The sequence below is a fragment of the Dactylosporangium sp. CS-047395 genome, from assembly GCF_050942185.1.
Classification (GTDB): domain Bacteria; phylum Actinomycetota; class Actinomycetes; order Mycobacteriales; family Micromonosporaceae; genus Dactylosporangium.
Genome location: NZ_CP192015.1, coordinates 6,162,441 through 6,277,783, shown reverse-complemented (window position 1 = coordinate 6,277,783; position 115,343 = coordinate 6,162,441). Strand labels below are relative to the sequence as shown.

At 71.3% G+C, this 115,343-nt stretch carries 97 protein-coding genes and 3 pseudogenes (2 of these 100 cut by a window edge); 44 read left to right on the top strand and 56 right to left on the bottom strand.

The genetic code is table 11. The features are described 5' to 3' along the window. Positions 1–5,949, bottom strand: the 5' portion of a protein-coding gene (locus ACQP00_RS29430; RefSeq protein WP_433200804.1) for a hypothetical protein. The gene continues 1,104 nt to the left of window position 1, outside the view; 5,949 of the gene's 7,053 nt are visible here — the first part of the coding sequence; the start codon lies at positions 5,947–5,949; the stop codon falls past the left edge of the window. Between the two features lie 163 nt (positions 5,950–6,112). Here ACQP00_RS29430 and ACQP00_RS29425 point away from each other — a divergent pair, with 163 nt between their 5' ends. Genes ACQP00_RS29425 through ACQP00_RS29410 form a run of 4 tightly spaced genes read left to right on the top strand, consistent with a single transcriptional unit; the run spans position 6,113 to position 8,819 of the window. Beyond that, complete coding sequence (locus tag ACQP00_RS29425; RefSeq protein WP_433200801.1) at positions 6,113–7,537, top strand: FGGY-family carbohydrate kinase; 1,425 nt, start codon at positions 6,113–6,115, stop codon at positions 7,535–7,537. Positions 7,538–7,590: 53 nt separating this feature from the next. Beyond that, complete coding sequence (locus ACQP00_RS29420; RefSeq protein WP_433200798.1) at positions 7,591–8,028, top strand: SRPBCC family protein; 438 nt, start codon at positions 7,591–7,593, stop codon at positions 8,026–8,028. Positions 8,029–8,040: 12 nt separating this feature from the next. Next, entirely contained in the window at positions 8,041–8,388 is a 348-nt protein-coding gene (locus ACQP00_RS29415; RefSeq protein WP_433200795.1) for an ArsR/SmtB family transcription factor, read from the top strand. Further along, on the top strand, positions 8,385–8,819 hold the full coding sequence (locus ACQP00_RS29410) for an SRPBCC family protein (protein ID WP_433200792.1): 435 nt from the start codon (positions 8,385–8,387) through the stop codon (positions 8,817–8,819). The genes ACQP00_RS29415 and ACQP00_RS29410 overlap by 4 nt, the downstream gene beginning before the upstream one ends. 38 nt (positions 8,820–8,857) lie before the next feature. Here the strand turns inward: ACQP00_RS29410 and ACQP00_RS29405 are convergent, their stop codons facing one another. From ACQP00_RS29405 to ACQP00_RS29395, 3 genes are all read right to left on the bottom strand, one after another. Then, the gene (locus tag ACQP00_RS29405; RefSeq protein ID WP_433200789.1) at positions 8,858–9,988 is read right to left on the bottom strand and encodes an RCC1 domain-containing protein; all 1,131 of its coding nucleotides are present in this window, start codon (positions 9,986–9,988) and stop codon (positions 8,858–8,860) included. A 135-nt stretch (positions 9,989–10,123) separates the two neighbouring features. Continuing rightward, positions 10,124–10,837 (bottom strand): VOC family protein, encoded by a 714-nt coding sequence (locus tag ACQP00_RS29400; protein ID WP_433200786.1) that lies wholly within the window; start codon positions 10,835–10,837, stop codon positions 10,124–10,126. Positions 10,838–10,887: 50 nt separating this feature from the next. Further along, positions 10,888–11,469 (bottom strand): TetR/AcrR family transcriptional regulator, encoded by a 582-nt coding sequence (locus ACQP00_RS29395; RefSeq protein WP_433200783.1) that lies wholly within the window; start codon positions 11,467–11,469, stop codon positions 10,888–10,890. An 80-nt stretch (positions 11,470–11,549) separates the two neighbouring features. Here ACQP00_RS29395 and ACQP00_RS29390 point away from each other — a divergent pair, with 80 nt between their 5' ends. The 3 genes and pseudogenes from ACQP00_RS29390 to ACQP00_RS29380 all read left to right on the top strand — a co-directional run. Then, a complete protein-coding gene (locus ACQP00_RS29390) occupies positions 11,550–12,200 on the top strand; it encodes a hypothetical protein (protein WP_433200780.1) in 651 nt (216 codons plus the stop codon). Between the two features lie 59 nt (positions 12,201–12,259). Continuing rightward, positions 12,260–12,805 (top strand): DUF3592 domain-containing protein, encoded by a 546-nt coding sequence (locus ACQP00_RS29385; protein ID WP_433200777.1) that lies wholly within the window; start codon positions 12,260–12,262, stop codon positions 12,803–12,805. A 122-nt stretch (positions 12,806–12,927) separates the two neighbouring features. Further along, positions 12,928–13,305 (top strand): annotated as a pseudogene (locus ACQP00_RS29380) (hypothetical protein); the annotation flags it as partial. A gap of 114 nt (positions 13,306–13,419) precedes the next feature. On the opposite strand, the gene ACQP00_RS29375 reads toward ACQP00_RS29380, so the two are convergent. The 3 genes from ACQP00_RS29375 to ACQP00_RS29365 all read right to left on the bottom strand — a co-directional run bounded on the left by ACQP00_RS29375 (position 13,420) and on the right by ACQP00_RS29365 (position 16,221). Continuing rightward, the gene (locus ACQP00_RS29375; RefSeq protein ID WP_433200774.1) at positions 13,420–14,646 is read right to left on the bottom strand and encodes an MFS transporter; all 1,227 of its coding nucleotides are present in this window, start codon (positions 14,644–14,646) and stop codon (positions 13,420–13,422) included. After that, positions 14,643–15,209 carry a PadR family transcriptional regulator gene (locus ACQP00_RS29370; RefSeq protein WP_433200771.1) on the bottom strand — a complete coding sequence of 189 codons (567 nt, stop codon included), beginning with the start codon at positions 15,207–15,209 and terminating at the stop codon, positions 14,643–14,645. The genes ACQP00_RS29375 and ACQP00_RS29370 overlap by 4 nt, the downstream gene beginning before the upstream one ends. Positions 15,210–15,336: 127 nt before the next feature. After that, complete coding sequence (locus ACQP00_RS29365) at positions 15,337–16,221, bottom strand: hypothetical protein (protein WP_433224368.1); 885 nt, start codon at positions 16,219–16,221, stop codon at positions 15,337–15,339. Between ACQP00_RS29365 and ACQP00_RS29360 the strand changes: the two genes are divergently transcribed. Then, positions 16,102–16,404, top strand: a complete 303-nt coding sequence (locus ACQP00_RS29360) for an Lrp/AsnC ligand binding domain-containing protein (protein ID WP_433200768.1) — start codon at positions 16,102–16,104, stop codon at positions 16,402–16,404. The genes ACQP00_RS29365 and ACQP00_RS29360 overlap by 120 nt on opposite strands. On the opposite strand, the gene ACQP00_RS29355 is transcribed toward ACQP00_RS29360, so the two are convergent. Beyond that, complete coding sequence (locus tag ACQP00_RS29355) at positions 16,337–18,343, bottom strand: amino acid transporter (RefSeq protein ID WP_433200765.1); 2,007 nt, start codon at positions 18,341–18,343, stop codon at positions 16,337–16,339. The two genes, ACQP00_RS29360 and ACQP00_RS29355, sit on opposite strands and share 68 nt — an antisense overlap. A gap of 87 nt (positions 18,344–18,430) precedes the next feature. Between ACQP00_RS29355 and ACQP00_RS29350 the strand changes: the two genes are divergently transcribed. From ACQP00_RS29350 to ACQP00_RS29340, 3 genes are all read left to right on the top strand, one after another. Beyond that, a complete protein-coding gene (locus ACQP00_RS29350; protein WP_433200762.1) occupies positions 18,431–19,477 on the top strand; it encodes a magnesium transporter CorA family protein in 1,047 nt (348 codons plus the stop codon). Positions 19,478–19,507: 30 nt separating this feature from the next. Continuing rightward, positions 19,508–20,122 (top strand): hypothetical protein, encoded by a 615-nt coding sequence (locus ACQP00_RS29345; RefSeq protein WP_433200759.1) that lies wholly within the window; start codon positions 19,508–19,510, stop codon positions 20,120–20,122. 96 nt (positions 20,123–20,218) lie between these two features. Continuing rightward, positions 20,219–20,911 (top strand): DUF6193 family natural product biosynthesis protein, encoded by a 693-nt coding sequence (locus tag ACQP00_RS29340; protein WP_433200756.1) that lies wholly within the window; start codon positions 20,219–20,221, stop codon positions 20,909–20,911. Positions 20,912–21,007: 96 nt separating this feature from the next. On the opposite strand, the gene ACQP00_RS29335 is transcribed toward ACQP00_RS29340, so the two are convergent. Together ACQP00_RS29335 and ACQP00_RS29330 are read right to left on the bottom strand one after the other, a co-directional pair. Then, the gene (locus ACQP00_RS29335) at positions 21,008–21,244 is read right to left on the bottom strand and encodes a hypothetical protein (RefSeq protein WP_433200753.1); all 237 of its coding nucleotides are present in this window, start codon (positions 21,242–21,244) and stop codon (positions 21,008–21,010) included. Continuing rightward, positions 21,241–21,591 (bottom strand): hypothetical protein, encoded by a 351-nt coding sequence (locus ACQP00_RS29330; RefSeq protein WP_433200750.1) that lies wholly within the window; start codon positions 21,589–21,591, stop codon positions 21,241–21,243. Before ACQP00_RS29330 ends, ACQP00_RS29335 begins: the two co-directional genes overlap by 4 nt. A gap of 125 nt (positions 21,592–21,716) precedes the next feature. Here ACQP00_RS29330 and ACQP00_RS29325 point away from each other — a divergent pair, with 125 nt between their 5' ends. Continuing rightward, positions 21,717–23,120 carry a B12-binding domain-containing radical SAM protein gene (locus ACQP00_RS29325; protein WP_433200747.1) on the top strand — a complete coding sequence of 468 codons (1,404 nt, stop codon included), beginning with the start codon at positions 21,717–21,719 and terminating at the stop codon, positions 23,118–23,120. Between the two features lie 118 nt (positions 23,121–23,238). On the opposite strand, the gene ACQP00_RS29320 is transcribed toward ACQP00_RS29325, so the two are convergent. From ACQP00_RS29320 to ACQP00_RS29310, 3 genes are all read right to left on the bottom strand, one after another. Continuing rightward, positions 23,239–23,676 carry a hypothetical protein gene (locus ACQP00_RS29320; RefSeq protein ID WP_433200744.1) on the bottom strand — a complete coding sequence of 146 codons (438 nt, stop codon included), beginning with the start codon at positions 23,674–23,676 and terminating at the stop codon, positions 23,239–23,241. 251 nt (positions 23,677–23,927) lie between these two features. After that, positions 23,928–24,728, bottom strand: coding sequence for a hypothetical protein (locus ACQP00_RS29315; RefSeq protein WP_433200741.1), 801 nt, complete (start codon positions 24,726–24,728; stop codon positions 23,928–23,930). A gap of 57 nt (positions 24,729–24,785) precedes the next feature. Next, positions 24,786–25,187 carry a hypothetical protein gene (locus tag ACQP00_RS29310; protein ID WP_433200738.1) on the bottom strand — a complete coding sequence of 134 codons (402 nt, stop codon included), beginning with the start codon at positions 25,185–25,187 and terminating at the stop codon, positions 24,786–24,788. 572 nt (positions 25,188–25,759) lie between these two features. Between ACQP00_RS29310 and ACQP00_RS29305 the strand changes: the two genes are divergently transcribed. After that, the gene (locus tag ACQP00_RS29305; RefSeq protein ID WP_433200735.1) at positions 25,760–26,299 is read left to right on the top strand and encodes a DinB family protein; all 540 of its coding nucleotides are present in this window, start codon (positions 25,760–25,762) and stop codon (positions 26,297–26,299) included. 3 nt (positions 26,300–26,302) lie between these two features. Here the strand turns inward: ACQP00_RS29305 and ACQP00_RS29300 are convergent, their stop codons facing one another. After that, a complete protein-coding gene (locus ACQP00_RS29300; protein ID WP_433200732.1) occupies positions 26,303–27,016 on the bottom strand; it encodes an esterase family protein in 714 nt (237 codons plus the stop codon). A gap of 113 nt (positions 27,017–27,129) precedes the next feature. Here ACQP00_RS29300 and ACQP00_RS29295 point away from each other — a divergent pair, with 113 nt between their 5' ends. After that, complete coding sequence (locus tag ACQP00_RS29295) at positions 27,130–27,633, top strand: deaminase (protein WP_433200729.1); 504 nt, start codon at positions 27,130–27,132, stop codon at positions 27,631–27,633. A gap of 22 nt (positions 27,634–27,655) precedes the next feature. On the opposite strand, the gene ACQP00_RS29290 is transcribed toward ACQP00_RS29295, so the two are convergent. From ACQP00_RS29290 to ACQP00_RS29280, 3 genes are all read right to left on the bottom strand, one after another. Then, a complete protein-coding gene (locus ACQP00_RS29290) occupies positions 27,656–28,543 on the bottom strand; it encodes an NmrA family NAD(P)-binding protein (RefSeq protein WP_433200727.1) in 888 nt (295 codons plus the stop codon). A gap of 75 nt (positions 28,544–28,618) precedes the next feature. Continuing rightward, a complete protein-coding gene (locus ACQP00_RS29285) occupies positions 28,619–29,056 on the bottom strand; it encodes a MarR family winged helix-turn-helix transcriptional regulator (protein WP_433200724.1) in 438 nt (145 codons plus the stop codon). A 325-nt stretch (positions 29,057–29,381) separates the two neighbouring features. After that, positions 29,382–30,032 carry a cysteine hydrolase gene (locus ACQP00_RS29280; protein WP_433200721.1) on the bottom strand — a complete coding sequence of 217 codons (651 nt, stop codon included), beginning with the start codon at positions 30,030–30,032 and terminating at the stop codon, positions 29,382–29,384. A gap of 528 nt (positions 30,033–30,560) precedes the next feature. Between ACQP00_RS29280 and ACQP00_RS29275 the strand changes: the two genes are divergently transcribed. The 3 genes from ACQP00_RS29275 (at position 30,561) to ACQP00_RS29265 (ending at position 31,518) form a co-directional block, all read left to right on the top strand. Further along, positions 30,561–30,797: a winged helix-turn-helix domain-containing protein gene (locus ACQP00_RS29275; RefSeq protein ID WP_433200718.1), complete on the top strand. Its 237-nt coding sequence runs from the start codon at positions 30,561–30,563 to the stop codon at positions 30,795–30,797. Between the two features lie 91 nt (positions 30,798–30,888). Beyond that, entirely contained in the window at positions 30,889–31,155 is a 267-nt protein-coding gene (locus tag ACQP00_RS29270; protein WP_433200715.1) for an SIMPL domain-containing protein, read from the top strand. A 15-nt stretch (positions 31,156–31,170) separates the two neighbouring features. Beyond that, positions 31,171–31,518, top strand: coding sequence for an MmcQ/YjbR family DNA-binding protein (locus ACQP00_RS29265; RefSeq protein WP_433200712.1), 348 nt, complete (start codon positions 31,171–31,173; stop codon positions 31,516–31,518). Here the strand turns inward: ACQP00_RS29265 and ACQP00_RS29260 are convergent. The 4 genes from ACQP00_RS29260 to sigK form a co-directional block, all read right to left on the bottom strand. Next, on the bottom strand, positions 31,502–32,986 hold the full coding sequence (locus ACQP00_RS29260) for a molybdopterin-dependent oxidoreductase (RefSeq protein ID WP_433200709.1): 1,485 nt from the start codon (positions 32,984–32,986) through the stop codon (positions 31,502–31,504). The genes ACQP00_RS29265 and ACQP00_RS29260 overlap by 17 nt on opposite strands. Before the next feature lie 40 nt (positions 32,987–33,026). Beyond that, entirely contained in the window at positions 33,027–33,668 is a 642-nt protein-coding gene (locus ACQP00_RS29255; protein WP_433200706.1) for a fasciclin domain-containing protein, read from the bottom strand. A 209-nt stretch (positions 33,669–33,877) separates the two neighbouring features. Then, the gene (locus ACQP00_RS29250) at positions 33,878–34,570 is read right to left on the bottom strand and encodes an anti-sigma factor (protein ID WP_433200703.1); all 693 of its coding nucleotides are present in this window, start codon (positions 34,568–34,570) and stop codon (positions 33,878–33,880) included. Then, positions 34,570–35,175, bottom strand: coding sequence for an ECF RNA polymerase sigma factor SigK (gene sigK, locus ACQP00_RS29245; RefSeq protein ID WP_433200700.1), 606 nt, complete (start codon positions 35,173–35,175; stop codon positions 34,570–34,572). Before sigK ends, ACQP00_RS29250 begins: the two co-directional genes overlap by 1 nt. 184 nt (positions 35,176–35,359) lie before the next feature. Between sigK and ACQP00_RS29240 the strand changes: the two genes are divergently transcribed. Then, positions 35,360–36,490, top strand: coding sequence for a SigB/SigF/SigG family RNA polymerase sigma factor (locus tag ACQP00_RS29240; RefSeq protein WP_433200697.1), 1,131 nt, complete (start codon positions 35,360–35,362; stop codon positions 36,488–36,490). A 454-nt stretch (positions 36,491–36,944) separates the two neighbouring features. Here the strand turns inward: ACQP00_RS29240 and ACQP00_RS29235 are convergent, their stop codons facing one another. The 3 genes from ACQP00_RS29235 to ACQP00_RS29225 all read right to left on the bottom strand — a co-directional run bounded on the left by ACQP00_RS29235 (position 36,945) and on the right by ACQP00_RS29225 (position 41,865). After that, positions 36,945–38,414, bottom strand: coding sequence for a gluconokinase (locus ACQP00_RS29235; protein ID WP_433200694.1), 1,470 nt, complete (start codon positions 38,412–38,414; stop codon positions 36,945–36,947). An 89-nt stretch (positions 38,415–38,503) separates the two neighbouring features. Beyond that, the gene (locus ACQP00_RS29230; protein WP_433200691.1) at positions 38,504–41,245 is read right to left on the bottom strand and encodes a beta-L-arabinofuranosidase domain-containing protein; all 2,742 of its coding nucleotides are present in this window, start codon (positions 41,243–41,245) and stop codon (positions 38,504–38,506) included. A gap of 218 nt (positions 41,246–41,463) precedes the next feature. Continuing rightward, positions 41,464–41,865 carry a hypothetical protein gene (locus tag ACQP00_RS29225; protein WP_433200688.1) on the bottom strand — a complete coding sequence of 134 codons (402 nt, stop codon included), beginning with the start codon at positions 41,863–41,865 and terminating at the stop codon, positions 41,464–41,466. An 81-nt stretch (positions 41,866–41,946) separates the two neighbouring features. Between ACQP00_RS29225 and ACQP00_RS29220 the strand changes: the two genes are divergently transcribed. Continuing rightward, a complete protein-coding gene (locus ACQP00_RS29220) occupies positions 41,947–42,840 on the top strand; it encodes a LysR family transcriptional regulator (RefSeq protein ID WP_433200685.1) in 894 nt (297 codons plus the stop codon). Between the two features lie 9 nt (positions 42,841–42,849). On the opposite strand, the gene ACQP00_RS29215 is transcribed toward ACQP00_RS29220, so the two are convergent. Both ACQP00_RS29215 and ACQP00_RS29210 read right to left on the bottom strand, forming a co-directional pair. After that, positions 42,850–44,715, bottom strand: coding sequence for a BTAD domain-containing putative transcriptional regulator (locus ACQP00_RS29215; RefSeq protein ID WP_433200682.1), 1,866 nt, complete (start codon positions 44,713–44,715; stop codon positions 42,850–42,852). A 141-nt stretch (positions 44,716–44,856) separates the two neighbouring features. Further along, positions 44,857–46,227, bottom strand: a complete 1,371-nt coding sequence (locus ACQP00_RS29210) for an amidohydrolase family protein (RefSeq protein ID WP_433200679.1) — start codon at positions 46,225–46,227, stop codon at positions 44,857–44,859. Between the two features lie 177 nt (positions 46,228–46,404). Between ACQP00_RS29210 and ACQP00_RS29205 the strand changes: the two genes are divergently transcribed. Then, the gene (locus tag ACQP00_RS29205) at positions 46,405–47,832 is read left to right on the top strand and encodes an FAD-binding oxidoreductase (protein WP_433200676.1); all 1,428 of its coding nucleotides are present in this window, start codon (positions 46,405–46,407) and stop codon (positions 47,830–47,832) included. 37 nt (positions 47,833–47,869) lie between these two features. Here ACQP00_RS29205 and ACQP00_RS29200 read toward each other — a convergent pair whose 3' ends face one another. From ACQP00_RS29200 to ACQP00_RS29190, 3 genes are read right to left on the bottom strand one after another with little or no spacing between them, the layout of a single operon-like run. Further along, positions 47,870–48,691, bottom strand: coding sequence for a polysaccharide deacetylase family protein (locus ACQP00_RS29200; RefSeq protein ID WP_433200673.1), 822 nt, complete (start codon positions 48,689–48,691; stop codon positions 47,870–47,872). Next, a complete protein-coding gene (locus ACQP00_RS29195) occupies positions 48,688–49,902 on the bottom strand; it encodes an LCP family protein (protein ID WP_433200670.1) in 1,215 nt (404 codons plus the stop codon). The genes ACQP00_RS29200 and ACQP00_RS29195 overlap by 4 nt, the downstream gene beginning before the upstream one ends. Positions 49,903–49,907: 5 nt before the next feature. Beyond that, positions 49,908–51,416 carry a GAF domain-containing protein gene (locus ACQP00_RS29190; RefSeq protein WP_433200667.1) on the bottom strand — a complete coding sequence of 503 codons (1,509 nt, stop codon included), beginning with the start codon at positions 51,414–51,416 and terminating at the stop codon, positions 49,908–49,910. Between the two features lie 294 nt (positions 51,417–51,710). Between ACQP00_RS29190 and ACQP00_RS29185 the strand changes: the two genes are divergently transcribed. Then, positions 51,711–53,180 carry a sigma-70 family RNA polymerase sigma factor gene (locus ACQP00_RS29185; protein ID WP_433200664.1) on the top strand — a complete coding sequence of 490 codons (1,470 nt, stop codon included), beginning with the start codon at positions 51,711–51,713 and terminating at the stop codon, positions 53,178–53,180. A 19-nt stretch (positions 53,181–53,199) separates the two neighbouring features. Here ACQP00_RS29185 and ACQP00_RS29180 read toward each other — a convergent pair whose 3' ends face one another. The 8 genes and pseudogenes from ACQP00_RS29180 to ACQP00_RS29145 all read right to left on the bottom strand — a co-directional run bounded on the left by ACQP00_RS29180 (position 53,200) and on the right by ACQP00_RS29145 (position 59,758). Continuing rightward, positions 53,200–54,048, bottom strand: a complete 849-nt coding sequence (locus ACQP00_RS29180; RefSeq protein ID WP_433200661.1) for a WD40 repeat domain-containing protein — start codon at positions 54,046–54,048, stop codon at positions 53,200–53,202. Positions 54,049–54,808: 760 nt separating this feature from the next. Then, positions 54,809–54,973, bottom strand: a pseudogene (locus ACQP00_RS29175) (transposase); the annotation flags it as partial. A 178-nt stretch (positions 54,974–55,151) separates the two neighbouring features. Next, positions 55,152–55,463 carry a hypothetical protein gene (locus ACQP00_RS29170; RefSeq protein WP_433200658.1) on the bottom strand — a complete coding sequence of 104 codons (312 nt, stop codon included), beginning with the start codon at positions 55,461–55,463 and terminating at the stop codon, positions 55,152–55,154. A 62-nt stretch (positions 55,464–55,525) separates the two neighbouring features. Next, positions 55,526–56,440, bottom strand: coding sequence for an IS3 family transposase (locus ACQP00_RS29165; RefSeq protein ID WP_433200655.1), 915 nt, complete (start codon positions 56,438–56,440; stop codon positions 55,526–55,528). Beyond that, a complete protein-coding gene (locus ACQP00_RS29160; protein WP_433200652.1) occupies positions 56,437–56,748 on the bottom strand; it encodes a transposase in 312 nt (103 codons plus the stop codon). The genes ACQP00_RS29165 and ACQP00_RS29160 overlap by 4 nt, the downstream gene beginning before the upstream one ends. 26 nt (positions 56,749–56,774) lie before the next feature. Continuing rightward, entirely contained in the window at positions 56,775–57,506 is a 732-nt protein-coding gene (locus tag ACQP00_RS29155; RefSeq protein WP_433200649.1) for an ISL3 family transposase, read from the bottom strand. Beyond that, on the bottom strand, positions 57,422–57,631 hold the full coding sequence (locus tag ACQP00_RS29150; RefSeq protein ID WP_433224036.1) for a transposase family protein: 210 nt from the start codon (positions 57,629–57,631) through the stop codon (positions 57,422–57,424). The genes ACQP00_RS29155 and ACQP00_RS29150 overlap by 85 nt, the downstream gene beginning before the upstream one ends. Before the next feature lie 474 nt (positions 57,632–58,105). Further along, on the bottom strand, positions 58,106–59,758 hold the full coding sequence (locus ACQP00_RS29145) for a hypothetical protein (protein WP_433200646.1): 1,653 nt from the start codon (positions 59,756–59,758) through the stop codon (positions 58,106–58,108). 637 nt (positions 59,759–60,395) lie between these two features. Between ACQP00_RS29145 and ACQP00_RS29140 the strand changes: the two genes are divergently transcribed. Then, positions 60,396–61,112 carry a tyrosine-type recombinase/integrase gene (locus tag ACQP00_RS29140; protein WP_433200643.1) on the top strand — a complete coding sequence of 239 codons (717 nt, stop codon included), beginning with the start codon at positions 60,396–60,398 and terminating at the stop codon, positions 61,110–61,112. Between the two features lie 102 nt (positions 61,113–61,214). Here ACQP00_RS29140 and ACQP00_RS29135 read toward each other — a convergent pair whose 3' ends face one another. The 6 genes from ACQP00_RS29135 to ACQP00_RS29110 all read right to left on the bottom strand — a co-directional run bounded on the left by ACQP00_RS29135 (position 61,215) and on the right by ACQP00_RS29110 (position 65,434). Beyond that, on the bottom strand, positions 61,215–62,240 hold the full coding sequence (locus tag ACQP00_RS29135) for a hypothetical protein (protein ID WP_433200640.1): 1,026 nt from the start codon (positions 62,238–62,240) through the stop codon (positions 61,215–61,217). Continuing rightward, positions 62,237–62,725, bottom strand: coding sequence for a SigE family RNA polymerase sigma factor (locus tag ACQP00_RS29130; RefSeq protein ID WP_433200637.1), 489 nt, complete (start codon positions 62,723–62,725; stop codon positions 62,237–62,239). The genes ACQP00_RS29135 and ACQP00_RS29130 overlap by 4 nt, the downstream gene beginning before the upstream one ends. Positions 62,726–62,852: 127 nt before the next feature. Then, the gene (locus tag ACQP00_RS29125) at positions 62,853–63,125 is read right to left on the bottom strand and encodes a hypothetical protein (RefSeq protein WP_433200634.1); all 273 of its coding nucleotides are present in this window, start codon (positions 63,123–63,125) and stop codon (positions 62,853–62,855) included. 5 nt (positions 63,126–63,130) lie between these two features. Continuing rightward, positions 63,131–63,631, bottom strand: coding sequence for a hypothetical protein (locus ACQP00_RS29120; RefSeq protein WP_433200631.1), 501 nt, complete (start codon positions 63,629–63,631; stop codon positions 63,131–63,133). 105 nt (positions 63,632–63,736) lie between these two features. After that, positions 63,737–64,327, bottom strand: a complete 591-nt coding sequence (locus ACQP00_RS29115) for a hypothetical protein (RefSeq protein ID WP_433200628.1) — start codon at positions 64,325–64,327, stop codon at positions 63,737–63,739. 597 nt (positions 64,328–64,924) lie between these two features. Continuing rightward, positions 64,925–65,434, bottom strand: a complete 510-nt coding sequence (locus ACQP00_RS29110) for a hypothetical protein (protein ID WP_433200625.1) — start codon at positions 65,432–65,434, stop codon at positions 64,925–64,927. A gap of 230 nt (positions 65,435–65,664) precedes the next feature. Between ACQP00_RS29110 and ACQP00_RS29105 the strand changes: the two genes are divergently transcribed. Next, positions 65,665–66,051 (top strand): hypothetical protein, encoded by a 387-nt coding sequence (locus tag ACQP00_RS29105; RefSeq protein WP_433200622.1) that lies wholly within the window; start codon positions 65,665–65,667, stop codon positions 66,049–66,051. A 199-nt stretch (positions 66,052–66,250) separates the two neighbouring features. Here ACQP00_RS29105 and ACQP00_RS29100 read toward each other — a convergent pair. After that, positions 66,251–66,748 (bottom strand): annotated as a pseudogene (locus ACQP00_RS29100) (YfbM family protein). Between the two features lie 184 nt (positions 66,749–66,932). Here ACQP00_RS29100 and ACQP00_RS29095 point away from each other — a divergent pair. After that, complete coding sequence (locus ACQP00_RS29095) at positions 66,933–67,304, top strand: hypothetical protein (protein WP_433200619.1); 372 nt, start codon at positions 66,933–66,935, stop codon at positions 67,302–67,304. Between the two features lie 80 nt (positions 67,305–67,384). Here the strand turns inward: ACQP00_RS29095 and ACQP00_RS29090 are convergent, their stop codons facing one another. The 4 genes from ACQP00_RS29090 to ACQP00_RS29075 all read right to left on the bottom strand — a co-directional run bounded on the left by ACQP00_RS29090 (position 67,385) and on the right by ACQP00_RS29075 (position 72,570). Beyond that, complete coding sequence (locus ACQP00_RS29090; RefSeq protein ID WP_433200616.1) at positions 67,385–67,726, bottom strand: hypothetical protein; 342 nt, start codon at positions 67,724–67,726, stop codon at positions 67,385–67,387. 48 nt (positions 67,727–67,774) lie between these two features. Next, on the bottom strand, positions 67,775–69,226 hold the full coding sequence (locus ACQP00_RS29085) for an endo-1,4-beta-xylanase (RefSeq protein ID WP_433200613.1): 1,452 nt from the start codon (positions 69,224–69,226) through the stop codon (positions 67,775–67,777). Positions 69,227–69,508: 282 nt separating this feature from the next. After that, complete coding sequence (locus ACQP00_RS29080) at positions 69,509–70,972, bottom strand: arabinofuranosidase catalytic domain-containing protein (protein WP_433200610.1); 1,464 nt, start codon at positions 70,970–70,972, stop codon at positions 69,509–69,511. Next, positions 70,969–72,570, bottom strand: a complete 1,602-nt coding sequence (locus tag ACQP00_RS29075) for a glycoside hydrolase family 27 protein (protein WP_433200607.1) — start codon at positions 72,568–72,570, stop codon at positions 70,969–70,971. The genes ACQP00_RS29080 and ACQP00_RS29075 overlap by 4 nt, the downstream gene beginning before the upstream one ends. 293 nt (positions 72,571–72,863) lie before the next feature. On the opposite strand from ACQP00_RS29075, the gene ACQP00_RS29070 reads away from it, so the two are divergent. Both ACQP00_RS29070 and ACQP00_RS29065 read left to right on the top strand, forming a co-directional pair. Continuing rightward, positions 72,864–73,967: a ricin-type beta-trefoil lectin domain protein gene (locus ACQP00_RS29070; protein WP_433200604.1), complete on the top strand. Its 1,104-nt coding sequence runs from the start codon at positions 72,864–72,866 to the stop codon at positions 73,965–73,967. 151 nt (positions 73,968–74,118) lie between these two features. Further along, positions 74,119–75,396 carry a cellulose binding domain-containing protein gene (locus ACQP00_RS29065; protein ID WP_433200601.1) on the top strand — a complete coding sequence of 426 codons (1,278 nt, stop codon included), beginning with the start codon at positions 74,119–74,121 and terminating at the stop codon, positions 75,394–75,396. Positions 75,397–75,401: 5 nt separating this feature from the next. Here ACQP00_RS29065 and ACQP00_RS29060 read toward each other — a convergent pair whose 3' ends face one another. After that, positions 75,402–76,358 carry a PaaX family transcriptional regulator gene (locus tag ACQP00_RS29060; RefSeq protein ID WP_433200598.1) on the bottom strand — a complete coding sequence of 319 codons (957 nt, stop codon included), beginning with the start codon at positions 76,356–76,358 and terminating at the stop codon, positions 75,402–75,404. A gap of 118 nt (positions 76,359–76,476) precedes the next feature. Between ACQP00_RS29060 and ACQP00_RS29055 the strand changes: the two genes are divergently transcribed. Then, on the top strand, positions 76,477–77,799 hold the full coding sequence (locus ACQP00_RS29055; RefSeq protein ID WP_433200595.1) for an extracellular catalytic domain type 1 short-chain-length polyhydroxyalkanoate depolymerase: 1,323 nt from the start codon (positions 76,477–76,479) through the stop codon (positions 77,797–77,799). Positions 77,800–77,848: 49 nt separating this feature from the next. On the opposite strand, the gene ACQP00_RS29050 is transcribed toward ACQP00_RS29055, so the two are convergent. Further along, complete coding sequence (locus ACQP00_RS29050; protein WP_433224034.1) at positions 77,849–79,609, bottom strand: family 43 glycosylhydrolase; 1,761 nt, start codon at positions 79,607–79,609, stop codon at positions 77,849–77,851. Between the two features lie 287 nt (positions 79,610–79,896). On the opposite strand from ACQP00_RS29050, the gene ACQP00_RS29045 reads away from it, so the two are divergent. Beyond that, on the top strand, positions 79,897–81,237 hold the full coding sequence (locus ACQP00_RS29045) for an extracellular catalytic domain type 1 short-chain-length polyhydroxyalkanoate depolymerase (protein WP_433200591.1): 1,341 nt from the start codon (positions 79,897–79,899) through the stop codon (positions 81,235–81,237). Position 81,238: 1 nt separating this feature from the next. Here the strand turns inward: ACQP00_RS29045 and ACQP00_RS29040 are convergent, their stop codons facing one another. After that, on the bottom strand, positions 81,239–82,012 hold the full coding sequence (locus ACQP00_RS29040; protein ID WP_433200588.1) for a FadR/GntR family transcriptional regulator: 774 nt from the start codon (positions 82,010–82,012) through the stop codon (positions 81,239–81,241). Positions 82,013–82,167: 155 nt separating this feature from the next. Between ACQP00_RS29040 and ACQP00_RS29035 the strand changes: the two genes are divergently transcribed. From ACQP00_RS29035 to ACQP00_RS29020, 4 genes are all read left to right on the top strand, one after another. Continuing rightward, complete coding sequence (locus ACQP00_RS29035) at positions 82,168–83,523, top strand: ABC transporter substrate-binding protein (protein WP_433200585.1); 1,356 nt, start codon at positions 82,168–82,170, stop codon at positions 83,521–83,523. A 65-nt stretch (positions 83,524–83,588) separates the two neighbouring features. Then, positions 83,589–84,434 carry a carbohydrate ABC transporter permease gene (locus ACQP00_RS29030; RefSeq protein ID WP_433200582.1) on the top strand — a complete coding sequence of 282 codons (846 nt, stop codon included), beginning with the start codon at positions 83,589–83,591 and terminating at the stop codon, positions 84,432–84,434. 7 nt (positions 84,435–84,441) lie between these two features. Continuing rightward, entirely contained in the window at positions 84,442–85,338 is an 897-nt protein-coding gene (locus tag ACQP00_RS29025) for a carbohydrate ABC transporter permease (protein ID WP_433200579.1), read from the top strand. 40 nt (positions 85,339–85,378) lie between these two features. Further along, positions 85,379–86,560, top strand: a complete 1,182-nt coding sequence (locus ACQP00_RS29020; RefSeq protein WP_433200576.1) for a mandelate racemase/muconate lactonizing enzyme family protein — start codon at positions 85,379–85,381, stop codon at positions 86,558–86,560. Positions 86,561–86,661: 101 nt separating this feature from the next. Here the strand turns inward: ACQP00_RS29020 and ACQP00_RS29015 are convergent, their stop codons facing one another. After that, positions 86,662–87,639 carry an aldo/keto reductase gene (locus ACQP00_RS29015; protein WP_433224032.1) on the bottom strand — a complete coding sequence of 326 codons (978 nt, stop codon included), beginning with the start codon at positions 87,637–87,639 and terminating at the stop codon, positions 86,662–86,664. Between the two features lie 291 nt (positions 87,640–87,930). Here ACQP00_RS29015 and ACQP00_RS29010 point away from each other — a divergent pair, with 291 nt between their 5' ends. The 9 genes from ACQP00_RS29010 (at position 87,931) to ACQP00_RS28970 (ending at position 103,727) form a co-directional block, all read left to right on the top strand. After that, a complete protein-coding gene (locus ACQP00_RS29010) occupies positions 87,931–90,027 on the top strand; it encodes an RICIN domain-containing protein (RefSeq protein WP_433200573.1) in 2,097 nt (698 codons plus the stop codon). 8 nt (positions 90,028–90,035) lie between these two features. Further along, positions 90,036–91,511 (top strand): non-reducing end alpha-L-arabinofuranosidase family hydrolase, encoded by a 1,476-nt coding sequence (locus tag ACQP00_RS29005; protein WP_433200570.1) that lies wholly within the window; start codon positions 90,036–90,038, stop codon positions 91,509–91,511. A gap of 97 nt (positions 91,512–91,608) precedes the next feature. Then, complete coding sequence (locus ACQP00_RS29000; RefSeq protein ID WP_433200567.1) at positions 91,609–93,576, top strand: alpha-L-fucosidase; 1,968 nt, start codon at positions 91,609–91,611, stop codon at positions 93,574–93,576. Next, on the top strand, positions 93,573–95,957 hold the full coding sequence (locus tag ACQP00_RS28995; protein WP_433200564.1) for a ricin-type beta-trefoil lectin domain protein: 2,385 nt from the start codon (positions 93,573–93,575) through the stop codon (positions 95,955–95,957). The genes ACQP00_RS29000 and ACQP00_RS28995 overlap by 4 nt, the downstream gene beginning before the upstream one ends. Before the next feature lies 1 nt (position 95,958). Continuing rightward, a complete protein-coding gene (locus ACQP00_RS28990) occupies positions 95,959–97,317 on the top strand; it encodes a lectin (protein WP_433200561.1) in 1,359 nt (452 codons plus the stop codon). 1 nt (position 97,318) lies between these two features. Then, a complete protein-coding gene (locus ACQP00_RS28985; RefSeq protein ID WP_433200558.1) occupies positions 97,319–99,688 on the top strand; it encodes an RICIN domain-containing protein in 2,370 nt (789 codons plus the stop codon). A gap of 97 nt (positions 99,689–99,785) precedes the next feature. Next, entirely contained in the window at positions 99,786–100,823 is a 1,038-nt protein-coding gene (locus ACQP00_RS28980; RefSeq protein ID WP_433200555.1) for a LacI family DNA-binding transcriptional regulator, read from the top strand. Positions 100,824–100,961: 138 nt separating this feature from the next. Beyond that, the gene (locus ACQP00_RS28975) at positions 100,962–102,341 is read left to right on the top strand and encodes an endo-1,4-beta-xylanase (protein ID WP_433200552.1); all 1,380 of its coding nucleotides are present in this window, start codon (positions 100,962–100,964) and stop codon (positions 102,339–102,341) included. 120 nt (positions 102,342–102,461) lie between these two features. Then, positions 102,462–103,727 carry a cellulose binding domain-containing protein gene (locus ACQP00_RS28970; RefSeq protein WP_433200549.1) on the top strand — a complete coding sequence of 422 codons (1,266 nt, stop codon included), beginning with the start codon at positions 102,462–102,464 and terminating at the stop codon, positions 103,725–103,727. Here ACQP00_RS28970 and ACQP00_RS28965 read toward each other — a convergent pair. Together ACQP00_RS28965 and ACQP00_RS28960 are read right to left on the bottom strand one after the other, a co-directional pair. After that, a complete protein-coding gene (locus tag ACQP00_RS28965; RefSeq protein WP_433200546.1) occupies positions 103,616–104,338 on the bottom strand; it encodes a GNAT family N-acetyltransferase in 723 nt (240 codons plus the stop codon). The two genes, ACQP00_RS28970 and ACQP00_RS28965, sit on opposite strands and share 112 nt — an antisense overlap. A gap of 18 nt (positions 104,339–104,356) precedes the next feature. Continuing rightward, the gene (locus ACQP00_RS28960) at positions 104,357–106,981 is read right to left on the bottom strand and encodes a hypothetical protein (protein WP_433200543.1); all 2,625 of its coding nucleotides are present in this window, start codon (positions 106,979–106,981) and stop codon (positions 104,357–104,359) included. A gap of 93 nt (positions 106,982–107,074) precedes the next feature. Between ACQP00_RS28960 and ACQP00_RS28955 the strand changes: the two genes are divergently transcribed. Further along, a complete protein-coding gene (locus ACQP00_RS28955) occupies positions 107,075–107,848 on the top strand; it encodes an SAM-dependent methyltransferase (protein WP_433200540.1) in 774 nt (257 codons plus the stop codon). 2 nt (positions 107,849–107,850) lie between these two features. Here ACQP00_RS28955 and ACQP00_RS28950 read toward each other — a convergent pair whose 3' ends face one another. Both ACQP00_RS28950 and ACQP00_RS28945 read right to left on the bottom strand, forming a co-directional pair. Continuing rightward, positions 107,851–109,893, bottom strand: coding sequence for a PQQ-dependent sugar dehydrogenase (locus ACQP00_RS28950; RefSeq protein ID WP_433200537.1), 2,043 nt, complete (start codon positions 109,891–109,893; stop codon positions 107,851–107,853). A gap of 17 nt (positions 109,894–109,910) precedes the next feature. Next, positions 109,911–110,927 carry an SMP-30/gluconolactonase/LRE family protein gene (locus ACQP00_RS28945; RefSeq protein ID WP_433200534.1) on the bottom strand — a complete coding sequence of 339 codons (1,017 nt, stop codon included), beginning with the start codon at positions 110,925–110,927 and terminating at the stop codon, positions 109,911–109,913. A gap of 384 nt (positions 110,928–111,311) precedes the next feature. Between ACQP00_RS28945 and ACQP00_RS28940 the strand changes: the two genes are divergently transcribed. Then, positions 111,312–113,750 (top strand): non-reducing end alpha-L-arabinofuranosidase family hydrolase, encoded by a 2,439-nt coding sequence (locus ACQP00_RS28940; RefSeq protein ID WP_433200531.1) that lies wholly within the window; start codon positions 111,312–111,314, stop codon positions 113,748–113,750. 152 nt (positions 113,751–113,902) lie between these two features. Further along, positions 113,903–115,343, top strand: the beginning of a protein-coding gene (locus tag ACQP00_RS28935) for a chemotaxis protein CheB (protein WP_433200528.1). The gene runs 2,846 nt beyond the window's last position; the window shows 1,441 of its 4,287 coding nt (coding positions 1–1,441); the start codon lies at positions 113,903–113,905; its stop codon lies beyond the right edge, outside the window.

Here is a 115,343-nt window from a genome sequence, read left to right as displayed (position 1 = left end):
GATCTCGCGGGTCAGCACCGGCCCGGCCGCCGACGGCGTCAGGTCGCGGAAGCGGACCGCGCCCGGCGTCCACTGCGCCTGCCACGCGTTGCCGTGCCACCATTCGCGGGTCGCGCCGCCCGGGGCGGTGACGTTGCCGTGCTTGTCGACCCGCCGCCACTCCCAGGTGTGCCCGCCGGCCGCGTTGTCGACCCGCCACGCGTCCACATAGGACCCGCCGTCGACCATCCGGCGCTCCCGCACGAGCTGGTCGACGCCGTTGATGCGCTGGAAATCCCGGAAGCTGTCGTCGAACGTGGCGTGCGGGCCGTTGAAGTTGCGGCCCCAGTCGCGGGTGCCGGAGTTCGTGCCGTCGTTCCAGGTCCAGGTGCGGGTGGTGGCCCCGCCGGTCGCCTGGACGTGCACGTCCGGGCCGCCGCCGGGCGCCATCGCCGGGAAGTCGTCGGAGCGCCCGACGACCTCGCCGTGAATGTTGCGCTGCACCCACGGCCGGTTCGGCGCCTCGAACGCGTCGAGCCGCGACGCCTGCGCCCCGGTGGCGTTGCCGGCGGCCGGCGGCCGCTGGAACTCGCGCACGGAGCCGTCGGCGAACCCGGCCCGGGCCACCCGCACGTTACCGGCGTCGATGAACTGGTCCTGCCACACCCGCCCGTCGGCGTGCGCGCCCCGACCGAAGAACACCCGGGTGCCGCTGAGGTTGCCCGGCCCCTCCGACCACGGCACGTGCGCGCCCGGCGGCTGCGCGTGCAGGTCATGCCCGACGCTGAGCGCGTTGCCGTGTTCCAGCTTCCCTTGGTACCGCACGAAGCGCCCGTCCCGCGCCACGTCGTACACGGCCTCGTTCATCGACACGAACCGGAACCCGTCGTTGCGCACCCCGGCGGCGTCCACCCTGGTCCACGTGAACATCTGGAACTTCGTGTCGGTGCGCAGGAACTGGTTGCCGTGCGCGCCGAACACCGCGTCCGGCACCCCGGTCACGAACCGGCGCACCCACTGCGGCGGGCGCTGCTCGGACCAGCGGGCGGTCTCCAGCGTGCCGCCGCCGGGCAGGTTCTGCAGCTTCCCGGCGTCCTTGCCGTGCGGCGACTGCGACTTCCAGGTTGCCCCGGGATTGCCGCCGGCGAGGTCGTACTCCTTGTACATCCCGGCGCTGTCGGGCCCGTGCCACTTGCCGAACTGGCGCTGGGCGATCCCGCCGCCCGCCACCGTGTCGGTCCAGCCGCCGTCCAGGTCCAGGGTCCGCGCGCCGTTGCCCAGCGGCGCGCCGTTGGGGTCGAGCCGCGTCCAGGTCCACTGCCCGAGTGCGTCGCGAGTCGCGATGACCTCGCCACCGCCGAGCGACGTGCGGATGGTGTGCTTTGCCGCACCCGTGTGGCTGATGTCGCGCCACTGGACCGCGGAGTTGTCGAACCGCCGGATGCCGTGGTCGAGCAGCACCCCGTTCTGGTCGAACGTCGCCCACTGCGGACGCTGACCGCCGCGCAGGTCGTGGCCGACGGACCGGAACACGTCGAGGGTCTGGTTCGTGCCGGGCACGACCCGCCGGTTGAACATCTCCGCCTTGGTGTCGGTGAGCAGCTTGATCTGCCCGTTCCCGGCCCCGGTGAGGTCGGCGGAGCCGCGCTGGAAGGGGCCCGGATTCGGTACCGCGGCGCCGCCGTCGTGCAACCGCCACGACCCGCCCGGCACGTCGACGACGAACTGCCGGGTCGTCGGCGCCCCGTCGCGGATCACGTTGAACGCCTGCGAGCGGACCGCGCCGTCGGGGGTGTGCACCTTGTACTCGCCGTTGTGCAGCCCGCGCGTATCGGTCACCCGGAAGTCGTTGCCGGCCAGCCGCTGGACGGTGAGGTGCGGGAGCTGCGCCCCGGTGGCGAGGTCCTCGGCGTGCCAGGCCCCGCCGGCGGGCTGCACCAGGTTGTGCTCGACGGCGCCGGCGAGCCCGTCGGCCCGTACCCCGGTGTGGGTGAGGGTGCCGTTGACGTCGAACCGCTCGAAGTGCGCGACGTTGGTGAGGTCGTCGACCTGGAACCCGGTGCCGTGCGGATTGACCTGGAACCCGCCCGGCACCTCCAGACGCGGTGCCCCGCCGCCGGTCGGCGTGACGTGCGACCAGCCGTTGTGGCCCTGGATCGGCCGCCCGGTGTGGGTGAGGGTGCCGTTGATGTCGAAGCGTTCGAAGTGCCCGGCGTTGGTGAGGTTGTCGACCTGGAATCCACCGGCGTGAGGATTCGCTTGGTAGCCGGCCGGGACCTCCAGGTGCGGCGGCCCGCCGACCTGGTCGACGTGCGACCAGCCGGGGTGCCCCTGGATGGGCCGGCCGGTGTGGGTGAGCGTGCCGTTGATGTCGAAGCGTTCGAAATGCCCGGCGTTGGTGAGGTTGTCGACCTGGAATCCAACGGCATGCGGATTGGCCTGATAGCCGGCCGGCACCTCGAGGTGGGACTGGCCATTGTGGTCGACGTGCGACCAGCCCGGATGACCCTGGATCGGCCGGCCCGTGTGGGTCAGGGTGCCCTGGATGTCGAACCGCTCGAAGTGCCCGGCGTTGGTGAGGTTGTCGACCTGGAATCCAACGGCGTGGGGATTCGCCTGGTACCCGGCCGGAACTTCGAGGTGCGGCTGGCCGCCCGCCGGGTCGACGTGGGACCAGCCGGGGTGCCCCTGGATCGGGCGGCCGGTCGCGGCCAGATTGCCGGCATCGTCGTACCGGCGGAAATCGCCGCCCGTGCGTAGGTCCGTGATCTGGAAGCCCATGTCGCCGTGGGCCGTCGCCTGGAAGTGCGGGACCGGGGCGTCGAGCGCGTCGACGACCCGGAACGACTCGGTGCCGTTCGTCAGCTGGATCTCGACCCGCAGGTCGGACGCTGAACCGTCGGCGTTGCGCAGCGGGACGTGCGGGTCGAACGCCTCCGGGACCGGCTTGGAGAACGGCTGGCCGCCGCCGAGCAGCCGGGGACGGGCCTTGACCGACTCGGCGGTGAGCTCGGCGATGCGCAGGTCCATCGTCACCGGGTCGACGCCGAGGGTCTTCAGGTCCCGCACGATCCGGTCGACGCGGGTGATGGCCGCCGCGTACGTGCGCTCCGCCCGCACCTCGACCGCCGTGGGCCCCTTCGACGAGCCGCCGGGCCGGTCCATGAGGTCGTTCCAGGCCTGCTCGATCCGGCCGAGCTCGTTGCGGGCCCGCTGGTACTGCGCCCACGTCTCGATCTTCTTGCTGCGCAGCGGGTCGTCGACGCCGCCGAACAGCTCGCCGATCCGGTCGCTGTCCCGCCGCCAGGCCGCCTCGAGGCCGCTGCCCGGCAGGCTGACCGCCTTGCCGGGGCTGCCGGCCGCGTGGATGGCGTTGTCGAGCCCGGTCTCGGCCCTGGCCAGCCGACCGGCCCCCGCCAGCTGGGTCTGGACGAGGCCGACGACGGCGGTCGCGCTGATCGGATCGAGCGTGCCGGCCCCGGCGTGAACGTCGACGCCGGCGTTGTGGGCGGGGTTGACCGTCGGCGGCGTACGGTCGGCGGTCTTCGGGACGGCCGCCCCGGGCGCGGTGACGACGAGCTCGTCGACCTTCGGCGCCCCGGCCATGTGCGCGGGGCTGAAGTTCCCGGTGTGCACCGCGTTGATCGATCCCGTGTGGACTGTCGGCACGGATCCGGTGTGGACGCTGGGAACCGATCCGGTGTGGAGGGTCGGGACCGCGCCGGCGTTGAAGGCCGGCGTCTCGATGGCGTTGATCGGCGCTGGATGGGACGGGGCCGGGTGGGCGACCGTTTCGATGTGACCGGCGCCGATGGTGGGGGTGCGCTCGATCGGGTTCAGGTTGACGTGCACCGCCGGCGGGGTGGCGCCGACGTGCGCGGTGATGTCGCTGTGGGTGATGGCCGGCGGGGTCTGGACCAGGTGCGTGACCGGCGGCGGTGTCACGATCGCGTTGACCGCGGGCGCCTCGACGTGGACGGCCGGGGTGTCGAGGTGCCGGCCGACCGTACCGAGGTCCATGGAGACGTGCTGGGCGTTGACGGCCAGGCTGGTGTGGTCGGCGATCCGCGCCCCGGCCCCGTTGAGCGCGGAGGTCGGCATGCCGTTCATCAGGTGCAGCGCGGGCGGGGTGACCGTGGCCGAGCCGATCGCGTCGATGGCGTGCACCGGCGCCGGCGGGACCGCGCCGACGTGCAGCGAGCCGACGCTGCCCAGTGCCGGAGTGTCCAGGTGGACGTTCGGCATGGTCACCGCGTGCGCGCCGATCGCGCCGTTCGTCGCGGTGTTCACGTGCACGTTCGGCAGGTCCAGGGCGTGCAGCGTGTTGAGGTGGTTGACGCCGTTGGCCATCGGCGGCGTGTGCAGGTTGGGCAGGTCGAGCGCGTGGACGGTACTGGAGAAGCTTGTGCCTCCGGCGAGGTGGGCGACCGTCGGCGGCTGGAGGTGGACCGCGGAACTGATGCCCGTGATGTGGTCCACGTTGGTCAGCACCGGATTGACGGCCCGCTCCGCCCACGCCTCGATGCGCACCTTCGAGATCGTGTCCATCGGCGAGAGCAGCAGCGCGTCGAGGTTGCGCACCGCGTCGCCGCTGAAGTGCAGCGAGTCGCCGAACGAGGTCGGAATGTGCATCGTCGGCGGGGTGAAGTGCTGCCCGAGGTGCCCGAGGCCGCCGAAGTCCGTGATTCTCGGCATTTGCAGCCGCGGCGGTACGGCCAGATCCCCGGCCCGCAGCTCGGCCAGTTTGATCGACGGCAGGTCGACCCCGCGCTCCGGCAGCACCGGGTGCGGCTTGGGCAGGCCGAAGATGTGCTTGCCGAGCACGCCGCGGTCCCACACCGCGAGCTTCGTGGCCTGCCAGACGCCCAGGTGCAGCTCGTCGGCCTCGGCCGGCAGGAACAGCCGCAGCCACCGGTTCCCGCCGAACTCGCGGCCCAGGAACGCCCAGGTCGAGCTGCCGATCTTGGCCAGGAAGCTCGGCGTGGCGGCGACGACGTTGCCGATGCCCTTGACGCCGTTGACGACGAACAGCCCGCCCTTGCTCAGGGTGGTCGCCATGAACGAGGGCAGGTCCTTGATGCCGGCCTGCACCCACAGCCCGGCGCCCTTCACCCAGCTGCCGCTGAGCGCGACCATGTCGTGCAGGCCCGGGAACAGCACGAACGGGTGGGAGACGATTCCCTTGAAGGTGTTGCCGAAGAACTTGAACACCGCGAACGCGCCGGCCTTGAGCCCGTTCCAGGCCAGCTGCGCCCCGGCCTTGATCAGCTGGAAGATCGGCACCGCGCGGGTCGTCGGCGCCAGGATGCCCAGCGCGGAGAGGAAGAACTCGAGCGCGGAGGCCTTGCCCTGGGCGAAGTCGACCGCCGTCTTGATGAACAGCACCATGTTGACGCCGAGCGCGACCAGGGCGACGGGTCCGCCGAACACGAGCGCGGGCAGGATCAGCGCGATCGCGATCCACTTGAAGATCTCCCAGAACTCCTCACAGCCGGAGATGGGCTGCTTGATGTGCTCGTACGCGTCGACGATCTTGCTGGATGCGGTACCGGCGGCATCGGAAACCGCGGTGCCGGCGTTGTTGGCGGTGTCGGTCAGGCTCTGCCGCGCCGGATCGTCCTCGGCCATCCCGCGCCCCTGGCTCAGCGCGTTGTCGGCCCGCCACTGCTGGTCACGCAGCGTCGTGTTGTAGGTCGTGAGCGCCGTGACCGACCACTCGAACGCCTCGGCGAGACTCTGCACGAACCCGCGCAGCCGATCCGAGATCTTCTCCCGCAGCGCGTCGGCGGTCTGCCCCACGAACGCGTTCGGCCCGGCGGTCTCCAGCACCCCGGCCAGCCCGTCGTCCACGTCCCGGGCGACCTGCCCCAGCTCCCGGATGGACGCGATGACCTCGTCGATCCGCCCCGGGTCCCCCGGCGTCGGGTCCGATCCGAGGCCGACCTTGTCCCAGTCGGTCGGGCGAGCCACGGCCTCGCCTCCTTCGCATGTGCCCCGGGGTTGTCCGGCCTCAGCACGTCCACGATCGAACCCCATCCCCGGTTCACGGCCCCCACGGCGCCGTCCCATCCCTTGACAACCCGCTGCTGAGGCAGGTTAGGTAATGCTCCTAACTAACTGTCGAGGAGGGCCGGTGCCACTCGTCGCCGGGGTCGACTCCTCGACCCAGTCGTGCAAGGTCGTGATCCGCGACGCCGAAACCGGAGCGCTGGTGCGCGAGGGCCGGGCGCCGCACCCGGTCGGGACCGCCGTGCCGCCGGCCGCGTGGGAGGCCGCCCTCGCCGCGGCGGTCGAACGGGCCGGCGGCCTGGACGACGTGGCGGCGGCGTCGGTGGCCGGGCAGATGCAGGGCATGGTGTGCCTCGACGTGGACGGCGGCGTGGTCCGCGATGCCGTGCTGTGGAACGACACCCGCTCCGCCGGTGCGGCCCGTGACCTCATCGCCGACCTCGGCGGTGGCGAGGCCGGGCGGCGGGCGTGGGCCGAGGCCGTCGGCCTGGTACCGGTGGCCAGCTTCACCGTCACCAAACTGCGCTGGCTGGCCTCGGCGGAGCCGGACCACGCCGCTCGTACCGCCGCGGTGTGCCTGCCGCACGACTGGCTGACCTGGCGGCTGGCCGGAGCCCCGGGGCTGGAAGCGCTGCGGACGGATCGCAGCGAGGCCAGCGGGACGGGCTACTGGTCGGCGGCCACCGGACGGTACCGGCGCGATCTGGTGGGTTTGGCGTTCGGCCGCGATGACGTGCTGCTGCCGGAGGTGCTCGGCCCGACCGGCCGGGCCGGGCAGTTGCGCAGCGGGGCGCCGTTGGGGGCCGGCGGGGGCGACTGCGCGGCGGCGGCACTGGGGGCCGGTGCCGAGCCGGGCGACGTGGTGGTGTCGATCGGCACGTCGGGCATCGTGTCCACGGTGGCCGATGCGCCGGTTGCCGACCCGGGCGGGATCGTCGCCGGGTACGCCGACCTGACCGGCCGGTTCCTGCCCCTCGTCTGCACGCTCAACGCGGCCCGCGTGCTCGACGCCGCCGCGGCCATGCTGCGCGTCGACCATGCGGAACTGTCCGCGCTGGCGTTGTCCGCGCCGGCCGGTGCGGACGGGCTGGTGCTGGTGCCGTACCTGGAGGGCGAGCGCACCCCGGACCGTCCACATGCGACCGGAGCCGTGCACGGCCTGACCCTGCGCACCTCGACGCCCGCGCATGTCGCCCGTGCGGCCGTGGAGGGGATGCTGTGCGCGCTGGCCGATGGGCTCGACGCGATGGTCGCGCTGGGTACGGCGGTCAACCGGATCATCCTGGTCGGCGGCGGGGCCCGCTCGGCGGCGGTGCGGCGGATCGCGCCCAGCGTGTTCGGCCGGCCGGTGCTCGTGCCGCCGCTGGGGGAGCACGTCGCCGACGGCGCCGCGCGGCAGGCGGCCTGGGTGGTGTCGGGCGGCCCGCGGCCACCCGCGTGGGACGCCGGGCCGGTTGCGCGGCACGAAGCGGATGCCGTACCGGCGATCCGGGAACGGTATGCGGCCGCCCGCGCCCACACCCTTGACGCCGCCGGCCGCGCTGGCTAACTTCACAAGCATCATCTTGTACAAGAGAATGCTTGTGGAATTTGGAGGCTCTGATGGACGACTACTCGCGGGTCCTCGACCTGCCCATCGAACCCGCTCGGGCGTCGGCGCTGTTCACGTCCGCGGACGGGGTCAGCCGGTGGTGGGGGCCGACCGAGGGCGACGGCGCGGCGGGCGGCACGCTCGTGACGAGCTTCGGCCCGTACGGCGTCAACGCCATGCGGGTCCTGGAGTCCGGGCCGTCCCGGGTGGTCTGGGAGTCCATCGCCGTCGATGGGACGGAGCCGACCGGGCACACCCTGGAGTGGCTGGGCACGACGATGCAGTTCGACATCGCGCCCAGCGGCACCGGGACGCAAGTGCAGTTCCGCCACGCCGGGCTGACCCCGCAGATGCAGTGCTGGCAGGACTGCGTCGTCGCCTGGGACCAGTTCATGGACAGCATCCGCGCGTACGCCGAGACCGGCGCGGGCACCCCGTTCCGGGTCTGAGATCCTGAGCCGGTGGCCGTGCAAGGCAAAGAGCATGCCCCGGATGCGGTACTGCGCGCGCTCGCCGACCCGCACCGCCGGCAGATCCTGCGCCTGGTGCAGCACACGGAGCTCGCCGCCGGGCAGATCGCGGCGGCGTTCCCGCTCACGCAACAGGCGGTGAGCCAGCACATCGGCGTCCTCAAACAGGCCGGGCTGCTGCACGAGCGCCGGGAGGGGGTGCGCCGCCTGTACACCATGCGCCACGAAGCGCTCGAACCGGTCCGCCGCGTGATGAGCGAGTTCTGGCCCGACGCCCTCGGCCGGCTCAAACAGGCCGTCGAGTCCGCCCACCCCCAGCCACCGCAGAGGGAACCGTGACCGCCGAGCTCCACGGCGACGCCATCGTCGCGACCGTCCGCATCCAGGCGCCGCCGCACGTGGTCTTCCCGTACTTCACCGACCCCGCGCTCATCGTGCAGTGGATCGGCGAGCAGGCCGACCTCGACCCGCGCCCGGGCGGCCGGTTCTTCCTCGACTTCGGCACGATCGCGGCCGACGGGGCGTACCGCGTCGTCGAACCGCCGCACCGGGTCGTGTTCAGCTGGGGCATCCCCGGCAGCGACACACTGCCGCCGGGCGGCTCGACGGTCGAGGTGGTGCTGACCGCGGACGGCGCGGACACGGTGGTGGTGCTCACCCACCGGGACCTGCCCGAGAAGCACCTCGACGACCACCGCGCGGGCTGGGAGGAGCAGCTCGGACGCCTGGCCGCCGCCGGCGACCGGCGCCAGGGCGCGCCACCCGCCTGAGTTTCCGCGCCGGGTTGGTCGCCCCGGCCGGTGCGGGGTCAGGAGGCGACGAGCGCTGGGCTCGCCGCGTCCTTGGCGGCGCCGAGGCCGAGCATCTCGCCCGCGCCCCAGCAGTACAGGTGCGTGTTGCGGATGCCGCAGGTGTGGCTGAACCCGGCGGACAGGCCGGTCCAGGGGCCGTCGAACACCGCCGCGGGTGTCGTCCGGGTGGCCAGGTCGCCGACGCCGAGGGCGGGGTCGCCGAGGCCCCAGCAGTAGCGGACGCCGGCGGCCTGGCCGCAGGCGTGCCGGCCGCCGGTCGCCATCGCGATGCGGGTCCAGCTGGTGCGGCTGCTCACCATGACGGGGGTGAGCCGGTCGGTGGTCGTGGCGTCGCCGGTGCCGAGCTGGAACCAGGAGTTGTCGCCCCAGCACCACAGGGTGCCGTCGGTGCGGATGCCGCAGCCCGTCGGGTAGCCGTTGGTAATGGTCCGCCACGCCGGTTCGCCGAGCCAGCGCCGGGGTGCGGTGCGGCCGGTCGTGTCGCCGATGCCGAGCTGGCCGGTGTCGTTGGCGCCCCAGCAGTACCGGATGCCGTCGGTTTTGAGCGCGCAGGCCATGCGCTCGGCGGTGGACACCATCGCCCAGTTCGCCTGCGAGCCGACCTGCGCGGGCCGGATGCGGCCGGTGGTGTCGCCGACGCCGAGCTGCCCGTCGGTGTTGCGGCCCCAGCACCACAGCGTCGCATCGGTACGGATGCCGCAGGTGGCGTTCGTCGTGGCGGACACCGACAGCCACGCGGCCTCGCCGATGAGCCGGCGTGGTGCGTCGCGGTCGGTGGTGTCGCCGACGCCGAGCTGCCCGTCGGCGTTGCGGCCCCAGCAGTAGCGGGTGCCGTCGGTCTTGAGTGCGCAGGTGTGGTCCAGTCCGGTGTCGACCGACGCCCAGGCGGCCCCGCTGACCTGCGTGGGCACCCGCCGGTCGGCGGTGTCGCCGACGCCCAGCTGCCCGTTGCCGTTGCTGCCCCAGCACCACAGCGTGGCGTCGGACCGTACCGCGCAGGTGTGGGCGCTGCCGGCGGACACCTGCGTCCAGCCGGTCACCGCCGCCGCGGCCGGTGCCCCGGGTGCGACCGCCAGCCCGGCCGTCACGGCCAGTGCCACCAACCCGTGCCGCCACGAACTGCGCATGAGTGCTCCTCCGCATCCGCGGCCCGCCGCCGGCTCGCGAGCCGAGGATGCGCAACCGGATCCGGCCCCGTCAACGACGCTCGCCCCGTGCGCGGCCGACCTGGCGGCCGCGATGAAAGTTCCGCCGCCCGCGGGTCAGGGCAGCGCGGCGGCGAGTTCGGCGGCATTGTCGAACGCGGACGCCGCCCGTTCGGCTTCGTCGTGGGAGAGCGTGACGGACCGGGCGCGGGCCAGCATCGCGGCCGCGGTCGTGGGATCGTGCAGTACCAGCGCGAGTTCGGCGCGGTACACCAGCACCTCGACCTGCTCGACCGGGTCGTCGCCGTCCTGCGGGCGGGCCAGTGCGCTGTCGAGAATCCGGACGGCCTGCCCGGCGCTGCCCCGGGAATCGGCCTGCACGACCGCGTTCGCCAGGGCCTTGCCGAGCCGCCCGGCCGGCGGGGCGGCAGGCGCGGCGGCGGCGTGCCGGAAGACGCGGATCCAGTTGCCGCCAGGGTCGATGACGCTGAACCCGCCCACCCCGTCGGCGTTCTTGCGGGCCCGCGGCCGGGTCATCCGCGGCGTTCCGGACACCAGCACCTTGCCGTACGCGGCGCGCATGCCGTCCGCGAACGCCCGGTGCAGCCCCTCGATGTCCGCGGTGAGCACGAGACAGGAGCCGTAGGACTGCTCCGGATCGAACCCGGGGATCTCGAAGAACTGCAACTGCAGATCCTCCCGTTGTACCCCGACACACGCGTTGGGCTTGCGCTGCTTGTACGTGGTGCGGAACCCGAGGACTCCGTAGAACGCCTCGATGTCGTCGATGGACGCGCAGGGCAGCAGGGGAACGGTCACCTCGTTGGCCATGCCTCCTTCCTAGGCGTCGCGGGGTACCCGTCGCACATGGAAATGGCCGTTCAGCGCCCCCGGCTGTCCGATCGGCGGAGCCCGTCGAGCACGAGGGTGATGACGTCGCCGGTCTCGGCGCGCCACCCCGGCCGGTCGTGGGCCGCGCCGATGCCGTGCAGCGCCATCATCACGGCCCCGGCCCCCACGTCGGCGCGCACGGTGCCGTCCCGCACGGCCGCGGCCACCGGGTCGGTGACGGCCTGCTCCAGCGCCTGGCTGCCCTCGGCGAGGACCCCGGAGCGGCCGGCCATGAGCGTGGCGAGGGTCCGGGCCAGTCCCTTGTGGACATCCATGTGCTCGACCATGCCCCGCAGGAAGGCCGCCAGCGCCTCGGCCGCCGGCAGCGTGGCCCGGAGTTCGCGGGCGCGGTCGCACAGCGCGGCGACCTCCCCGTGGTACACCGCCTCGGCCAGCGCTTCTCTGGTGGGGAAGTGGCGGTACAGCGTGCCGGTGCCCACCCCGGCCAGCCGCGCGAAGTCGTCGAAGCGCAGCTCGAAGAACTCGCCGGCGTCGAACACCTCCCGGGCGGTGGCGAGCAGCGCCTCCCGGTTGCGCCGGACATCGGCCCGCATCGGCTTGTCGGCGGTCATGCGCCTCCTCGTGTTGACAAATGGAGATGACCTCCATATCTACTGCAAAGTGGAGACGACCTCCAAATCGATCGGCCACCGTGCTGGTGTTCGGCAACATCTGGACCGAGCCGCTGGCCGCGATCGGCGCGCTGCCCGTCGAGCAGGTCGCCTGGGGCTTCCCTCAGGGCGGCGGCGGTTTCGGCACGGACGGCGTCCTGCGGGGCGGGCTCCTGCCGTCCGTCCTCTTCGGCACCCTCGGCCGGCCCCCGACCGACCGGGAACGGGCGGTGCGCCAGGTGTTTCGCGAGGCCGGGCTGCGCATTAAGGAACAGTCCGACTTTCGCGGCTGGCTGTGGGTCCATTTTGTATCGGACGCCGGCCTGTTCTCGCAGGGCCTGCGTGTCGGTTCGCTGTCCAAACCCGCCGGGGCGCCGCGCGACTTCCGTGAGGCGCTGCTGGCCGGGCGCGAGCTGCTGCCGCTGCTGGAGGCGCGGGGCGTCGACCTGCGCCGGCACCGAGGTGGTGTGCTGCTGTTCCGGGCGCCCAGCTGGCTGATGGCGCCCGTGCTCGCCTGGCTGACCGCGCACGTCGCCCCGCTGCGCGTGAACTTCGAGGCGCACTCCGACCCTGACGCCGAGGAGCCGCCTGTGGTCTGCCGCGACACCCTCGCGGAGGCCCGGCGGCTGGGCATCGCGGCACCACGACTGGAGGCGGCGGAACCGACCTTCGCCCGCGTGGGGGAGCGTTGAGCCGGCGGCTACGGCGCTTCCTCGGTTACCTCCACGTCGGGCAAGGTTCACGCCAGGGGGTGGCGCTCGGGTTGCTGATCGTCGGTGCTGCCGTGGTCGTACTCGGGATCGTCGCCGCCGTCGACTGGTATACCGCTCCCGGCCGCCTGGTGCGGGAGGGAGTTGCCGTTCCGGCCGTCGTCGAGCAGGTCAGCACCTGGGGTGGTGCCCGGACCGGCGGGGCGTGGATCCGGATCCGGTACGAGGTCGGCGGTGTCACCCATCGCGTCGGGCTCGGCTCCATCGCCGATGACGCCGGTGTCACGCAGGGCGACACCATCACGGTGTACGTGGACCGTGGCGATCCCGAACGGGTCGTCACCGGGACCGGCCTCGTCAGCAACTACCGAAGCGGTTTGCTGCGGCCCTTGCTGGTGACCGCGGGCGCCGTGACGATGGGCATCGCCGGGCCGCGCGTGCGCCGGCGGGCGTCCCTTGTCGCTGTGCCCGCCGCGGCTGACGGTCGTCACGGCCGGGCGCGCCGCCGTCGACCTCGACCTCGCCACCTGAGAGGAGCTCAGCCGCTCGACCGACTTCCCGCCGGAGCAGCGATGACGAAGCCGTGATCGAGGACCGTACTGCGCTGATCGGCCGCCAGGACGCCGCGCGAACCGTCGGGGCGCTGGTCAGGCGGGTCCAGGCCGGGCACGGCGGGGCGGTCCTCGTGCGGGGCGACGCCGGGATCGGCATGTCGGCGGTCCTGGCCTGGGCCACCCGGCAGGCGGCCGCCGCCGGGCTGCGCGTGCTGACCACGACCGGAGTCGAGTCCGAGGCGCAGGTCGCGTTCGCCGGGCTGCACCAGCTGCTCGGGCCGGTGCTGGGGGAGGTCGACCCGCTGCCCGAGCCGCTCCTGGCCGCCTTCGGCCGGGCAGGGAAGTCGCCTCCGACCCGGCGCTGCTCGCCCTGGCCACGCTCGACCTGGTCGGGGAGCTCGCCGCCGACCGGCCGGTGCTGCTCGTCGTCGAGGACGTGCACTGGCTCGACCGGGCCAGCGCAGATCGCGCAACTGGCCGCGGAAGGGCTGACCAACCGCGTGATCGGGCAGCGGCTGTACGTGTCGCACCGGACCATGAGCACGCACCTGCAACGGATTTTCCCCAAACTCGGCGTCGGCACCCGGGCGGCGCTGCGCGGAGCGCTGGACCCCTCGCCGTATGGCTCGCGGGCAGCCGGCTCGCGGTCACGTACAGCGATCAAGGTTCGCTGTCGACGACCCACTCGGTGCGGGCAATCGAGGCTTAGCGAGGGCGGTCAGGCCGGTGAGTGCGGCCGCCGCGGCGACCACCGCGATGACCGGCGTGGGACCGGCACCCGCTGCGGCGAGGGCCATGGCCGCGGCGCCGACGCCCGCGAAGCCGCTCATCGTCATCGCGGTCAGCCCGCCGATCGCGCCGCGCACGTCGTCGGTGACGAGCTGCTGCAGCCGGGTCATGGTGTGCACCTGGGCCGCGCTGACGGCGATCGAGCCGAGCGTGAGCAAGACAAAGGCCACCGGCAACCACGGCGCCACCGGTACCGCGGCAAGGGCCACAGCAGCCGCCGCCACACACCACGCGATGGTCCGCCCGGGTGTCACCGGTGCGCGGCCGCGAGCCAGCACCAGCCCGGCGGCGATGGCGGCGAGACCGGGGGCCGCGCGCAGCAGACCGTACCCGAGCGAGCCGCCGTGCCACAGGGTCGTGTCGAGCACCGGCAGGAGCGTCTCGACGCCGATGACCAGAGCGCCGCTGGTGAGCAGGATGGCCTGCAGGGCGAGCAGCACCCGGTGCCGGGCCGCGAAGCGCAGACCGTCGCCGAGGCGCGGCAACGCGTGGCGCTCCCGGCCGGGACTGGGCATGCCCCGGAACATGGCCAGCGCGACGAGACAGCTCACGGCGTTGACGGCGAACACCCAGGACGGCTGACCGGCTGCGAGCAGCAGACCGCCGACCGCCGGGCCGACGAGCGCGGAGGCGCTGTACACCGTCGAGGACAGCGACTGCGCGCTGTGCAGCACCTCGGCCGGGACGACGGTGGCGATGAGCGCGCCGCGGGCCGGAATGTCGACGGCCAGGCGGGCGGCTTCGAGGGCGGCCGTGGCGTACAACAGCAGCGGTGTCAACGTCCCGGTCGTGGCGGTGACGGCGAGCCCGGCCGCCAGGCCCGCCTCGGCGGCCATGGTCCAGCGCAGCAGGCGGGCCCGGTCGACCCGGTCCGCGAGGGGACCGGTCAACAGCGGCAGGAGCATCATCGGTACCGAAAAACAGAGCCCTTCCATGCCAAGTGCCGCCGCCGACCCGGTCAGCGCGAAGAGCACCCAGACCTTCGCGACGTTGCTCATCTGCGTGCCGACGGCGGAGACGATCCCGCCGACCCACAGCCGCACGAACAGCGGGTGCCGCAGCGCCGGCCAGCCGGTCGCGGTCATGCGCGCGCCTCGTCGGCCCGGGCCAGGATCGCGTCCCACTCGTCGTGCCACGCCAGTTCGGCGCGCACCCGCAGCTCGGCCCGGCGGAACGCGGCCGTTTGCAGCGGGGAGATTTCCGGCCGCAGGTACCCTTCGCGCTCCCCGCGCTCCCGCTCCTCGAGCAGCCGCGCGAGTTCCTGCTCGGCGGCTCGGCGATGGCGCAGGACCAGATCGCGGAGCACCTCCCGCCCGACCGACCCGGCGAAGATCAGTCCAGCCGCCATCGGGTCCCCGGCGTCGTGCAGCGTGGCCATCGCCCGTTCGCGCAGCGTGTCGAGCTCGCCCCGGCCGGCGTCGGTGATCTGGTAGACGGTCCGCTCCGGGCGGCGGTCGACGCGCTCGACGCGGACCGCTTCGATCAGCGCCTCGTCGGCGAGCTTGCGCAGTTCGCGGTGCAGCGAGCCGGCGCCGACCCCGGCCCAATCGTCGGCCTTGGTCACCTGCACGGCCCGGCGCAGCTGATGGCCGTGCTGGGCGCCGCGCTCGACGAGCAGACCAAGAATCACGAGGCGCGTTAGATTCATGAAGCTAGTGTATTGAATCTATCTGGCTGCGCAACCCGGCCGTACTGCGCAGGTCAATGCACGACGGTCCCTCGCCGGTCGGGCCGCATCCCGTCCGGGCCCGCTCGCACACCCGCCGGCCCGCCGGTCAGCGGATCCGGACGAGGTGCTCAAGGTCCTGATTCAGCCTCCGGGTCAGGCGGCGGCGAGCCCTGGCCAGCTCGGGCGGTGGCACGACGATCACCGGGCATCGGGCGGCGCCCAAGCAGCGGCGGACCACCCAGCTCGGCCAGCGGCGCCGCCAGCCGCCGCGCCCGCCGACGATCAGCAGGTCACTCTCGTCGCCGGCCGCATCGAAAGTCTCGACGATGTAGCGGCGGGCCTCGGTGCGCGGTTCGTGCCGCCAGGCGTCGACCGCCGGTCCGTGCCAGTGTGCAGGCAGTGCCCAGGTGCGGATCGCGTGCAGTGGCGCCCCGCGCTGCTGCGCCTCCTGCACGGCGTACCGCGGGGCGGCGAGGCCCGCCAGGGACTGGGAGACACCGACGACCACGCGGCGTTCGCGCTCGAGCACAACCGTCACGTAGACGCAGCCAACCCCGCGTGCGGCGTCAAGAAAGCGGTGCCGAGCGTAGGGATTCCAGAAACGCAGGGGGGCGCGGTAGGGCACGATGCCGACCGTGCCACCGGCGCCGCCCGCTGCCTGCCGGCCTGCGGCCTGACGAAATCCGTACGCCGTCACGTGTAGCAATGCGTCAATGACCCTGTCCCGGCCGCGGCGGCGGTGCCACCGTTGGCGGCATGCCTCACCGAGGTCTTTTCGGCGCCGCGACCGGCGCTGCCGCCGCACGCAGGCGCCGATGTCCGGCACCGGTGACGTCCAGGCGGCCGTTCTGGTGCGCGCCGCCGACCGGGCGTGGCGCGGCTGCACCGGCTGCTGCGCCGCAGCCCGGCCGTCGGCACCGCATGGCTGCTGGCGGGCGACGCCGACCTGCTGGTGCTCGTGTCGTGCCGCGACCTGACCGGCCTGCAGCAACTGCTCGCCCGGCTGCGCGGGGAGGGCGGCGGGCCGGCGCCCGGTGAAAGCCCGGCGGGATCCGGTCGGCGACGGCGACCGGATCCACCTCGGTGCGTGGACCGTCGGGCGGCGTTCAGCCGGCGTGCACGTGCGGCCGGCGGGCGCGCTTGGGCTCGGCCTGGCGCAGGATCTCCCGGGTGACCGGCGCCACCTCGCCCTGGCCGAACGCCAGGTACCGCAGGAAATTCAGGGCCGGGTTACCCTCGGTCCACTCGAAGTAGATGTGCGGCCGCCGGCCGGTGCGGTCGCGGATGTGCAGCAGCAGCGCGGCCAGGGCGTTGGGGACCGAGGAGCTCTCCATGACCAGGACCCGGTACCGCTCGTGCCGGACCTCGCCCCGCACCCGCAGCGCCTCCTCGAACTCCGACGGGTCGGTGACCTCGACCTCGACGAAGATGACGTCGCGGCCGTCCGGGATGTCGTTGTCCTCGGTGATCTGGGCGAGCTTGGCCCGGTACTCCCCGGCGTCGCGGCGATCAGGCTCGTTGGCGATCAGCCGGATGCCGCGCCGGGCGCATTCGTTGACGAACCGCTCGGCGGCCGCGTCGGTGTCCACGTGCGTCACCCGCAGTTCGAAGGCGCGGTACAGCCGCGACAGCAGCGACACCGTGATGATGGCGCCGATGAAGCAGGCGGCGATCTTCACGCCGTCGGGCCGCTCGACCACGTTGGCCACGGTCGTGTACGCGAACACCGCCGTGATGGCCGCGAACCCGGCGGTCTTGCCGTGCTCGCGGCGACGGCGCGCCGACAGGGTCACCGCGACCGCCGCCGAGGTGATGAGCACCAGCACACCCGTGGCGTAGGCGCCACCCTGCGCGTCGACGTCGGCGTCGAACAGCACGGTGATGAGAAACGCCGTGGCGGTGAACACCAGCACCAGCGGGCGCACCGCGCGGGCCCACGTCGGAGCCATCCCGTAGCGCGGCAGGTAACGCGGCACCAGGTTGAGCAGGCCGGCCAGGGCCGACGCGCCGGCGAACCACAGGATGGCGATGGTGGCGATGTCGTAGACCGTGCCGAACGCACCGCCGAGGTTCTGGTGGGCCAGGAACGCCAGGGCCCGGCCGTTGGCGGCGCCGCCCGGCTCGAACTGGTCCGCCGGGATGAGCACGGTGGTGACGATGCTGCTGGTGATCAGGAAGACGCTCATGATCACGGCAGCTGTGGTGAGCAGCCGGCGGGCGCCCCGGATGCGTCCGGCCGGCCGGGACTCGGTGTCGTCGCGGTCGCCCTTGACGTGCGGCATGACGGCCACGCCGGTCTCGAAGCCGGACAGGCCCAGCGCCAGCTTGGGGAATACGAGCAGCGCGATACCGATCATCATGAGCGGATCGCCGTGCTGGGTGGTCAGGGCGCTGGTCCAGTCACCGACAGCCGCCGGGTGGCTGATCACCCGCCACAGCCCGTCGCCGACGACGACGGCGTTGAGCAGCAGGTAGATCCCGACCAGGCCGACGGCGATGCCGATCGCCTCGGTGAAGCCCTTGAGGAACACCGCACCGAGCAGCCCGACCAGCACGAGGGTGACGATGACCTCGTGGCCCTTGAGGCTCTCCGGCCAGAACGGGTTCTCGTTGATGTGCGCGGTGGCGTCGGCCGCGGACAGGGTGATGGTGATGATGAAGTCGGTGGCCGCGAAGCCGAGCAGCACCAGCACGAAGAGTTTGCCCTGCCAGTATGACAGCAGCCGCACGAGCATGGCGATCGAGCCCTCGCCGTGCGGGCTGTCGCGGGCCACCCGCAGGTACACCGGCAGTGCCCCGAGCAGCGTGACGAGTACCAGCACGGCGGTCGCGACCGGCGAGAGCACCCCGGCCGCCAGGGCGGCGATCCCGGGCTGGTATCCCAGGGTGGAGAAGTAGTCGACGCCGGTCAGGCACATCACCTTCCACCAGGAGTGCGCCTTGTGCTCGGCCGGCCGGGCGTGCGGCCCGGCGTGCTGCAGCGACTGCTCCGACAGTCCGGAGAGCAACCATCGGCGCACCGGCCGGCTCCTGGTGCGTTCCGGTCCGGTGGTCGTCGGGGCGCTCAACCGGGCTCCTCTCGGGTCCGCGATACGTCTCCTCAATTCAGCCATGCGGTACTGCGGGCGCGTGGTGCTGGAGGCGTTAAGAACGCGTCAAGAAGTGCCTGGCCGGCGGGCGTCGGGCGGCAGGCTGATCAGGTGAACGTCTACCTGGTCACCCGAGCCGGCCTCGAGCGGCACGACGCCGCTGCCGTCGCCGCACTGCGGCACCGCTCCGACGGCTTCGTGTGGGTCGACGTCCCCGCCGGTGACCCGGACACCGAGCACCTGCTGGCCACGCTCTTCGGCTTCCATCCCCTCGCGGTCAAGGACGCGCTGGAACGCAACCGCCTGCCGAAGATGCACGCGTACCCGGACTGCGTGCTGGTGATCCTGCACGGACCCGAACCCGGCGCCCGTGGACATGTGCACTACCTCGAGCTCGATCAGTTCATCGGCCACGACTACCTGATCACCGTGCACGGCCCGGTCAACCCGGCGGTGGACCCGGCCTCCGCCGAACGCGAGACCGTGGCCGTGCTCAACCGTCTCGAATCGGGCCGGCTCACCGTCGAGTCCCCGCTGGAGCTCTCGCACGCCATCGTCACCGCCCTGACCCGTACCCTGGAGGAGTACCTCGAGCAGGCAACGGCGGACGTGTGGCGGCTGGAGCAGCAGGTCACCGGCGGGCACGTCGGCCACCCCGAGCAGTTCCTGGAGGAGCTGTTCCGGGTCCGGCACGGCCTGCTCGCGGTCCGCACGATGGCGGCCCTCAGCGGCGCGATCTACGGCCGGCTGGCCGCGCTGGACGGCCTGCCCGACGGGCACACCCCGCTCGTGTCCGACAACGCGGACCAGTTCGCGCGAGTACGGCGTCTTGCCGACGGCGAACGCGAGTACCTGCAGGGCGTCATCGAGTTCTACCACGGCCTGCTCACCCTGCGGGCGACCACCGCCGCCGCCCGGCAGAGCGAGGAGGTGCAGCGGCTGACCGAGGCCAGTTACGCCCAGAGCGAGGAGGTCAAGAAAATCTCGTCATGGGCGGCGATCTTCTTCGCCCCGTCGCTGGTGGCCGCGGTGTACGGGATGAACTTCGACCACATGCCGGAGCTGCACTGGCTGCTGGGCTACCCGTTCGCGCTGGCCTTGATGGTCGCCTCGGGCGTCGGGTTGCACCGTGTGTTCAAGAAGCGCAGGTGGCTCTGAGCCTTGCTGCCGTTCGTTAGGCTCCCGGATGTGCGCAAAGCTGGTTGGTCGCTGACGGCGTTGGTGGCCGTGGTGGTCGTCGCGGGTGCGACCACGGCCGTGCTCATGCACCGCCACCAGCACCGCCTGGACACCCCGCCCTACCTGCTGCAGGCGGGCGACATCCCAGCGCCGGTGCGCTCGGTCTCACTCAGCGCCGACAGCAGCGGCGACCTCGACTACGGCATGTGCGGCCTGCAGAGCGGCCTGGGCCAGATGAACGTCTCGCCGGCCGGCACCCGGCATGCCGTGTTCACCCTCGACGACGGTGTGCGCGTGTACAGCGCGGTGTGGCCGACGGGCCAGGGCGTCAACCTGCTGGACCTCGCCCTCGACCCGGACACGGTGCGGCAGTGCTCGGGCGGCAACGAGCGGCAGACCCTGTCGTCCGGCCTGCCGGAAGGGGCTCGGGGCTTCGAGTCGGTCGGGCTGGCCGACGCCACCGCCGGCACCGCGTTCAACTTCCACATCGCCGTCGCCTTCGCCCGGGTCAACGACAACTGGGTCGTGGTCAACATTGCCCAGCCCGATCGAGGACCACTGCCGATCCCCATCGCGGCGCTCATCGCCCCTGCCGTCCGGCACGCGCAGACGTACCGCGGCTGAGCATGCTCGCAGCCACCGGCGTGCCCCGGCGCTGCCATGACGTCTTCGCCCGTCATTCGATCGGAGTTGAGGTTGAGGGAAGCGCCGGACCCGGCCGTGCTGTACCCGGACGTGGCCGCACAGGGCAGCCTTGCCGCCGCGCTCCGGACCGCGGCGGCCGAGCAAGGCCTGTCCCTCAGCATGATCGCCACCCCGTCCGACCCGGTGCGCCATGCGACCCTGCCCAGCGTGCTCCCGCATCGCGAAGCGCTGTTCGTGTCGGCCTGGAAGTTCGAGCGCAGATGGTGGGTTTCCGGCTCGGCGAACAACGGGATCCTGATCAGCGGGACCACGCCTGACCTGCGTCAGCTTCCCAGGGTGCTGCTGGGCTGGGCGGAGGGAGCCAGTCTCGACGAGATTGCCCGGGCGGCACCGTTCGACGTCCTGACCGGTCGTCTCGAGGTGCCGGACGGCAATGCCGCCGCCGTCGTCGCCGCGGAGTGGCAGTACCTGCTCAAGGACGCCCGGCAGGCGGACTGGCCCGAGTATTCGGCCCTCGTCGAAGCTGCCTACGCCGAGCCGAAGCTGCGCGTGCTCTATCCGTTCACCGACCACTGGGATCTGAGCTTCTCCGCCACCCCGTGGCCGTTCACGCCGCGCTTTGTGACGCTAGTGACTTCTCAGGACGGTGCCTACGCCGTCACGGAATGGCGGAGCGGCGCAGCCATCGCGCAGGTGAGTACCGCCGCCGAGGCCGTCGCCATCGCCGTTGACCTCTGGGAAGGCCGGCCCGCACAGGGCATCGGCTGAGCGACGGAACTGGGTCGCGACCCGTCAAACCGCTGCGGCGGGACTGGGAACGGGTCAAGGACGACGTGATGCGCCGCGCGGTGGCGGCAAAGTCCGCTAACCCTCGCTGTTGAGCATGTCGTACAGCGAGGCGGGGGCCTCGATGACGTCGGCGGCGGCCGGGGCGGTGGCGGTGACCGGCTGGCCGAAGCCGGCGAGCGTCACGGTCGTGGCCGAGGCGGCGTTGTCGGCGTAGGCGGGGACGCTGACGCTCACCTGCGTGAGGTGGCCGATCTCGTCGACCATGGCGGTGAACGGCACCGCCTTCGCGGCGTCGCCGAGGGCCTTGATCATGTCGGCGTCGTCGAGCTGACCCCAGGCCTTCTTGGTGAGATCGAGGGGACTGGCTGGCCCAGCCCGCGATCCAGGCGGTCGCGCTCGCGGCGGCGACCCAGCGCCACCCGTACTTCACGTTCCGGTTCCTGCTCGCCGACCCGGTCGCCACCATCGCCGGCGGCCGCGAGGCCCACCTGGCCCGCGCCGCCGCCCAGGCTCTGTCCACGTACGTCTACATCACGCTCACCGGCGACTGGTGCAGCGAGGCGACCGGCGACCGCGGCGCCGACGAGCACGCGCTGGCCCTCGAGGCGTACTTCGACGCGGCCGACCCCGGCACGCTCCTGGCGCGCGTGCGCTGTCATGCCTGAGGCGACAACACGGTACTGAGACAGGCGTTGACGCCGCACCCCGCCATGGCCAGCATGATGACGACGGAAGGGCTCAGTCCAGACGCCGTATGCGCCCCGATGTTGATCGAGGAGGGGACATGCACGTTCATCTCATCACCGCGGAAGACCCGCTCACGCTGCAGGCCCGGGACCGCGAGCTCATCCGCTTCCCGCAGCTGACCATGCCGCTGCTCGCCGCGCTCACGCCCGGGAGCTGGACGGTGACGCACACCGACGAAATCACGCACACAGCCGACCCCGGACAGCGCTGCGACCTGGTGGGTATCACCGCTGCCACGCCGGGTGCGCCGCACGCGTACGAGCTGGCCGATGCGTTCCGGGCGAACGGCGTCACGGTGGCGATGGGCGGTCCGCACGCCACGCTCATGCCGCTCGAAGTCGCCGAGTTCGCCGACATCGTCGTGGTCGGCGAGGCCGAGACGGTGTGGCCGCGGGTCCTGCACGACATCGAGCGGGAGACTCGGTACACCGTCGGCCGGCACACCATCGACGAGGGTACCGGTGCGAATGTCGAAGTCCTGCCCAACGGCGCCAGGATCTACCGGTGTCCGCAGCCGGCCAGCCTCGCCGGTCTGCCGTGGGCCCGGCGGGATCTGATCCGCCACGGCGGCTGGAACAAGCGGTGGGCGACCAGCGGGGCGATCATCGCCACGCGCGGCTGCCCGCACCGGTGCGACTACTGCACCATCCCGGTGCTCTACCCCGACGCCCGCCAGATGCGGTTCCGGCCGGTCGAGGAAGTGGCGGCAGAGGTCGCCGCCATCCCCGACAAGGGCATCGTCTTCTGGGACGACAACATCGGCGCCAATCCGCGGTACGCCAAAGCGCTCTTCCGCGCGCTGGCACCGCTCAACAAGTGGTGGACCAGCCAGACGACCATGGCCTCGGTCAGGGACGACGAGTTCCTGCGCCTCGCCGCCGAGAGCGGGTGCAAAGCGCTCTTCCTCGGCCTCGAGAGCGTCAGCCAGGAGAGCCTCGCCGGTGCGGACAAGGCCCACAACCGGGTCAGCGAGTACCAGCAGCTGCTGAAGCGGTTCCATGTGCACGGCATCGCGGTCCAGGCGGGCATCATGTTCGGGTTCGACAACGACACCAAGGACATCTTCGCCCGTACCGTGGACGTCATGGGCGAGATCGGCCTGGACAACGCGACGATCAGCCTGATGGTGCCCTACCCCGGCACCCCCGCCTACACCCGGCTGCAGGCCGAGGGCCGGATCGTCGACCGCGACTGGCGGCACTACAACGGCAAGACACACGTCGTGCACCGGCCGCTGCTCATGTCGCCCGACGAGCTGCTCGCCGGCTACGAGTGGGCCAAGACCCAGTTCTACGGTCCCCGGCACATCGTCAAGCGCCTGCTCAAGAGCCGGACGGGGCTGTGGTGGAACATCCCGCGCAACGTCGGCTACATGCGCGGCCTCACGGGCGAGGTCCGATCACGCGCGGCAATGCACCAGAGCGTGCCGGCGGCGCAATAGCAGGTACAAGCCGGCATTGACCGCTCCCTCGCCGGCGCACCAGGCGCGGGTGAGGCGGCGGGCCGGACGCGCGCACGCTGCTACCGTGACGACGGCGTTCTGCGAGCGGCCGCCAGGCTCAGGTCGAGGCGCCCTTCGGATGGGCGTTGCGGTTCGGTCCGAGCACGACGAACCAACGGATGCCGCTGTGCGGCCAGGACGCCGCACCGGCATGCAGCCAGAGCCTGTCCGCGTACGGCGCTCCGCCGATCGAGCCGCTGATGTCCGCGACTTTCGTGAAGGCCGACTCGGTGCCGGTCACGCGGCTGCCCGCGGCCACCAGGCGTCCGCCGCCGAGCCGTTCGAGCCGCCCGGTGATCTCACCGGCGGCGTCGTTCTCCGGGTCGGCGAGCCGTTCGAGCCGGTCACGATCACGCGCGTCGAGGGCCGCGAGGTACTCGTCGACCGCCGACTCGGGGCTGCCGGCGCCGGCGGGCGCCCGGCTGACGACGAAGACCACCAGCCCGGCCACCACCACCGCGGCGAGGCCGATCGCGAACTTTAGTCTGCGGCTCATGGCGACGGACCACACCTCCAGGTCACACCGTGCGGAGCGTTGCCCCGCATCCGAATAGCGTAGTCGCGTTGCGCGACCGGGCCGATCCATCGCCCGTGATCAGCGCTTCCGGCCGGGCTCGGCGGGGGAGCGCCGTCCGCCTGGACAAGCACGGGACCGCCACCGGGCACCGTGCACAGCATGCCCGGGCTGCATATCGAGAGCGGACGTGCCGGCGGCTGGGCGTCACGGACTGCGTCACGGAACTGGCGCTACTCCCGGAACGCCAGCCCGGCGGCCTCCATCGCCGCCCGCAGCTGCCGGACGGCGTAGGGCCCGACCCCGTGCAGCGCGAGCAGCTCACCCTCGGTGAGCCCGGCGACCTGCTCGAGCCGCACCACCCCGTGCGCGGTGAGCGCCCGGTTCGCCGCCGCCCCGATCCGCGGCAGCGGAAGCCCCGGCTCCGGTTCGGCCCGCCCGACGCTCGCCCGCGGATGCCCCTCGTGATCGAGCAGCGCGGCGCCGCGCGGCGAGAGCCGGTACCCGATGTCGAGCGACTCGGTCAGCCCCCGCTCCTTGAGCTTGCGCACGTTCTGCTTGAAACTCGCGGTGTCCCGCCCCATCTGCTCCGCGAGGTCAGGCGCCCGCCGGGCCGGCTGCGCGTCGATGAGCAGCAGCGTCGCCCGCGTCCAGGGCCCGCTCGCCGAGGCCCGATCGAGCCGATCGAGCCAGGCGACGAGCGCCTCGATCTCCGCGGCGTCGGGCACCGCCTCGCGCAGCGCGAGCCGCGGGTCGTCACCGGCGTACCGCATCCCGATCCGATACACCGGCCGCTCGGCGTGCACCCGGTCCAGCCCTTCCCGCAGCTTCGCGAGCGACCCGGCCCCGGCCCGGCGCGCGTCCTCGGCCGTCAGCGAACTCACCGCCACCCGGTCCACGGAGGTGATCTCAACCAGCCCGACGGCGGTACGCATCCGGGTGCCGACCTTGACCCGCGGCCGATCCCACCGCCGGAACGCCAGGTCGACCTCGCCGGCCCGGATCGCCGCCAACTCCACGGGACGCATCTGCATGCCGCAAGTCCAACACATCAACACCCCGCCGGGCCGGACTTCCACGCCCGGCGGCGGTCAGGACCAGGGCTGCCGGTCCACGTCCGCGCCGAGGAACGCGGCGCTCGCCCGGCACAGTGCCTCGCCGAAGTGCCGGTCCGAGTCGACGTCGACGGCCAGGACGCGGGCCGCCGTCCGGCCCAGCGCCGAGTACGAAAGACCTTCGAAGCGCCACTGCCGCGCCATGCCGGCCACGTCCTCGGTCACCTCGACGCCCCACGATGCGGCGGTGCGTACCGGGGCGAACACCGGCCGCAGCGCGTCGGCGACGGCTCGGGCGGCCTCGCGGGTGAAGGCCCGCGGCGACGCCGTGGCCTGGGCCAGCAAGCTGCCGTGGGCGAGTTCGTCCACCCGGTGGAACGCTCCGGAGGCCCGCAACGCCGCGCCGCCGCCGAGCCGGTCGGCCAGCTCGCGGGGCACGAGGGTGACCCAGTCGTACCCGCGCAGCGCGGACCGCGCCGGCCCGATCGCTGCTGCGGGTCCCGGTTGAGCGCCGCGTCGAGCCCGGGGTGGTACGGGTCCAGCCGGGCCGGCTCGGCCCCGAACGACACCTGGCCGTAGTCGAGATCCACGGCGCCGTCCACGGCCCGGACCAGCTCGACTGCGGCCGCGAGCACGGCGCCCTCACGCTCGGGCGGAAAGCTCGCGTGGGCGTCCAGCGTCAGCCGCCGGCGACTCACGAAGCGGTGGGCGAACGCACGCACGGTGAACGCGTCGTCCGGGCCGAAGTACCAGGTGCTGTGCAGTGCGTCGGCGTCCTCGGTGAGGCCCCGCTCCCAGTCGTCGACCTGCTGGTCGGCCGCCCACACCGACGCCGGGGGCGGCGCCGAACCGGCGGGCAGGCTCGCGTCCAGCAGCGCGCCGGCCACGGTGTCGTGCCACTACCGCAGCGCCGCGCGGATCGACTCGACGTCCTCGAGGTACAGCCGCACCGTGACACTGTCGGGCGTGGCCTCGTCGAATGTGGTCATCCGTACGGGTATACCGGCGGTGTGTCGAATCCGTTCGTGCAGAGCATGGGCCACAACTTCGAGCAGGCGCTGCGGCTGCTGGAGGCGGCCCTCACCGACTGCCCCGACGAGCTGTGGCAGGCGGACCTCTGGCCTGACGAGGCGCCCACCGCACCCACGCCGCACGGCGGCCTGCACGGCTCGGCACCCTGGTTCCTCGGCTATCACGCGCTCAGCACGCTCGACTACGACCTGGCCGGCGAGTTCGAGCCGTGGGCGCCCCCGCCGCCGTTCGACGACAACACCTACAGCTTCCCCAACCGCGTCTTTTCCAAGCCGGAGCTTCTCTGGTACGTCCAGTACTCCCGCAACCGCGTCCGCCAGTCCCTCGACGGCCTCACCGAGGACCTGGCCGCTCGCCCGCTGCCGGACGCGCATCGATACCGGGGCATGCTGTTCGGCGTCCTCGTCGGGAGCATGCCGCTGCACGTCGTGGAGCATGCCGCCCAGATCCGCCAGTTCCTCACCGCCGCCGGGGTGACCGTGCGGCCCATGCCGGGCGACCGCGGGTACACCGGCTGAACTTCAACAGAAGCGGGGCAGGTGCTTGGCGATCTGCGCCCGCCACGACGGCCAGTCGTGCGGCCACCGTGGACCCCACACGTCGAGCTCGCACGGGATCCCCTTGCCGTGCAGCATGCCGGCCATCCGGCGGGTCTGCTCCAGCGACCCGGTGGTGTCCTCCCACTGGCCCTGGCCGCACACCAGCACCAGCGACAGCCGGGAGCGCAGCCAGTCCAGGTGCGCGCCGTGCAGGCCGGGCACGTAGTCGGCCGGGTTGTTGAAGTACGTCGCGTCGCCGCGCTCGCCCCACGCCGCCCACGAGCCGACGTCGTAGTTGCCGGACAGGCAGATCGCCTGCGGCACCAGGTGGGCGTGGCGCAGGGCCAGGTTCAGCGCGTGGTACGCCCCGAGCGACGAACCGGTCGCGATGATGTCCGGGCCGGTGTCGTCGTGCACGAACGGGACGACCTCGCCGACGATCCAGGCCTCGAACTGCTCGTGCTGCCGCGCCCGCTCCTCGATCGGCAGGTGGCGGGCCGACCACGCGCCGGCGTCGCGGGAGTCGACGCAGTACACCTTGATGCGCCCGGCCTCGATCAGCGGGGCGAGCGCGTGCACCATGCCCCGGTCGGCGTACTCGTGGGCGGTCCCGCCCTCGGACGGGAACACGAGCACGGGCCGGCCCCAGTGCCCGTACTGCACGATCCGGCCCGCCGACAGGTTCACCTCACGCATCCAGCGACCGTACCCGGTGCGCCGTACTGAACAAGGTCAATCGACCGGGCCGCCAGCCCCTCGTGGACGGTCGGAGGTGGCTGGCCGGGTCCGGGACGGGTGAGGATGGACGGGTGACTCCCGAGGAGATCGTCGGCGCCGCCATCGAGGCCGCCGCGGCCGGCCTGAAGGTCGGCGAGCTGCCCATCGGCGCCGTGGTGGTGGCCGGCGACGACGTGGTCGGCTGGGCGTACACCCGCGAACGCGGCCATGGCCGCCGGCTGGTCCACGCCGGCCTGCTGGCCATGATGGAGGCCGACGAGCGGCTCGGCTGGACCGACCACCGGGAGCCGCTGGTGCTCGGCGTCAACCTCGAACCGTGCGTCATGTGCCTCGGCGCGGCCATGGCCCTCGGCGTGCGCCAGGTGTACTTCGGCGTCGAATCCCCGGCCGACGGCGCCGCCGGCGTCGCCGCGACCTGGCAGCCGGGCGCCGGCACCCAGTGGCACCAGCCCCCGGCGGTGCGGGGTGGCATCCGCCGGGCCGACAGCCGCGAGCAGTTCCGCCGGTACACCGCGGCGGCGCCCGACTCGCCGCTTCGCGACTGGGCCCGCACGATCGCCGACCTGCCCGACTGACCGCGTTCGAGCTCCGTGACGTTCAGCGCCGGCCGCTGTCCGCGGGCGCGGTCCAGCCGGAGGAGCGGATCCATGCGGGCAGGTCCCAGACGGCCGGCTCGATCGCCCGCACGGCCGCGAGGTCGGCCGGGTACGTCGCCGCCTGCGCGAACCAGCGGAACATCGCCCGGTCCTCGATGTCGGTGACGGCGCTGAGCGGCAGCGCCTCGTAGCGGGCCGGAAACCCGGCGTGCGCGCCGAACGCGGCGGCGATCTGGGTGCCCGTCAGCTGGTCGGCCACGACCTCGATGGCGCCGCCGGGCACGTCCGCGGCGCCGACCAGGATGGCGGCGGCGACCTGCCCGATGTCCTTGAGCGCGACCAGCTTGAGGCCCACGCCGTCCGGCAGTGGCATCTTCAGCACGAGCTCGCCGTCCTCCACGGTCAGCGGCACGTGCGCGAAACTCTCCATGAAGGCGGTCGGGCGGACCACCGTGGCCCGCAGGCCGGACTGCCGCAGGTACTGCTCGACCCGGCCCTTCGACGCGAAGTGCGCGACGCCCGAGTCGCGCTCGGCCCCGCTGACCGAGTTGAACACGACGTGCGGCACGCGGGCGGCGACCGCCGCGTCGACGAGGGCGGCGCCCAGCCGGACCTCGTCCTCGATCTCCTCCGGGCTGCCGCTGTCCGGGGTCATGAAGGAGAACGCGCCGGCACCGTCCAGCGCGGCGACCTGCGCGGCCGGCTCGTCGATGCGGAAGGCGGCCAGCTCGACGCCGCGGGCGGCCAGCGCCTGCGCCCGGTCGGACTCGGGGGTGCGTACGAGGGCCCGCACCCGCGCTCCGCGGCTCAGCAGTCCGTCGACGACCGCCCCGCCCTGCTGTCCCGTCGCCCCGAAGACCACGATCGTGCCGCTGTTCTGCTGTTGCACAGTGACCACCCTTCATTGGTTCATGGCATGAACCATATTAGTTCACGCCATGAATCAATGCAACGGCCGGTCAGCTCAGGTCGAGGCGGGCCCCTCCACGCCGGACGCGTCCACGAGGGCGGTGACCACGCGTTCGAGGGTCTGCCGGTCGTCGGCGTCCAAGCCGGCCGCGATCTCGGGCAGCCGCTTGGCCGTCTCGGCGAACACCGCCTCGGCGAGCACCTTCCCCGCGGGCGTGACGCCGAGCATGATGACCCGCCGGTCCTGTTCCGAGCTCACCCGGCTGACCAGCTCGCGCCGCTCGGTACGGTCCACGAGCTGGCTCAGCGCGTTCTTGGTCATGCCGAGCGAGGTGGCGAGCCGCGTCATCCGCCCCGGCTCGTCCTTGATCGCGCACAGCAGCGTGGCCTGCATGGGGGTCAGGTCGAGCTCGGCGCAGATCTGCGCGTACCGACGCTGGATCAGGACCGAGAGCCAGAAAAGCTTGTCGCCGTAGTCCACGCCGTCGTCCATGGCCGCCTGCCTCGTCCGGTGCCGGGCCGCCAGTCTACCGCCGGTCCCGGCCGCGGGCCTGACTGCTCAGCCGGTCCGGCTCAGAGGTGCTGGGCGCCGCGGCCGGGCCGGAAGCCGTGCGCCTCGGCCATCCGCGCGGCATCGGCGAATCCGTGCGCCACAGCGGAGGGCGTCGCCGCCCTCCTCGTCGCCGACCGCGGTGTCCCAGGGCCACTCGCTGTGCCCATGGCTGTCGCCCGGCAACGACCCGGCCGCACCCGCATCGGTCCGCATCACCGTCGGAACGCTCCAGCGAGTTCGGCTAGCGCCAGGCGGCCGCCGCCGGTCAGCGGGTCATGGTGTCGACCACCTCGTCGGTGGACAGGACCGCGTGGGCGAGGAACCGGTAGTTGACGAGTGCGGCCTGGTAGCCGTCGCCCCAGTCCGGGTGGCGGGGCCCGGCGGTGGCGTCGCTGGCGACGGCGACCTCGAAGCCCTGCTCGAGCAGTTCACGCAGATGCGACTCGACGCACATGTTGGCGAGCATCCCGCCGAGGATGACGTTGTTGACGCCGCGCTTGCGCAGCTGCAGGACGAGGTCGTTGTTCTGCGGGCCGAAGACCTTGTGCGGGCTGACGACGACCGTCTTGCCGTCCTGGATGTACGGCTTGAACCGGTCCAGCCAGTCTGCCCCGGAGTTCGGGAAGCCGGCCAGTTCGAGCGGTCCGGACCGGTCGAACGTGTGGGTTTCGAGCTCGCCGGATTCGAGCGGACCGTTGAACTGCCAGGCGTGGTCGGCGGGGTAGAAATAGTGGGGTGAGATGAACACCGGAAAGCCGTTGTGCTGCGCGGCCTGGAAGATGCGTTCCATGTTGGCGACGGTGCCGTTCTCCGTCACGCTGGCACCGAGCATCGGCCAGCTGGTGCCGGTCTCGCTCAGGACGTCATTCTGCGGATCCGTGAACACGACCGCGGTATCAGCCTGCCGGAACTCCATCGCGCCGCGCTACCCGTTGTGGGCCGCTGTAATCCTTTGGGCCGGCTACGGCCATCGCGGGAGCTGTCTCGTCAACGATCGCCTGCGCGGTGCTTGAGCTCCATGCTCGAAACCCGGCCCTCGGGATAAGTGGCGGCGGCTGAGGCGATGAATGTCCATCCGACGAACCGTGCCGAAAGCTCCCCGTCCGTCAGGTCCAGGTCCCGCTTCGCTCGGGCCATGAAGGACCGGAGCATCTCGCGCAGATATGGAAGCTGCCGGTCTCGGGTGTACTTGGCAAGCAGGCGAGCCCGGCGATTCGGGCATGGCCACGGAACTGAGCACACCTCGCACTGCCAAGCGGGGCTCCTGAAGGTGTGACGAACGGTCTCGCTCATGCCGCCCCTCCGGCCTCGGACGTGGGGCGGGCGGCACCATGGCTCGCAGGACCTACGCCGCGCCGCCCACCGGTTCTCCAACCTATCTAGATAACCTAGGGAACACAACGTTCCCATAGTTTCTAGGCTGCCTAGAGGACACGATTGACTTGTGGCCGCAATTCCGATGTCCTCGTCGCAGATCGTGGAAGATCTCGCAGAGCGGATCAGGCTGGGCGAGTACCCGCCGGGATCGCAGCTGCCGACGTACGACTCGCTCGCGAATCTTTACAACGTGAGTCCTGCGACCATCGCGATCGTCGTTCGTATCCTGCGGGATCGCGGTCTGGTGGTCGGTGTGCCCGGACGAGGGACCTTCGTCCCCGAGACGCTTCCCGGACAGGCCTGATCGGTCGAGTCGCGGGCCTGGACGGCGTCGAGGCGATGTTGGTCGACATGGTGGCGGCGGGCGCGAACGAGATCAAAGGGCCGACTTCGACGTGACGGCGAAGCGCGAGCTGCGGGCGGCTGCGCGGCAGCAGGCGGTGGCGGCGGCGCGGGTCAAGGCCGAGGTGTACGCAGACGCCGCTGGGGTGCGGCTCGGGGCGGTCCTGCACGTCGAGGACGTCGACGCCGATTCGCCCCATGCGCAGCGGTTCCGCACGCACGCCAGTGCGGCCGCCGAGGCGCTCGCGGCCAATCTGGCGCCCGGCCATGTGATCGTGACGGCGGCGGCGATCGTCGGGTATGCCATCGCGCGCGACTGAGGGAGGTGCACGGACTTGGTCGGCGTCGACGACATCCGGGCGATCACGAGAACCCTGCCGCGCGCCTATGAGGTGGTGGTGCGGGACCGGATCAAGTGGCGGGTCGGGTCGATCGTGTTCGCGGCGTTGTCGCGGGACGAAGTCAGCCTGGGCTTCGGGTACCCGAAGGAAGCCCGGGCCGCGCTCGTCGACGGCGAGCCGGACAAGTTCTTCCTGCCGCCGAGTGGTGACATGCGGTACAACTGGGTCTGTGCCTGGTTGTCCGCCCTCGACCCGGAGGAGCTGGACGAGCTCGTCGTCAACGCCTGGGTCATGACCGTGCCGAAGAAGGTCTGGACGGCCTATCTCACGGGTCGACGGTGACGGTGACGGTGTGCCAGCCGGTGGCGCCGTCGGGGAACGGGGTGGCGCGCTGCTCCGGCTGGACCGCACCCGTGCCGTCGGTGGCCCGGACCCGGACGGTGTGCAGGCCGGGCTGGGCGGTCCAGGAGAGGCGCCACTGCACCCAGGTGTCCTGAGACGGTACCGGCAGCAGTTCGGCCCGGCGCCACGGTCCGGTGTCGACCTGGACCTCGACGGCCGAGATGCCGCGCCCCTGGGCCCAGGCCACGCCGGCGATGGTGGCCGGGCCGGCGGGCAGGTGGGACAGGGCGGCCGGGCGGTCGATGCGGGACGCGGTCTTGACCGGGCCGCGCGGGGCCCAGCCGCGGGCCACCCAGTAGGCGTCGAAGGCGTCGAAGGTGGTCAGTTCGAGCTCGGTGAGCCATTTGCAGGCGCCGGCGTAGCCGTACAGGCCGGGGGTGAGCATCCGGACCGGGAAGCCGTGTTCGAGCGGCAGGGGTTCGCCGTTCATGCCCAGGCACAACAGGACGTCGGGGGTGTCCAGGACGGTGCTCAGCGGGGTGCCGATGGTCATGCCGTCGACGGAGCGGGCCACGACCTGGTCGACGCCGGGCCGGATGCCGGCCTCGCGCAGCAGCGGGGCGAGGGGGACGCCGAGCCAGCGGGCGGTGCCGATGTACGGGCCGCCGACCTCGTTGGAGACGCAGTTGAGGGTGATGTGCCGCTCGGTCAGGGGCCGGTCGAGCAGCTCGGCGAAGGTCAGGTTGCGCGGGCGGTCGACCTGGCCGTGGACGCGCAGCCGCCACCGGGCCAGGTCGATCCGGGGCACGGTGAGGGCGGTGTCGACGCGGTAGAAGTCGCGGTTGGCGGTGATGAAGTCCGGCTGCTGCCCGGCCGGCAGGGGCGCGGCGGGGTCGGCCGGGGCGGGCAGCCGGATCGCGTCGCGGTCGCGGGTGGCGGCACCGCCCCGGGCCCGGCGTACTCCGGCGGCGGTGCCGCCGGCGACGGCGGCGGCCGAGACCAGCCCGGCGGCGATCAGGAACCGGCGACGGTCCACATCGGACGGTGCCGGTCGCGGGTCGAGCAGGATCAGCCCGGCCGCGGTGATCGCTCCGCCGACCACGGACGGGATGAGGTCGGTGGGCACGGCGGCCGGTCGGGACAGGGCGGCCGCGGCCCCGACGCCGGCGAAGAGCGCGGCGCCGGCGAGGCCGTAGGCGCGCCGCCGGGCGGCGAGCAGCCCGACGGCGACGGCCACCGCGGCCAGGGCGACGGCGATGCCGGTGAGCAGGACCGGCTTGTCGGCGGTGCCGAAGGTGCGCACCGCGAACGTCTTGACCGGGGTCGGGGCGGCGTCGATGAGCACCGAGCCGACCGCGACCGCGGGGCCGGCGGCCGGGTTGAGCAGAGCCGCGACGAGTTCGGCGACAGCGACGCCGGTCGCGGCGGCGAGCAGTCCGGACAGGCCGGCCCGTGGAACGTCGTGCACCGGTTTCACCTCCAGCGGGCCGGCCTGCGAACGGATCGGGTCAGCTCTTCGGCATCAGCACGGTGTCGACGATGTACACGGTGGCGTTGGCGGTCTGGACGTTGCCGCACACGACCATCGAGGTGCCGTTGACGGTGAAGCTGGTGCCGGAGCCGGTGACCATGAGGTCGGTGCCCTGCAGGGTCTTGTGGGTGCCGGCCAGCTGCTGCGGGGTGAGCTTGCCGGGCACCACGTGGTAGGTCAGGATCGACGTCAGCGTCTTCGGGTCGGCCATGACCTTGTCCAGGTCGGCCTTCGCGATCTTGCCGAAGGCGTCGTTGGTCGGGGCGAACACGGTCACCGCCGGCGCCGAGTTGAGCGAGTCGACGAGGTTCGCCTGCTTGACCGCGGCGACGAGGGTGGACAGCAGCGGGTTGCCCGAGGCGGCGGTGGCGACGGGGACCTTGGCCATCGCGTCGAAGCTGCCCGGATTGGCCGGATCCGCCGGTACGGCCGCGCAGCCCGGTCCGAACTGCTCGCCGCCCATCGCCGGGGCACTGGACGGCGCCGCCATGGTCGTCGTCGGGGCGGTGGACATGGCCGGTGCGGCGGTGCCGCTGTCGTCGTCGCTGCTGCCGCACGCGGCGAGGGACAGCGCGAGTGCGGCGGAGGCGGCGATGGCGACGAGCTTGGTGCGGTACATGCGTGATCTCCTCAGTTGGGTTCCGTCATCGGGGATTCGGAGCGCCGCGAGGTCCGGATGGGTGGGATTTGCCGGAATCTTCCTCACGTTGCGCCGGTCAGATCTGCGAAGACGACGACGTTGTCGCGGTAGTGGCCGGTGGCGTGGTCGAACTCGCCACCGCCACGTCGACCCGGGACGGCGTGAACGACAGCGCCGCCGGACGGGTGTCAGGTGAGGGGAATCTGGGCCAGCATCGTGCCCTGCGGGGTCGCGACGCCGCCGGCCCGCTCCTCGGTCAGCGCCAGCGCCGCCTGCCCGCGTACGCCGCGCACGACCGTCTGGCCCGCGTTGGCCCCGGCGGCCAGGGTCCCGGCCGGGCGGGCCGTCGCGCCGTCGGTGAGCCACAGCTCGTAGGCGCGCGTCGCGTCGATCGCGGGGGCGGCCGTGACGTACACGACCCCCTCGTCCCGGCCGGCGGAACTGACCAGGGTGACGGTGCCGCCGCCGGGCAGCGCCGCCTGCCGCACCGTCGCGTCCGGAGCGCTCAGCACGAGCTCAACTGACGAGGGCGAAGCGCTCATCTGGTACGTCACGACGCTCGCCCCCGCCGCCAGCACGACCGCGGCCGCTGCCGCCGCGGCGACCGTACGCCAGCGTGGTGTGGCCCGGGCGGCCTGAGCACGCACCGGCGGCCCGTCCTGGCGGGTCCGCGCCACCTGCTCGAGCACTGCCGTGCGCAGCCCGCGCGGCGGCGCCGACCAGGCCCCGTCGGCCAGGTGCGCGGCCGTGGCCCGGAACTCGGCGACGTCGGCCGCACATGCGGCGCAACCGGCGAGGTGCCGCTCGAACGCGACGCGCTCCTGGTCGTCCACCGCGTCGAGCACGTACGCGCCGACGAGGCTGTGGATGTCGTCATGCATCAGGCCACCTCCACGCCCAGGCAGTCACGCAATCGGATGAGGGCATCACGCATCCGGGTCTTGACCGCCGGCAGCCCGATGCTGAGCAGATCGGCCACCTCCCGGTACGAGCGGCCGTCGTAGTAGGCGAGCCGGATCGCCTCGCCCTGCAGTTCGGTCAGCCCGTCCAGACATCGGCGCACCTGCTGCTGCTCCAGCCGGCGGGTGGCGGCCTCCTCGACCTCGTCGTAGGGGGTCTCCACCGCCGCCGCCCCGGCCCGCGCCAGCCGCTCGGCGCCGGCCTGCTCGGACCGGACCCGGTCGACCGCCTTGCGGTGCGCGATGGTGAGCATCCACCCGGCGGCCGTCCCGCGCGCCGGGTCGAACCGGGCCGCGGAGCGCCACACCTCGACCAGGGTCTCCTGAGCCACCTCCTCGGCCTGCGCGGGGTCACGCAGCACGCGGCGGATCAGGCCGTAGACGCGGGCCGCGGTCCGGTCGTACAACCGGCCGAACGCGGCTTCGTCGCCCCGGCCGACCGCGATGAGCAGGTCGTCCTCCGTGCCGTTCGGCGCCGGTCCGGGGACCGGCGACAGATGCGGCCTGCCTTTTGCTGTGCGCGCCATATCTGCGATTCGGGGCCCCGGCCCGGACGGATGGGTGTGACCTGGCTTACCGGGGGTGGAGCGGTGCGGCAACCGGCGGCCGCCCGGCACCTGCGGAATGTCGCACGTTTGTCGGGTTCGGGGCCGGGTACGCGGCTCGTAGGGGTCGCGGTGTCCGCGAGCCGTCGGCCGTGAGGAGACACGCATGGAGCTGTCCTGCACGGCCTCGAGTGACGGTGACCGGCGCCTGCTGCGGTTCGCGGGCGTGCTCGACTTCGCGTCCGCGCCGTACCTGCGCCAGCTGGTGTTCCAGCACCTGGACGCCGGCGCCGCCGAGGTGATCATCGACCTCGCCGGGCTGCGGATGCTCGACGCCGCGTCGATCAAGGTCCTGTTGTACCTGCGGCGGCGCGGCGAGCAGGAGTCCGTCGACGTCCACCTCGCCGGTGTGCGCGGGACGGCCCTGGAGGCGCTGGAGCTCACCGGGGTCGCCAAGCAGCTCGGCGCCTACCGGACGGTCGACTGGCCGCAGGGGCGCCCGGGCGAGGCGGTACCGCTGGAGGAGCTGCGGCACGTCACCGGCCGCTTCCCGCCGCAGGCCACCGAACTCCTCGCCGCGCTGCACGAGCTCGGCCCGGACGACCCGGCCCGCGGCCGGGCCCGGGAGGCCGTCATCGCGGCATGCCTGCCCTGCGCCCACCGGCTCGCCCACCGCTATCACAACACCCGGGAACCGCGCGGCGACCTGGAGCAGGTCGCCGCGCTCGGCCTGGTCAAGGCCGTCGACGGATACGACCCGAACCTGGGCGTCGAGTTCGGCGCCTACGCGACCCCGACCATCGTCGGCGAGCTGAAACGGTACTTCCGCGACCGGACCAGCGCCGTGCGCCTGCCCCGCGCGGTGCAGGAACTGCGGCTCGCCGTCTACCACGCCCGCGACACGCTGCAGCAGACCCTGCACCGCGCGCCGGGCGTGGCCGACCTCGCCGCGCACCTGGGCATCGAGGAGCGACAGATCGCCGACGCGCTCGCCGCCGGCAACGTCGTGGAACCGCTGTCGCTGCAAGCACCGGGCGGCGGCCTGGACGACACCGCCGTCATCCTGGCCGACACCGTCGCCGACGACCGCGACGAATATGACCGCGTGGACCACCGCGAGGCCCTGCGGGTGCACATCGCCCAACTGCCGGCCCGCGAACAGCGGATCCTCGAGCTGCGCTTCTACGGCAACCTGACCCAGAGCGAGATCGCGCACCAGGTGGGCCTCTCGCAGATGCACGTGTCGCGGCTGCTGGCCCACGCGCTGGACTTCCTGCATCGCCGGCTCACCGCCTGAGTTCACGCGCGTCGCCCTCAGCGCGACCGCGGGCCGGTGCTGGCGATGCCGCTGGCCGCAACCCCTCGCGCACGCGGCCGGCCTGCTGCTCGGCTCGGCGTTTGCCGTGCGTACTGGCCGCGGATGGGCCGCGCCGCCTGGGACTGCTCGCCGCAGTGAGGCGCCGGGTCGCGGTGCAGGCCGCCGGGCCTCGGCCGGCCGCGCCGATGCGGGTCGAACGCCGCCCCCGGTGTCACTCAGCGCTGAGGTGGCGCCCGGAGGCGGTACGGATGGCGGGGACGACAACGGCGCCGCCGAGGCGGGCGTGCTCTCACCGCGGCTAAGCCGAGCTCATCGGCCCCGACCGGTTCACCGACGCCATGCGGACCCTGCAAGCGCTTCCAAAGGTGATGGGGCCTGCTCGCCGCCGCGATGATCGCCGGTGGGCTGCGGCCGGTTCGAAGTGCTTCAGCGTTCAGCCGCGCACGAGCGCGTCGTACATCTCGGCGAAGCGGCCGCGCCGGTCGGTGTAGTACTCGGCGTGCGCGGCCTGCGGCTCGTACGTCGCTCCGATCGCCCGCGGTGCCCGGGTGACCTCCGGGGCCAGCGTGTCGAGCGCGAGCAGGGCCGTGCCGTGCTGGGTGGCGCGCGGCCGGGTCACGTGGGTGACCGGGCGGCCCAGCACGTCGGCGAGGATCTGCAGCCACTCGGGCCGGTCGTTGCTGACCCGCCCGGCCGCCGCCACCTCCACGATCCCGGGCGCGGCCGGATACAGTTCGGCGGCGACCCGGGCGTAGGTCATGGCGACGCCCTCGATGATGCCGCGGTGCAGCGCGTCGCCGTCCGTCGCCGCCGACACCCCGCCGAACACGGCGCGGGCGCCGCCGGCCCACCCTGGGGCGCGCTCGCCGGTGAGATACGGCAGCACCAGCGGCGTCGCCCCGCTCGGCGGGGCGCTCAGCACGGCCGCCGGGTCGGGGCCGAGCCGCAGGGTGTCCTGCGCCCAGCTCACGGCCCGGCCGACGTCGTTGATGGCGCCGCCGAGCAGCGTGCGCCGGGCGTCGACCCGGTAGTTCCACAGGCCGGACGGCAGCGGATCGGCCGGTCCGTCCAGCAGCACCCGCAGGGCTCCGCTGGTGGCCGTGGCGGCCGTCAGTACCGTGGAATCGGTTGCTCCTGATCCGAGGTTGCTGGCCAGCCCGTCGGTGATGACCGGGAACCAGGCCGCCTCCGCGAGGGCGGGCCGTTGCGACGCGGCGGGCTCCGGCGTGTCCCGCGGCGCGGTGAGCTGCCCGGCGGTGATCCCGGCGGCGGCCAGCAGCTCGGCGTCGAATTCCCCGGTGCGCCGGTCGAGCAGCCCGGTCCAGGCCGCCGTGGACGTCCCGGCGAGCGGCCGGTCGATGAGCCGCGCCAGCACGTACTCGCCGAGCGACCACCAGCTCGCCGCGGCCCGCACGACGCCGGGCTGCGCGGTGGCGAGCCAGCGCAGGCGCGGCGCGTGATAGCTCGTGTGCAGCCGCGTTCCGGTTCGCTGTTGTACCGCGTGCTCGTCGAGCTCAGCACGCAACGCGCGCACGGCGCCGGCGCTGCGGGAGTCGGCGTAGGTCAGGCACGGGGTGAGCGCCCGCCCGGCGGCGTCGACCGCGATCAGCGAGGCGGCGAAGGTGTCCATGGCGACGCCGGCGATGCGGGTGCCGAGCCGCGACTTGCGGGTCACCGCGTCGAGCACCTGCTCCACTTCCGCGGTGACCTGGTCGGGATCGATGACCGAGGTGCCGTCCGGCGCGGCGGTGAAGGTGTGCGGCACTTTGTGCTGCAGCCCGTGCACTCGCCGGCCGGTCGCGTCGTGCACGCCGCCGCGGGTCGCGGTCGAGCCGATGTCGAGCGCGACGACCAGCGGGTCCCGCGCCGCGTCGAGGGCGACGTCATCGTCGTGGCGGCTCATCGCGGTTCCTTGTCATCGGCGGACGGTGCTGCGCCGACCTTAACCAACCGCGGCCGCACCCGCGCGGCGAAGCACGGGTGCGGCCGGCCTCAGACGAACCGCCACAGGTGGTCGTTGGTGCCGTTGTCGTCCCAGATGAGCACCTGGGCGCCCTGCGCGGTCGACGCGCCGTTCACGCCGAGGACGCGGCCGCCCGCGGATTGGATGCGGAAGTAGCCGTTGGTGCCGTAGCGCAGGCGCCAGCGTCGGTCGGTGGCGCTGGTGTCGGGCAGCTGGACGGCGCGGGTGCCGTTGGCGGTGCCGCCGTTCTCCACGGCGAGGACCTTGCCGCTGTTGGCGTTCTTGAGCCGGAGGTACCCGCCGGAGTCCACCACCGCCGTCCACAGGTGGTCGCTCGTGCCGTTGTCGGCCCACTGCAGGACCAGCGCGCCGTCGGCGGTGGACATGTTCGTGACGCCCAGGACGAGGCCGCTGCCGAGGTTCTGGATGCGGCGGGCGCCGCCGGGCAGGAAGCGCCACAGGTTGTCGGCGCTGCCGTCGTCGGGGGCCTGCACCGCCTGCGCGCCGCTCGCGGTGGAGTTGCCGGTGATGCCGAGGACCTTGGCGCTGTTGGCGTTGCGCAGTTTGTGGGTACCGTCGCCGTTGTCCACGATGGACCAGCGGTGGTCGGCGGTGCCGTTGTCGGTCCACTGCAGCACGGCCGCGTTGTCGGCGGTCGACATCCCGTTGACGCCGAGGACCTTGCCGCTGTTGGCGTTGCGCAGGCGCACGGCGCTGCCGTCGGTGACGAGTTCCCAGTCGTGGTCGGCGGTGCCGCTGTCGGCCCACTGCAGGGCGAGCCCGCCGTCGGCGGTGGACATGTTCTGGATGCCCAGCACCAGGCCGCTGGCCGCGTTGGCGAGGCGGAAGGTCGCGGTGCCCGTGCCGCCGCCCTGCCCGTTGGCGCTCCAGTAGACGGTGTAGTTGAAGCCCTGCGCGTCGTGGAACGGGCCCAGGCCGACCGTGGTGTTGTTGGCGGTGGCGGTGAACGCCAGCGATGTGGTGCTGGTGCGGGTCACCGAGGCGGTGTTCAGCGCCGGCAGCGCGGACAGGGCCGTGCTGCCGTAGTTGCCGGCCAGCACGACCGGGCCGTAGGTGAGCGCGACGACGTTGGCGTTGTCGTTCGCGGGCCGGGCCACCACGGCCATCGGCAGCCGGACCGTGACGGCGTCGCCGGACGTCCAGGTGCGGGTCAGCGCCGCGTACGTGCCGGGCGTGGTCGCGATCGACTGGACGGTGCCGTTGACGGCGATCGTCGCGCCGGTGGCCCAGGCCGGGATGCGGATGCGCATGGTCCAGGAACTGGCGACGCTGCCGGTGACGGTCAGGGTCGTGGTGTCGCCGGCCGGGTAGGTCGTGGCCTGGGTGACGGTGATGCCGCGGGATGTCCAGGTGAGCACCGAGGGGGTGAACAGGTTCACGGTCAGCGTGGTGTCGTTGTAGAAGTAGATGGAGTCGATCAGCTTCGTGTTGATCTCCACGCCGGTGCCCTGGCAGCACCAGAAGGAGTTGTAGTCGGTACTCCAGGTGCCACCGCCCCAGGCCGGCCCGACGCCGCGCCGGCCGCCGGGCTTCAGCGGCGTGAAGTAGGTGATGTGGCCGTGGCTGTCGGCCGGGTTCTGGGCGCCGATGACGTGGTTGAGCAGGGCGCGCTCGTAGAAGTCGAAGTACGCCGCGTTGTCCGGGTACAGCAGCCACAGCTCGCGCGAAAGTTTCAGCATGTTGTAGCTGTTGCAGTGCTCGCAGGTGTCGTTGGTCAGGTACCCCGCGATGGCGTTCGGCGCGCGGAAGTGCTCGGCCTGGCTGTTGCCGCCGATGACGTACGAGTGCGCGCCGACCGTCATCGCCCAGGCGTTGACGGCGATGTCGCGGTAGCGGGTGGTGCCCGTCGCCTTGTACTCGCGGGCCGCGCCGATCCACTTCGGCACCTGGGTGTTGGCGTGCAATCCGTTGAGCTGATCCGAGTTGGAGGCGAGCGGGTTGAAGACCGCCGCGTGGTCGAAGCGCTGCGCGGCGGTGAGCCAGCGGGCGTCGCCGGTCTGCTGGTACACGTCGGTGAGGACCGCGTTCATGCCGCCGAACTCGGTGCCGAGCACGGACTGCATCTGGCTCCCGCTGAGCCGTCCGGTGCGCCAGTCCACCCAGCCGCACAGGGCCAGGAGCACGTCACGGGCCTGGGTGCTGCCGATGAGCCGCCACGCGTCGAGCAGGCCGGCGAGGGTCTTGTGGATGCAGTACCAGGGGACGTTGCCGTTGGAGAGGCCACCGGATTCCAGGGCGGTGAAGTCCGACTCGGGGAAGCCCGACAGGTAGCCGGAGCTGAATCCGGCGGCGGCGTTGTTGGCCTGGCAGGCGGCCATCCCGGCGACCATCGCGGTGGCCTTGTCGCGGCAGGTGGTGTCGCCGAGCACGGCATAGGCCTGCGCCCAGGCGGTGAGCAGGTGGCCCTGCATGTGCGTGCGGAACGGGAACGACGGCGCGTCCCATCCGCCGGTCGCCGCGGCACCGCCCGTCGACACGCGGTGGTTGGCCCGGAAGTTGTACAGCATGCGGTTCACGTCCAGGTACCGCAGGTACGACAGCGTCCGGTTCTGGTTGTCCAGCCATCGTCCCGAGCTCAGCTGGACCTGCCCGAGGTCGAAGGCGTAGGCGCCGACACCGATGTCGGACCGGGCCGGCGCGACGGCGGCCTCGGCCCCGCCGGCGGCGAGCAGCGGCGCGGCGGCGGTCGCGACGGCGGCGGCACCGGTCGTCTGCAGCAGGCCGCGGCGGGAGAGTCTGGGTGAGGACATGAGGCGGCGTTCCTTTCACCGGGCGCAGCGGTGCCGGAGCGGAGGCAAGCCGGCGGAGCTTGCCCGGGACCGCGCGAAGTGAGCGCTAACATAGCAGCACCCAATGCCAGAAGTCGATGCGTGCGACCCGGGACGAAAACGGTTATGGGCGACGGCTCGGTGAGGTCTGGGCCGGCCGTGAGCGCTCACACGGTCGCGTGGGTGCGCCGCGCCGAGGCTCAGCGGGTGGCGGCCCGAATGCCGGCGATCAGCACGGCGACCAAGAGCCCGAGCAGGAGAACCACCAGGACGACGGCACCGAGCAGGAGCACCAGCACCAGGGTCAGCACCACAGCGATCTTCAGCTCGGTGCTCATCCCCGCCCAGGCACCCTTGATCGCGGCCCGGAACGGATGCTTGCCCAGCAGCTTGGCTCGCAGCCCCTCGAAGACCGCTCGCGTGGCCGGCCCCCGGCGTGCCACGTAATCGTTGAGACCGTCGGTCCAGTCCCGCAGCGTTCGTGACGCTTTCGCGGCGGCGTACCGCAGCGCCGCCGCTCGCAGGTCACGGAGCGCGGGTGCGAGGCTCGAAGCCACGTCGGCCCTCTTCGTTGCGCCGCTGTCGGTGCGAACTGTCGTCATGTCGCGGTCTCCTCAGCAAGCCTTTCCATCCTATCGACTGCGCCGGCCGCGCCGGCCCGGCGTGCTCGCGATAATGGCCGGATGGACCTGCGCCAGCTCGAGTACTTCGTCGCCGTCGCCGAGGAACGCAGCTTCACCAAGGGCGCCCGGCGGGTGCGGATCGTCCAGTCGGCCGTCTCGGCGGCGGTCCAGAAACTCGAGCGCGGCCTCGGTGCGGAACTGTTCGATCGCGGCGGCCCGCAGATCGAGCTCACCGACGCCGGCGCCGCGCTGCTGCCGGAGGCCCAGGCGATGCTCGCCGGCGCCCAGCGCGCCCGTGACGCCGTCGCTCAGGCCGGCGGCGGTCTGCGGGGCACCGTGACCGTCGGCGCGCTGTTGTCCATCATGCCGATCGACATCCCCGCGATTCTCGGCCGGTTCCATGTCGCGCATCCCGATGTCACGGTCCGGCTGCGGACCTCGGCCACCGGCACCGGCGGCCTCGTCGAGGCGATCGCCGACGGCATCCTCGACGTCGCGGTGGTCGCCACCATGGAGGCGGTCGCGGGGGTCCGCCTGCAGCACATCGCCGACGACTCGCTGCAGCTCGTCGTCCCGGCCGGTCACCCCCTGGCCCACGCCGGGCGAGTCAGGCTCCGGCAGCTCGAGGGGGAGCCGTTCATCGATTTTCCCACCGGCTGGGGCAACCGCACCGTCGCCGACCGGGCGTTCAGCGCGGCCGGAGTGTCGCGCGACGTCCGGTTTGAGGCGGCCGACGGCGGGCTTGCGGTCGGTCTCGTCCGCAACGGGCTGGGGATGGTCTTCCTGCCCAGTTCCGTGCGGGCCGAGTTCGGCGGCCTGCACACGGTCGAGATCGACGACGCGTCGCTCAACCTGCCGATCGCGCTGGCGACGCCGAGCGTGCGCACCCTGTCACCGGCCGCGTCGACGCTGGTCAACGATATCCGCCGCAGCGCGCCGGCCCTGCGGACCTGAGCGCCCCGTTCAGCGGCGCCCGGCCGGGCGCACGCCGGGCCGCCCGCGCAGTGCGGCCCGGCTGCGAAGCCGGCTCGGACGGCGGGCCGGCCGGTCGGCTGGGTCCGCGCCGGTCCGGGCGGTCACCGGCCGCCGGGCGAAGGCGCGCACGTAGGCGTCGAGCCGGTAGCGGCCCGGCGTGTCCGCGTGCTGCAGGAGGAACACCTCGACGAGGGCCTCCAGGGCGTTCCACGCCTGGTGCTCGGGCAGGTCCAGCAGGTCCGCGACGTCGGGCGCGGTGACCTCGGACCGGCCCGCGGCCGCCGCGGCGTGCAGCACCGCGGCCTGCAGCGGGCTCAGCCGGGCCCGGGTACGCAGCAGCGGCGCGTCGGCGGCCACACAGTCGTGGTGCAGCGGCCCGTGCCGGTCGTCGGCCTCCTGGGTGAGTCGCTCGGCGACCTCGGCGACGGTCAGCTGCTGCCGCTGGCGCAGCCGCTCGCCGATCAGCCGCAGCGGCAGCGGGTATCCGGCGCTCAGCGAGACCAGCCGGGCGATCGCGTCCGGTTCGAGGCCGGCGCGCTGCGGGCCGATCAGCCGGCGCAGCATCGTGCCGGCCTCGCCGGGCCGCAGCGGGCCGAGGCGCACCCAGGTGGTGTCGGCGGCCTCCAGCAGCTGGCGGGTGGCGGTGAACAGGATCGCGCCGTCGGGCAGGGCCCGGCGCAGCGCGCCGACCTGCCGGTGGTCCTCGACGTTGTCGAGCACGGCCAGGACGCGCCGCCCGTGCAGCGTGTCGCGCAGCCGCTGCGCGCGGCCGCACACCGAGGTGGGCAGGGCGTCATCGGCACCGAAGGTGGCCAGCCAGGTGGCCAGGATCTCGGCCTCGCCGGCGGCGCCGGCCAGATCGGCGTAGAGCAGCCCGCCGGGGTAGCCGGCGGACAGCGCCTGCGCGGCCCGGACGGCCAGGGCGGTCCGGCCGGTGCCGCTCAGCCCGGCGATGCCGACGACCGGCTCGGTCCGGGCCCGCAGCGCCTCGGTGATCAGGGCCAGCTCGGCGGTGCGGCCGACGAAGTCGGGCAGGTCGGCCGGGAGCTGCACCGGGCCGGCGGCCCGCGTGCCGACGCCGGCGAGCAGGTCCGGGTCGGCGCCGAGGATGCGCTGGTGCATGTGCTGCAGCGCGGGCCCGGGCTCGAGGCCCGCCTCGTCGCGCAGCCGGCGGCGGCCCTGCCGGTAGGCGGCCAGCGCGTCGGCCTGCCGCCCGGCCCGGTACAGCGCCAGCATGTACAGCTCGCGGAAGCCCTCCCGCAACGGGTACTGGCCGACCAGCGCGGCCAGTTCGGTGAGTCGCTCCGGGTCACCGTCCGCCGCCCCGGCCAGCTGCGCCGCGAAATGGGTCTCCACGGCCGCCAGGCGCACCTCGGCGAGCCTGGTGCGCTGCCGGGCGGCGTACTCACCCGGAATGCCGGACAGGGCCGTCCCGGGCCACTGCTCGAGGGCCTCGCGCAGCGCGGCCGCCGCCGCCGCGCCCGAACCCGCGCGCAGCAGCGCCTGCCCCCGGGCCACCTGTCGGCGGAACACGGCCAGGTCCAGTGCGTCGGGTCCGAGCCGCAGGGCGTAGCCGCCGCCGACCGAGACGAGGGCGTCGCCGACGATCCGGCGCAGCCGCGACAGATAGGTGCGTGCGGTGCCCACCGCCGCCGGTGGCGGGTCACGGTGCCACAGCGCGTCGACCAGCTCGTCGATCAAGGCGGGGGTACCTTCGCGCAGCAGCAACGCCACCAGCAGCGCCTGCTGCTGCGGTGAGCCGAGCTGCAGTTCGGCGCCGTCCCGCCAGCCGCGCACGACACCGAGGACGGTGAACCGCAGTGGCGGGCCTGGATGATCGAGTGCGATGTCCACCGGGCCAGCATGCGGACGCCGCGCGGTCGCCGCCAACGCAACATCGCGCTGACCCCCATAGCCAACGGCGATGCGCCCAGCTCACACGGCACCCGGTGGCGATCGCCGGATCGGGGGATCGCCACCGGGCCCGGTCCGCCGTCAGCGGCCGACGGCGACCGGGGCGGCACCGGCGGGTACGCCGGCCGCGGCGAACAGCCGGTCGCGCGAACGCTCCGCCCGCTGCCGGGCCGCGGCCGCGTCCTGGCGCACCAGGCGGCCGTAGCGCTTGCGGAACTCGCCGGCGACGAGCACGCCGTCGACGTCGCGGACGTCGCTGAACACCACGGCGGCCGGCGCGTTGTTGAGCATGCCGAACGGCGAACCGGCCACGTCGAGCAGGACGATGTCGGCCTGCTTGCCCGGCGTCAGCGAGCCGACGCGGTCCTCGAGGCCGAGGGTGCGGGCGCCCTCGATGGTCGCGAACTCGATAGCGTCCCGGGCGGTGAGCAGCTGCGCGGGGGAGGGCTCGCCCCGGTCGAGGTACACCTGATGCACCCGGCCGCGTTCGGCCTCCAGCATGCCGCGCATCTCGGCGAACATGCTGCCGGTCACCCCGCAGACCACGTCGACCGACAGGGCCGGGCGGATACCGGCGGCGAGCAGGCGGCCGGTCGCGGGCGCGCCGTGACCCATGAGCTGCTCCACCCGGGCGGAGACGGACGCGTGAGCGCCGCTGGCCGCGATGAGCTTCAGCTCGTCGTCGGTGCAGGTGTTGCAGTGCAGGAAGATGAGGTCGTCGCCGAGCAGCCCGTGAGTGTGCAGCTGGGTCACCCCGCGCTGCAGGCCCATCAGGCCCAGGCCGATGTGCATCGAGGAGCGCACGTCGAGGTCCCGGGCCAGCGCGAGGTCGTCGGCCGTCGCGCCGATGGTCGCCAGCTCCGGGCCGCGGACGGCCAGCGCCAGCGTCAGCAGCTGGTCCTTCGAGGAGAAGTCCCGCGCCGCGAGCCGACGGACGTCCTGCGGGTGGCGGCGGTCGCTGTTGTAGTACCAGGTCGGCTCGTCGGTTGGGATGCTGTGGCCGAAGACCGCTCGGATGCCCGAATCCCGCAACGCGGCCACCGCGGCATCGGCGTGCTCCGGGGTGTTGAGGATGTGCGACCAGTCGAAGATGGTCGTCACTCCGGAGTCCAGGGCCTCCAGCGCGCCGAAGTGGGTGCCGATGTGCACGTCCTGCGGGGTGAAGACCGGCGAGAAACCGCCGATCACCCGCTCGAAGTAGTCCGCGAGGGTCCAGTCGACCGCGATCTGCCGGAGCGCGCTCTGCCACAGGTGGCGGTGGGTGTCGACCAGGCCCGGCATGACGATCTTCCCGGTGGCGTCGACCACCTCGGCGTCGACGCCGTCCAGGTCGGGCGCCACGGCGACGATCCGCTCGTCCTCGATCAGCACGTCACCGGACGGCAGGTCACCGATCGTGGCATCGACCGAGACGACCGTACCGCCGCGGATGAGCTTCCGTGAGGCTGTCATGTCCGTACTCCCTCAGCTGGTTGTCGTGCCGGATCACCCGGCTCACGCATCGATGGCAGCACCGGCCCGTCGACGCCCGGTCGGCATCCGGTCAACGCGGGCCGATGCGTTGACCAGGTGTCAACGGCACGTCCACGGCCGCGGGCTCGACTGGTGGCGCCGGGCGAATCACCCGGCATGCAGAGCAGCGATCAGGAGTGGAACACCATGACAGACCCGAAGAATCCGGCGGTCGAGCTCGGCGCACTGGCCGAGCAGGTGCGCGGACCGGTGCTGACGCCGGACGACGCCGGCTACGCGGATGAGACGACCACGTGGAATCTCGCGGTGCCGCAGCGCCCGTCCGTCGTCGTCGGGGCCGCCGGCGACCTGGACGTGCAGGCGGCGGTCCGGTTCGCGGCCCGGCACGACCTTCCGGTCGCCGTCGTGGCGACGGGGCACGGCGCGGTCCACCACGCCGACGGCGGGCTGCTCATCAACACCCGCCGGATGCGCGGGATCACCATCGACGCCGCTCGACGGGCGGCCCGCGTGGAGGCCGGCGTCGAATGGCAGGAGGTGCTCGACGCCGCGGCGGCCCACGGCCTCGCCCCGCTGGCGGGCTCCTCGCCCAACGTCGGCGTCGTCGGCTACACGCTCGGCGGCGGCCTCAGCCCCGCGCTGGGCCGGACGTACGGGTTCGCCGCCGACCACGTCACCGCGATCGAGCTCGTGACCGCCGACGGCGTCCTGCGGCGCGCCGATGCCGACCACGAGCCCGAGCTGTTCTGGGCACTGCGCGGCGGCAAAGGCAACTTCGGCGTCGTGACGGCGCTCGAGTTCGACCTCATGCCCGTCAGCCGGCTGTACGGCGGCGGCCTGTACTTCTCCGCTGAGCACGTCGAGCCGGTCCTCGCGGAGTACCGCCGCCTGGTCGCCGACGCCCCGGACGAGCTGACCCTCTCCTTCGCCTTCCTGCGGCTGCCACCGCTGCCGTTCCTGCCCGAGCCGCTGCAGGGCCGGTTCTCCCTGCACGTCCGGGTCGCCTATCTCGGTACGGCCGAAGAAGGTGAGCGGCTCATCGCCGGGCTGCGGGCGATCGGGCCGAGGCTGCTGGACACGGTGGCGGAGATGCCGTTCACCGCCATCGCCGGGATCCACGCCGACCCCGTCGATCCGCTGCCGGTCCACGAGCGCGGCGTGCAGTTGCGGGACCTGCCGGCCGAGGCGGTCGCGGTGCTCGTCGCGCTCGCCGGTCCGCAGGCCGACCTTCCGGTGCTGATGGTCGAGGTCCGGCAGCTCGGCGGCGCGCTCGGCGTGGACCCGAAGGTCCCGAACGCCGTCGGCCACCGCGAGGCGCGGTTCAACCTGTTCGCGGCCACCCCCGGCGGGCCACCGGAGGCGGAGCTGTTCCACACGGCGATCGGGCGCGTCACCGCCGCGCTCGCACCGTGGGCGACGGGCGGGGCCCTGCTGAACTTCCTGACCGCCTCCGACGACACACCGCAGCTCGTCGCCACGGCCTTCGAGCCGGCCACGTATGAGCGGCTGCGCATAGTGAAGCGGGCGTACGACCCGGCGAACATGTTCCGCCTCAACCACAACATCGCCCCGTCGGAGGCCTGACAGGGTCCGGTGCTGCCGTCGACCCAGGCCGCGGCACTCAGGGCTGGACGAAGGTGTACCCGGCGTCGCGCAGTTTGGGCAGCGTCACGCCCAGCGCGGTCAAGGTCTGCTCCCGGTTGCCGCCGCCGTCGTGCTCCAGAATGATCGCGCCCGGGTGGGTCTGGGTCATGATCGTGGTCACGATGTGCTGCACGCCCGGCCGGCTCCAGTCGCGCGGATCCACGCTCCAGTCCAGCGGCCGCAGCCCCAGCGATCCGCACTGCTGCAGCACCGTCGGCGACCAGGCTCCGCCGGGCGCGCGGAACAGTGTCGGCCGGTACCCGCCGGCCGCCGTACTGATGGCGTCGGAGGCCCGTGCGATCTCCGCGTGCACCGCGTTCGCCGCCAGCTTGGCGATGTTCAGGGGATGGTCGTAGGTGTGGTTCGCGATGTGGTGGCCGCCGTCGAGGACCCGCTTCACGAGGTCCGGGTGGGCGGCGGCGCTGCGGCCGATCATGCAGAACGTCGCCCGGATCTGCAGCCGGGCGAGCAGAGCCAGCATCTTCGGGGTGTACGCCGGGTCGGGTCCGTCGTCCACGGTCAGGGCGATGTCGGTGCCGTGGCAGGGCAGATAGTGCTGCGGGCCGCCGGGCTGCTGGACGACGCCGTGGTTGGCCGGGCAGGTGCCAGCGGTCGGGGGGTTCGCGGGCGGTACGACCAGGGCGCTGCCGGTCGGCTCCGGGCCGGCGCTGTCGCCCGGGTGGGAGTCACCGGGGATGTCACCGCCGTGCCAGGCCGGGCGGTCGGTGCCGCATCCGGCCAGCAGCGCGGCGCCGCCCAGGGCGAGCAACAGCGACCGGCGGGGGATCGGGGCGCTCATCCGCGGCTCCCGCCGGCCGTGGTGTCGACCAGGTCCGGGTGGGCGGCGACGAACGCGGCGACCTGGTCCTGGGCGATGGCGGCGAGCAGCTGCTCGGTGGCGGTGTCGAGGATCTCGTAGGACTGGCCGTTGACGACCTCGGTGTTGAACCGGCCGCCGTTCGTCTTCACGGTGACCACGCTGCCGGGGTCGATGCCGTGCAGGGTGAAGATCCAGTCGGCGAGCGAGACGTCGTTGTTGTAGAACGACACCGCCTTGCCGACCGAGTCGAGGATCTGCGCGACCTTGTGCGGGTCGGTGATGACCCCGCTGCTGGACGCCTTGGTGAGCAGAGCCTTGAGGAACTGCTGCTGATGACGCTGGCGGCCGTAGTCGCCGTCGTTGTCAGCGAGCTTGTCGCGCTGCCGGACGTAGTCCAGCGCCTGCCAGGCGGCCATGTCGGAGCAGCCGACCTCGTAGACCTGGGGCCGCATGTTCGGCTTCAGGGTCGTGGGGATGCCGTCGGGCGTGAAGTTGTACGGCTCGCCCTCCTGGCCGGTGCGGGTGTTCCAGCCGATGTGGATGGACGTGGTGCGCTCGTCCACGCACAGGTGCACGCCGCCGAGGGCGGTGACCAGACCCTGGAAGCCGTCGAAGTTGACGATCGCCGCGCCGTTGAACTTCAGCCCGCCGGCGAGGCTGCTCACCGTCTCGGCCAGCAGGGTCAGGCCCTCGTCGCGGCCGCCGCCGCGCTGGTAGCCGAACTCGAAGGCCGCGTTGACCTTGTCGGTGCCGCCGCGGTACCCACTGATCCGGTCCGGTGGAATTGCCACCCGGGTGTCGCGCGGGATGCTGGTCAGATAGACCTGGTCGTGGCTCGCCGGGATGTGCGCGATGATGATCGAGTCGGCGCGGGCACCCATCGCCGCGTTGCCGGTCCGTTCGTCGATGCCGACGAGGAGCAGGTTGAGCGGCCCGTCGATGCTGTGGCCGGCCGCGGCGGCGTCGCCGAGGCCGCCGGGGTGGGTGATCTGGGCGCTGTAGTGGGCCAGCACCAGGTCGCCGCCGATCAGGGAGCCGGCGCTGCCCAGCACCAGCAGCGCACCGACGACCAGGCACAGCCGGGCCCAGCGGGGGCTGCGGTCGCTGACGCCGATGACGTGTCTCCTCCCGGGCGGTGTACGTGCAGCATCAGCGGTACCGGCGGCCGGCACGACCGCGCTGAACCGCACTTCCGCTACGGGTTTGCCGCAGTGCCGCGCGGCCCGACCGGGAGCTCGGCGCACAGTGTGGTGCCCCGGCCGAGCGGGCTGAGCACCTTGAACGTGCCACCGAGGGTCTCGACCCGGTCCTGGAGGCCGAGCAGCCCGGACCCGCCCTCCCGGTAGGCGCCGCCGACGCCGTCGTCGTGCACGGTCAGCGCCAACCGGCACCTGTCGGTCTCGATGCGCGCGTGCACCGTCTTCGCGTGGGCGTGCTTGGCGGCGTTGGTCAGCGCCTCGGAGATGATGTAGTACGCGGCGACCTCCACCGGTTCGGGCAGCCGCCGGTCGATGTGCAGGCGGAGGTCGACCGGCAGCCCGCTGCGCCGGGCCAGGGTGCGGATCGCCGAAGCCAGGCCGCCCTGCGACACGATCGCCGGGTGGATGCCCCGCGACAGCTCCTGCAGCTCGTGCGCGGCCGCGGTCAGCCCGTCGACCACCTTCCCGAGCTGGTGCCCGACGTCGCCGGCCCCGGGCGGGAGCCCGTCCTGCGCGGCCCGCAGTTGCAGGCCGAGCGAGATGAGCCGCTGCTGTACGCCGTCGTGCAGATCGCGCTCCAGGCGTCGGCGGGCGTCGTCGGTGGCGGCCACCATCCTGGCGCGGGAGGCGATGAGCTGGGCGCGGCTCTCCGCGTTGGCGATCGCGGTGGCGACGAGCTCGGTGAAGTCCGCCATGCGGCGCTCCGCGTCGGGCGGCGGCTGCTGCGGGCCGGTGGACACGACGATGGCCACACCCCACACCCGGTCGCCGACCAGGACCGGCACGCCGACCCCGGACCGGGCACCGACGCTGCGGGCGATGGCCGCGTTGGGTCCGGCCGCGTGCGCATAGCTGGTCATCCGCGCGGCCCGGCCGGTGCGGTACACCTTCGCCACGAGGCTGTCGCCATCGACGGGCACATAGTCGATGTCGGTGGGTTCACTGCGCCCGATGACCCTGGCGGCGGTGCCGTCCGGGTCGTAGCGGATGAGCATCACGGGGAAGCCCCGGCCGAGGATCCGGCCGAGCTCCTCGGTGACCGCGTCGAACACGTCGGCCGGATCGGTGCCCCGCGCGACGAGCGTCGCCACCCGCCGCAGCCCGGCCTGCGTCGTGGCCAGCGAGGTGGCCTCCTGCTGGCTGTCACCGTGCGAGCAGACCGCGGCGTGCTCCGCCGCGGCGCGCGGCACCGGGCCGGCCCCGCCGTGTGCGAGGGCGCTGACCGCCGGCGCTCCGGCCAGGAGGATTGCGACCGGCCACAGGTCGAAACCCTGGAAGAAGCCGACCGCAGCGATGCTCGCAAGCGCCGTGACGGCGCCGAGCCGGGCGCCCCACAGCATGGACACGGCCAGGACGCCGGCGAGGTACACCATGCCGGTCAGCTGCTCGAGGGCCCGGCCGGGCAGCGCGAGGAGCACGACCGTCTCCAGCGCGACGATCGCGACAGCCACGGCGACCCGGATCGCCATCGGCGGCGCCGGGCGCGCCGGCAGGCATCTGCGCATGAGCGGCCGTTCCCCTCGCGCGACAATCTCACCTCATTCGAACACCTTCCCGTCGCAACCCGCATCACCCCGGACCGGAGGCCGCCGATCGGAGCACCCGCAGCGTCAGCGGGCCCGGCCGCTGTACTGGGCGAAAAGCGTTATGGCGCGCCGGTCGGCGAGGTCGGCGGACGTGTTTCTTGACAACGTCTCCGGCGGTATGTCGAGATGGATACCCGGCTCCACCGATCGCGACGGCCCCCCGCTCCGCCGGCGCGGTGCCGGCGGAGTCGACCGACGGGCCGGTGATGGTGCTTGGGAACGAAAACGGGTCAGGTCTCGCTGGTCGCCGCGGCGAAGGCCGGCAACAGGCATGCCCTCGACGAGCTTCTCGCGGGGCACCTGCAGCTGGTGTACTCCATCGTGCGGCGGGCCCTCGCCGGGCATCCGGGTGCCGTGGACGACGTGGTGCAGGAGACGATGCTGCGCGCGCTGCGGCAGCTGCCGTCGCTGCGTGACCCGGAGCGTTTCCGCGTCTGGCTGGCGGCGATCGCGGTGCGGCAGGCCGGTACCTATCTGCAGCGGGCCCGGATCGCCGCGGAACGGCGGGCGCCGCTGGACGCGCTCACCGACGCACCCGACGCCGACGACTTCGAGGACCTCACCGTGCTGCGGGTCGAGCTGTCCGGGCAGCGGCGGCAGGTCGGGCAGGCAGTCGGCTGGCTCGACGCCGAGGACCGCGTGCTGTGGTCGCTGTGGTGGCTGGAGATCGGCGAGGAGCTGACCCGGGCCGAGCTGGCCGCCGCGCTCGGTGTCAGTGTCGTGCACGCCGGGGTCCGCGTGCAGCGGATGCGCAACCGGCTCGAACAGGCCCGGCTGCTGGTGGCCGCGCTCGACGCGCGGCCCCGCTGCCCGTGGCTGGACACCGTGGTCGCCGACTGGGACGGCCTGCCGAGCCCGTTGTGGCGCAAGCGGATCGGGCGGCACACCCGCTCGTGCGTCGCCTGCGCGCGGGCCGCCGAGGGGATGGTCGACACCGAGCGGCTGCTGACCGGTTTCGCGCTGCTGCCGGTGCCGGCCGTGCTCACCGGCGCGCTGGTTGCCCACGAGACGCTCCCGGCCGGCCTCGGCTCGACCTCCGCGCCGCTCGCCGGGCCGGCGGTGACCGGCGCGGCGAAGACCGGCTGGCTGGCCGGCGTGCCGGTCGCCAAGCTCGCCGTGGCCGGGTCGCTGGTCGCCGGGATCGCCACCACCGCGGCGCTCTGGCCGCAGCACGCGCCGCCGGCACCGGCCGAGGCGGCCCGGTCGGCACCGCCGTCGGCCTCCGCCCCGTCGCAAACGGCCGCTGCGGTACTGTCCCTGCACGCCGGACCGGTCTCGCTGGAGTCCGACGCCACGCCGGGCCGGTATCTGGGCACCGACGGACAGCAGCTCGGCATCCTCCTCACCGCCGGCGGCCCCGGGTCGCGGCAGCGGGCCACGTTCCAGGCGGTGCCGGGGCTGGCCAACGCGGGCTGCTTCTCACTGCGGTCGAGCGACGGGCAGTACCTGCGGCACTCGAACTGGCGGCTGCGGCTCAGCCGCGACGAGGGCACGGCGCTGTTCCGCGGCGACGCCACCTTCTGCCCGCTGGGCACCGGCGGCGGCGACGTGATGCTGGAGGCGTCGAACTACCGCGGGTACTTCATCCACCGCGAGGGCGACGAGCTGTGGGTGCGCCAGGCGGACGGCACCGCGCAGTTCCGGGCCGACAGCACGTTCCAGGTCCGCCCGGCATTGTCCTGACACGCCTGCTGCAATCGGCCTACGAGCCGGGCAGACTCCAGTGCCGCACGACGCCGTCCGCGCCGGCGGCGATCAGCGTGCCGTCGGTCCCGAACACCACGGCGTGCACGGCCGCGTCCCCGTTGTCGACGGCGTGCAACGGCGCCCGGGTCGCCGGGTCCCATAGCCTGACGGTCCGGTCGAGGCTCCCGCTGGCCAGCAGCGCACCGTTGGGGCTGAACGCCACAGCCGTGACCGACAGGCCGTGCCCCTCCAACGTGTCCGCGGTCGGCAACACCCTCGGTTCGCCGCGGGGCAGCTCGCGCAGGGCGTCCAACGCATCGATGTCCCACAGCCGCACGGTCCGGTCGTGACCGCCGCTGGCCAGCAACCGGCCGTCCGGACGGAAGGCCACGGCGAGCACCGCGCCGACGTGGCCCGGCATCGTGTAGTTGTGCCTGGCGACGTACACGCGGGCGAGGTCGTCGCCGTAGGCGTACTCGAGGTCAGGGCTGAAGGCAATCGCCCGGATGGAGCCGTCGTCTCCGAGCTCGTTCGTCTCGACGTCCACGTTGCGTCGCCAGTCGTCGGTGGTACCCACGCTGTGCTCGATCCCGTAAACCCGGCGCCCATCCGCGCCGGCGGTCAGTATCTGCCGACCATCGGGCCGGAATGCCACGGCGACCACGCCCAGGCCCTGCTGGCCGAACGCGCTACGGCGCCGGCCACTCGGGATGTCCCAGATGAACACGCACTCGCGTCTCAAGGCCTTGGCGGCGCCGCCCGAGACGAGGAACCGGCCGTCCGGGCTGAAGGCGACGGAGCGGACCGGGCCCTCGTGCCCGGTGAGGGTCGCGTGCAGGTAGCCCGTGGCCAGGGTCCGAGCCACACAACACCGTCGTCGATGCGCCGCTTGGGATTGGCTTCGAAGCCGCCGGGTGCGTGGAGGGCGGCGGCGGCAGCGGCCTCGCCGGTGATGAGCCGGCCGTCGGCGTCGCTGAAAACGCCCGAGCTGAGCAGTGCGCCACGGCCAACGATCAGACTGCGGACGGACGCGTCAGGGCCGGCCAGCGCCGCGACGGTGTTGGAGGTGCCTAGATCAACGCCCAGCCGGTACGCACCGTCGCTCAAGGCCCGACCGTAGGCGGTGCCTTGGCATGGCGGATCGGCCCACCGTCCGATCACGGCCGCCCGATTCGGCTGACCGCGATCCTCCGGGATGCCCCACTGCCGTACGACGCCGTCCACGCGGCCCGTCCGAGCGTCGAGTCGCCGTCGTCAACTTTTCGAGCTGGTACGTGCGCTTATGGTCGTACGGTCAACGGTGGGCCTGACCGGCGAGAATGGTGCACGCTCATGTCGCCGTTGGCGTGCGGGACGGCCGGCCAAGGCGCGTCACCGGTGGTGACCGGCTGGGGCTCACCATCGTGCCGATGTTCGGAAGCGTGATCTTGTGCTACTGCTGCCGACGATCCGCTAACTGTCCCTGGTCGAGTCAGAATAGGGTCGAAGCCCGCCAGTCTGATGGCTTACCAGCCGCACAAATCGCTTTTGCGAGTGTCAACGGACATTTAGTGGTCGGGGTGGGCGGACAGCGGGCCGCCGGGTCCGCGGACACGGTTTCTGGCTCCGGCACAGATTGTGTGATGTCAGTCGGCCAGGAGGATGCGCTGGCGGAGGAGGTCGAAGTTGGCGCGGCCGAACATGGCGCGTTTGATGGATTTGATCTTTGTGACGGCGCCTTCGACCTGGCCGGAGCTCCAGGGTTGGGTGAGTCCGTTGGTGACGGCGTCGAGGTCTCTGCGGAGTCCGGCTGTGTAGGCGCGTGCAGGTCGGGCAGGTCGTCGGCTTCGACGTCGGCTAGCCATTGGGGTAGTTGGGCGCCGCGAAGATGACAGAGCATGACGGCGAAACGCTGGACGTGTGCTGTGGCGGCGTGCAGGTGCGGGCAGCGTTGCAGGATGACCCTGAGCGCGTCGCGGTTTGCGGCGGTCACGTTGTCGGGGTGCCGGGCAATCCAGGAGACCACGTGGCGGACCTTCGGCGCCAAGGGTTGATCGCGGCGCGGCCCGAGGCGCGCAACGGTTCGAGGTAGCGGCGCACGGTTCGGTCGGTGCCGTGGTAGCCCAGCTCGCGGATCTCGTGGGTGAGCTGGACGGCGCCGATGCAGCCGTCGTTCCAGCGCTGGTCGAGGTAAGGCTTGAACGGGTCGAGTTTGCTGGACTGATTCCGGGCGGTGAGCAGTTCCTCGACGGTGGTGGCGTTGGCGTAGCGCGCGATGGTATCCGGGTTGAGGTTGAGCATCCGCGCCGCCGTGCCCCGTGCGACACGCTTGCTGAGTTCCCCCCGTTTCGACGGAGCGGTGGTTACCTGCTTCCGGTCGGGGCAGGGCTGAGGTTATCTGGCTCGGCCTGGGCGTGCCAGGCGGCCTCGTACTCGTCGGGGCTGCGGTAGCCGAGTTCGCGTTGGATGCGGCGGGTGTTGTACCAGGTGTCGATGTAGGTGAAGATCGCGTTCTCGGCCTCGTCGCGAGTCCGCCAGCTCGTTCGGTAGACGAGTTCGATCTTCAGAGTGGACCAGAAGTTCTCCATCAGGGCGTTGTCGAACGAGTCACCGACCGAGCCCATCGACGGCCGGATTCCGTTGTCCTGCAAGCGTTGCGAGAAGCGGAAGCTCGTGTAGTTCGACCCGCGGTCGCTGTGATGTATGAGCTGGCCGTCGCGGACGTCGCGGGACCAGATGCCGTACTCGAGAGCGGCGAGAATCAGGTCGGTGTCGCACCGGTCGGAGGTCTTCCAGCCGACGATGCGGCGGGAGAACACGTCGCGGACGGCGGCCAGCCAGAACACGCCCTCGCCGCAGGGGATGCGGGTGGCGTCTGCGACCCACAGCCGGTTCGGGCCAGCCGCGGTGAACTGCCGATTGACCAGGTCCGGTGCCGGCGTGTGCCGCGGGTCCTGCCGGGTTGACCCGCCACGCCAGCCGCGGCGCAGGAACGCCCCGTGCCAGCTCTGCTGCGCCATGAGCCGCTCGACCCGCTTACGGCCGACCCGGATGCCGTCACGGCGCAGTTGCCGATGCACCCGGTCCGCGCCGTAGGTGCAGCCGGAGGCTTCCCAGATCTCGTAGATGTTGGAGAGCAGGCCGAGGTCGACCAGGTCGCGGTCACATGGCTGCTCGGCTGCGCGCACCCACTGGTAGTAGGTTGACTCGGCGATGTTGAGGACCCGTAGCAGGAGCGCGACCGCGAAGCGGCCGGAGTGTTCGTTGATGAACCTCATGACCGTCGCCGGGCCGGGCCGAGCTCCGACGCGAAATAGCTGCTCGCAGCACGCAGGATCTCATTCACCCGGCGCAGCTCAGCGACCTCTTCCCGCAGCCGGCGGTTCTCCTGCGCCATCTCGGTCGTCGGCCGATCGTGTCGTTCACCTGCGTCGGCCTCAGCCTGGCGAATCCAGTTCCGCAACGCCTCGTGATGCACGTTCAGCTGCTCGGCGAGTCGCCGGATGGTCGGCTTCGGGTTCGACTCGCGATACAGACGCACGGCACGCGCACGCAGCTCGTCGGGGTACTTCTTCGGTGCGGCCACAGAACTTCCTCCCCATGATCAGTCGATCACGTTTGAGAAGCTCCGCCAAACCGGGGGGAACTCATGCCGTGCACGAGTTCGTGGACGGCGGCGAAGCGTTCACGGATCCGCTGTGCCGAGACGGTTTCGGAGCGTTCCCTGACGTGAACGCCCCCGCCCACTGCCGCCGGTTCGACGGCCTCGGCCGGTCCTGGGTCGGCCAGGCAGCTGCGGTGCCTGATCACCGTCTTTTCAACGGCTTCGACCAGGTTGTGCCACAGATGCCAGCGATCAGCGACCTGGACAGCTTGCGGCGCGCCCATGCGTGACCCTTCGGCGTAGGCGTCGGCCCGATCACGGCAGATCACCTCGACGCCAGGGTGCCGGCGCAGCCAGGCCGTCAGTGTGTCCGCTTCGCGGTCGGCGAGCACGTCGATCGGCCGGCGGGTCTCCAGATCGACCAGCACGGTGCCGTAGACCCGGCCGCGACGTAACGCGAAGTCATCGACTCCGATCACCCGCGGCGAGCCGACCGGGGGCACCGGGAGCGCCCGAATCAAGCGGATCAGGGTCATCCTCCCTGCACCGACCTGCAGCCGTTCGGCCAGCCGTGATCCAGGCCGACCACCCGCGGCCACCGCGATGTGCTGCAGCACCTGCCGGGCAAGATCACTGTGCCGGCTGTGGCGCGACGTCAGTCCCGGGATCTGCTCGACGAACGTCTGCCGAGCGCAGCCGACCTCGAGGCAGAAGAACCTGCGAACCGAACGAGAATCCAAACCCGCCGCCCCGCCATCGCCGGATCAGCGACGCGCCGCTGGTACCGACTATGAACCCGGCGCCCCGGCACGCCGCAGCCAGGACACGCCGCAACGCCGTCGACCGACTCCGCCTCGACCTGCACCACCCCGGACTTCACGAACACCCGGTCCACACGCACGCCGGTCAGATGCGGCAGGACCAACGGAACGAGATCCACTGCAGACACGGGTCATGATCCAAGCGCCATCACACAATCTGTGCCAGAGCCAGCATGCCGTGTCCGCTGGCATTACCGAAAGGGCGCGGCCATCGCTCGGATCGCGGCCAAGAGCGGATGCCAAGATCGGGAGTCAAAGGCGTCCCGCGCCTCCACATTTCGTGCGGCGCCGGGCAAATCGGCGAGCTCTTCGTCGGAGTACCCACTCGAACCGACTAGGGCCCGTGACTTCGACACATTAGGCAGCCGCACCGTCACATTCACGACCCGGCCGGCACGCGATCCCGCCTGCCTTCGCTAGATCGGCGTATTCCGCCCGCGTAGCGAGTCAAGGGCGAGTCGTTGTGGCGGGTTGGTCGAAGCCCTCGGCTGCCGACGATTGGCGCCTTGCCGTCTCGGTCAGACGTTGAGGCAGACACCGCTGCCCATTGCTGCACTCAAGCCCATCTCACGCACGTCGGCAGGCAATCGAGGCGCGCTACGCCCATCGGTAATATCTGCATTGATGGCGTTGATGCCGAGAGTGTCGAACTGCTCAACGAAGCGATCGAACTGCTTGGCCCTTTCGTCGAAGAAGGAGTAAAGACCGTCTAAGGGGTGGCTACCAGCCGGCTGCTCCACTCCAGCCAGCTGCGACCGAAGCGACCGCAGCATCGCGGCGTAGTCGGCCAGAGCCTGCTTCGACTCCCAGACTGTTCCTTCCACTCCTTGCGTGGACTGGTGGCTGCCGTCATATCCGTGACGGGCCTGGAGGCAAATCCTGGTGGCCTCACCGCCGAAGTCAGTGAAGGATCGGCCGATGGAGACCTTCATCTTCGTGGGGTCAAGGTTGGTCACGGCTTTGGTGGCGAGCGCGAGCCTAGCCTGCATCTCCTCCGGCGCATACTTTACGACGTCGAAGATCCTGGCCACCTTCTCGATGTTGCCCCGGTAAATCTCACCCAGGGCCTTTACGACGCAATTGGTAGCGATGTTCGCCAAGCTACGCGAGGTGGCCAGCCATTTTTCGACCGATTGCTCGTGATAGTCGATAGCAGCCGTGAGGTTGGTGGCAACACAGCCGAGGACTTCGATCCCTTTCAGTATCACCTCGGCTAGGGCCGACAGCTGGGCGACGTCAATTTGATTGTTGATGCTGGGATCACTTGCCTGGTGCACGATCTTGTCCGAAAGCAAATCGCCTGCCGGCGGAACATTCTCGTTCATCCGACGCAACGCCGACGCCTCAAGGCCCTCCGCTTCAGGCAGCAGCATGGTGAGTGCGTAGACTGCCATGTCGTACGCGAAGGTAGCCCACTCCAGATGGCCGGTCAGTTCAGCCGGAAGCTTCGCGTCCTTCGAAATATCGAGAGTGACGATGCCTCCACCATTGATCGCGATCGAGTGCGACAACCACATCATGAGCGCGTTGCGGAAGACCTCAACAATATCGGTTCCCTTGCCCAGCTCGCCCGGATCCACAACGAGTCCGTCGGGCATGCGAACGACGACCGGAAAGGCAAACTTGTTTCGGAGCTTGATTTTCCGCTTCTCGCCTTCGCTCACAACACAGCCGTCGAGCATACCAGACGGCGTGGTCTCGCCGATCACGACGTATTTGTCCATCTTGCCGTCACACGTCAGTTCCTGCGGGATCCCGAGAAGCTTCTTAGCGGTATCAACGACCACCGCATCGAAGGCGTCGGTGAAGCCTTTCCAGAAGACAGTCTTCGGGGGAAATGCGGGAAGCGGAAACCAGAAGCGACCGGTGCCGTTGATCGAGAAACCGACGGTGGCGAACCAGCTGAAATGGGGAGCTTCAGCCGCGACCTCCTTGCCGTCCGCGCCGACTTCCGTCCCGGTGAGGGGGGCCCACAGCTTCGCGTTGTTGTCGTAGACATAGATCTCCAGCGACGCTGGGTCGACATCGGCCGGTATGGTCGCATGGGTCATCTCGATACGGCCCTCTCGGATTGAACCACTGGTCACCGAGACATCAATCATGGAACCTACGACAACCGGACCGCCGGAAACAGTCGGAAACGGCGGCGGCGACTGCGTTCCGAACGACACGACAGTGTCGTTCGCCGCCGAACCCGAAGGTATGTCAAGCCTGACCCCAAGCCGGGCGTCCGAGACTACACCGCCCCGCGTGCCGACACACATGTCGCAGCTTGACCGGCGGAACCCGACCACAACAATCACCGCGGCCACCACGGATAGCAGAACACAGACCCCGCCCACGACGGCGACCGATCGGCGAGACCTTCGCATAGAAAACATCCTGATTGACTACCTACCGGTATCACTGGGCCGAAGGCATGGACCTCGACACCCGAATCGGCATATGTCGCCGACGTTGCGCGGTTCAGGGGTGCATACCGCTCGGCGAGGCGGCGCATCACGTCGACACCGTCTCCGACGATTTCGCTTGGCTTCCGCTCATCGGCCGGTCCGTGCGCGGCTTGGTTGCCCAGCGTTACCTCGCATGGCTTGAAGGCTCCAGGCGCGGGCCGTTGTCTGGTTGCCGACCGGCCCATCCACCGTCGATGTAGGCGGTCGGTCTGCACTTGCTGGCGTACGCGACTCTGCCACTGGAGCCCCTTCGCGGACGTTAGGTGACATGTAGCGCGCCTCGTCGGTGACAACAAACGCGCGTCGCTCAGTCCTCGACCCGCTCACCGCAGTCCGGATCGACATCGAACGGTAGGTGCGCTGGTTGCAGGATGTCCGCTGCTACCAGCCGTCCACCGTCTCCCGCCGCCTGTCGATCGTGACCGGCTTCTATCGCGTGTGCGTCATCGACGGCATCCTGCCGCACTCGCCCGCCGACTACGTCCGCCGGCCCACCGTCCCCGCTGAGTCACCAGCGCTCGGGCTTGGGCATCTGCAGTTCGAGGCCCTGATCACCACCGCCCGGCTCTCGGCCAACCCGAACGGCTTCGCGCTGATTGCGCTGCTCGGCCTGCTCGGGCTACGGATCTTCGAAGCCTGCGGCTCCAATATTGCCGACCTCGGCGAGGAGCACGGCCACCGCGTCCTGCGGGTCCGCGGCAAGGGTTGCAAGGTGGTCTTGGTACCGCTGCCGCCAGCCGTGGCCCGAGCACTCGAACGCGCCGTCGGCGACCGCGTCGACGGGCCGATCCTGCGCAACATGCTCGGTGGTCGCATGGATCGCCACGCCGCGTGCCGGCGGCTCCGGCACCTAGCCGCGGCGGCCGGCGTGCGGATGCCGAGGATGCATCCTCACATGCTGAGACGTACGTTCGTCACGACCATGCTCGACGCCGGGGTCAGCCTCCGCGACGTGCAGATCGCGGCTCGCCACGCGGACCCGCGTACGACGATGCGGTACGACCGAGCCCGCAACAACCTCGACCGCCATCCCAACTACATCCTCGCCGCCTACATGGCCTCCGGAACCTGACCCTGGATCACGACCATGCCGATGTGCGTGCCTCGGCCTATGTCGTGACGAGGACGTGTTTCCGGTGGGGCCACGTGCCCGCCGGGTGGTCGGGCCTGAACCTCAACGTCCACCGATCCAGCTCATGTCCGGCCATGGTCCGAACTCAAACTCCTCGATGATCCGGATCAGGGTGGGCATGACCTGTTCGCCGCCGGGTCCATCGTCGAGGTGGGCGGACACCTCCACGCCGTCGGGCAGCACCAGGAAGAGCTGTCCCATCGCTGGCACCTGCCAGCCGCTCCAGTCGCGGATTCGGACCGGTTCGCTGGTGAACGTGTTCGCCAGGCGCATCTCAGCGCTGGTCCCCATCCTGATGATGAGCTGCCGTCCGCCGGTGCCGCTCACCCTCACATCCTGAACCCAGTCGGTGCCGGCAAATCCGTCTGCCAGCCGCCAGGGCGCGGCAGCAAGGTCGGCCGGCAGCCAGCCGAAGCGCGGGCCGACCCACGTGACTCCCGGATCCGGCAGCACTGAGCGCGCAACCCGGACGGCCAGGTTCTGTTGGGCGTCCGCGTCATCATCGGTGTGTACGGTGATCAACAGCTGCGGCTGGCCAGGCGGCTGCCAGGTCAGGAACGTGCCGATAGTCTGATCGCCAACCTGGACGAGCCGGCCTTGCACTCCATTGACGTCGATAGTTGTCTGAGGACCGTTCGGCCGGTCGGGATCCAGCGATGAGTGCCAGCCGACCATCAACGAGATCCCCTGGCTCATGTCGCCTGTCTGCCAGCCCCGCGAGACCACGGGTGCCTGCGTCCCATCCACGACGACGCCACGCTGCCCCTCGCCGTACCCGCGGGGCAGCCAGGTCGGACCGAAGCGCAGGGGAACCTCCAGCCAGCCGCCGCCGGGACCGGCGTACAGCACCGGGAACCTCGACTCCGGCGGCCGGGTGAGGCGCCACACTCCAGCCGCCGCGACGCCGGTGGCGGCCGCGACCGTACCGGCGCCGGCGAGCCGCAGGACCAGCCGGCGCTGGCGGTGCCGGCGCGCGCGGACGGCCAGCGAAGCACGGATCCGCTCCGGTGGCGGGGCCTCGTCGGCGAGGGCAGCGAAGGCGCTTCGGATGGCATCGGCGTCGATCATTTGTCCTCCAGTACTGGTTGCGTCGCCGCCATCTCACGCAGTTTGGCCAGCGCACGCGACGCCTGACTGCGCACGGTCCCCTCGGTACAGTCCAGCAACGCGGCGATGTCGGCGTCGGACATGTCCTCGTAGAAGCGCAGCGCGATCACGAGGCGCTGACGGACCGGGAGGGCCCGGATCACCTGCAGGATCGCCTCACGCAGCACGATCACGTCGACGTCATCCCGGGCCGGTGCCGGCCATTGCACCCGTTCCCGGCGGAGGGCGGCAGCCACCCGCCGCCGGGCCGACAGCAGCTCATTCACGATCATCTTGCGCAGGTACGCGTCCGGTACGTCCAACTCGCAGATCCGCGCCCACCTCGGCTGCGCCTTGATGAGGACGTCCTGGACGATATCCTCAGCCACGTGCGGATCGCCGGCCAGCACCGTCGCCTGCCGCAGCAGCGCCGGCAACCGCGCCGCCACGTACTCCTCGAATGTCAACTCGCCTCCCTGCTCGCCCCCCTAACACGAAGCTGAGCGCCACCCGTGTTGCATGACAAGGCGGAATCATCGCGGCCTACGGCCTGATGGTCTTGCAGCTGCTGTCGGAGCGCGTCCGGTCGCCGCTTCAGATCTCGGTGAGCTCGGCCAGGCTGCGCAGGAACGCTACGGACTCCGTCGGCAGGAGTTCGTCGTATCGCGCTGTTGGAGGTGGCGGCGGCGTCTCGTGTACGCCGTACTCGGCTGGTGCCTGCTCGACCCGGCGTCGCAGTGCCGTGCGGATCGCGTCGTCGCCGTGCCATCCGCCCACCGTGGTGAGATGGATGTACTCGCTGTACGTCCCGGTGGTGAGTCCGAAGTCCGGCACGCTGGGGTCGAGGCGGCGCAGCAGGGCGGCCACGTCGGTCAGACCGAACTCGTCGCACGCACTGATCGCTTCGCCCCACGATTCCGCCGGCGTTTCGGTGAGGCGGAGCCGAGGCCACTGCTCATGGCCTTGTTGTAAAGGCCCAGCAGGTACGCCAAGCGTCGAACGCCGGCCGGCGGGTGGCTGGTCCTGTCCGCGTGTCCGGCGATCGTCATGAATTCATCGCCCGCCTGGTCCAGAAGGGCCTCCGGGATATCGCGGACCAGGTACTCACCGCGGTCGGCCACCCACGACGGGACCGGGCGCCAGCTGTGCGCGGTGCGCAAGGCCTCTGGACCGTCCGTCGCAGCCGTCCGCGCGATCTCCAGGCCGCGAGATCGTGGCAGGAGCGCGCCACGTGGAATGACACCGGCGATGTTCGCGATTGTCGTCCACTGCGGTTCGCAGTCACCGAAGGCCATGAGGTCGTACCATCGGGTGCCGTCTCGTAGCGCGATCGAGCAGTCCGCGGCGCCGTGCGGCGTTACGTCGACGCGCATGTCCGGATCATCCGGCCAGGACAGCGTCGCGGAGTAGGACCGCAGCGTTACGCGCACAGGTTCAGCCGACCGCTGGCGATTTCGTGCATCGCGGGCCCGGTCCGGCTAAAGCGCGGGCAGACGCTCGTCACCGATCGGGCCACGCCCGTTCTCGAGGAAATACATGTAGCAGCGAAGGTCTCTGGCCAGTTCGGAGTCGAGGTAGCCGAGGTAGTCGGTAAGGCCGGCCCCTTCGTGCTCGTCGGTCGGCAGGCCCTCGCTGCCCCATTCCTTCTGCTTTCGCAGGATCCATTCCCGTAGGCGACCGCGATCGCGCCACCACGCGCGCACCAGGTCAGGAGTCCACTGCGAGTCGCCGTCGCACGCCCACCCGGACCAGGGATCGTCACGCATCCCGGCGAGCACGTCGCGCAGCTCGTCCACAGTGTGTGGCTGCCGGTACAAGAACTCCGCCCCGTAGTCATCGTCGTCGCAGTACAGGATGTGCCTGGGCGCGCTCTGCCGACCGACCAAGCAGCTGTCCGTCATCGCGCCGTAGAAGGGGCCGGGGACGTTGCGCCAGTTCCGCTCCTCCCAGTTGCCGCAGAACACGTACTCGGGGGCCGGCCGCAGCTGCCGCGCCGGCAGGGAACCGAACACTGGAGCGATATGCGGAACGGGGTCCCAGTAGCGCGGACCGTCCGGAGGCTGCTGCATCCGGCCAGGGTACCGGCGCACAACATGCCGCTGTCAGCTCGTTCTGGCAGCCCGTCCTCGCCAACTGCACTCGTATGCGCTCGGTGCGATGCACAGGTTATAGATCAATCTGATAGTTGATCGTCCGGTGCGCAGGACCGGTGTACTCCGTCAGGACGAACCGGCCGCCTTCCCCGAGCGTGTGTACCGTCACGGGGATCGCGCTTTGGTCTTCGAATCTCAGCATGAAGACCGGATCGAGCTCGCCGAGAAACGCGAACCCCTCACGCTCCCCGGCGTCATCGCTGAGCAGGTGCCCCCTCGGCCTCCCAACCGCCGACGGTGGCGGCGATGACAACCGCGACCTCAGCGCCGCCGAGCAAGGTGGATGAGTTTGCCCACCAGTCCAGCCAGCACCGACCCTCGAAGCGATCCACACGCCTATTCTCTCCCACGGTCAAGACCCTGGCTTGGACATGCGCGCGGCGCTTGATCGGGCGCGCACATCCGCCGCCGCGGGCACGCGCCGGCCGCCCGGCGCCCCTCGCGGATGGTCACTGACTTGCCGATGCTGGGGCGTCCCCGTGCGGCCGATGAAGTGCAGCTGGTGGGCGTCGGCTATTGCGGCGGCCGAGCTGCCCGTCCGGATCTGGACGCTGGTCGCGCTGATGCGTTCTCGTTGCGATCGGCGTGATGGGGCTGCAAGGTGACCCGGACGCCTTCGGCGGTCAGGTGTTCCGCCAGGACCGACATCTCAGCGGGCGTCCCGGTGAGGCCAGGGCCGGTGAGGGCCGCGTACGCGTCGGCCACCTCGTGGATCGTTGCTCCTCGCCGGCGGAACACGGCGAGGGACCGCAGCCGTAGCGCCCGGTTCTCGTCCGGGTCGGCATGCAGCCGGGTGAGCCCGACCTGGGCAACGAGGGTCAGCCTGACGATGCCGGCAACGTCGTCGAACTCCGCCGGCGAGGCACGGTCCTGCTCGATGTAGCCGCAGCCGCCGCAGCGCGACGTGGCGGTCCACATGACCCGGCCGGCGTCAACGGCCTCCGCCACGTGGAACGCGACCGCTGCGCCGCAGCTCGGACACGGCCCGCCGAAGTCGCCGCACAGCAGCACTACCATGTTCACAGCCTGGACGGTACGACCTGTTCGGCGTCGGCGGCGTCCCGATTTGCAATCCCGGCGGCATCGCCCCCGCGGACCGCCTGTTGCCGCGACCCCTTCGAGCGCGGCGCCCACGACGCCAGGCGCCGCCGCCCTTCCGTTGATCACGGAGGACTGTCCCGAATGCTGAGCTCGAGGTGTCCGGTCGTGCCGGCGAGCGGATGGCGCCTGCCTCCTCGCTGGGAAGATGAACCGTGGCCTCCGATCAGGACGAAGAACGCGAGTCTCAGCTGCTCGCTACCGAAATAGATCCGCTCGCTCAGGCGATCCTCGATTCCGTACAGCCATGGGATGCGTACGAGGCCGCCCTCGAAATCCCGGGGCGCCTCCAGGGAGCGTTGGACTGGCTGCCGCACGGTGGCGCGCTCTACGGGGCCTGGGCGGATCTCGCAGACCTTTTCGAAACAGGCAAAACACCGATCGCTGACGCACACGGCGCCCTTCGGCAGGCAGCAACCGACTGGCTCGCAAGATCCGAGGATGACACCGGGGCGCCCGTTGAGACGTGGCTGGAAGGGGCGCAGACCTTGACGCACCGGCTCACTGACCGGGACGGCGACTTCTGGCACGGCCCCAGGTAAGCGACGCACGCTCATGCCGCGATCCGCGCGCAACGCAGCATGACGAACCGGGTCGACGCTCGGTATCCGCAACTGCCGAGTGGATTGCGGATCTTGAGGTCAGTCGCGCGGCACGTGTGCCGTTCGAGCGCGTACTGCGACGACACGGTCAATTCAATACAACGGCGACAGCTGCCGCGAGTGGTGCGTCTTCTAGGCGTCAGGTGAGTGCGAGCAGGACTGCCTGGCCGTTGGCCGCAGCGACACTGTAGAACGACCGGAGCTGCGCAAAGTAGGGCGCAAGGTAGGTGTCGAAGTCCGCGTCGGCTTGGTCCTAGATCGCCGGGTAGATGTCGGCGGCCGTCAGAGCCTCCGGCACGAAACGGTTCCGCAGTGTTGCAAGGTCGATCGCATCGAGGGCTGCGGCCACGACCCGAACCTTGTCCGAGCTGAGCAGCCTGGCCGGTCCGTACCCGTTGTCCTCGCCGATGTCGTCGCCGCCGAGCACGGCCGCGCCGGCGTTGTCGTCCACGTCCCATGCGGTTCCGGTAAGCACGTAATGGATGGCATGCCAGAATTTGTGCAGATCCAGCTCAGGTTCGGGCATCTCGGCTTCGTCGGTGTCGAGGTCGCCGTACAGCAGCGTGTCGACCGTTGCCGGATCGTCGAGCACTTGCCGTTCCTCGTCGGCCGACAGTCGGCGTCCGATCAGGACCATTCCCACCAGCGATTCTCCTTGTTCAAGACTCATGCGGTCAGGCCCGGCCCGGCCTTCTTCGCGCAGGCTGCCACAGCATAGGAGAGGCGGGTCATCGGGGGCGTCCGAAAGCGCTGAGGCATCCGCTCATGCCGCGTTGCGCGCCACTGGTCATGGTCATCCGGCCGATGCATACTCACTGCCCATGACGTACGACCTCGCCGTCTGGGAAGGCGATCGCCCTGACGAGCCGGATGCCGGCAAGGTGTTCTCGGCGCTGTACGACCGGTACATCGCCACAGCCGACTCGCCACCCACGCCCGCGATCAGAGCGTACGTGGATGCGCTGCTGGACCGGTGGTACGAGATGGGCGACCCGCGGGACGTCGACGACACAAGCCCATGGTCCGACGCGCCGCTGATGAACAACGCGTCAGGCCCGATCATCTACTTCGCCATGCGGTATAGCATGGCCGACGAGGTTTCCGCGGCCTGCGCCCGGATGGCCGCCGAACGGGGGCTTGTCTGCTTCGACGTGCAATGGGATCAACTCCGGCCCAGTGCCGACGAGACATAACACGCCGGGCTCATCAATGCGCTTGATCACGTGCGCATATCTGCCGCAGTCATCGCGCTGCGGTCGGCCATCTCAGCGTCTTAGGTGTCGTATTCGCCGTTCCACGGCTCGTGGAAGCCAAGCCTCTGCGGATAGAGCTCAGCCCGTGGCGCGCCGTGGCCCTCGTGCGGGTCGTCGGTGGTCTCATCGATGAGGCCGAAGACGACGTTGTAGGCGCCGGTGACGTCAGCGAAGAACTGCCCGCCTGCATGCCGCCCGATGTGGGCGGTACGGTAGTCGGGCTCAGCGCGGATCGTAGCCAGCGTCCGCTCATGCCGCAGACAACGCGCGGCCAGGCAACAGCCGTCGCGTGTCAGGCGAAGTAGGGGACTACGTTCGGTTACGGGTGGCGGTGACGTGGCGGCCGCGCCGGCGGCCGCCACATCACGTCCCTCGATCCCTCAGTTCAGCTGAGCAGAGCTCGGACGAGATCAGCTCAGGCTGAAGCGCTGGTTCGCCTGGCCGTTGCAGTCGTAGATCTGGACCTGCTGGCCGTTGCCGGTGCCCCAGACGTCGAGGCAGCGTCCGGACTGCACGCCGGTGATGGTGCCGTTGCTGTTGAGGTTCCACTGCTGGTTGGCCTGGCCGTTGCAGCTGTAGATCTGCACCGCGGCGCCGTTGCCGGAGCCGGCGGCGTCGAGGCAGCGGCTGCCGTAGACCTGCAGCTGCTTGCTGGAGGTGTAGGTCCACTGCTGGTTCGACTGGCCGTGGCAGTCGTAGAGCTGGACCCGGGTGCCGTTGTTCTGCGACGCGTTGGGCACGTCGATGCAGCGGCCCGACTGGGCGCCGACGATCCGGCCCGAGCCGCCGCCCCCCGAGGTCGGCGAGGTCGTGGGCGTCGGCGAGGTGGTGCCGCCGCCGGTCGGCGACGTGGTCGGGCTGGCGGCGTTGAGGGCGTTGAGCACCGAGGTGTACGCGGCCTTCTTGTTGCCGTTGCCGTCGAACAGCAGCGGGCTCTCACCGGAGCGCCACGAGTCGCTGTCCCGCACGCCCCAGACGGTGATGCCGACGCAGCGCGAGACGTTCATGCAGGCCTGGGTGAGCCCCGCGTACTGCGACGTCGAGGAGTTGGTGACGTCGACCTCGGTCAGCGCCACGTCGACGCCGAGGTTGGCGAAGTTCTGCAGGGTGGTCTGGAAGTTCGACGGCAGGGAGCTGCCGCCGGTGAAGTGGGTCTGCAGCCCGACGCAGTCGATCGGCACACCGCGGGACTTGAAGTCCCGGATCATGTTGTACACACCCTGCGTCTTGCCGTACGACCAGTTCTCGATGTTGTAGTCGTTGTAACACAGCTTCACCGACGGGTCGGCGTTGCGCGCGGTGCGGAACGCCACCTCGATCCAGTCGTTGCCGGTGCCCTGCAGGTTCGACTGGCGGCGGCTGCCGTCCTCGTTGAACGCCTCGTTGACCACGTCCCAGTAGGCGAGCTTGCCCTTGTAGTGCGACATCACGCCGTTGATGTGGTCGATCATCGCCTGGCGCAGGCCGCTGCCGCTGAGGCTGCCCCAGAAGCCAGGCTGCTGGGCGTGCCAGGCCAGGGTGTGCCCGCGGACCTTCATGCCGCGCTGGGTGGCCCAGTTGTAGATCTGGTCGCCGGAGCTGAAGTTGAACTGCCCGCGGTTCGGTTCGGTGGCGTCGGGCTTCATCTCGTTCTCGGCCGTGATCATGTTGAACTCGCGGCCGGCGATGGTGGTGTACGTCGAGTTGCTCAGGCGGCTGGCGGCGATGGCGGTGCCGAAGTACCGGCCGGACTGGGCGGCCGCGGCGCCGAGGGTGCTCGCCGCGGCGTTCGCGTCCGGGATCATCGCCATCGCGCCGACCACGGCGACGCCGGCGGCGAGGGCGCCGCCGATCAGCGCCCGGATGCGGGGTCTTGCTGCCACTGGGGCCTCCTTCTGATGCTCCGGCCGGGACGCCCGCCACCGCCTGCGGGGCCTGGCGGGAGCGGCCACGCAGTGCGGGGTGTCGGTGGAAGGCGCGACCCGGCCGGAGAGCGGTGGGGGTCGATGCGAAGCCATGCTGACACGCACCGGAAGAGGCGAGCAAGACTTTCCGGAATACTTTCGTAAAGTGCCTCCGCGCTGATCGGCCCGGAGGAGCCGATCAAGCCAGGTCCGCCGGGTGGTGCGGCTCCGGAAGTTTCGGAGCCGCACCGGCTGAAAATTTCAGCGGTAGCCGGCGGCCACGATGTTGGCCTGGACCGCATTCTCGGTGGCGTCGGACGGGTAGCCGGCGACCATCGCACCCTCGTAGAACGTGCCCGCGCTGAGGTTGGCACCCCCGCCGGGCTTGCAGCAGTCGCCGCCGCTGCCGAGGATGATCGCCCCCTGCTTCTTCATCGGGCTGTAGCCGCCGGGCAGGCCGCCGTCCCAGAGGGTGTACAGGCTGCCGGACTGGGCGTTGCTGCCCTTCATCGCGAACCGCGAGGTGCCGTTGTTCTTCAGGGTGGCGGTCACGAACTTGCTGGTGAACGCCCGCTGGTTGGCGTTCCAGGACTGGCTGCCGCCCGGGTACAGGCCCCACTCCAGATCGGCCTGCACCCACGGGCCGGTCCCGGAGCAGCCGCCGAACCAGCACTGGGTGCCGAAGTTGATGGCATCCATGGCGCCGGCGGCGTCGGCCTTGCGGGTGGTCTCGCTGTTGCCGTAGTCGAAGCAGCAGCCGCTGTTGACGTGCGTGCCCGACGTGACCATGTACATGCCCTCGGGCGCCGAGCCGGTCGGGACGCCGGTGAGGTGCCCGTCGCGCCAGTAGCTGTTGCCCGGATTGATGTACAGCGAGTACGCCTTCGCCCCGCCCACGGTCAGCGACTCCGTCGTGGCCCGGGCCGGGCTGCTGGAGCTGGAGCCCGGGACCACCGACGAGCCCTGGTACCACAGGTCGTTGCCGTGGCCGGACTGGTCGTACACCACGGTGATGACACACGTCGTGCCCGAGCAGAACGCGTCCTGGGCGTTGCCGTCGGCCGTGCCTCCGGTGCTGCGCGTCGCGATGTCCCGCGTCGCGTTGTCCGAGGAGCGCCGGACCTGGTACAGCCGGCCGGAGTACGACCGCAGCAGGGCCCGGGTGGTGCTGTGCGCCGCGACGCACGGGGTGCCGCCGGCGGCGTAGAGGTCGCACGGCCCCGAACCGGACGGCGGCGGGGTCGTGGTGCCCGTCGACTGGCTCCAGCGCTGGTTCGCGCCGCCGTTGCAGCTCCACAGGATCAGCTTGGTGCCGTTGGCGGTGGCGGCGCCGTTGGCGTCGAGGCAGAGCCCCGACTGCACGCCGGTGATGGTGCCGTCGGCGTTGACGTTCCACTGCTGGTTCGTCTGGCCGTTGCAGTCCCAGATGATGACCGCGGTGCCGTTGGCCGTCCCGCGGTTGCTCGCGTCGAGGCACTTCGTGCCGTACACCTGCAGCTGCTTGTCGCTTGTCGCGGCGAAGGCCTGGTTGGCCTGGCCGCTGCAGTCGTAGAGCTGCACCTGCGTGCCGTTGGTCGTCGACGCGTTGGGCACATCGACGCAGCGGCCGGACTGCTGCCCGACGATCGGCGCGGCGGTGGCGGCCGCCGCGACCCCGGCCGCGACCAGCACGCCGGCGACGGTCAGCGCGGCCATGGCGAGGGCGGCGGTCCCGCGGCGGTTCATGCCCGGGTCCAGCGCTGGTTGGTGCCGCCGGTGCAGGTCCACAGCTGCACGAGCGAGTTGTTCGCGGTACCGCCGCCGCTCACGTCCAGGCACAGCCCGGACTGCACGCCGGTGATGGTGCCGTTGGCGTTCACGTTCCACTGCTGGTTGGCCTGGCCGTTGCAGTCCCAGATCTCCACCTTCGTGCCCGGCGAGGTCTGGTTGTTGTACGCGTCGAGGCACTTGCCGAGCACCTGCAGCTGCTTGGACCCGGTGTACGTCCACTGCTGGTTCGCGCCGCCGTTGCAGTCCCAGATCACCAGCTGCACGCCGTTGGTCGTGCTGCCGTTGGGGTCGTCGAGGCAGCGGCCGGAGCCCGTGCCGCGGATCGTGGTCGTGGAGCCGCCCGGGTTGCCCGTGGTACCGCCCGCGACCCGGTACATCACCACGCCGTGCCCGGGCACGCTCGCGCTGATCGTGCCGCTCGTGCTGCTGCTCGCCCCGCTCCACAGGTCGGTCAGCGCGTACGACGACGCGCCGGACTTGCCGATCGCGGCGGCCGTGGTGCTGATCGTCGCGGTCGTGGTGTTCTCGTTGAACAGCACCACCGACACGTCACCGTTGGCGAGCGGCTTGGCCAGCACGTCGAGCCCGCCGGAGGAGCTGACCATCCGGCCCTGCTTGCCGGCCGAATCCTGGTCGACCGCGATCACCGCCTTGTTGCCCAGGATCGACAGCGTGGTGGCGCTCGCGTTGACCAGGTTGTTGCCGGCCAGCAGCGGGGCGGCCATCTGCGCCCACAGGCTGAAGTGGGCCCGGTCCTCGGTGGCGGACATCCCGTTGCCGACCTCGAGCATGTCCGGGTCGTTCCAGGCGCCCGGCCCGGCGTACGAGGCCAGCCCGACGTTCTGGTGGAAGATGTTCAGCACGCTGCCGAAGTTGGCCTGGATGTCGCCCGTGGTCCGCCACAGGTTGCCGACGTTCGGCGCCCAGGTCCACGGCGCGTTGACGCCCCACTCGCAGATGCTGTAGACGATCGGGCGCCCGGTGGCGGCCAGCGCGTCGCGCATCGCCGAGTAGCGGGCGATGTACTGCTGGGTCGTGGAACTGCCGTTGTTGCTGCAGTTGTCGTACTTGAGGTAGTCCACGCCCCACGCCGCGAACGTGCGCGCGTCCTGCTGCTCGTGGCCGAGGCTGCCCGGGTAGCCGGCGCAGGTCAGCGTCCCGGCGTCCTCGTAGATGCCGAGCTTGAGGCCCTTGCTGTGCACGTAGGCGGCGGTGCCGGAGATGCCGTCGGGGAACTTGCCGAAGTCCGGCTGCAGGTTGCCCGACGCGTCGCGGCTGTGCTGCATCCAGCAGTCGTCGATGTTCACGTACTGGTAGCCCGCGGCCGCCAGCCCGCTGGACACGATCTTGTCGGCGGTCTGCTTGACCAGGGTCTCCGAGACGTTGCAGCCGTACGCGTTCCAGTCGTTCCAGCCCATCGGCGGGGTCAGGGCGAGGTTGTTGGGCAGCGCCTGGGCCGGCTCGGCGGTGCGCACGCCGATGAACCACACGGCGGCGCCGGCCGCGAGCAGCAGCGTCACCGTGCGGGCCAGCCAGGGTCTTGATCCATGCATCTGGTACTCCTCTGCGGTACCACATCGCCGCACGATATGTGAGCGCTAACAGTCCGGGCCTGGCGGGGCCGGACGCCGGCGGCGACGAGGGGGCGGGGTGTGGCGGGGGAGGTCCGCCACTTCGTGACGTTGCCACAATGTCCGGCGGCGTTCAAGAGGCCGTCCATCGACTTCCGTAGTAGCTCCTGGATAACGCAAAACCCGCCTTGACCTCGACCGGGGGGACGCGCATTCTGGCGCCGCTGGTCAATCGGTGACCGGCAATGGAATAACCGTCGCGACGGGAGCGTGGAATGCGCAAGTCGGTACGCTGGACACGGTTGGTAGCGCTCACATTGACAGCCGCCCTCGGGGCCGCGGTGCTGCACGCGCCCGCCGCTGCCGCGGAGTCCAACGGGGGCGTGCGGGTCATGCCGCTGGGCGACTCGATCACCGAAGGCACGCAGGTGCCCGGCGGGTACCGCATCGGGCTGTGGCAGCGCCTGGCGGCGGGCGGCTACCGGGTCGACTTCGTCGGCTCGCAGTACAACGGCCCCGCCAACCTGGGCGACCACGACCACGAGGGGCACCCCGGCTGGCGGATCGACCAGATCGACGCGAACATCACCGGCTGGCTGCGCACCACCACGCCGCGCACGGTGCTGCTGCACATCGGGACCAACGACATCCTGCAGAACTACAACGTCTCCGGCGCGCCGGGCCGGCTCTCGACGCTCATCGACCACATCACCGCGACGGCGCCGAACGCGGAAATTTTCGTCGCCACCATCATCCCGCTGGCCAACTCGGGGCAGGAGTCGGCGGCCCGCACGTTCAACGCGGCCGTGCCCGGGATCGTGCAGAGCAAGGCCAACGCCGGCAAGCACGTGCACCTGGTCGACATGCACAGCGTGCTCGGCACCGGCGACCTGATCGACGGCATCCACCCGACCGCCGGCGGCTACGACAAAATGGCGGCGGCCTGGTACAGCGCCCTGCGCTCGGTGCCCGGCAGCCTGGAGACGACGGGCGGCGGCGGTGGCACCGGTTCCGCGCTGATCGGCGCCGCGTCGGGGCGCTGCCTCGACGTGCCCGGCAGCAACACCGCCAACGGCACCCAGCCGATCATCTGGGACTGCAACGGCAACGCCAACCAGCGCTGGACCGCCACCAACGGCACCCTGCAGTCGCTCGGCAAGTGCCTCGACGCGCCGACCGGCGCCACGGCCGGCACCCGGGTGCAGATCTGGGACTGCAGCGGCGGCACCAACCAGCGGTGGAATTTCAACAGCAACGGCACGGTCAGCAGCGCCGCCTCCGGCCTGTGCCTCGACGTCTCCGGCGCCGGCACCGCCAACAACACGCCGGTGCAGCTGTGGACCTGCACGGCGGCCGGCAACCAGCGCTGGAGCCGGTGACGACCATCGATTGACAGTTTCGGGGGCCGTGGGCACACTGACTGGCGAGCATCGGGCGGGAGCCGTGCTTGTTCCATCGATCGGCCGGCGGGCCGCGGGGCGGAGACGTCCCGGCGGTCCGCCCGCCCCTGCCCGCCCACGGAGGATTCGGATGCCCGCATCCCGCTACCGCAGCAGCACCCTCATCGCCGGCGCGCTCGGCGTCGCCCTCGCCACCGGCGGCGCCGTCCTGGTGACGAGCACCGCCCAGGCCGCCGCCGGCTGCCGGGTCAGCTACACCGTGACCAGTTCCTGGCCCGGCGGCTTCGGCGCCGGCGTCACCGTCACCAACCTCGGCGACGCCGTCACCGGCTGGACCCTGACCTGGTCCTTCGGCGCCGGCCAGACCATCACCCAGCTCTGGAACGGCACCGCGACCCAGTCCGGCGCCCAGGTGAGCGTGGTGAACGCGGCCTACAACGGCGCGATCGCCAGCGGCGGCACCGTCGCGTTCGGCTTCAACGGCAGCTGGACCGGCGCCAACCCGAGTCCGGCCGCGTTCGTCCTCAACGGCGTCGCCTGCACCGGCGAGGTCGGCGGCACGTCGTCGCCGAGTCCGAGCACCAGCCCGAGTGCCAGCCCGAGCACGAGTCCAAGTGCCAGCCAGAGCCCTGGCACCGGATTGGGGTGCACGAACACGGGCACCGGCGGCGGATCGGGTCCGTGCCCGGCCGGCTACGAGACGTCCGGGAGCCTGCCCAACCACACCATCTACCGGCCGGAGAGCCTGCCGGCCCAGAAGATGCCCATCTTCGTCTGGGGTGAGGGCGGCTGCTCGGCCAACGGCACGGCCTCGCTGCCGTTCCTGCGCGAGATCGCCTCGCACGGCTTCCTGGTCCTGGCCAGCGGTAGCCCCAACGGCTCGGGCAGTACGACCGCGTCGATGCTGACCCAGTCGATGGACTGGGCGGTGGCGGAGAACAGCCGCTCGGGCAGCAAGTACTACGGCAAGCTGGACACATCGAAGATCGCCGTGGCCGGCTGGTCCTGCGGCGGGCTGGAGGCCTACGAGGTCTCCAACGATTCGCGGGTGACCACGACCATGATCTTCAGCAGCGGCCTGCTCGACGACAACAACGACTACCAGCTGCGCCGGCTGACCAGGCCGATCGCGTACTTCATCGGCGGCTCGGGCGACATCGCCTACGGCAACGCCATGGACGACTGGGGCAAGCTGCCCTCCGGGCTGCCGGCGTTCATGGGCAACCTCAACGTCGGCCACGGCGGGACCTACACCCAGACCAACGGCGGCGAGTTCGGCCGGGTCGCGGTGCTCTACCTGAAGTGGCGGCTGCGCGGCGACACGACGGCCGGCGCCAACTTCGTCGGCAGCACCTGCGGGCTGTGCCGCACCCAGTGGACGGTGCAGCAGCGCAACCTCACGCTGTAGGAAGGCTAGGCAACACCGACGCCGGCGAGGATCTCGGCGACCGTGTGCGCGCTGATGCCGGTCGCCGGTTCGTCGCCGTGCCGGGTCGCGACGGCGCGCACGTGCTCCTCGGCCGCGAGGGCCAGGCCGTCGTAGACGGTGGCGAAGAGGTCCCCGGCCGCCGGGCGGGGCCAGCCGGACGGGAGCAGCCGGATCGGCAGGCGCGGATCGAGCACGGCGAAGCGGCGGTACGTGTCCATCACCTCGGTGCGGGCGCGTACCGCCTCCGCGCCGCCGACCCGGCCGGCCGCGATGCGGGGCAGCAGGGGCCGCCAGTGCTCGATGAACGCGTCGTACTGCCCGGCGATCGCGGTGACGTCCCACGCCTGCATCGGCTCGCGCCGCGCCATCGCACCGAACCCGATGTGCCTCGCCCGGAACACGGTCAGCGACCCCGGTGCGATCGCGTCGAGCTGACCGGCGGCCAGGTCGGTGAGCGCATGCGGCGAGATCCACAGCCCGTCGTAGAGCGGGGCGTAGCCCAGCCAGCGCAGCCGCCCGCGCAGCTCCCGGCGCCGGGTGCGCTCGTCCTGGGGCAGCGAGAACGCGATCAGCGTCCACCACTCGTCCCACGGCTCCGCCCCGGCCGCCGACGCCACGATCCACTGCCCGCCGGCCGAGAGCTGACCGGCCGCGGCCGCGGCCAGCCGGTAGAAGCTGCGCCGGCCGTCGCGGCGGCCCTGCAGCACGCCCCGGCGGGCCAGCCGGCTGATCGCGGTGCGGGCGCCCGCCTCGCTCACCCCGGACTCGACGAGCAGCGCGACGACGGCGGCCGACGGAAGCCAGGCCCTGGTCCGCAGGGTGTAGTCGGCCATCAGGGTCACGGCCAGGCCCTGCGGCGCGGGCCCGGACTGCCGCCGGGGCAGCCGGACCGCGGCGTCGTCGTCGGGAAAGATCTCCTCGATGTCGAACGGGTCGGCCACCGCACGACTCTAGCGCCTAGTTCATTGACACTTTTATGTCCCAGGTACACACTCAATGCCACACGAAGGCTTGGGAGCCGCGCCGTGTCCGTCCCACCAGACGAGGAGTAACAGGCGCATGCGCTTCACCCGAACCTTCCTGCTCGGCCCGGTCGCACTGCTGGTCGCCGGGCTGACCCTCGTGGCGTTGCGGCCCGCGTACGCCGCGACCCTGACCGAGGTGACCAACTTCGGCGCGAACCCGGGCGGCATGCGGATGCATGTGTACGTCCCCGACGCGCGCCCCGCCCGCCCGGCGATCGTGGTCGCCATGCACGGCTGCGGCGGCTCCGGCCCCGGCTTCTACTCGGGCAGCGAGTTCGCGAGCCTGGCCGACCGGTACGGCTACATCGTCATCTACCCCAGCGCGACCCAGCAGGCCGGCTTCGGCAACTGCTTCGACACCTGGTCCGACGCGGCCAGGCGGCGCGGCGGCGGCAGCGACCCGGTGTCGATCGTGTCGATGGTGACCTACGCCGAGCAGCAGTACGGCGGCGACCCGAACCGGGTCTTCGCCACCGGCAGCTCGTCCGGCGGCATGATGACGAACGAGATGCTCGCCCTGTACCCGGACGTGTTCAAGGCCGGCGCGGCGTTCATGGGCGTGCCGTTCACCTGCTTCGCCAACGCCGCGGACTATCCGCCCGGCTCCAGCCGGTGCACCGGCGGCGGCATGGACCGCACCCCGCAGCAGTGGGGCGACGCGGTCCGGCAGGCCTATCCGGGCTACAGCGGGCCACGGCCGCGGATGCAGCTGTGGCACGGCACCAGCGACACGCTCGTGCCGTACTCGCTGCTGCAGGAGGAGATCGAGCAATGGACGAACGTCGCCGGGCTGAGCCAGACGCCGACGTCCACCGACACGCCGCAGTCCGGCTGGAACCGCCGCCGGTACGCGGATTCGAGCGGCACGGTGCAGGTCGAGGCGTACAGCATCCAGGGCGCCGGGCACACCCTGCCCTCGTCCGGCATGGCCGCCTACGCGCTCACGTTCTTCGGCCTGACAGGAACAGGTCCGTCGAGCCCGCCACCGTCGAGCCCGCCACCGTCCAGCCCGCCGCCGTCCAGCCCGCCGCCGAGTGGTTCCTCTTGCCGCGTGAGCGACACGATCAGCGCCTGGAACACCGGCCTGACGGCGAGCATCACGATCACGAACACCGGTAGCAGCGCGGTCAACGGCTGGGCACTGACGTTCACCCTGCCGGGCGGGCAGGCCATCACGTCGGGCTGGAACGCGCAGTACAGCCCGTCCTCCGGCGCCGTGACCGCCCGCAACGTGAGCTACAACGGCACGCTCGCCCCGGGTGCCTCGACGACGATCGGGTTCCAGGCCACGCACACCGGCAACACCGGCCGCCCGGCGGCGTTCGCGCTCAACGGCGCCGCCTGCACCCTGGTCTGAGGTTGCAGCAGCTCCGGCCGCGGCGAGCCGCCGCGGCCGGAGCCGGGTGCTACTGCAGTGAGGCGTCGTCCACCAGCAGGCCGTCGGTGCCGGCCGCCGTCTCGACGTAGAGCGTGGCGCCGGTCAGCGTGCCCGACCAGGACACGGTGGCGGTGCCGGTGAGCTGGGTCCAGCCGCCGCTGTTCACCGTGGCGGCCGGGGTCAGCTGGAGGTAGCTCGTCGTGCCGCCGGCGGTCACGGCGAGCGTCACCTTCGCGCTCGGGGTGCCGCTCTGCGAACGGACCCACACGCTCGTCGTGTAGCTCTTGCCGTTGGTCAGCTTCGACGTGACGTCCTGGGCCGGGCCGTTCCACGACGCGGTGCGCCCGGTCAGCGACAGCGACTGGCTGCCGCCGTGCGCCGTCGAGCTCGACGCGAGCGAGCCGGCGCCGAAGACCGACCAGCCGCTGGTGCCGCTCTCCACAGTGCCGTTGGTCAGCAGATTGCCGCCCCCGCCGTCACCGCCGCCGTTGCCGGCGAACTGCCACCAGTTCACGTTGAACAGGTTGCCGGAGCCGCCGGTGTACTTGAAGTACAGGTCGTGGGTGCCGCTCGCGCCGCTGACCGGGCAGGTGACGGTGGTCCAGGTCTGCCAGCCGCCGGTGCCGCCGACGGTGCACGTGCCGACGAGCGTGCCGTTGACGCTGTCGAGGTGCAGCTCGATGCGGCCGCCGCTGGTCGCCGAGGCCACCCGCGCGCTGAACGAGCTGGCGCCGGTACCGAAGCCGACGCCTTTGACCTTGATGTTGTCACCGTTCTCGATCCAGCCGACGTTCATCCCGCCCTCGCTCGCCGGCTCGGTCTCCACGCCGCTCTCCCAGGCGATCGTCTCGGCCTCCTGGCGCACGTACGGGTTCAGCGTGCCCACCTGCGGCGCGCCCGTCGTGCTCATGCTCAGCTGCGGGATGGTGCCGTCGCTGTTGTAGCTGAACTTCTCCACGGCCACCGAGCGGGTGTAGCCGCCGCCGCCGGGCAGCGCGCCGTTGTGGTAGAAGAAGTACGACCCGCCGTTGAAGTCCACGACGCCCGGGTGGTTCGTGAAACTTGCGCCCTGGGTCGGCATGACGGTGCCGCGGAACGTCCACGGCCCGGTCGGCGAGGTGGCGGTCGAGTAGGCGATGTACTCCGAGCAGCACTTCGCGGCGAAGACGTTGTAGTACAGCCCGTTGCGCTTGTAGACCCAGGGGCCCTCCTCGAACAGCGTCGGGCGGCTGGTGTTCCCGCTGCGGGTGCCGAAGCCGGCCGTGGTCAGCGGGATCTTCGCCGGGCTGCCGTTGAGTGAGATCATGTCGGCGTTGAGCTTCACGTACCAGAGGTTCGGGTTGCCGTAGTAGAGGTACGCCTGCCCGTCGTCGTCGATGAAGACCGTCGGGTCGATCTCGGAGCCCTGGACCAGCGGCCGGCCCAGGGCGTCGCGGAACGGGCCGGTGGGGCTGTCGGAGACGCCGACGCCGATCGCGTTGCTGCCGTTGGACATCCGCACCGGCACGTACCAGTAGAACTTGCCGTTGCGGTACACCGTCTGCCCGGCCCACGCGTCGGAACTGGCCCAGCTGAACGTGGACAGGTTCATCGGCGAGCCGTGGTCGGTCCAGTTCACCATGTCGGCGGAGGACCAGACCCGCCACTCGCGCATGGTGAAGTACGTCGAGTTGTCCTCGTCGTGGCCGGTGTAGAGGTAGACCCGGCCGTTGTACACCAGCGGCGCGGGGTCGGCGGTGTAGATCGTCTGCACGATCGGGTTGTCGGCCCGGGCCACGGCGGCGGGCATCAGCCCGGTCAGGCACAGCAGGCCGGCGGCGGCGGCGAGCGCGCGCCGGACGGAAACTTTCACGAGACGCTCCTGGGGTTGCTTGTTACCGCTCACAATGCGCGTGGCGGGCGCGGGAGCGATAGGCGGTGGGATTCCAGAAACACTCGCAGATTCGTTGCCCGCATTCAAGGAGCGACCATTTCGCCGAGGATCGCATAACCGTTTTGCCGACCCTTGAAATAGCGAGGACCCGTCTGGCACCGTCCATCGAAATCGCACCCGATTCCTCTTCGAAGGAGGGCCGCATGCGTCGCATGCTGCGTGCACTGCTGGTGGTGGCTGCCCTGCCGCTCATCGCCGCCGCCGTGCTGATCTCGACGCGGCCGGCCGCCGCCGCCGGCCTGACCCGCGTGACCGGGTTCGGCACCAACCCGACCAACCTGAACATGTACATCTACGTGCCGGCCAGTGTCGCGCCCAAGCCGGCGCTGCTGGTGCTGGTGCACTACTGCAGCGGCTCGGCGAGCGGGATCTTCAACGGCAACGGGCACGACTACGTCAGCGCGGCCGACCGGTACGGGTACATCATCGTGCTGCCCGAGGCGACCCGCAGCGGCAGCTGTTTCGACGTGTCCACCCCCAACGCGCTCAAGCGCAACGGCGGCAGCGACTCGACCGGCATCATGTCGATGGTGGCCTATGCCCGGTCGCACTATCCGATCGACGCGGGCCGGATCGTGGTGTCCGGGTTCTCGTCCGGGGCGATGATGACGAACGTCCTGGCGGCGCAGTATCCGGACGTGTTCTCGGCGGCGTCGGCGTTCTCCGGTGTCCCCGCGGGCTGCTTCGCCACGAGCGACGGGTCGCTGTGGAACAGCCAGTGCTCCGGCGGCAACCTCAACAAGAGCGCGCAGCAGTGGGGCGACCAGGCCCGGGCGATGTACTCCGGCTACACCGGCAGCTACCCGCGGATGCAGCTGTGGCACGGCACCACCGACACGACCCTCGCCTACCCGAACTTCGGCGAGGAGATCGAGCAGTGGACCAACCTGCGCGGGCTGAGCCAGACCCCGGCGTTCACCGACCATCCACAGTCCAGCTGGACCCGGACCCGCTACGGCAGCACCGGCACGCAGGCCACGGTCGAGGGCATCAGCATCGCCGGCGTCGGGCACCAGCTGCCGATGTCGGGCCAGCTCGCGTACGCGATCTCCTTCCTGGGCCTGGACAACAACAGCGGCGGCGGGACCGCCTCACCCACGCCGACGGGCAGCTCGAGCCGAATTCTCGGCACCCAGTCGGGCCGCTGCGTCGACGTGCCGAACGCGTCGCACAGCAACGGCACCCGGGTCCAGCTCTACGACTGCAACGGCGGGACGAACCAGGCTTGGACCAATACCACGAGCAAACAGCTGCAGGTGTACGGCACCATGTGCCTCGACGCCGCCGGTTCCGGCAACGGCGCCGCCGTGCAGATCTACAGCTGCAACGGCCAGGCCAACCAGCAGTGGAACGTCAACAGCAACGGCACCATCAGCGGCGTCCAATCCGGACGGTGCCTGGACGTCTGGGGCACCGGCAACGGCCAGCAGGTCCAGCTCTACGACTGCTGGGGCGGCGCCAACCAGCAGTTCCGCCTGGGCTGAGCTACCGCCGCAGCCGCTCGGCGTCGGTCGGGCCGCCCCGGCGGACCAGCCACGCATCCGTGATGTGGGTGAACATCGCCGCCGCGGCCCCCTCCGGGTCGCGGGCGGCGATGCGCTCGTAGACGCGCCGGTGCCCGAGGTTCGAGGCGATGCACAGCGTCCGGTCGGTGCGCCCGACGTACCGCGCGGTGTGCAGGACCTGGCTCACCAGCGACTTCACCACGGCGCGGGCGATCCGGTTGCCCGAGGCCTCCATGATCGCGTCGTGGAAGGCCCGGTCGTGCTCCTCGTAGGTCACGTGGTCGTCGACGAGCTCGTCCATCCGCTCGACGGTCGCCCGCAGCCGCTCGACGGTCGCCTCGTCGGCCAGCCGGGCGGCGACGTTGGCCATGTCCGCCTCGAGCAGGCGCCGGGTGACGACGAGGTCGTCGAGGATCGCCAGGCTCTCGTCCTCGGCGACGGCCGCACCGAGCACGAGTTCATCGAGCATGTTCCATCGCGACGACGGGGTCACGACGGTGCCGCTGCCCTGCCGGACCTGCACGAGACCCTTCTCCTGCAGCACCTTCATGGCCTCCCGGATCACCGTGCGGCTGACCGAGAACGCCTCGCACAGCGCCGGTTCGGGCGGCAGCGGGGTGCCGGGCGGGTGCACGCCGCGCACGATGCGCGTCACCAGCTCCGCGGTGACCGCCTGGCCGAGGTTGGCCGGGCGGTGCACCCAGGCCGGCGCCGCGAGGGCGCCGCCGGCGGGTTCGGCCTGGGATGTCGTCATGGATCCTCCGTCGGGCGCGGGCGTTCGATGGTGCTCGACCCGCGCACAGTGTACGGCCGCGTCCGCGATAGGTCTTGCAAACATCATACGTATGCTCTTACATTGCGTCCCAGTGAAATCTTGCGCAACTAGGTCTCACCGACAAGGACGTGCATATGTTGCGAATCAGACAGGCGGGCCGCCTCCGGTTCGCCGGCATCGGCGCCGCCGCACTGGCGATCGCCCTGACCCTCGCCGGCTGTGGCAAGTCCGGCGACACCACCGAGGGCTCGTACGGTTTTCCGCAGGTCGCGCAGGACGACAAGGCCGGGATCACCGTGTGGGTCGACGCCGACCGGGCGGGCGCGGTCGACGCGTTCAAGAAGGCCAACCCGGACGTGAAGGTCGAGGCCGTCACCTACGACGGCTCGTCCAACGGATCGAACTCGTTCCGCACCAAGATGCAGCTCTTCGACCGGGCCGGCAGCGGCTGGCCCGACGTGGTCTTCTCGTCCCAGAACAACGACGCCGCCTGGGCCAGCCAGGGCAGCAACGGCAAGGCCTTCGCCGCCGTGCTCGACCAGGGGCTCGTCGCCAAGGACACCCTCGGCAAGTTCACCGCCGGGTCGCTGAACCCCTGCACCGTCAGCGGCAAGGTGTACTGCCTGCGCAACGACCTCGCGCAGGTGGTGCTCTGGTACGACAAGACGCTCCTGCAGCAGTTCGGCTACACCCTGCCGACGACGTGGGAGGAGTACCAGGCCCTCGGCGAGAAGGTGGGCCGCGAGCACCCCGGCTACATCGTGGGCACCGTCGGCGACTCGTTCGCTCCGGAGATCTACTTCTGGAGCAGCAAGTGCCAGGCCAACGGCATCACCGGGCCCAAGGCGGTGACCGTGAACACCGGCAGCACCGAGTGCAAGCGGATGGCCGTCCTGCTCGACGTGCTCATCAAGAACGGCACCACCCCGAACGTCAGCGTCTTCACCCCGGAGTTCGTCAAGGCCTACACCGGCAAGGTGCTGCTCATGCCGGGCCCGGCGTGGTACTCGGGCGCCATCTTCAACAACCCGCAGTCGCTCAACGTCGCCAAGGGCGAGCTCGGGGTGGCCGCCCCGCTGCCGTGGCGGGGCGAGGAGGCGGTGACCGGCAACGTGGGCGGCGGCACCTGGTTCATCAGCAGCCACTCGAAGAACCTCAAGGCGGCCGCCAAGTTCGCCGAGTTCGTCACCACCGCCGACGACTACCAGGTCAACATCGCCCCCGGCTATCCCGCCTACGCGCCGGCCGGCGACAAGTGGATCAAGAAGCAGGAGTCGAGCGGCTACTACGCCACCGACCTGCAGCCGGTGATCAAGGCCGGTACGCAGATCTGGAGCGGCTGGGGCTCCGGCATCTTCAGCCAGGAGGCGATCTGGGCCAAGACCGTCACCCCGGCGATCGCCGGCGGCAAGAGCCTGGTGGGTGTGCTGCCCGAGTGGCAGACGGCCATCAAGAACCAGGCCCAGGTCGACGGATACACGGTGTCATGACGATCGTTCGCGAGGCCGCGCGCCCGGTGGGTGCGCGGCCTCGGCCGAGGGCCGGACATCGGGGGATGAGCTACGGGTTCGTGCTGCCCTACACGGTCCTGGCCGCCGTGTTCGGCGTGTTCCCGGCGCTGTATGCCGTGTACCTCGCGTTCACCGACGGCGCGGGCGGCTTCGCCGGGGCGGCCAACTTCACCAAGGTGTTCGACGACTTCCGGTTCCTGCCGGCGGTCGGGCACGTCGCCACCTTCCTGCTCACCTGGCTGGCGGCCCTGGTCGTGCTGGTCACGTTCCTGGCCGTCGTGGTGCACGCGGTGCGGGTCCGGTGGCTGAGCCGGACGCTGCGGCTGGTGTTCTACCTGCCGGGTGCGATCGCGGGCGCGTCCAGCGTGCTGCTCTGGCTGTTCGTGCTCGACCCCACCGCGAGCCCGGTGGCCGGGCTGCTGCGGCTGGCCGGGTTCGACCGGTTCAACGAGGTGATCGGGCCCGGGAACCTGCCGCCGATCTTCGCCATCATCGCGTTCTGGACCGGCGCCGGCGGGTGGATCGTGATCATGTACGGGGCGCTGAACAACATCAGCCAGGAGATGCTCGAGGCCGCCCGCATCGACGGCGCGAGCGCGGTGCAGATCGCCTGGCGCATCCAGCTGCCGCTGCTGCGCAAGTGGATCTCGTACATGGCCATCATGTCGCTCGCCGCGGGCACCCAGCTGTTCGTCGAGCCGCAACTGCTGTCCCAGGCGAGCAACGCCGTCGTGCCCAACGACTACTCGCTCAACCAGCTGGCGTACCTCTACGCGTTCCAGCAGAACGACTTCAACGCCGCGGCCGCCGTCTCGCTGCTGCTGCTGATCATCGCCCTCGCGCTGTCGGCCGTCTTCGTGACGCGCGGCGGGCTGTTCGAGAGGGACTGACATGTCCATGGCGAGTCCCCGGTCCGGCACGCAGACCGCGTCGGGCTGGGCCGGCCGGACGATCGTCTCGGTCGTGCTGGCGGTGTTCGTGCTGTTCTTCGCCGTCCCGATCGTCTGGTTGCTGCTGGCCACCACCAAGTCCGCCCGCGAGCTGCTGGTCGGCCACCCGTTCCTGCCCGGCACGCCGGGGGACCTGGCCGCCAACTGGCGGGAGCTGCTGGACTTCCAGGACGGGGCGGTCACCGCCTGGATCGGCAACTCGGCCCTCTACGCGCTCGGCGCCCTGGCCATCACGCTCGTGGTCAGCATCCCGGCGGGCTACGCGCTGGCGATGACCGAGTTCCGGTTCCGCCGGTCGCTGCTCGTGCTGACGCTGGTCGTGATGCTGATGCCGAGCACCGCGCTGGTGCTGCCGATCTTCCTCGAGCTCAACGTGGTCGGCCTGATCGGCAGCCCGCTGTCGGTGATCCTGCCGATGTCGTTCTTCCCGTTCGGGGTCTACCTCACCTACATCTACTTCTCCACCAGCCTGCCCCGCGACCTGCTCGCCGCCGCCCGCATCGACGGGTGCGGCGAGTTCGAGGTGTTCACCCGGGTCGCCCTGCCGCTGGCCGCGCCGGTCGTGGCGCTGGTCGGGTTCTTCAGCTTCGTGCAGAACTGGAACAACTTCTTCCTGCCGTTCGTCATGCTGCCCTCCAGCGACGGCTATCCGGTGCAGGTCGGCCTGACCGCCCTGCTCGCCTCGACCCCGGCGTTCAACCCCAGCTCCGCCGGGGTCCAGTCGGTCCAGCTGCCCACACTCGCCCTGGCGACGGTCGTGTCGGTGCTGCCGGTGCTGATCGTCTTCTTGTTCGCGCAGCGCTTCCTGGTCGCCGGCATGACGGCAGGCGGCACCAAGGAGTGAGCGCCGGACCGTACCGACCCCTGTTCAGCAAGGAGCCACAGTGAAAGTCACCGGGTACCGCAGCCTGACGACCCAGCACGACTGGGCCCGGCTGATCGGGGACGTCAACGGCGTGATGGCCGACAACCGCACCGACGTGCACGTGCTGATCGTGGAGACCGACGAGGGCCTGGAGGGCGTCGGCGTCGGCCCGCACGCCGACGTCGAGCGGGTCTTCGGCGCCGTGGAGGGCGAGGACCCGCGGGCGGTGCCGGCCCTCTACGACCGGATGCTCGCCCGGGTGTTCAAGACCGGCCACGCCGGCTCGGCCTTCGGCGCGATCGGCGTGCTCGACATGGCGCTGTGGGACCTCAAGGCCAAGGCGGCCGGCGAGCCGCTCTGGCGCACGGTCGGCGGCCGGGACCGGTTCGTCCCCGGCTACGCCTCCGGGCTGGACATCGCGCTGGGCGACGACGAGCTGGTCGCCCTGTACGAGCGCTTCGCCGAACGCGGCTTCCGCGCGGCCAAGCTCAAGGGCGGCCGCGACGTCGAGCACGACCTGCGGCGGCTGGAGGCGGTCCGCGACGTGCTGCGGCGCAACACGGCCCGGCCCGCGCTGATGTTCGACGCGAACGAGGCGTGGCACCGCTCGCAGGCCGTCCGCTTCGTGAGCGCCCTGGAACGGCGGGTCGACCTGACCTGGATCGAGGAGCCGGTCCGCCGCTGGGACGCCGCCGGGCTGGCCTCGGTGCGCCGCGGCGTGCGGGCCGCCGTGGCGACGGGGGAGAACCTGACCGGGCTGGAGCAGTACCGGCCGCTGCTGGACGCCGACGCGGTCGACGTCGTCCAGGTGGGCAACGTCTGGGGCATCACCCACTTCCTGCGGGTGGCCGCCGTGGCCCACAGCCGCGACCTGCCGGTGAGCCCGGTCGCCCACCACGCGAACCCCCTCGCGCACGCCGCCGTCGCGGTGCCCAACCACCTGACCTTCGAGGTCCAGGACCTGGTCGCGCCGATCGGCCTGCACGTCGACCAGGAGTTCCAGGACGGCGGCATCGTGCTCGGCGACGAGCCGGGCCTGGGCATCCGGGTCGACGAGGAGTGGATCACCGCCGCCCGGGCCGCCGAGCCGCCGGCCTTGGCGGCCGGCCCGCACGTCCGCCCCGCCCGGGCCGGCCTGCGCATGGTGCCGGAGGAACCGGACGGCCTTGAGGGCACTCTTGGATACCCTCGGATGTCCTGAAGAGCAGTGGGGGAGCTCCGCTCCACCCACACCCCCTCAAGACCGCACCGGGTGCTACGGGCGGCGGCAAGACCTCGACCGGATCGACTACACCGGATCGACTACACCGGATCGATCAGGCCGGCGGCGTGCAGGGCCGGCCAGAGCTCGTCCGGCACGGCGACGGCGGCCCGGCGGACGGTTTCGGCGACCTCCGGGCGGCTGCGCAGGCCGACGACCGTCGAGACCACCGCCGGGTGGCGGCGGACGAAGGCGAGGGCGGCCTCGGGCAGGGTCACGCCGTGCTCGGCGCAGATCGCCGCGATGCGCCGGGCCCGCCGCAGGAGTTCGGGCGCGGCCGGCCGGTAGTCGTACATGGCGCCGGCCGGCGGCCGGTCCTGGGCCAGCAGCCCCGAGTTGTAGACGCCGGCGATGACGACGCCGACCCCGTGCTGCCGCGCGGCCGGCAGCAGGTCGTGCGCGGCGCACTGGTCCAGCAGGGTGTACCGGCCGGCGCACATGACCAGGTCGACGTCGGTCTCCCGGACGAAGCGGGCGAGCATCGCGGCCTGGTTCATGCCGGCCCCGATCGCGCCGATGACGCCCTGGTCGCGCAGCTGGGCGAGGGCGGGCAGCGCCTCGGTGGCCGCCTGCTGCCAGTGCTCGTCGGGGTCGTGCAGGTAGACGATGTCGAAGCGGTCCAGGCCGCAGCGGCGCAGGCTGGCCTCGAGGGAGCGGCGCACGCCGTCGCGGCTGAAGTCCCAGATCCGGCGGTGGCTGGCGGGCACGTCGAAGCCCTCCGGGTCGCGCCGGCGGGCGGTGCCGGGGGAGGGCTCCAGCAGCCGGCCGACCTTCGTGGAGACCAGGTAAGACCTTCGCGGCCGGTCCCGCAGCGCCGCTCCCAGCCGCAGCTCGGACAGGCCGAGGCCGTAGTGCGGGGCGGTGTCGAAGTACCGGATGCCCGCGTCCCAGGCGGCGTCGACCGCGGCGGCGAACATCTCGTCGCTGGTGGCGTGGTAGAGGTTGCCGCCCTGGGCGGCGCCGAACCCGAGCGCGGTGAGCCGCACCCCCGGCCGGCGGGGAAGATCCGCAACGAGCACGGCCAAACATAACTCGTATGATGTTTGCCGTCAATCGCCGACCCGCGCACGGCGTCCGGGATAACGGAAAACGGCGGAGCAATTCTTTCGCGCATTTCAGTTATGCCGGGAACGTGCGCGAAGTCGATTTCGAAAATTACATTCCGGCACTGCGGAAATCGTCCGCCCGACTTGAATACGCAAGCCGGATCTGGCAATCTCATCGATCTCAATGCCTGACAGTGGTCCCGCTCCACCGCTGCTGTTAGCGCTCACAAATCGTGGGTCCCTACCGCCAGAAGGACTTACCGGATGCTTTCCCGCCTGCGCACCGATCCGCCCGCACCGACCCGCCGCCGCCGGGCCGCGGCCGTCTTCGCCGCCGTGCTGATGCTCGCCGCCGGCGCCGCCGTCGCGCTGCACATCGGCCCGGCCGCGGCCGCCACGGTCGACACGAGCGCGTGGTACGTCCTCGTCAACCGCAACAGCGGCAAGGCGATCGACGTCTACGGCTCGGCCACGACCGACGGCGCCCGCATCACCCAGTGGACCCGCAACAACGGCGCGAACCAGCAGTGGCAGTTCGTCGACTCCGGCGGCGGCTGGTACCGGCTGAAGTCCCGCTTGTCGGGCAAGGTCCTCGACGTCTACAACTTCTCCACCGCCGACGGCGCGAGCATCGTGCAGTGGGCCGACGGCAACGGCACCAACCAGCAGTTCCGGCTGGCCGACTCGGACAGCGGCTACGTGCGGCTGCTCAACCGCAACAGCGGCAAGGCCGTCGAGGTGCAGAACGCCGTCACCACCGACGGCGGCAACATCGTGCAGTACACCGACTGGGGCGGCACCAACCAGCAGTGGCAGCTCGTGCGCGCCGACGGCGGCGGCAGCACCCCGACGCCGACCACGCCGGCCCCCACGGGACAGTTCACCAACCCGGTGGTGTGGCAGGACTTCGCGGACGGCGACATCATCCGGGTCGGCGACGCCTACTACTACTCGGCCTCGACCATGCACTACTCGCCGGGCGCGCCGATCCTGCGCTCCTACGACCTGGTCAACTGGGAGTACGCCGGGCACTCGGTGCCGAACCTGGACTTCGACTCGAACGCCTACAACCTCAGCGGCGGCCGGGCCTACGTCAAGGGCATCTGGGCCTCGGCGCTGAACTACCGCCCCAGCAACAGCACGTTCTACTGGCTGGGCTGCACGGAGTTCAACCGCACCTATGTGTACAGCTCCACGGCGATCGACAGCGGCTGGTCGAAGAAGGCCCGGATCAACAAGTGCTACTACGACGCCGGCCTGCTCTTCGACAACGACACCCCGTACGTCGCCTACGGCAACACCACGATCAGCGTCGCCCAGCTGTCGTCCGACCTGACCGCCGAGGTGCGCTCGCAGACGGTGTACCAGACGCCGTCGAGCGTCGGCACGCTGGAGGGCTCGCGGATGTACAAGCGGGGCAGCTACTACTACATCTGGCTGACCCGCCCGGCCAACGGGCAGTACGTGCTGCGCTCGACGAGCCCCTGGGGGCCGTACGAGCAGCGCCAGGTCCTGCTCAACACGCCCGGCCCGATCTCCGGCGGCGGCGTGCCGCACCAGGGCGGGCTGGTGCAGACCCAGAACGGCGACTGGTACTACATGGCCTTCACCGACGCCTACCCGGGCGGCCGGGTGCCGACGCTCGCCCCGATCAGCTGGAGCGGCGATTGGCCGGTCCTGCAGACCGTCAACGGCGCCTGGGGCGTGAACTACCCGCGGCCGAACATCTCCACCACGAAGACCGTCAAGCCGATGATCGGCACCGACACCTTCACCGGCAGCACGCTCGGCCCGCAGTGGGAGTGGAACCACAACCCGGACAACACCAAGTGGTCGGCCGGCAGCGGCCTGCGGCTGCAGACCGCGACCGTGACCGGTGACCTGTACAACGCCCGGAACACGCTGACCCAGCGCATCCAGGGCCCGTCCTCGACGGCGACCGTTGAGCTGGACTACTCGGCGATGACCGACGGGGACCGCACCGGCCTGGCCATGCTGCGCGACTCCTCGGCCTGGATCGGGGTGCAGCGCGACAACGGCGCCACCCGGGTCACGATGGTGAACGGCCTGAGCATGGACGGCAGCTGGAACACCACCGGCACCGGTTCCGTGGCGGCCGCGGCCACCGTCTCCGGCGGCCGGATCTGGCTGCGCGCCACCGCCGACGTCCGGCCCGGCTCCGGCCGGCAGGCCCGGTTCTCCTACAGCACCGACGGCACGAACTTCATCGCGCTGGGCTCCGCCTTCACGCTCAACAACGCCTGGCAGTTCTTCATGGGCTACCGCTACGCCGTGTTCAACTACGCCACGAGGTCCCTCGGCGGCGCCGTCACCGTCCGTTCGTTCACCCAGACCGTTTAGGAGTATCCGTGCAACGCAAAGCGCTCGGCGCCGCGCTGGCGGCGACCGTCGTGGCGGCCGGGGTGGTGGTCGCCCTCAACGCGACCTCCGCCTCGGCGGCGACGGTCGACACCTCAGCGTGGTACACCCTCGTCAACCGCAACTCCGGCAAGGCCCTCGACGTGTGCGGGGTGTCCACAGCGGACGGTGCCTGCATCCAGCAGTACGCGCAGTCGGGCGGGCAGAACCAGCAGTGGCAGTTCGTCGACTCCGGCAGCGGCTGGTACCGGCTCAAGGCCCGGCACTCGGGCAAGGTCCTGGATGTGTACAACCTCTCCACCGCCGACTCCGCCAAGCTCGTGCAGTGGACCGACGGCAACGGCACCAACCAGCAGTTCCGCCTGGCCGACTCGGACAGCGGCTACGTGCGGCTGATCAACCGCAACTCGGGCAAGGCGGTCGAGGTCCAGGGCGCCTCCACCGCCGACGGGGGCGCGGTCGTGCAGTACACCGACTGGGGCGGCACCAACCAGCAGTGGCAGCTCGTCCGCGTGGGCGGCGGCACCACCCCGACCACGCCGGGCAACACCGGCGGGAGCTGCACGCTGCCGTCGTCGTACCGCTGGTCCTCGACCGGCGCCCTCGCCACCCCGCGCTCGGGCTGGGTGTCGCTGAAGGACTTCACCAACGTGGTGTACAACGGCCGGCACCTGGTCTACGCCACCACCCACGACACCGGCTCGACGTGGGGCTCGATGAACTTCGGCCTGTTCACCAACTGGTCGGACATGGCTTCGGCGAGCCAGAACGGGATGAACTTCGGGGCCGTGGCGCCGACGCTGTTCTACTTCGCGCCGAAGAACATCTGGGTGCTGACCTACCAGTGGGGCGGCGCGTCGTTCAACTACCGCACGTCCAGCGACCCGACCAACGCCAACGGCTGGTCCTCGGCGCAGACCCTGTTCACCGGCACCATCTCCGGCTCCGGCACCGGCCCGATCGACCAGACCATCATCGGTGACGGGTCGAACATGTACCTGTTCTTCGCCGGCGACAACGGCAAGATCTACCGCGCGTCGATGCCGATCGGGAACTTCCCCGGCAACTTCGGCTCGTCCTACACCCAGATCATGAGCGACTCGACCAACAACCTGTTCGAGGGTGTCGAGGTCTACAAGGTCCAGGGCCAGAACCAGTACCTGATGCTGGTCGAGGCGATCGGCAGCCAGGGCCGGTACTTCCGCTCGTTCACGTCCTCGAGCCTGAGCGGCTCCTGGTCCCCGCAGGCCGCGTCGGAGTCGAACCCGTTCGCCGGCAAGGCCAACAGCGGCGCGTCGTGGACCAACGACATCAGCCACGGTGACCTGGTCCGCAGCAACCCCGACCAGACCAAGACGATCGACCCGTGCAACCTGCAGCTGCTCTACCAGGGCCGGTCCCCGAGCTCGGGCGGCGACTACGGCCTGCTGCCGTACCGGCCGGGCGTGCTGACCCTGCAACGCTGATCTCCCCGGTGGTCGCAGGTTCCTGAGCCTGCGGCCACCATTTTTCACCGCTCAACACATATGACGTATTACTAATCGATCTTTGGAGAGGCTCGCCATGCCCTCTTTGTCCCGCCGCACGCTGCTGATCGCGGCCGCCGGCGCCGGTGCCGCCACGGTCGCCGGCCTGTCCCGCCCCGGCGCCGCGTTCGCCACCGCCGGCCCGCAGAGCTACACCGCGTCCTGGTCGTCGGTCGACCAGCACCCGCCCGCCCCGGAGTGGTTCCAGGACGCCAAGTTCGGCATCTACTACCACTGGGGCGTCTACAGCGTGCCCGCGTTCGCCAGCGAGTGGTACCCGCGCAACATGTACAACAGCGGCTCGAACGAGAACAACCACCACAAGTCCGTGTACGGCGACCCGTCCGTCTGGCCGTACCACAACTTCATCAACGGGGCGCGGGACAAGGCCGGCAACTTCGTGCAGTTCGCGCCGAAGCTCGCCTCGGCCGGCGGCAACTTCGACCCCGACGCGTGGGCCCAGCTCTTCGCCGACGCCGGCGCCAGGTTCGCCGGGCCGGTGGCCGAGCACCACGACGGCTTCTCGATGTGGAACAGCAGCGTCAACGAGTGGAACTCGGTCGCCAAGGGGCCGCGGCTGGACCTGCTGCGGCTGCACGCCGACGCCATCCGGGCCAAGGGCCTGCGGCTGTACGTCTCGCTGCACCACGCGTACAACTTCACCGGCTACTACCAGTGGGTCCCGCAGCAGTCCGACTCCAGCCTACGCAAGCTCTACGGCCAGCTCGGCTCGGCCGAGCAGCAGCTGTGGTACGACAAGCTGCGCGAGGTGATCGACGGCTACCAGCCCGACATCATCTACCAGGACTTCAACCTGGGCCAGATCACCGAGTCGCAGCGGCTGAACTTCCTGTCGTACTACTACAACCGCGCGGTCGCGTGGAACAAGGACGTGGCCGCCACGTACAAGGACGGCTTCAACAACCGCGGCGAGATCTACGACTTCGAGCGCGGCGGGCCGGCCGGCATCCAGACCCCCTACTGGCAGACCGACGACAGCGTGTCGAGCTCCAGCTGGTGCTACACCGTCGGGATCGGCTACTACTCGGCCACCGCGCTGCTGCACGCCCTGCTGGACCGGGTCAGCAAGAACGGCACCATGGTGCTCAACATCGCCCCGATGGCCGACGGCACCATCCCGTCCGGGCAGCGCAGCATCCTGCTCGCGATCGGCGACCACCTCAAGCGCTTCGGCGAGTCGGTCTACGCGACCCGGGCCTGGAGCGCGTTCGGGGAGGGCCCGACGCAGATGGGCGGCGGCTCGTTCCAGACCCCGCGCACCGGCACCGCCCAGGACATCCGGTTCACCCGCAGCAAGAACAACCAGGTGTTGTACGCCACGGTGCTCGGCTGGCCCGGCAGCACCCTGCACATCACGACCCTGAACGCCAACCGGATCAACCTGAGCTCGCTCAGCGCGGTGGAGCTGCTCGGCTCGACCGCCGGCACCGCGATCAACCTGCCGACCCGCAGCCAGGACGGCTCCGGCCTGCACATCACGATGCCCTCCGCCAACGCCCCGTACAGCGCCGGCGCCTACGTGGTCCGCCTGACGTTCTCCGGCCAGATCCCGACCCTGGGCGCCGGCGGCCTCCCGACCGGCTGGGTCCGCCTCACCAACGCCACCACCGGCCTGGTCCTGGACAGCGGCGGCAGCGTCGGGTCGGGCTCGGTGCTCAAGCAGTGGACCTGGGACGGCAGCAACAACCTGCAGTGGCAGCTGGTCGACCTCGGCACCGGCTACGTGCGCATCGTCAACCGCACCAACGGGATGGTCGCCGACAGCTGGGGCAACACCGCCAACGGGGCGAACGCGATGCAGGCGCCCTGGAACGGCGGCAACAACCAGCAGTGGCGGCTCAACAGCGTCGGCAACGGGCGGTACCAGATCATCAACCGCGGCACCGGGACCGCCCTGGACGGGGCCGGCAACGCCACCGTCGGGTCCACCGTCGTGCTGTGGGCCCCCAACAGCAGCACCAACAACCAGTGGAGCATCGCATGAGGAAGCTCGCCGCCCTGACCGCGGTGCTGCTGGCCGCGGCCGGCGTCGTCGTGGCCGCCGCCGGACCGGCCGCCGCCGCCACCTCCATCACCGTCAACGGCTCCTCCGGCGGCAAGACCTTCGACGGCGTCGGGGCCGTCAGCGGCGGCGGCGGCAACAGCCGGCTGCTGGTCGACTACCCGGAGCCGCAGCGCGGCCAGATCCTCGACTACCTGTTCAAGCCCGGCTACGGCGCCGCGCTGCAGATCCTCAAGGTCGAGATCGGCGGCGACACCAACTCCACCAGCGGCTCCGAGCCGAGCCACGCGCACTTCCGCGGCGACCTGAACTGCGACCGCGGGTACGAATGGTGGATCATGGAGCAGGCCAAGACCCGCAACCCCGGCATCAAGCTGGCCGGCCTGGCCTGGGGCGCGCCCGGCTGGATCGGCAACGGCAACTTCATCTCCACCGACATGATCGACTACCTGATCTCGTGGCTCGGCTGCGCGCGGCAGCACAACCTCACCATCGACTACTTGACCGCCGCCCAGAACGAGAAGCGCACCGACGCCAACTGGACGATCAGCCTGCGCAGCGCGCTCAACGCCAACGGGTACAGCGGCGTCAAGCTCATCTACGGCGACGACTACCCCGGTAGCTGGGGGCCGGCCAACGCGGTCGCGAGCAACGCCACCCTGCGCAACTCGATCGACGTGCTCAGCGCCCACTACGTGTGCGGCTACCTCAGCGCCCAGACCACGTGCACGGTGCCGTCCACGGCCACCAACACCGGCAAGACCCTGTGGAACAGCGAGGGCGGCTCGCAGGACTACAACGACGGCGCCAAGCCGCTCGCCCGCGGCATCAACCGCGGCTACGTCGACGGGCGGATGACCGCCTACCTCAACTGGGACCTGATCGCCGCGGTCACCCCGAACGTCCCGTGGGCCACCGTCGGGCTGGTGCTGGCCAACCAGCCGTGGTCGGGCTGGTACGCCGTGGGCAAGAACACCTGGGCCCTCGCGCACACCACCCAGTTCACCGCGCCGGGCTGGAAGTACCTCGACTCGTCCAGCGGCCTGATCGGCGGCAACCGCAACAACGGCAGCTACGTGAGCCTGAAGTCGACGAACAACAGCGACTACAGCACCGTCATCGAGACGATGGACGCGAGCGCCGCGCAGACGCTCAACTTCACCGTGGCCGGCGGGCTTTCCACCGGTACCGTCCACGTCTGGTCGACCAACCTCAACTCCAGCAACACCGCGGACCACTTCCGCCACGCCGCGGACATCACCCCGTCCGGCGGCGCCTACTCGCTGACCGTCCAGCCCGGCTACCTGTACTCGATCACCACCACCACCGGTCAGGGCAAGGGCACGGCGACCAGCCCGGCCCAGGGCTCGCTGGGGCTGCCCTACACCGACACGTTCGACAGCTACGCCACCGGCAAGCTGCCCAAGTACCTGCAGGACATGCAGGGCGCGTTCGAGACCGCCACGTGCGGTGGCGGGCGCTCCGGGGTGTGCCTGCGCCAGGCCTCGCCGCAGGCCCCGATCACCTGGAAGACCCTCGCCGACCCGAGCACCTACGGCGGCGGCCTGACCTGGTCCAACTACACCGTCTCGGCCGACGCGCTGCTGGAGAAGTCCGGCTACGCGCAGCTCGAGGGCCGCGTCGGCAGCCAGAACCTCGACCCGATCAGCCGGCAGAACGCCTACTACCTGCGGGTCACCGACGGTGGGTCCTGGTCGGTCCTGCGCAACAGCACCGGCGGCACCGTCACCACCCTGCGCAGCGGTACCGTCTCCGCGCTGGGCCTGAACCGCTGGCACAGCCTCGCCCTGGGCTTCTCGGGCAGCACCATCACCGCCTCGATCGACGGCGGCACGGTCGCCACCCTCACCGACGGCTCCTACGGCTCGGGCCAGGTCGGCTTCGGCACCGGCCAGGGCGTGACCGCCCAGTTCGACAACCTCTCCGTGGTGGCCGGCCCCGGCTCCGGCGGCGGCGCGACCGCCCCGCTGCGCAACCTGAACGCCGGCCGCTGCCTCGACGTCCCGTCGCAGTCGCAGACCAACGGCACCCGGCTCGCGCTGTGGGACTGCAACGGCGGCGCCAACCAGCAGTGGACGCTGACGAGCGCCAAACAGCTGCAGGTGTACGGCAGCAAGTGCCTCGACGCCGAGGGCGGCGCGACGGCCAGCGGCACCAGGGCCATCATCTGGGACTGCAACGGCCAGACCAACCAGCAGTGGAACGTCAACGCCGACGGCAGCGTCACCGGCGTGCAGTCCGGGCTGTGCCTGGACGCGAACGGCGCCGGCACGGCCAACGGCACCGCGGTGATCCTGTGGACCTGCAACTCCGGCAGCAACCAGCTGTGGACCAGGAGCTGAGATGTTCAGATCGCGATCGACGCTCGGGGCCGTCTGCGCCGTGGCCGTCGTCGTGCTCGCGGCCGTGGGGGTCGTCCTGCGGGGCGGCCCCGGCGGTGCGACCGACGCGCTCGCGGCCACGACCGCCGGCTGCGGCCGGGCGGCCTCGCTGAGCAGCGGCACGCACACCATCCAGAGCGGCGGCACGGGCCGGACCTACATCCTGCGCGTCCCTGACAACTACGACGGCGACCACCCCTACCGGCTGGTCTTCGGCTTCCACTGGAACGGCGGCACGGCCGGCGACGTGGACGGCGGCGGCACCAGCGGCTACCCGTGGTCCTACTACGGCCTGCGGGCCCTGGCCGGCAACACCACGGTCTTCGTGGCCCCGCAGGGCATCGGCAACGGCTGGGCCAACACCGGCGGCCGGGACCTGACGTTCGTCGACGACATGGTCCGCGAGCTCGAGGGCGGCCTGTGCATCGACACGACCCAGCTGTTCGCGGCCGGGTTCAGCTACGGCGGCGCGATGAGCTACGCGATCGCCTGCGCCCGCGCGACGGTCTTCCGGGCCGTCGCCGTGTACTCCGGCGGGCAGCTCAGCGGCTGCAGCGGCGGCACCCAGCCGATCGCCTACATCGGCCTGCACGGGCTGCGCGACCCGGTGCTCAACATCTCGCAGGGCCGGGCGATGCGCGACACGTTCGTGCGGGCCAACGGCTGCACGGCGCAGAACCCGCCGGAGCCGGCGCAGGGCAGCCTGACCCACGTCGTGACGACCTACTCGGGGTGCCGCTCCGGCTACCCGGTGGCCTGGGCCGCCTTCGACGCCGGGCACACCCCCGGCCCGGTGGACGGCTCGTCCGGCGACTACGAGCCGGGCGAGCGGTCCTGGACCCGGCCGGTGGTCTGGAACTTCTTCACCCAGTTCAGCTCCGGCGGCCCCACCAGCCCGCCGGTGAGCGGATCGCCGTCCACGCCCGGCGGTCAGCAGAGCGGCCCGATCCGGGGGCAGGCCTCCGGCCGGTGCCTCGACGTGCCGAACGCGTCCACCGCCAACGGCACCCAGCTGCAGCTCTACGACTGCAACGGCCGGACCAACCAGCGCTTCACCGCGACGAGCAACAGACAGCTCCAGGTGTACGGCACGAAGTGCCTCGACGCGAGCAACCGCGGGACGAGCAACGGCACCGCGGTCATCATCTGGGACTGCAACGGCCAGACCAACCAGCAGTGGAACGTCAACGCCAACGGCACCATCACCGGCGTGCAGTCCGGGCTCTGCCTCGACGCCAACGGCGCCGGGACCGCCAACGGGACGAAGCTGATCCTCTGGTCCTGCACCGGCGGCGGCAACCAGCAGTGGAACAGGAGCTGAGATGTCCAGACCCCGACTGACGCTGGCGGCCGCCGGGCTGCTGGCCGCCGGTGCGCTCGCCGTGCTCGCGCCGCCGGCGCGGGCCGCCGTCATGACCACCCTGTCGGTGTCGCCGAGCGGATCCGGCACGGCGTGCACCTCGGCCCAGCCCTGCTCGCTCACCCAGGCCCAGGCCAACGTCCGCGCGGCGGCACCCGGCATGACCGGCGACATCGTCGTGCAGCTCGCCGGCGGCACGTACACCCTCGGCGCGCCGCTCACGTTCACCGCCGCCGACTCCGGCGCGAACGGCTACACCGTCTCGTGGCAGGCCGCGTCCGGCGCCAAGCCGGTCCTGTCCGGCAGCCGCCGGATCACCGGCTGGACCGTCGCCGACTCGGGCCAGAACATCTGGAAGGCGAGCGTCGGCACCGGCTTCGACACCCGCCAGCTCTACGTCGACGGGCGGATCGCGACCCGGGCCCGCACCCAGGTGAACCGGGCCGACTTCGCGCTGTCCACCAGCGGGATGAGCTTCAGCAACGGGGCGCTGTCGTACCTCAACAACCTGGCGAACAAGAGCCGGGTCGAGGTCGAGTCGGTCGACTCGTTCACCGACCGCTACGCGCCGGTGCAGTCGATCTCGGGCAACGTGCTGACGATGCAGCAGCCGGCCTGGAACAACAACACGTTCGGCTACGACACGCTCAGCAAGCCGTTCCGGGCCGGGCCGCTGTACCTGGTCAACGCGCGCGAGTTCCTCGACAGCGCGGGGGAGTGGTATCTCGACACGGCCGCCGGGGTGCTCTACTACAAGCCGCTGTCGGGCCAGGACGTGACCGCGGCCGACGTCGAGCTGCCGCGGCTGGAGTCGCTGCTGCGGGTCGGCGGCAGCTACGGCGCACCGGCGCACCACCTGTCCTTCAGCGGCCTGCAGTTCTCCGGCACCAGCTGGCTGCAGCCCAGCACCGGCCAGGGGTACGCCGACCAGCAGACCGGCGCCTACCTCTACGGCAACCTGGGCCGGCCCGGCGACGCGCTGAGCTCCTGCCAGTCCGGCTGCCCGCTGTTCGAGGCGACCCGGCCCGGCTGGCGGCAGATGCCGGCCGCGGTGCAGGTCTCGGCGGCGAACACGATCACCTTCGCCGGCAACCGGTTCACCGACCTCGGCCAGGTCGGCATCGGCATCGGCAACGACGCCAACGCCCACGCCACCGGGGTCGGGCTCGGCGCCTCGAACGTCACGGTCACCGGCAACACGTTCGACACGCTGTCGGCCGGCGCGGTCGTCGCCGGCGGGGTCCAGGCCGACGCGCACCACCCGAGCGACTCGCGCATGACGAACAGCGCCATCACGGTCAGCAACAACGTCATCCACGACGTGGCGGTCGAGTACCGCAGCCACGCCGGGGTGCTGCTGACCTACACGGCGGGCTCCACGATCGCCCACAACGAGGTCTACAACCTGCCGTACACCGGCATCGCGCTGGGCTACGGCTGGGGCTCCAACGACCCCGGCGGCAGCCAGGACTACATCGACCGCGGGCTGTACAACTACCAGCCGCGGTACACCACCGCCACCGTCGCGGCGAACAACCGCGTCACCGCCAACTACGTGCACGACGTCGTGCAGCAGATGACCGACGGCGGCGCGTTCTACCACCTCTCCGCCAGCCCCGGCACCACCGTGGACCAGAACTACTTCCGCAACACCAACGGCTGGCTCGGCATGTACTTCGACGAGGGCTCCCGCTACGTCTCCGCCTCGAACAACGTGCTGGAGAACGTGGGCACCTGGGCGTACACCCAGGCGTGGGCCAACAACAACACCGGCAACACGACGCTGACGAACAACTGGACGACCAGCACCGCCACGAACGTCACGACCGGTTCGCGGGGCAACACCAACAGCGGCACGGTCGTGGTGAGCAACGGCAACTGGCCCAGCGGCGCCCGCGCCGTGATGGCCGCGGCCGGGGTCTCCGGCGGCAACACCGGCGGCGGCACGTTCGCGCTGCGCGGCCAGGCCGCGAACCGCTGCCTGGACATCACCGGGGCGTCCACGGCCAACGGCGCCCTGGCCGAGATCTGGGACTGCAACGGCGGGTCCAACCAGCAGTTCACCGCGACCTCGGCGGGGGAGCTGCGGGTGTACAACGGGGCCAAGTGTCTCGACGTGACCGGCCGCGGCACGGCCAACGGCACCGCGGTGGCCATCTGGGACTGCAACGGCCAGACCAACCAGCAGTTCCGGCTCAACAGCGACGGCAGCATCACCGCGGTCGGGGCGGGCAAGTGCCTCGACGTCAGCGGCGCCGGCACCGCCAACGGCACCAAGGTGCAGATCTGGGACTGCCTCGGCGCCGCGAACCAGCGGTGGTCGCGGGCCTGACCCCGCCGCCGTACCCACCCGGCCGGCCGCCTGGGCGACCCCGGCGGCCGGCCGGTCATAACGCTTTTGCCGTGGCCGCTCCCGTACACTGCGCGGTGTGATCGAGAGGCGTCCCTCGGCCGCGCGCGTGCGCTGGCGCGGTGAGCTGTCGGTGGCCCAGATCGCGCAGCTCGCGGGCGTCTCCCAGCCCACCGTCTCCAAGGTGCTCAACGGCCGGGCCGGGGTCGGCGACGACACCCGCCGGCGGGTCGAGTCGCTGCTGCGCGAGCACGGCTACCGCCGCCCGCCCGGCCCGCCCGGGACGACGGGCGTTGAGGTGCTGCTGTCCGGGATGCTCAGCTACATCGCCCTGGAGGTGGTGCGCGGGATCGAGGACGTGGCCGCCACCCGGGACCTGACCGTGAGCCTCACCGACATCCGCCGCCGCACGGCGGCCGGGCAGTCGTGGCTCGAGCCGCTGCTGCTGCGCCGGCCGGTCGGGGTCGTCGCCGGCTTCGCCGGGTTCACCGCCGAGCACCTCGACCTGCTCGACGCCAACGACATCCCGGTGGTGACCCTCGACCCGATCGGTGACGTGCACCCGGTGCCGTCGGTCGGGTCGAACAACTGGAGCGGCGCGCTGGCCGCCACCCGGCACCTGCTCGGCCTGGGCCACCGCCGCATCGGCGTGATCACCGGGCCGGTCAAGGACCTGTCCGCGCGGGCCCGGCTCGACGGCTTCCGGGCCGGGCTCGACGCCGCCGACGTGCCCTTCGACGAGACCCTGCGCCGCAGCGGCGTCTTCACCTTCGAGGACGGCCGGGACCTCGGCCTGGAGCTGCTGCGCCGGCCCGACCCGCCGACCGCCGTGGTGTGCGGCGACGACCTGCAGGCCCTCGGCGTGTACGAGGCGGCCCGGCTGTGCGGACTGCGCATCCCGGACGAGCTCAGCGTGGTCGGCTTCGACGACATCGAGCAGTGCGCGTGGGCCGGGCCGCCGCTGACCACGGTGCACCAGCCGTTCGCCGAGATGGGTGCGGCGGCCGCCCGGCTGCTGCTCGCTCTGGCCGCCGGGGAGCGGCCCGCGCAGAGCCGGGTCGAGCTCGGCGCCGCGCTGGTGGTGCGCGGCAGCACCGCCCCGCCCGCCGTTCGCTGAAAGTTTCAGCTCCGCCCGACCCCTGCGCCCGCGGCCGGAACCGCACGCATTGACGCCTGTCGTGTGAGCGATAACATTCGCGAAAGTCATTCGCTGCCCCGTCGCGCACCGCGCTGCGCGCGGAAAGGACGCACCCCCATGACCGGAACCATCCGACGCGCCCGTGTGCGCCTCGCCGTCTCGCTCGCCGCGGTCGGCGCCGTGGCCCTGGGCGCCGCCGTCGCCCTCGCCTCCGGCGCCGAGGCCGGCACCACGCTCGGCGCCTCGGCCGCGGAGAAGGGACGGTACTTCGGCACCGCCGTCGCCGCGGGGAAGTTGAGCAACAGCCAGTACACCGGAATCCTGGACCGCGAATTCAACATGATCACACCCGAGAACGAGATGAAGTGGGACGCGACCGAGCCCTCCCAGGGCCAGTTCCGCTACACCTCCGCGGACCAGATCGTCGCCCACGCACAGGCCCACGGGCAGCGGATGCGCGGCCACGCCCTGCTGTGGTACCAGCAGGAGCCCGGCTGGGCCCAGAACATGTCCGGCTCGGCGCTGCGCAGCGCGATGATGAACCACGTCAGCACGGTCGCCGCGCACTACAAGGGCAAGATCTACGCCTGGGACGTGGTGAACGAGGCGTTCGCCGACGGCGGCAGCGGCGCCCGCCGCGACTCCAACCTGCAGCGCACCGGCAACGACTGGATCGAGGCGGCGTTCCGGGCCGCGCGCTCCGCCGACCCGGGCGCCAAGCTCTGCTACAACGACTACAACACCGACGGGATCAACGCCAAGAGCACCGGTGTGTACAACATGGTGCGCGACTTCAAGTCCCGCGGCGTCCCGATCGACTGCGTCGGCTTCCAGTCCCACCTCGGCGGCCTGCCGCCCTCGGACTACCAGGCCAACCTGCAGCGCTTCGCCGACCTCGGGGTCGAGGTGCAGATCACCGAGCTGGACATCTCCGGCTCGAACCAGGCCACCGCGTACGCCAACGTCGTCAAGGCCTGCCTGAACGTGTCGCGCTGCGCGGGCATCACGACGTGGGGCATCCGCGACAGCGACTCCTGGCGCAGCGGCGAGAACCCGCTGCTGTTCGACGGCAACGGCAACAAGAAGGCCGCGTACACCTCGACCCTGAACGCCCTCAACGGCCCGGGCAGCACCGTGTCCACCCCGCCGGTCAGCACGCCACCGGTCAGCACCTCGCCGTCCTCGACGCCCGGTGGGAACACGGGCGGCGGCTGCACCGCCACCGTGTCGGTCAACCAGTGGAACGGCGGCTTCGTCGCCACCGTGCGCGTCACCGCCGGCGGCAGCGCGATCAGCGGCTGGACCGTGAACCTCACGGTGCCCTCCGGCGCGACCATCACCGGTATCTGGAATGCCAATCGCAGCGGCGACAGCGGTGCCGTCCGCTTCACCAACGTCTCCTACAACGGGCAGGTCGGCGCCGGGCAGTACACCGAGTTCGGCTTCCAGGCCACCGGCGACGGCTCGGGCCTGAGCCCGTCCTGCTCGGCCGGCTGACCCGCCACCCCGACGGTTGCCCGGCCGGCTGATGGCGGCGGCGCGGGCGGCCCGATTGCCGTGGCCGTGCGGTTGGCAGACCGCACGGCCACGGGCCTATTTTCCGAGGAGGTGCACGACATGCGTACCCGAACCTGGCTCCCGGCGCTGCTCGCCGGGGTCGCCGCGCTCACCGTGGCCGCGGCCGGCCTGCACCCGGCCGCCGCGGCCGGCGCCACCCAGCGCGGGCCGGACCCGTCACTGTCCTATGTGGCCGGCAACCGGGGCGGCTTCGCCACGGCCCAGCTGACCGTGCCGCCCGGCAACGGCTTCAACGGCGGCTTCATCTACTACCCGACGGACACCAGCCTCGGCACCTGGGGCGCGGTGGCGATCGTGCCCGGCTACACCGCCAAGTTCGCCAACGAGGAGGCCTGGATGGGGCCGTGGCTGGCCTCGTTCGGGTTCGTCGTGATCGGCGTCGAGACCAACAGCACCACCGACTACGACACGGCCCGCGGCACCCAGCTGCTCGCCGCGCTGGACTACCTCACCCAGCAGAGCCCGGTCCGCGACCGCGTCGACCCGAACCGGCTCGGCGTGATCGGCCACTCGATGGGCGGCGGCGGCGCGATCAGCGCGGCCGAGCGGCGGCCCGCACTCAAGGCCGCCATCCCGCTCGCGCCGTTCTCCCCGTCGCAGAACCTCGCCACGGACCGGGTCCCGACGATGGTCATCGCCGGGCAGAACGACACCGTGGTCACCCCGTCCTATGTGGACAACCTGTACGGCACGATGCCCGCCGCGACGCAGAGCGCGCTCGTGCAGATCGCCGGGGCCGACCACCTGTACTTCACCCACACCAACGCGCACGAGATGCGGCTCATCATCCCGTGGCTGAAGCTCTTCCTCGACAGCGATACGCGCTACGGCCAGTTCCTGTGCCCGGCGCTCGCGGATTCGACGGGGATCTCGGGGTACCGGAGCCGATGCCCTTATGGTCCTTCCAGCAGTCCGTCAGCCTCACCCTCGGCGTCCTCTCCCGCCCCGAGTTCGCCCGCCCCGAGTTCACCCGCGCCGAGTTCGCCGGGCACCGGTGGTGGCTGCACGGCGGCCTATCGGTCGGTCGGCTCGTGGCCGGGCGGGTTCCAGGGCGAGGTGACGGTGACCGCCGGAAGCCGCGCGGTGACGGGCTGGACGGTGCGGTGGACGCTCACCGGCGGCCAGAGCATCACCCAGGTCTGGAACGGCACGGTCACCACCAGCGGCTCGAGCGTGTCGGTCAGCAACGCCACCTACAACGCGACACTGCCCGCGGGCGGGTCGACGACCTTCGGCTTCCTCGCCGGCGGGAACGCCTCCACGCCGGTGCTGTCCTGCACGGCGGGCGGCGCCCCGTCCACCTGATCCGAACCTGGGCCGTCGCCGCCCGAGCCGGCGGCGGCCCGGGTCCAGTTCGCCGTCACGCGAAGGTCCTTGATCAACGAGTCGAAGGTGGGGGAGTCGGCGAACGGCTTCCGCTCCGCGATCTTCCGCCAGCCCCAGGCGAGATAGTGGGCGCGGGCCGGGTTCTCCGGCCGGACGAACAGGTTCGCCACCGGCTCACGGCGACCGGCGAGCAGGGCGTCGAGGATCGTCCGCCCGTACCCGCGATTTTGGTGGCCGGGGTGCACGGCGAACTCGTTGAAGATGAAGACCGGCTGCGGACCGGCCGGGATCGCCAGATCGGGCAGGGCGGCGCGGATCTCGGACCAGATCTCCGCCGCGCGTTCCGCCGAGCGGGTGCAGCCGAAGCCATAGCCGATCAGCCGGCCGGCGATGCTCCCACTGACCAGCACGAAGCCAGGCGCCTGCGCGTACATGTCGACCAGGCGTTGCCAGAACCGATCAGGGTGGGAGAACGGGTCCACCGCGATGCGGTCCGCGTGCGAGGCTACGTAAACCGGCTCGATGCCGGCTCGCATGCCGAGGGCCGCGGCCGCGTCGTGGCGCCGCAGGATGAGTTCGTGATGGTCCATGGACGCGAGCGACCTTCCTCAGCCGATGCCGGACGCCGTCGCGGTGGTCAGGCTGTGCGCGAGCTCGGAGTAGGCGGGCTGGCGGCGTTGCTCATGCGGCACCGCATGCAGGACGGTACAGGCACCGTCGAGCACCGGCCGAACATGGTGGGCGTGCGGAAGGTCCGCCAGGACAGTCCGGGCGTAGCACAGCCCCTGCGTGGTGTCGCCGGCTCTGACCATGCACAGCGCCCGGTGCAGCTTGATCTGCGCGGGAGCCCGCACATGCCCGGGCAGATAGTGCTCGAGCGCCTGCTCCTGCGCCTTGCTCGCCTCCTGCAGCGCTCCGGAATGGGCATGGACGTAACTCGCCGTGAACCAGAGTTTGGTCACCGGCCACTTCAGGTCGGACTCGCTGCCACGAACCGTCGTCATCTCGCCCGGCAGGCTGGCGTAGGTCCGCTCGAGCTGCCGAAGTGCGGTGCGGGCGTCGTGCGTCCGGCCCGCCAGCGCGAGCGCCTGGGCCTTGCCGCTCAGCAACGACGGCAGCATCGCCGCCGTCGCGCCGGCGGCACGTGCCTCAGCCTGGTCGACAAGAGGCAGCACCGCATCGACGTCACGCCCGTCGTACAGCGCTCGGATGATCTCCTGGCCACGGACCCACAGGATCGTCGCCAGGTCGCCGGACTCATCAGCTACGTTGTTGGCGGTCCGCCACCACCGTCGTGCCTCGTGAAGGTCGCCGACGTTGGAGGTCGTCTTCGCGGCGAACGCCGCCAGGACGGCCCCGATGCGACTGAGTTCCCTGCGCTGCGCGTCGCTGCCTGCGAGTGCCATGGCCAGCTGGAGGCTGACGATGTCGGCGGTGAGACGCCGCAACAGCTCCGGTGACGGCGTCGTCAGGTAGTCGGACCCATGGTCGAGGACGATCTGCTGCCACTCGTCGACATCGGCGGCGTGGCCGCGGTCGGTGGACGCCGACAGCAGCCCGTGCCGTGCGGTCTCGGCGCTGAGGAGGGACCCCAGCGGGCCGACGGCCGCGGAAGCGGCTCCGAGCACCGGTTCGCCGCCCGGGCCGGCGCCGGCGACGACGGCCATCGCCTGGCGGCCGTCCGGGTCGGCGGCGCGGACCGCGTTGAGCAGACGGACCCGGTCGGCCGCGGCGACGGTGAGGACCCGCTCGCCGCCGACCTCGACCGCGGCGCGCTCGTGCCGGGCGTGGCCGACCTCGGCCCAGCTCTGGGCGGCGAGCACGAGCAGGCAGCCGGCCGCGGTGAGCAGGGGCAGCATCCGGTACGCGGCGGCGCGCCGGGCCAGCAGCAGGGCCCCGAAGGCGGCCGTGACCCGGCCGTTGACCAGCGCCGACCGGCCCACCGCGGTCGCCGTGGGCACCAGCAAGCGGCCGGCCAGGATCGCCGCCGAGGCGGCCAGCAGGCCCGGGGCGAGCAGCTGCACGCCGATCGGGCTACCGCTGACGAGGCTCTGGTAGACGGCGGCCCCGGCGACGGCCAGCACACAGGCCTCGACGACGGCGGTGCCGAGCTTCGGCGGTCGCGGGGCGGCGGTGTGCAGGAGCCGTTCGACACTCAGCCCGGCGATGCGCCAGTCGGCCAGGACCGCGCCGGCCAGGGCGGCGGCCAGCACCCCGCCGGCGATCGGCAACCGGCCCGGCCCGTCGGCGAGGACCCCGACGGCCGCGCCGGCGAGCGTTCCAGCGGCCAGCGGTACCGCGGTCTGCCCACCGGTCGCCGCCAGCAGCCGCCACCGCCGGGCGCCGCGCAGGGCGAGCTGTGCGGCGTCGAAGCGGCGCTCCTCGGCGGCGTAGCGGGCGGCGACCGCCATCGCGAGCCAGCCCAGGACGGCCAGCTGGGCCGCGGCGAGGAACACGCCGCGGCGCACCACCAGCCGGTCGGCCGTGATCCGGTCCGCGAGGGCCCCGCCGGCCGCGTCGACCTGCAGCGGTACGCGACGCATCCGCTCGATCGCGGCGGTGAGCTCGCCGCCGCGGCTGAACACCGGCGGGCTGAGCATCGCGTCGTAGGTCGCCCGCACGGAGGCACCGGCGGCGGCCACCGTGTCGAAGGTGGTCCAGGCGGCGTCGGCGGCGGTCGTCCAGTACCACGACAGGGGATCGGCCGGGCGGTAGAGCCCGACGAGCCGCAGCTGCTGCCGGGGCGCGGCCGGTCCGGCGCTCGCCTCGAGCCGGTCGCCGACGCGCACCCCGAGCCGCTCGGCGCTCTGCGCGCTGAGGAGCACCTCGCCGGTCCCTTGTGGACAGTGCCCGTCGACGACGGCGTTGGCGCACAGCCCCTCGCGGTACCGCAGCGGCAGGGCGATGCCACGCTCACCGGCGCTGACCGTGGCGGCCAGTTCGGCGCCGACCGCCGCCCCGGTGACCGGCAGGGCCAGGGCGCGGCGGGCGGACGCCGCGAACGTCTGCACGACCGTCTCGCCGGCCAGGTCGACCGCGACGGTGCCGCTCGCCGAGACCGTCCGCTCGGCCTGCGGTGCGGCCGCGATGCGGGCGGTCGCGGCGGTGCCGGCCGCCCGTTGCGCGTACCAGGGAGCCAGGCTCAATCCGGTGCTGACGAGCACGGCGAGCAGGAACATCGCGACGGCCACCACGCGGCGGGCGAGCATCGCCCGCCAGATCAGCGCGATCATGCGCCGGCCCGATTCACCGGATCAGTGTAGGAGCGACGGCCGGCCGCCGGAATTGGGTTGCCGGCCGGCCCGGGGCCAGCTTGAATCGCGCCCGTGACAGCTGTCGGCGCGCTCGCCCGCCCGGACCGGTACCCGCGCTCGTCCCGCTACGACCCGGTCTGGCTGCTGGACCTGGACATGGGGCCGAACCCGTTGTGGATGCTGGAGGACCTGGCGAACGATCTCGACCTGCGCCCGGGGATGCAGGTGCTGGACCTGGGCTCCGGGAAGGGAGCGACGTCGGTGTTCCTGGCCCGGGAGTACGGCGTGCAGGTCGTGGCGGCCGACTGGTGGATCGCCCCGGACGAGGCCGCGCGGGTGTTCGCCGACGCCGGCGTCTCCGCCCAGGTGACCGCCGTGCGGGCCGAGGCGCACAACCTGCCGTTCGCGAAGGGCGGCTTCGACGCCATCGTCAGCATCGACGCGTTCGAGTACTTCGGCACCTCCGACTGGTACCTGCCGTACCTCGTGGGGTTCCTCAAGCCCGGCGGCCAGCTCGGCATGGCGACGCCGGGCATGACCCGGGAGATCCGCGAGCTCGGCGGGGTCCCGGCGCACCTCAAGGAACTGTTCGGCTGGGAGCCGATCGCCTGGCACACGCCCGAGTGGTGGCGCTTCCAGTGGGAGGTCACCGAACTTGTGACGGTCACATCGGCCCGGCTGCAGGAGGACGGCTGGCGGGACTGGCTGCTGTGGACCCGGGCGCTGGCCGAGCACGCCGGCGACGCGACCGGCCGGGAGCCCGACCGGCAGGCGGTCATCGACCTGCTGACCGCCGACGCGGGCGAGCTCCTCGGCCTCACCCTGGTGACCGCGAAGAAGCGCTGACGCTAACCACCGAGCGTCACGTACAAAATCCGCTCGTTGCTGTTGTTCGGGATGCTGTCCTTGTCCCCGGCGTTGGAGGTGGTGAGCCACAGCCCGCCGCCCGGGGCCGGCTCGATCGTGCGCAGCCTGCCGTACGTGCCGACGAAGTACTGCTGCCGGCCGGTCAGGCTGCCGTCGCTGCCGATCGCCGCGCGGTACATGCGGGTGCCGCGCTCGCAGGCGATGTAGAGCGCGCCGCGGACGGCGGCGATGCCGCTGCACGAACCCTGGGCGACGGGGTAGGTCGCCTTCGGGGCGATGAACCCGGCGCCGGTACAGCTTCCGGTGGTGCCCTCGCAGGCCGGCCAGCCGTAGTTGCCGCCGCGCACGATGAGGTTGGTCTCGTCCATGACGCTGTTGCCGAACTCCTGCTCCCACAGCCGGCCCTGGGCGTCGAAGGCGAGGCCCTGCGGATTGCGGTGGCCGTAGCTCCACACCGCGTTGCCGAACGGGTTGTCGGACGGGATCGAGCCGTCCGGGTTGATCCGCAGCACCTTGCCGTTGAGGCCGCCGGTCTTCTGGGCGTTGTCGCCGTTCTGCGCGTCGCCGGTGCTCGCGTACAGCTTGCCGTCCGGCCCGAAGCGCAGCCGCCCGCCGTTGTGGTACTTGTTGCGCAGGATTCCGCTCAGCAGGACCTGCTCGGTGGCGGTCACCAGCCGGTCGTTGTCGACCTTGATCCGCACGATGCGGTTGTCCGTGGCGGTCGTGTGGAAGATGTACAGCCAATGGTCCGAGGCGAACGTCGGCGCGATCTCGACGCCGAGCACGCCGCCCTCGCCGTCGGTGCCGGCCACATCGGGCACGGCGCCGAGCGAGGTCTTGGTGCCGGTGGCCGGGTCGAGGTGGACGATGTCGAACAGATCCCGGCGGGTGTACAGCACCGTGCCGTCGGGCAGCGTGAGCAGGCCCCACGGCAGGTCGAGCTCGGTGGTGACGGTGGTGACGCCGCACACCGGGTCGGTGCAGCCGGCGCCGGTGGTGACGGTGACGCTGCTGCTCGGCGCGGACGCGTTGCCCTGCGCGTCGCGGGCGAGCACGGCGTAGGAGTAGGTGGTGCCGGCGCCCAGGCCGCTGTCGGTGAAGGACACGGCGCCCTTGACCGTGGCGACCTTCGCGCCGTCGCGCAGCACGTCGTAGGAGGCGACCCCGACGTTGTCGGTCGAGGCGGTCCAGCCGAGGGTGACGGTCGTGCCGGCCGCCGACGCGGTCAGGCCGGTCGGGGTGGTGGGCGGCTGGGTGTCGGCCTGGCACTGCGGCGGCGTGATCGTCACCGTGGCGCTGGCCTGGGAGACGTTGCCGGCGGCGTCGCGGGCGTTGACGTACAGGCCCCACGTCACCCCGGGTGAGACGGTGAGGCCCGTGGCGAGGGTCGTGCCGCTGACCGAGGTCATCAGCTGCCCGTCGTGGTAGACGTCGTAGAAGGCCACCCCGACGTCGTCGGTGGCGGCGGACCAGGCGAAGGTGACCGAGTTGCAGGTCAGGTTGCTGACCCGCGGGTTGGACGGGGAGGTCGGCGGCCGGCTGTCGGTGCTGCCGACGCTCCACTGCTGACTGGCGCGGCCGGCGCAGGTCTGCAGGTTCGCCGGGGTGCCGCTGGTGCTCGCGCCGCCGCGGGTGTCCAGGCACAGGCCGGACTCGACGCCGACGATGGTGGTACCGCTGATCCGCCACCGCTGGTTCGCCCCGCCGTGGCAGGTGTAGAGCTGCACCTGCGTGCCGGACTGCGTGCCGTGGCCGACCGCGTCGAGGCAGCGGGCGCCGTCGAACAGGCGCAGCTCCCCGGCCGCGGTCGCCTGCCACGCCTGGTTCGCCGCGCCGGTGCAGTCGCGGAGCTGCACCTGGGCACCGGAGGTGGCGGTGCTGCCCGCGACGCCGAGACAGCGGTGCGACGTGACCCCGGTGATCGGGACCCCAGTGGCCGCGGCCGCGCTCGGGGCGCCGGCCACCACTGCGCAGGCGGCCGCGATCAGGAGCGTGGCCGCGACCGCGCGCCAGCGTTGTGCCATGAGGATTCCTCCAGGGTTCAGTACGGGTTGCCGGGCAGGTTGAGCCGTACGCTGTAGATGCCGGCGCCGGACGACGGGGTGCCGGAGGTGATGAAGAGGGTCCGGCCGTCGGGGCCGCCGAACGCCGCGTTGGTGGTGGCGCGGCCGACGGAGATGCGGCCCAGTTGCGTGCCGTTCGGGGCGTACACGTGCACCGTGCCCTCGGGATTCGAGGCCCAGTACAGGTTTCCGGCGCAGTCGACCGTCACGCCGTCGGGGCCGCTCAGCGAGGTGAACAGGGTGCGCGGGCCGAGGCTGCCGTCAGTACCGACGGCGTATGTGAAAATTTGGTTGGTGCCCATGGCGGCGACGTAGAGGGTGCGCCCGTCGGGCGACAGCGCGATGCCGTTGGGCTGGCGCAGGCCGCCGTCGACGAGCTCGACCCGGCCGTTGCGGATCCGGAAGACGCCGGTCATGCCGCCCATGCCGTCGGCCCGGTTGCCGGGCTGGTAGTTCGGGTCGGTGAAGTACACGGTGCCGTCGGCGGCGACCGTGAGGTCGTTCGGAGCGTTGAAGACCTGCCCGTTGTAGCCGGCCGCGACCGTCGTGCGGCTGCGGTCGGCCAGGCTGTAGGCGGAGACGCTGCGCTGGTCGTGGGTGGCGGCGACGATCCGGGTGCCGTCGGCGGTGACGGCCAGGCCGTTGCTGCCCGCGTCGGTGATGAACCGCTCGAAGGTGGACTGCGGGGTGTACCGCCAGATCGTCGAGGGTTGCACGCCCTGCGCCCCGGTGGCCCGCTGCAGGTCCGAGAAGAGCAGGTACCCCGGATCGGCCACCCAGACCGGCCCCTCGGTGAAGGCGAAGCCGCCGCGCACCAGGGTCGCCGCCATCGATGCCGCCGGCAGCGGACCGGTCGCCGGACATGCGGAGGTCGACGGTGTGATCGCCGCCAGCGCCGGGGACGGGGTCGCTGTTGTCACGCCGAGGAGCACCAGTGCCGAGGCCAGGGCGGCGGTCAGCACCACCGGCCGGCGGCGCGTGATCGAACTGGTCATCGTGTTCCTTCGCTTTGAAGTTCGTCGATGGAAAATTCTGGTTCCAGGCGACGACCCGGGTCAATCGGTCCCATGCGGTCGCAGGTGTCGTCTTGCGGTCCGGGCGTGAAAATTTCGCCGCCGTCATGGCGGTTCGACGGCGGCGGAAATTGACGGGCGAAAAACCGTTATCGATGCATGATTCGCTGGGTCGTCGATGAAAATTGCGTCTTGGCGGACCGCTTTGAGCTGCGTAGACGCGTTTTCGAAAGGTGGGGTAGTTGATTGGGGTGAATACGTCTGGCAGCGTCGCGATTCTGGGTGCGAATCTCTGCCCGGCACCGCCGAGGACGGGCTTGTGAGCGCTCACGCAATCGGTTGTTTACCGGAAATCAGGAGGCCGATATGGCTGAACAACCCCCCGTCCGCCAGGGCGGGACCGGGCGCAGGAGATCGCTCACCATCCGCGGTCTGATCGCCGGCGCGGTCGGTGTCGTGGTGGTCGGCGCGGCCGCGGTGATGATGCCGTCGGCGAACGCGGCCGCCAGCACGCTCGGCGCCGCCGCCGCGCAGTCCGGCCGGTACTTCGGCACCGCGATCGCCGCGGGCCGGCTCGGCGACTCGGCGTACACGACGATCGCCGGGCGCGAGTTCAACATGATCACGGCCGAGAACGAGATGAAGCCCGACGCCACGGAACCGAATCGCGGGCAGTTCAACTTCAACTCGGGTGACCAGATCTACAACTGGGCGACGCAGCGCGGGATGAAGGTCCGCGGCCACACTCTCGCGTGGCACGGGCAGCAGCCGGGGTGGATGCAGAGCCTGTCCGGTTCCAACCTCCGGCAGGCGATGATCGACCACATCAACGGCGTCGTGGGCCACTACCGGGGCAAGCTCGCGTACTGGGACGTGGTGAACGAGGCGTTCAACGAGGACGGGAGCCGCCGGCAGTCGAATCTGCAGGGCACCGGCAACGACTGGATCGAGGTCGCGTTCCGCACGGCTCGGAACGCGGATTCGTCGGTGAAGCTCTGTTACAACGACTACAACATCGAGAACTGGTCGTACGGCAAGACGCAGGGCGTGTACAACATGATCCGGGACTTCAAGTCCCGCGGTGTGCCGATCGACTGCGTCGGGCTGCAGACCCACTTCACCGGGGGCAGTTCGCTGCCGTCGAACTTCCAGACCACGCTGTCGAGCTTCGCCGCGCTGGGCGTGGACGTGGCGCTGACCGAGGTCGACGTCACGAACTCGTCGACGTCGCAGTACGGCGGACTGACCCAGGCGTGCATGAACGTCCCGCGGTGCGTGGGCATCACGGTGTGGGGCGTGCGGGACAGCGACTCGTGGCGCTCCGGTGAGAGCCCGCTGCTGTTCGACGGCAACGGCAACAAGAAGGCGGCGTACACCTCGGTGCTCAACGCCCTCAACGCCGCGAACCCGACCACGTCGCCGCCCACGTCGCCGACCGGCGGCGGGACGCAGTCGCCGGGCGGTACCAACCAGATCATCGGTTCGCAGTCGGGCCGGTGCATCGACGTGCCCAACGCGACCCAGACCAACGGGACCAGGGTGCAGCTCTACGACTGCAACAACCAGTCCAACCAGGCGTGGACGTACACGTCGAGCAAGCAGTTGCAGGTGTACGGCGGCAAGTGCCTCGACGCGAACGGCGCGGCCACCGCCAACGGGACCGGCATCATCATCTGGGACTGCAACGGCGGCGCCAACCAGCAGTGGAACGTCAACAGCAACGGCACCATCACCGGTGTCCAGTCCGGACGGTGCCTGGACGTGTGGGGCACCGCCAACGGCCAGCAGGTCCAGTTGTACGACTGCTGGGGCGGGGCGAACCAGCAGTTCCGGCTCAACTCGCTGGGCGGCCCGACCTCACCGCCGCCGTCCTCGCCGTCGCAGTCCCCGTCGCAGTCCTGCTCGCTGCCGTCGTCGTACCGGTGGTCGTCCACCGGCGCGCTGGCGAGTCCGGCGAACGGGTGGGTGTCGTTGAAGGACTTCACGAACGTCGTCTACAACGGCAAGCACCTGGTGTACGGGTCGAATGTGAACAGCAGCGGCCAGTACGGGTCGATGGCGTTCAGCACGTTCACGAACTGGTCCGACATGGGCTCGGCCACCCAGGTCGGCATGAACTCGGGGACGGTGGCGCCGACGCTGTTCTATTTCGCGCCGAAGAACATCTGGGTGCTGGCCTACCAGTGGGGCCCGAACGCCTTCAACTACAAGACGTCCAGCGACCCGACCAACCCGAACGGCTGGTCCTCACCGCAGGCCCTGTTCACCGGCAGCATCACCGGCTCCGGCACCGGCGTCATCGACCAGACCCTGATCGGCGACAGCCAGAACATGTACCTGTTCTTCGCCGGCGACAACGGCAACATCTACCGCGCGTCGATGCCGATCGGGAACTTCCCCGGCAACTTCGGCTCCAGCTACACCACCATCATGTCCGACTCGCAGTACAACCTGTTCGAAGCGGTCGAGGTCTACAAGGTCGCGAACCAGAACCAGTACCTGATGCTCGTCGAGGCGATCGGCGCCAACGGCCGATACTTCCGCTCCTTCACGTCGTCGAGCCTGAGCGGGTCGTGGACGCCGAACGCCGCTTCGGAGTCCAACCCGTTCGCGGGCAAGGCCAACAGCGGCGCCACCTGGACCAACGACATCAGCCACGGTGACCTGGTCCGCAGCAACCCCGACCAGACCAAAACCATCGACCCGTGCAACCTGCAACTGCTCTACCAGGGCAAGAACCCCAGCGCCGGCGGCGACTACAACCTGCTGCCGTGGCGGCCGGGCCTGCTGACCCTGCAGCGCTGACCCGTCCCTTGACGGCGGGCGGCGACGCTCGCCAGCTTCACAAGCGGCTGCTTGCACTGAGCAGCCGCTTGTGAAGGTCTGCCGGCTCGACCGTCGAGATGAGAACGCGCCCTGTTTCATCGGCACGCGGGTCGCCGGTAACGTGAGAGTTTATGGCGCAGCTGGAGGCGTCGTCGGACAGCGGCGCGCAGGGTATGGAAGGTCGGGGCGTCGAGGTCGTGGCGCTGGTGACGTCGGCGGGCGGCCTGGAGGCGCTGTCGGGCGTCCTTCGCACGCTACCGCCGGACTTTCCGGCCGCGATCGTCATCGCGCAGCACCTCGGTGGGCAGGGCAGTGTGCTCGTCGACATCCTCGCGCGGCGGATCGTGCTCCCGGTCGGGTGGGCGCGCGAGGGCGGGCGGATCGAGTCGGGGGCGGTGACGGTGTGCCCGCCGCGGTCGGTGCTCGAGGTCTTGCCTGATCGGACATGCGCGGTGCGCCCGGTCGAGAGCGTGCTGGCGGATCGGCCGCTCGATGCGCTGCTGACGTCGGTCGGCGACAGCTTCGCAGGAGCCGCGCTGGCGGTGGTGCTGACCGGGATGGGTAGCGACGGGGTCGCGGGCGCCGCCGCCGTACGCGCCGCGGGCGGCTTCGTGATCGCCCAAAGTAGCGAGACGGCCGAGCAGCCGGCGATGCCGGCCGCGGCGACGGCGGCGGGTGCGGTGGACCTGGTCCTGCCGCTGCACGAGATCGGGCCGGCGCTGCAGAGCGCCGCGCTGGGCGGACAGCTGCCGTTGCCGCCCACCGAGGCGGAGGCCATCCGGGCCACCTTCGGAACCGAGGGCGTGATGGCCGGTCAAGCCGCGAAGCTCAACTGGAACCGCACGCCGTTGGGTCCGGTGAGCCGGTGGTCGCCGACGCTGCGATCGGTCACCCGCCTGATGATGGCCACTCCTGAGCCGAGCTACGTCCTGTGGGGGAGGGACTATCTTTGGCTCAACAACGACGGGGCCATTCCGATGGTGCCCGGCCGCGAAGCGGAAATGATCGGCCGGCCGCTCCGGGAGCTGATACCGGAGGTGATCGACGCCGTCGTCCCGGCGTTGGACGTGGTGATGACCGGAGTGTCGACGAGGCACCCGGCCGCCCACTACATCTACGTCCGCTCGGGCCGGATGCAGCACCTCTGGGTGAACCAGACCGACATTCCGATCTGGGAGCCGGACGGCACCGTCGGAGGGGTGTTCCGCACGCTTACGGAGTGCACGGCGGAAGTGCTGTCCGCCCGGCGGCTGACGGTGCTCGACGCGCTCGCCGGCGCGCCGCGCGCCGACAACCGGCGGGCCGCGCTCGCCGGGGCGATGGACATCCTGACCGGAGCGGCCGACATGCTCTTCTGCGTCGCCTACCTGATCGACGCGTCGTCCACGCGGGCCGGCTTGGTGGCCGCGGGCGGAGTCGAGGAGGGCGGCGCGCTGGCGCCGCGCGAGCAGCGGCTGGCGCCGGACGCCGCGTGGCCGTTGCACGAGGCGAGTGGGCCGCTGCTCGTCGATGATCTGGCCGCGCGCTTCCCCGGTCACCTGCTCGGTCCCGATCGGGTGAACCCCGAGGTCG

Coding starts and splice junctions, on each gene's coding strand:
- ACQP00_RS29420 (WP_433200798.1), top strand. CDS start 7,591: ATGGACGACTACTCGCGGGTCCTCGACCTGCCCATCGAACCCGCTCGG.
- ACQP00_RS29405 (WP_433200789.1), bottom strand. CDS start 9,988: ATGCGCAGTTCGTGGCGGCACGGGTTGGTGGCACTGGCCGTGACGGCC.
- ACQP00_RS29400 (WP_433200786.1), bottom strand. CDS start 10,837: ATGGCCAACGAGGTGACCGTTCCCCTGCTGCCCTGCGCGTCCATCGAC.
- ACQP00_RS29395 (WP_433200783.1), bottom strand. CDS start 11,469: ATGACCGCCGACAAGCCGATGCGGGCCGATGTCCGGCGCAACCGGGAG.
- ACQP00_RS29375 (WP_433200774.1), bottom strand. CDS start 14,646: ATGACCGCGACCGGCTGGCCGGCGCTGCGGCACCCGCTGTTCGTGCGG.
- ACQP00_RS29370 (WP_433200771.1), bottom strand. CDS start 15,209: ATGAATCTAACGCGCCTCGTGATTCTTGGTCTGCTCGTCGAGCGCGGC.
- ACQP00_RS29355 (WP_433200765.1), bottom strand. CDS start 18,343: ATGGCTGAATTGAGGAGACGTATCGCGGACCCGAGAGGAGCCCGGTTG.
- ACQP00_RS29335 (WP_433200753.1), bottom strand. CDS start 21,244: ATGATCAAGGCCCTCGGCGACGCCGCGAAGGCGGTGCCGTTCACCGCC.
- ACQP00_RS29330 (WP_433200750.1), bottom strand. CDS start 21,591: ATGACAGCGCACGCGCGCCAGGAGCGTGCCGGGGTCGGCCGCGTCGAA.
- ACQP00_RS29325 (WP_433200747.1), top strand. CDS start 21,717: ATGCACGTTCATCTCATCACCGCGGAAGACCCGCTCACGCTGCAGGCC.
- ACQP00_RS29320 (WP_433200744.1), bottom strand. CDS start 23,676: ATGAGCCGCAGACTAAAGTTCGCGATCGGCCTCGCCGCGGTGGTGGTG.
- ACQP00_RS29315 (WP_433200741.1), bottom strand. CDS start 24,728: ATGCAGATGCGTCCCGTGGAGTTGGCGGCGATCCGGGCCGGCGAGGTC.
- ACQP00_RS29300 (WP_433200732.1), bottom strand. CDS start 27,016: ATGCGTGAGGTGAACCTGTCGGCGGGCCGGATCGTGCAGTACGGGCAC.
- ACQP00_RS29285 (WP_433200724.1), bottom strand. CDS start 29,056: ATGGACGACGGCGTGGACTACGGCGACAAGCTTTTCTGGCTCTCGGTC.
- ACQP00_RS29280 (WP_433200721.1), bottom strand. CDS start 30,032: ATGGAGTTCCGGCAGGCTGATACCGCGGTCGTGTTCACGGATCCGCAG.
- ACQP00_RS29255 (WP_433200706.1), bottom strand. CDS start 33,668: ATGTACCGCACCAAGCTCGTCGCCATCGCCGCCTCCGCCGCACTCGCG.
- ACQP00_RS29250 (WP_433200703.1), bottom strand. CDS start 34,570: ATGCATGACGACATCCACAGCCTCGTCGGCGCGTACGTGCTCGACGCG.
- sigK (WP_433200700.1), bottom strand. CDS start 35,175: ATGGCGCGCACAGCAAAAGGCAGGCCGCATCTGTCGCCGGTCCCCGGA.
- ACQP00_RS29240 (WP_433200697.1), top strand. CDS start 35,360: ATGGAGCTGTCCTGCACGGCCTCGAGTGACGGTGACCGGCGCCTGCTG.
- ACQP00_RS29235 (WP_433200694.1), bottom strand. CDS start 38,414: ATGAGCCGCCACGACGATGACGTCGCCCTCGACGCGGCGCGGGACCCG.
- ACQP00_RS29230 (WP_433200691.1), bottom strand. CDS start 41,245: ATGTCCTCACCCAGACTCTCCCGCCGCGGCCTGCTGCAGACGACCGGT.
- ACQP00_RS29225 (WP_433200688.1), bottom strand. CDS start 41,865: ATGACGACAGTTCGCACCGACAGCGGCGCAACGAAGAGGGCCGACGTG.
- ACQP00_RS29220 (WP_433200685.1), top strand. CDS start 41,947: ATGGACCTGCGCCAGCTCGAGTACTTCGTCGCCGTCGCCGAGGAACGC.
- ACQP00_RS29210 (WP_433200679.1), bottom strand. CDS start 46,227: ATGACAGCCTCACGGAAGCTCATCCGCGGCGGTACGGTCGTCTCGGTC.
- ACQP00_RS29205 (WP_433200676.1), top strand. CDS start 46,405: ATGCAGAGCAGCGATCAGGAGTGGAACACCATGACAGACCCGAAGAAT.
- ACQP00_RS29200 (WP_433200673.1), bottom strand. CDS start 48,691: ATGAGCGCCCCGATCCCCCGCCGGTCGCTGTTGCTCGCCCTGGGCGGC.
- ACQP00_RS29190 (WP_433200667.1), bottom strand. CDS start 51,416: ATGCGCAGATGCCTGCCGGCGCGCCCGGCGCCGCCGATGGCGATCCGG.
- ACQP00_RS29170 (WP_433200658.1), bottom strand. CDS start 55,463: ATGCTCAACCTCAACCCGGATACCATCGCGCGCTACGCCAACGCCACC.
- ACQP00_RS29165 (WP_433200655.1), bottom strand. CDS start 56,440: ATGAGGTTCATCAACGAACACTCCGGCCGCTTCGCGGTCGCGCTCCTG.
- ACQP00_RS29135 (WP_433200640.1), bottom strand. CDS start 62,240: ATGATCGACGCCGATGCCATCCGAAGCGCCTTCGCTGCCCTCGCCGAC.
- ACQP00_RS29120 (WP_433200631.1), bottom strand. CDS start 63,631: ATGCGCGTCGACGTAACGCCGCACGGCGCCGCGGACTGCTCGATCGCG.
- ACQP00_RS29115 (WP_433200628.1), bottom strand. CDS start 64,327: ATGCAGCAGCCTCCGGACGGTCCGCGCTACTGGGACCCCGTTCCGCAT.
- ACQP00_RS29095 (WP_433200619.1), top strand. CDS start 66,933: ATGACGTACGACCTCGCCGTCTGGGAAGGCGATCGCCCTGACGAGCCG.
- ACQP00_RS29080 (WP_433200610.1), bottom strand. CDS start 70,972: ATGAACCGCCGCGGGACCGCCGCCCTCGCCATGGCCGCGCTGACCGTC.
- ACQP00_RS29075 (WP_433200607.1), bottom strand. CDS start 72,570: ATGCATGGATCAAGACCCTGGCTGGCCCGCACGGTGACGCTGCTGCTC.
- ACQP00_RS29070 (WP_433200604.1), top strand. CDS start 72,864: ATGCGCAAGTCGGTACGCTGGACACGGTTGGTAGCGCTCACATTGACA.
- ACQP00_RS29065 (WP_433200601.1), top strand. CDS start 74,119: ATGCCCGCATCCCGCTACCGCAGCAGCACCCTCATCGCCGGCGCGCTC.
- ACQP00_RS29055 (WP_433200595.1), top strand. CDS start 76,477: ATGCGCTTCACCCGAACCTTCCTGCTCGGCCCGGTCGCACTGCTGGTC.
- ACQP00_RS29050 (WP_433224034.1), bottom strand. CDS start 79,609: ATGCCCGCCGCCGTGGCCCGGGCCGACAACCCGATCGTGCAGACGATC.
- ACQP00_RS29045 (WP_433200591.1), top strand. CDS start 79,897: ATGCGTCGCATGCTGCGTGCACTGCTGGTGGTGGCTGCCCTGCCGCTC.
- ACQP00_RS29040 (WP_433200588.1), bottom strand. CDS start 82,012: ATGACGACATCCCAGGCCGAACCCGCCGGCGGCGCCCTCGCGGCGCCG.
- ACQP00_RS29035 (WP_433200585.1), top strand. CDS start 82,168: ATGTTGCGAATCAGACAGGCGGGCCGCCTCCGGTTCGCCGGCATCGGC.
- ACQP00_RS29030 (WP_433200582.1), top strand. CDS start 83,589: ATGAGCTACGGGTTCGTGCTGCCCTACACGGTCCTGGCCGCCGTGTTC.
- ACQP00_RS29025 (WP_433200579.1), top strand. CDS start 84,442: ATGGCGAGTCCCCGGTCCGGCACGCAGACCGCGTCGGGCTGGGCCGGC.
- ACQP00_RS29010 (WP_433200573.1), top strand. CDS start 87,931: ATGCTTTCCCGCCTGCGCACCGATCCGCCCGCACCGACCCGCCGCCGC.
- ACQP00_RS29000 (WP_433200567.1), top strand. CDS start 91,609: ATGCCCTCTTTGTCCCGCCGCACGCTGCTGATCGCGGCCGCCGGCGCC.
- ACQP00_RS28995 (WP_433200564.1), top strand. CDS start 93,573: ATGAGGAAGCTCGCCGCCCTGACCGCGGTGCTGCTGGCCGCGGCCGGC.
- ACQP00_RS28990 (WP_433200561.1), top strand. CDS start 95,959: ATGTTCAGATCGCGATCGACGCTCGGGGCCGTCTGCGCCGTGGCCGTC.
- ACQP00_RS28985 (WP_433200558.1), top strand. CDS start 97,319: ATGTCCAGACCCCGACTGACGCTGGCGGCCGCCGGGCTGCTGGCCGCC.
- ACQP00_RS28975 (WP_433200552.1), top strand. CDS start 100,962: ATGACCGGAACCATCCGACGCGCCCGTGTGCGCCTCGCCGTCTCGCTC.
- ACQP00_RS28970 (WP_433200549.1), top strand. CDS start 102,462: ATGCGTACCCGAACCTGGCTCCCGGCGCTGCTCGCCGGGGTCGCCGCG.
- ACQP00_RS28965 (WP_433200546.1), bottom strand. CDS start 104,338: ATGGACCATCACGAACTCATCCTGCGGCGCCACGACGCGGCCGCGGCC.
- ACQP00_RS28960 (WP_433200543.1), bottom strand. CDS start 106,981: ATGATCGCGCTGATCTGGCGGGCGATGCTCGCCCGCCGCGTGGTGGCC.
- ACQP00_RS28950 (WP_433200537.1), bottom strand. CDS start 109,893: ATGGCACAACGCTGGCGCGCGGTCGCGGCCACGCTCCTGATCGCGGCC.
- ACQP00_RS28945 (WP_433200534.1), bottom strand. CDS start 110,927: ATGACCAGTTCGATCACGCGCCGCCGGCCGGTGGTGCTGACCGCCGCC.
- ACQP00_RS28940 (WP_433200531.1), top strand. CDS start 111,312: ATGGCTGAACAACCCCCCGTCCGCCAGGGCGGGACCGGGCGCAGGAGA.